Origin of the sequence: Streptomyces thermodiastaticus, assembly GCF_014656135.1 — a bacterium.
GTDB classification, from domain to species: domain Bacteria; phylum Actinomycetota; class Actinomycetes; order Streptomycetales; family Streptomycetaceae; genus Streptomyces; species Streptomyces thermodiastaticus.
This window is the reverse complement of sequence record NZ_BNBV01000005.1, coordinates 1-112394: the sequence shown is the minus strand read 5'-3', so window position 1 is coordinate 112394 and position 112394 is coordinate 1. Positions and strand designations below refer to the sequence as shown.

110 protein-coding genes, 3 tRNA genes and 1 pseudogene (1 of these 114 running past the window's edge) are annotated in these 112394 nt (G+C 71.0%); 24 read left to right on the top strand and 90 right to left on the bottom strand.

The genetic code is table 11. The features are described 5' to 3' along the window. From IE286_RS07320 to IE286_RS07310, 3 genes are all read right to left on the bottom strand, one after another. Positions 1-2180: the 5' portion of a serine/threonine kinase C-terminal domain-containing protein gene (locus IE286_RS07320; protein ID WP_189795790.1), read on the bottom strand. Its footprint begins 376 nt before the window's first position; 2180 of the gene's 2556 nt are visible here — the first part of the coding sequence; the start codon lies at positions 2178-2180; the stop codon falls past the left edge of the window. A 200-nt stretch (positions 2181-2380) separates the two neighbouring features. After that, complete coding sequence (locus tag IE286_RS07315) at positions 2381-4393, bottom strand: serine/threonine-protein kinase (protein ID WP_189795789.1); 2013 nt, start codon at positions 4391-4393, stop codon at positions 2381-2383. Positions 4394-4618: 225 nt separating this feature from the next. Then, positions 4619-6325, bottom strand: a complete 1707-nt coding sequence (locus IE286_RS07310; RefSeq protein ID WP_189795788.1) for a glycerol-3-phosphate dehydrogenase/oxidase — start codon at positions 6323-6325, stop codon at positions 4619-4621. Between the two features lie 288 nt (positions 6326-6613). On the opposite strand from IE286_RS07310, the gene IE286_RS07305 reads away from it, so the two are divergent. Then, entirely contained in the window at positions 6614-7822 is a 1209-nt protein-coding gene (locus tag IE286_RS07305; RefSeq protein WP_189795787.1) for a nucleotide sugar dehydrogenase, read from the top strand. 233 nt (positions 7823-8055) lie between these two features. On the opposite strand, the gene IE286_RS07300 is transcribed toward IE286_RS07305, so the two are convergent. From IE286_RS07300 to IE286_RS07285, 4 genes are all read right to left on the bottom strand, one after another. Beyond that, complete coding sequence (locus IE286_RS07300) at positions 8056-9180, bottom strand: GuaB3 family IMP dehydrogenase-related protein (protein WP_125496467.1); 1125 nt, start codon at positions 9178-9180, stop codon at positions 8056-8058. A 248-nt stretch (positions 9181-9428) separates the two neighbouring features. Then, positions 9429-10934, bottom strand: coding sequence for an IMP dehydrogenase (gene guaB, locus IE286_RS07295; RefSeq protein ID WP_189795786.1), 1506 nt, complete (start codon positions 10932-10934; stop codon positions 9429-9431). Positions 10935-11104: 170 nt separating this feature from the next. Continuing rightward, positions 11105-11692 carry a sigma-70 family RNA polymerase sigma factor gene (locus IE286_RS07290; RefSeq protein WP_189795785.1) on the bottom strand — a complete coding sequence of 196 codons (588 nt, stop codon included), beginning with the start codon at positions 11690-11692 and terminating at the stop codon, positions 11105-11107. A 534-nt stretch (positions 11693-12226) separates the two neighbouring features. Continuing rightward, positions 12227-12838 (bottom strand): response regulator transcription factor, encoded by a 612-nt coding sequence (locus tag IE286_RS07285; protein ID WP_003948568.1) that lies wholly within the window; start codon positions 12836-12838, stop codon positions 12227-12229. Positions 12839-13221: 383 nt separating this feature from the next. Here IE286_RS07285 and IE286_RS07280 point away from each other — a divergent pair, with 383 nt between their 5' ends. Further along, on the top strand, positions 13222-13557 hold the full coding sequence (locus IE286_RS07280) for a WhiB family transcriptional regulator (RefSeq protein WP_189795784.1): 336 nt from the start codon (positions 13222-13224) through the stop codon (positions 13555-13557). 197 nt (positions 13558-13754) lie between these two features. Here the strand turns inward: IE286_RS07280 and IE286_RS07275 are convergent, their stop codons facing one another. Next, positions 13755-14657, bottom strand: coding sequence for a LysR family transcriptional regulator (locus IE286_RS07275; protein WP_189795783.1), 903 nt, complete (start codon positions 14655-14657; stop codon positions 13755-13757). An 82-nt stretch (positions 14658-14739) separates the two neighbouring features. On the opposite strand from IE286_RS07275, the gene IE286_RS07270 reads away from it, so the two are divergent. Together IE286_RS07270 and IE286_RS07265 are read left to right on the top strand one after the other, a co-directional pair. Continuing rightward, a complete protein-coding gene (locus IE286_RS07270) occupies positions 14740-15408 on the top strand; it encodes an MOSC domain-containing protein (RefSeq protein WP_189795782.1) in 669 nt (222 codons plus the stop codon). Between the two features lie 121 nt (positions 15409-15529). Beyond that, the gene (locus IE286_RS07265) at positions 15530-16303 is read left to right on the top strand and encodes an SDR family NAD(P)-dependent oxidoreductase (RefSeq protein ID WP_189795781.1); all 774 of its coding nucleotides are present in this window, start codon (positions 15530-15532) and stop codon (positions 16301-16303) included. 119 nt (positions 16304-16422) lie between these two features. Here IE286_RS07265 and groL read toward each other — a convergent pair whose 3' ends face one another. The 3 genes from groL to IE286_RS07250 form a co-directional block, all read right to left on the bottom strand. Then, positions 16423-18048: a chaperonin GroEL gene (groL, locus tag IE286_RS07260; protein WP_189795780.1), complete on the bottom strand. Its 1626-nt coding sequence runs from the start codon at positions 18046-18048 to the stop codon at positions 16423-16425. A 110-nt stretch (positions 18049-18158) separates the two neighbouring features. Then, positions 18159-18467 (bottom strand): co-chaperone GroES, encoded by a 309-nt coding sequence (gene groES / locus IE286_RS07255; protein ID WP_009190181.1) that lies wholly within the window; start codon positions 18465-18467, stop codon positions 18159-18161. A gap of 243 nt (positions 18468-18710) precedes the next feature. After that, positions 18711-19646 carry a polysaccharide deacetylase family protein gene (locus IE286_RS07250; RefSeq protein WP_189795779.1) on the bottom strand — a complete coding sequence of 312 codons (936 nt, stop codon included), beginning with the start codon at positions 19644-19646 and terminating at the stop codon, positions 18711-18713. 111 nt (positions 19647-19757) lie between these two features. Between IE286_RS07250 and IE286_RS07245 the strand changes: the two genes are divergently transcribed. Then, positions 19758-20957, top strand: coding sequence for a class I SAM-dependent methyltransferase (locus IE286_RS07245; RefSeq protein ID WP_189795778.1), 1200 nt, complete (start codon positions 19758-19760; stop codon positions 20955-20957). A 28-nt stretch (positions 20958-20985) separates the two neighbouring features. On the opposite strand, the gene IE286_RS27585 is transcribed toward IE286_RS07245, so the two are convergent. Next, entirely contained in the window at positions 20986-21117 is a 132-nt protein-coding gene (locus IE286_RS27585) for a hypothetical protein (protein WP_268255386.1), read from the bottom strand. 341 nt (positions 21118-21458) lie between these two features. Continuing rightward, on the bottom strand, positions 21459-22487 hold the full coding sequence (locus IE286_RS07240; protein ID WP_189795777.1) for a LacI family DNA-binding transcriptional regulator: 1029 nt from the start codon (positions 22485-22487) through the stop codon (positions 21459-21461). A gap of 169 nt (positions 22488-22656) precedes the next feature. On the opposite strand from IE286_RS07240, the gene IE286_RS07235 reads away from it, so the two are divergent. From IE286_RS07235 to IE286_RS07220, 4 genes are read left to right on the top strand one after another with little or no spacing between them, the layout of a single operon-like run. Next, positions 22657-23967, top strand: coding sequence for an extracellular solute-binding protein (locus tag IE286_RS07235; protein WP_189795776.1), 1311 nt, complete (start codon positions 22657-22659; stop codon positions 23965-23967). Next, positions 23964-24860 carry a carbohydrate ABC transporter permease gene (locus IE286_RS07230; RefSeq protein ID WP_189795775.1) on the top strand — a complete coding sequence of 299 codons (897 nt, stop codon included), beginning with the start codon at positions 23964-23966 and terminating at the stop codon, positions 24858-24860. Before IE286_RS07235 ends, IE286_RS07230 begins: the two co-directional genes overlap by 4 nt. Before the next feature lie 4 nt (positions 24861-24864). Then, positions 24865-25770, top strand: coding sequence for a carbohydrate ABC transporter permease (locus IE286_RS07225; RefSeq protein ID WP_189795774.1), 906 nt, complete (start codon positions 24865-24867; stop codon positions 25768-25770). A 44-nt stretch (positions 25771-25814) separates the two neighbouring features. Next, a complete protein-coding gene (locus IE286_RS07220) occupies positions 25815-28127 on the top strand; it encodes a beta-xylosidase/alpha-l-arabinosidase (RefSeq protein WP_189795773.1) in 2313 nt (770 codons plus the stop codon). A 275-nt stretch (positions 28128-28402) separates the two neighbouring features. Here IE286_RS07220 and IE286_RS07215 read toward each other — a convergent pair whose 3' ends face one another. From IE286_RS07215 to tsaB, 4 genes are read right to left on the bottom strand one after another with little or no spacing between them, the layout of a single operon-like run. Beyond that, positions 28403-28660 carry a hypothetical protein gene (locus IE286_RS07215; RefSeq protein WP_189795772.1) on the bottom strand — a complete coding sequence of 86 codons (258 nt, stop codon included), beginning with the start codon at positions 28658-28660 and terminating at the stop codon, positions 28403-28405. Beyond that, complete coding sequence (gene tsaD / locus IE286_RS07210; RefSeq protein ID WP_189795771.1) at positions 28657-29787, bottom strand: tRNA (adenosine(37)-N6)-threonylcarbamoyltransferase complex transferase subunit TsaD; 1131 nt, start codon at positions 29785-29787, stop codon at positions 28657-28659. The genes IE286_RS07215 and tsaD overlap by 4 nt, the downstream gene beginning before the upstream one ends. Next, positions 29780-30295 (bottom strand): ribosomal protein S18-alanine N-acetyltransferase, encoded by a 516-nt coding sequence (rimI, locus tag IE286_RS07205; RefSeq protein ID WP_189795888.1) that lies wholly within the window; start codon positions 30293-30295, stop codon positions 29780-29782. Before rimI ends, tsaD begins: the two co-directional genes overlap by 8 nt. A 41-nt stretch (positions 30296-30336) precedes the next feature. Continuing rightward, positions 30337-30990 carry a tRNA (adenosine(37)-N6)-threonylcarbamoyltransferase complex dimerization subunit type 1 TsaB gene (gene tsaB, locus IE286_RS07200; RefSeq protein ID WP_189795770.1) on the bottom strand — a complete coding sequence of 218 codons (654 nt, stop codon included), beginning with the start codon at positions 30988-30990 and terminating at the stop codon, positions 30337-30339. Between the two features lie 135 nt (positions 30991-31125). Between tsaB and IE286_RS07195 the strand changes: the two genes are divergently transcribed. Then, positions 31126-31689, top strand: a complete 564-nt coding sequence (locus IE286_RS07195; RefSeq protein WP_229862029.1) for a hypothetical protein — start codon at positions 31126-31128, stop codon at positions 31687-31689. 444 nt (positions 31690-32133) lie between these two features. Here IE286_RS07195 and tsaE read toward each other — a convergent pair whose 3' ends face one another. The 6 genes from tsaE to glmS form a co-directional block, all read right to left on the bottom strand. Next, on the bottom strand, positions 32134-32688 hold the full coding sequence (tsaE, locus tag IE286_RS07190) for a tRNA (adenosine(37)-N6)-threonylcarbamoyltransferase complex ATPase subunit type 1 TsaE (RefSeq protein WP_189795769.1): 555 nt from the start codon (positions 32686-32688) through the stop codon (positions 32134-32136). Then, entirely contained in the window at positions 32654-33970 is a 1317-nt protein-coding gene (locus IE286_RS07185; protein ID WP_189795768.1) for an alpha/beta fold hydrolase, read from the bottom strand. Before IE286_RS07185 ends, tsaE begins: the two co-directional genes overlap by 35 nt. A gap of 164 nt (positions 33971-34134) precedes the next feature. Next, a complete protein-coding gene (gene alr / locus IE286_RS07180) occupies positions 34135-35337 on the bottom strand; it encodes an alanine racemase (RefSeq protein WP_189795767.1) in 1203 nt (400 codons plus the stop codon). 13 nt (positions 35338-35350) lie between these two features. Beyond that, positions 35351-36889, bottom strand: coding sequence for an NAD(P)H-hydrate dehydratase (locus tag IE286_RS07175; RefSeq protein WP_189795766.1), 1539 nt, complete (start codon positions 36887-36889; stop codon positions 35351-35353). 93 nt (positions 36890-36982) lie between these two features. Continuing rightward, positions 36983-37354 carry a holo-ACP synthase gene (locus tag IE286_RS07170; protein WP_189795765.1) on the bottom strand — a complete coding sequence of 124 codons (372 nt, stop codon included), beginning with the start codon at positions 37352-37354 and terminating at the stop codon, positions 36983-36985. 61 nt (positions 37355-37415) lie between these two features. After that, positions 37416-39263 carry a glutamine--fructose-6-phosphate transaminase (isomerizing) gene (glmS, locus tag IE286_RS07165; protein ID WP_189795764.1) on the bottom strand — a complete coding sequence of 616 codons (1848 nt, stop codon included), beginning with the start codon at positions 39261-39263 and terminating at the stop codon, positions 37416-37418. A 177-nt stretch (positions 39264-39440) separates the two neighbouring features. Here glmS and coaA point away from each other — a divergent pair, with 177 nt between their 5' ends. Next, positions 39441-40409: a type I pantothenate kinase gene (gene coaA, locus IE286_RS07160; RefSeq protein WP_189795886.1), complete on the top strand. Its 969-nt coding sequence runs from the start codon at positions 39441-39443 to the stop codon at positions 40407-40409. 63 nt (positions 40410-40472) lie between these two features. Here coaA and glmM read toward each other — a convergent pair whose 3' ends face one another. From glmM to rplM, 3 genes are all read right to left on the bottom strand, one after another. Next, on the bottom strand, positions 40473-41831 hold the full coding sequence (gene glmM, locus IE286_RS07155) for a phosphoglucosamine mutase (protein ID WP_189795763.1): 1359 nt from the start codon (positions 41829-41831) through the stop codon (positions 40473-40475). 273 nt (positions 41832-42104) lie between these two features. Continuing rightward, positions 42105-42617, bottom strand: a complete 513-nt coding sequence (gene rpsI, locus IE286_RS07150) for a 30S ribosomal protein S9 (protein WP_125496493.1) — start codon at positions 42615-42617, stop codon at positions 42105-42107. A gap of 42 nt (positions 42618-42659) precedes the next feature. Continuing rightward, positions 42660-43103, bottom strand: coding sequence for a 50S ribosomal protein L13 (gene rplM / locus IE286_RS07145; RefSeq protein ID WP_125496494.1), 444 nt, complete (start codon positions 43101-43103; stop codon positions 42660-42662). Positions 43104-43451: 348 nt separating this feature from the next. On the opposite strand from rplM, the gene IE286_RS07140 reads away from it, so the two are divergent. Beyond that, positions 43452-44327, top strand: a complete 876-nt coding sequence (locus IE286_RS07140; RefSeq protein ID WP_189795762.1) for a hypothetical protein — start codon at positions 43452-43454, stop codon at positions 44325-44327. A gap of 52 nt (positions 44328-44379) precedes the next feature. On the opposite strand, the gene truA is transcribed toward IE286_RS07140, so the two are convergent. The 33 genes from truA to IE286_RS06975 all read right to left on the bottom strand — a co-directional run bounded on the left by truA (position 44380) and on the right by IE286_RS06975 (position 62959). Continuing rightward, on the bottom strand, positions 44380-45234 hold the full coding sequence (gene truA / locus IE286_RS07135) for a tRNA pseudouridine(38-40) synthase TruA (protein WP_189795761.1): 855 nt from the start codon (positions 45232-45234) through the stop codon (positions 44380-44382). Between the two features lie 75 nt (positions 45235-45309). Then, complete coding sequence (gene rplQ, locus IE286_RS07130) at positions 45310-45816, bottom strand: 50S ribosomal protein L17 (RefSeq protein WP_189795760.1); 507 nt, start codon at positions 45814-45816, stop codon at positions 45310-45312. A gap of 130 nt (positions 45817-45946) precedes the next feature. Further along, positions 45947-46969, bottom strand: a complete 1023-nt coding sequence (locus IE286_RS07125; RefSeq protein ID WP_125496498.1) for a DNA-directed RNA polymerase subunit alpha — start codon at positions 46967-46969, stop codon at positions 45947-45949. Positions 46970-47129: 160 nt separating this feature from the next. Next, on the bottom strand, positions 47130-47534 hold the full coding sequence (gene rpsK, locus IE286_RS07120) for a 30S ribosomal protein S11 (RefSeq protein ID WP_003956432.1): 405 nt from the start codon (positions 47532-47534) through the stop codon (positions 47130-47132). Positions 47535-47601: 67 nt separating this feature from the next. Continuing rightward, positions 47602-47982, bottom strand: a complete 381-nt coding sequence (rpsM, locus tag IE286_RS07115) for a 30S ribosomal protein S13 (protein WP_067397078.1) — start codon at positions 47980-47982, stop codon at positions 47602-47604. Positions 47983-48177: 195 nt separating this feature from the next. After that, positions 48178-48291: a 50S ribosomal protein L36 gene (gene rpmJ, locus IE286_RS07110; RefSeq protein ID WP_003974245.1), complete on the bottom strand. Its 114-nt coding sequence runs from the start codon at positions 48289-48291 to the stop codon at positions 48178-48180. 79 nt (positions 48292-48370) lie between these two features. Beyond that, positions 48371-48592, bottom strand: a complete 222-nt coding sequence (infA, locus tag IE286_RS07105) for a translation initiation factor IF-1 (protein WP_003948620.1) — start codon at positions 48590-48592, stop codon at positions 48371-48373. Between the two features lie 151 nt (positions 48593-48743). Further along, complete coding sequence (gene map / locus IE286_RS07100; protein WP_189795759.1) at positions 48744-49580, bottom strand: type I methionyl aminopeptidase; 837 nt, start codon at positions 49578-49580, stop codon at positions 48744-48746. A 159-nt stretch (positions 49581-49739) separates the two neighbouring features. Further along, positions 49740-50402 carry an adenylate kinase gene (locus IE286_RS07095; protein WP_189795758.1) on the bottom strand — a complete coding sequence of 221 codons (663 nt, stop codon included), beginning with the start codon at positions 50400-50402 and terminating at the stop codon, positions 49740-49742. Next, positions 50402-51715 (bottom strand): preprotein translocase subunit SecY, encoded by a 1314-nt coding sequence (secY, locus tag IE286_RS07090; RefSeq protein WP_189795757.1) that lies wholly within the window; start codon positions 51713-51715, stop codon positions 50402-50404. Before secY ends, IE286_RS07095 begins: the two co-directional genes overlap by 1 nt. A gap of 182 nt (positions 51716-51897) precedes the next feature. Continuing rightward, positions 51898-52353, bottom strand: a complete 456-nt coding sequence (gene rplO, locus IE286_RS07085) for a 50S ribosomal protein L15 (protein ID WP_189795756.1) — start codon at positions 52351-52353, stop codon at positions 51898-51900. A 2-nt stretch (positions 52354-52355) separates the two neighbouring features. Then, entirely contained in the window at positions 52356-52538 is a 183-nt protein-coding gene (rpmD, locus tag IE286_RS07080) for a 50S ribosomal protein L30 (RefSeq protein ID WP_125496504.1), read from the bottom strand. A 2-nt stretch (positions 52539-52540) separates the two neighbouring features. Next, positions 52541-53146: a 30S ribosomal protein S5 gene (gene rpsE, locus IE286_RS07075; RefSeq protein ID WP_014674381.1), complete on the bottom strand. Its 606-nt coding sequence runs from the start codon at positions 53144-53146 to the stop codon at positions 52541-52543. A 42-nt stretch (positions 53147-53188) separates the two neighbouring features. Continuing rightward, a complete protein-coding gene (rplR, locus tag IE286_RS07070; RefSeq protein WP_189795755.1) occupies positions 53189-53572 on the bottom strand; it encodes a 50S ribosomal protein L18 in 384 nt (127 codons plus the stop codon). A 3-nt stretch (positions 53573-53575) separates the two neighbouring features. Then, entirely contained in the window at positions 53576-54115 is a 540-nt protein-coding gene (gene rplF / locus IE286_RS07065; RefSeq protein ID WP_189795754.1) for a 50S ribosomal protein L6, read from the bottom strand. 24 nt (positions 54116-54139) lie between these two features. Further along, the gene (gene rpsH / locus IE286_RS07060) at positions 54140-54538 is read right to left on the bottom strand and encodes a 30S ribosomal protein S8 (protein WP_028420766.1); all 399 of its coding nucleotides are present in this window, start codon (positions 54536-54538) and stop codon (positions 54140-54142) included. Positions 54539-54751: 213 nt separating this feature from the next. Further along, entirely contained in the window at positions 54752-54937 is a 186-nt protein-coding gene (locus IE286_RS07055) for a type Z 30S ribosomal protein S14 (RefSeq protein WP_003956452.1), read from the bottom strand. A gap of 5 nt (positions 54938-54942) precedes the next feature. After that, the gene (gene rplE / locus IE286_RS07050; protein ID WP_125496508.1) at positions 54943-55503 is read right to left on the bottom strand and encodes a 50S ribosomal protein L5; all 561 of its coding nucleotides are present in this window, start codon (positions 55501-55503) and stop codon (positions 54943-54945) included. After that, complete coding sequence (gene rplX / locus IE286_RS07045) at positions 55503-55826, bottom strand: 50S ribosomal protein L24 (protein WP_125496509.1); 324 nt, start codon at positions 55824-55826, stop codon at positions 55503-55505. Before rplX ends, rplE begins: the two co-directional genes overlap by 1 nt. Positions 55827-55828: 2 nt before the next feature. Then, on the bottom strand, positions 55829-56197 hold the full coding sequence (rplN, locus tag IE286_RS07040; RefSeq protein ID WP_003998823.1) for a 50S ribosomal protein L14: 369 nt from the start codon (positions 56195-56197) through the stop codon (positions 55829-55831). Positions 56198-56296: 99 nt separating this feature from the next. Next, on the bottom strand, positions 56297-56581 hold the full coding sequence (rpsQ, locus tag IE286_RS07035; RefSeq protein WP_189795753.1) for a 30S ribosomal protein S17: 285 nt from the start codon (positions 56579-56581) through the stop codon (positions 56297-56299). Beyond that, positions 56581-56805, bottom strand: a complete 225-nt coding sequence (gene rpmC, locus IE286_RS07030; RefSeq protein WP_007494763.1) for a 50S ribosomal protein L29 — start codon at positions 56803-56805, stop codon at positions 56581-56583. The genes rpsQ and rpmC overlap by 1 nt, the downstream gene beginning before the upstream one ends. Beyond that, complete coding sequence (gene rplP / locus IE286_RS07025) at positions 56805-57224, bottom strand: 50S ribosomal protein L16 (protein ID WP_028420770.1); 420 nt, start codon at positions 57222-57224, stop codon at positions 56805-56807. The genes rpmC and rplP overlap by 1 nt, the downstream gene beginning before the upstream one ends. A gap of 5 nt (positions 57225-57229) precedes the next feature. Further along, complete coding sequence (gene rpsC / locus IE286_RS07020) at positions 57230-58054, bottom strand: 30S ribosomal protein S3 (protein ID WP_189795752.1); 825 nt, start codon at positions 58052-58054, stop codon at positions 57230-57232. After that, positions 58054-58401, bottom strand: a complete 348-nt coding sequence (rplV, locus tag IE286_RS07015; RefSeq protein ID WP_189795751.1) for a 50S ribosomal protein L22 — start codon at positions 58399-58401, stop codon at positions 58054-58056. Before rplV ends, rpsC begins: the two co-directional genes overlap by 1 nt. 40 nt (positions 58402-58441) lie before the next feature. Beyond that, positions 58442-58723, bottom strand: coding sequence for a 30S ribosomal protein S19 (gene rpsS, locus IE286_RS07010; RefSeq protein ID WP_125496514.1), 282 nt, complete (start codon positions 58721-58723; stop codon positions 58442-58444). Between the two features lie 12 nt (positions 58724-58735). Continuing rightward, positions 58736-59572, bottom strand: coding sequence for a 50S ribosomal protein L2 (rplB, locus tag IE286_RS07005; protein ID WP_189795750.1), 837 nt, complete (start codon positions 59570-59572; stop codon positions 58736-58738). A 39-nt stretch (positions 59573-59611) separates the two neighbouring features. Next, a complete protein-coding gene (gene rplW / locus IE286_RS07000; RefSeq protein ID WP_125496516.1) occupies positions 59612-60031 on the bottom strand; it encodes a 50S ribosomal protein L23 in 420 nt (139 codons plus the stop codon). Next, positions 60031-60690 carry a 50S ribosomal protein L4 gene (gene rplD, locus IE286_RS06995; protein ID WP_125496517.1) on the bottom strand — a complete coding sequence of 220 codons (660 nt, stop codon included), beginning with the start codon at positions 60688-60690 and terminating at the stop codon, positions 60031-60033. Before rplD ends, rplW begins: the two co-directional genes overlap by 1 nt. An 8-nt stretch (positions 60691-60698) precedes the next feature. Next, positions 60699-61343 (bottom strand): 50S ribosomal protein L3, encoded by a 645-nt coding sequence (gene rplC, locus IE286_RS06990; RefSeq protein ID WP_125496518.1) that lies wholly within the window; start codon positions 61341-61343, stop codon positions 60699-60701. A gap of 18 nt (positions 61344-61361) precedes the next feature. Further along, the gene (gene rpsJ, locus IE286_RS06985; protein WP_003948644.1) at positions 61362-61670 is read right to left on the bottom strand and encodes a 30S ribosomal protein S10; all 309 of its coding nucleotides are present in this window, start codon (positions 61668-61670) and stop codon (positions 61362-61364) included. A gap of 452 nt (positions 61671-62122) precedes the next feature. Then, positions 62123-62359 (bottom strand): alpha/beta hydrolase, encoded by a 237-nt coding sequence (locus tag IE286_RS27860; protein ID WP_189795749.1) that lies wholly within the window; start codon positions 62357-62359, stop codon positions 62123-62125. A 105-nt stretch (positions 62360-62464) separates the two neighbouring features. Continuing rightward, positions 62465-62959, bottom strand: coding sequence for a MarR family winged helix-turn-helix transcriptional regulator (locus IE286_RS06975; RefSeq protein WP_189795748.1), 495 nt, complete (start codon positions 62957-62959; stop codon positions 62465-62467). 350 nt (positions 62960-63309) lie between these two features. On the opposite strand from IE286_RS06975, the gene IE286_RS06970 reads away from it, so the two are divergent. After that, complete coding sequence (locus tag IE286_RS06970; RefSeq protein ID WP_189795747.1) at positions 63310-64827, top strand: MFS transporter; 1518 nt, start codon at positions 63310-63312, stop codon at positions 64825-64827. Between the two features lie 91 nt (positions 64828-64918). On the opposite strand, the gene gdhA is transcribed toward IE286_RS06970, so the two are convergent. From gdhA to rpsL, 6 genes are all read right to left on the bottom strand, one after another. Continuing rightward, positions 64919-66298 carry an NADP-specific glutamate dehydrogenase gene (gdhA, locus tag IE286_RS06965; protein ID WP_267969429.1) on the bottom strand — a complete coding sequence of 460 codons (1380 nt, stop codon included), beginning with the start codon at positions 66296-66298 and terminating at the stop codon, positions 64919-64921. 262 nt (positions 66299-66560) lie between these two features. Then, on the bottom strand, positions 66561-69695 hold the full coding sequence (locus IE286_RS06960; RefSeq protein ID WP_189795745.1) for a glycosyl hydrolase 115 family protein: 3135 nt from the start codon (positions 69693-69695) through the stop codon (positions 66561-66563). 198 nt (positions 69696-69893) lie between these two features. Further along, entirely contained in the window at positions 69894-71087 is a 1194-nt protein-coding gene (tuf, locus tag IE286_RS06955) for an elongation factor Tu (protein WP_189795744.1), read from the bottom strand. Between the two features lie 166 nt (positions 71088-71253). Beyond that, positions 71254-73380: an elongation factor G gene (gene fusA, locus IE286_RS06950; protein ID WP_189795743.1), complete on the bottom strand. Its 2127-nt coding sequence runs from the start codon at positions 73378-73380 to the stop codon at positions 71254-71256. A gap of 39 nt (positions 73381-73419) precedes the next feature. Further along, complete coding sequence (rpsG, locus tag IE286_RS06945) at positions 73420-73890, bottom strand: 30S ribosomal protein S7 (protein ID WP_125496526.1); 471 nt, start codon at positions 73888-73890, stop codon at positions 73420-73422. 2 nt (positions 73891-73892) lie between these two features. Then, positions 73893-74264, bottom strand: a complete 372-nt coding sequence (gene rpsL / locus IE286_RS06940; RefSeq protein WP_003948652.1) for a 30S ribosomal protein S12 — start codon at positions 74262-74264, stop codon at positions 73893-73895. Positions 74265-74652: 388 nt separating this feature from the next. Here rpsL and IE286_RS06935 point away from each other — a divergent pair, with 388 nt between their 5' ends. The 6 genes from IE286_RS06935 (at position 74653) to IE286_RS27060 (ending at position 82085) form a co-directional block, all read left to right on the top strand. Then, positions 74653-75405: a Crp/Fnr family transcriptional regulator gene (locus IE286_RS06935; protein ID WP_189795742.1), complete on the top strand. Its 753-nt coding sequence runs from the start codon at positions 74653-74655 to the stop codon at positions 75403-75405. 173 nt (positions 75406-75578) lie between these two features. Continuing rightward, the gene (locus IE286_RS06930; protein WP_189795741.1) at positions 75579-76412 is read left to right on the top strand and encodes a hypothetical protein; all 834 of its coding nucleotides are present in this window, start codon (positions 75579-75581) and stop codon (positions 76410-76412) included. A gap of 107 nt (positions 76413-76519) precedes the next feature. After that, the gene (locus IE286_RS06925; RefSeq protein WP_229862057.1) at positions 76520-78652 is read left to right on the top strand and encodes a hypothetical protein; all 2133 of its coding nucleotides are present in this window, start codon (positions 76520-76522) and stop codon (positions 78650-78652) included. A 14-nt stretch (positions 78653-78666) separates the two neighbouring features. Continuing rightward, entirely contained in the window at positions 78667-80187 is a 1521-nt protein-coding gene (locus tag IE286_RS06920; RefSeq protein WP_189795739.1) for a hypothetical protein, read from the top strand. After that, on the top strand, positions 80184-80723 hold the full coding sequence (locus tag IE286_RS06915) for a Pycsar system effector family protein (protein WP_229862025.1): 540 nt from the start codon (positions 80184-80186) through the stop codon (positions 80721-80723). The genes IE286_RS06920 and IE286_RS06915 overlap by 4 nt, the downstream gene beginning before the upstream one ends. 504 nt (positions 80724-81227) lie before the next feature. Then, positions 81228-82085, top strand: coding sequence for a M48 family metalloprotease (locus IE286_RS27060; RefSeq protein ID WP_229862023.1), 858 nt, complete (start codon positions 81228-81230; stop codon positions 82083-82085). 65 nt (positions 82086-82150) lie between these two features. On the opposite strand, the gene IE286_RS06905 is transcribed toward IE286_RS27060, so the two are convergent. The 11 genes and pseudogenes from IE286_RS06905 to IE286_RS06855 all read right to left on the bottom strand — a co-directional run bounded on the left by IE286_RS06905 (position 82151) and on the right by IE286_RS06855 (position 97477). Beyond that, complete coding sequence (locus IE286_RS06905; RefSeq protein ID WP_189795737.1) at positions 82151-86050, bottom strand: DNA-directed RNA polymerase subunit beta'; 3900 nt, start codon at positions 86048-86050, stop codon at positions 82151-82153. A 93-nt stretch (positions 86051-86143) separates the two neighbouring features. Next, positions 86144-89629, bottom strand: a complete 3486-nt coding sequence (rpoB, locus tag IE286_RS06900; RefSeq protein ID WP_189795736.1) for a DNA-directed RNA polymerase subunit beta — start codon at positions 89627-89629, stop codon at positions 86144-86146. Positions 89630-90291: 662 nt separating this feature from the next. Next, positions 90292-90684 (bottom strand): 50S ribosomal protein L7/L12, encoded by a 393-nt coding sequence (rplL, locus tag IE286_RS06895; RefSeq protein WP_189795735.1) that lies wholly within the window; start codon positions 90682-90684, stop codon positions 90292-90294. A gap of 111 nt (positions 90685-90795) precedes the next feature. After that, on the bottom strand, positions 90796-91326 hold the full coding sequence (rplJ, locus tag IE286_RS06890; protein ID WP_189795734.1) for a 50S ribosomal protein L10: 531 nt from the start codon (positions 91324-91326) through the stop codon (positions 90796-90798). A 300-nt stretch (positions 91327-91626) separates the two neighbouring features. After that, a pseudogene (locus IE286_RS06885) lies at positions 91627-92495 on the bottom strand (SCO4651 family lipoprotein). 244 nt (positions 92496-92739) lie between these two features. Beyond that, entirely contained in the window at positions 92740-93465 is a 726-nt protein-coding gene (rplA, locus tag IE286_RS06880) for a 50S ribosomal protein L1 (protein ID WP_125496532.1), read from the bottom strand. 94 nt (positions 93466-93559) lie between these two features. Further along, entirely contained in the window at positions 93560-93994 is a 435-nt protein-coding gene (rplK, locus tag IE286_RS06875) for a 50S ribosomal protein L11 (RefSeq protein WP_189795733.1), read from the bottom strand. A gap of 243 nt (positions 93995-94237) precedes the next feature. Further along, positions 94238-95905 carry a phosphodiester glycosidase family protein gene (locus IE286_RS06870; RefSeq protein WP_189795732.1) on the bottom strand — a complete coding sequence of 556 codons (1668 nt, stop codon included), beginning with the start codon at positions 95903-95905 and terminating at the stop codon, positions 94238-94240. A gap of 193 nt (positions 95906-96098) precedes the next feature. Further along, positions 96099-96926 carry a transcription termination/antitermination protein NusG gene (nusG, locus tag IE286_RS06865; RefSeq protein ID WP_189795731.1) on the bottom strand — a complete coding sequence of 276 codons (828 nt, stop codon included), beginning with the start codon at positions 96924-96926 and terminating at the stop codon, positions 96099-96101. An 81-nt stretch (positions 96927-97007) separates the two neighbouring features. After that, a complete protein-coding gene (gene secE, locus IE286_RS06860) occupies positions 97008-97295 on the bottom strand; it encodes a preprotein translocase subunit SecE (RefSeq protein ID WP_125496536.1) in 288 nt (95 codons plus the stop codon). A 109-nt stretch (positions 97296-97404) separates the two neighbouring features. Beyond that, positions 97405-97477: transfer RNA gene (locus tag IE286_RS06855), tRNA-Trp, on the bottom strand. Between the two features lie 539 nt (positions 97478-98016). On the opposite strand from IE286_RS06855, the gene IE286_RS06850 reads away from it, so the two are divergent. After that, on the top strand, positions 98017-99243 hold the full coding sequence (locus IE286_RS06850) for a pyridoxal phosphate-dependent aminotransferase (protein WP_189795730.1): 1227 nt from the start codon (positions 98017-98019) through the stop codon (positions 99241-99243). A gap of 126 nt (positions 99244-99369) precedes the next feature. Next, the gene (locus tag IE286_RS06845; RefSeq protein ID WP_189795729.1) at positions 99370-100401 is read left to right on the top strand and encodes an adenosine deaminase; all 1032 of its coding nucleotides are present in this window, start codon (positions 99370-99372) and stop codon (positions 100399-100401) included. A gap of 7 nt (positions 100402-100408) precedes the next feature. Here IE286_RS06845 and IE286_RS06840 read toward each other — a convergent pair whose 3' ends face one another. The 7 genes from IE286_RS06840 to IE286_RS06810 all read right to left on the bottom strand — a co-directional run bounded on the left by IE286_RS06840 (position 100409) and on the right by IE286_RS06810 (position 103874). Further along, complete coding sequence (locus IE286_RS06840) at positions 100409-101134, bottom strand: DsbA family protein (protein ID WP_189795728.1); 726 nt, start codon at positions 101132-101134, stop codon at positions 100409-100411. A gap of 118 nt (positions 101135-101252) precedes the next feature. Further along, complete coding sequence (locus IE286_RS06835; RefSeq protein ID WP_189795727.1) at positions 101253-102308, bottom strand: UDP-N-acetylmuramate dehydrogenase; 1056 nt, start codon at positions 102306-102308, stop codon at positions 101253-101255. A gap of 140 nt (positions 102309-102448) precedes the next feature. Further along, positions 102449-102877 carry a MaoC family dehydratase gene (locus IE286_RS06830; RefSeq protein WP_189795726.1) on the bottom strand — a complete coding sequence of 143 codons (429 nt, stop codon included), beginning with the start codon at positions 102875-102877 and terminating at the stop codon, positions 102449-102451. A 7-nt stretch (positions 102878-102884) separates the two neighbouring features. Beyond that, on the bottom strand, positions 102885-103337 hold the full coding sequence (locus tag IE286_RS06825; RefSeq protein WP_189795725.1) for a MaoC family dehydratase N-terminal domain-containing protein: 453 nt from the start codon (positions 103335-103337) through the stop codon (positions 102885-102887). Positions 103338-103430: 93 nt separating this feature from the next. Further along, positions 103431-103595, bottom strand: a complete 165-nt coding sequence (gene rpmG / locus IE286_RS06820) for a 50S ribosomal protein L33 (RefSeq protein WP_125496543.1) — start codon at positions 103593-103595, stop codon at positions 103431-103433. 90 nt (positions 103596-103685) lie between these two features. After that, a tRNA-Met gene (locus tag IE286_RS06815) sits at positions 103686-103758 on the bottom strand. 43 nt (positions 103759-103801) lie between these two features. Beyond that, positions 103802-103874 (bottom strand) — tRNA-Thr (locus tag IE286_RS06810). A 430-nt stretch (positions 103875-104304) separates the two neighbouring features. On the opposite strand from IE286_RS06810, the gene IE286_RS06805 reads away from it, so the two are divergent. Both IE286_RS06805 and IE286_RS06800 read left to right on the top strand, forming a co-directional pair. Continuing rightward, on the top strand, positions 104305-105612 hold the full coding sequence (locus tag IE286_RS06805) for an amidohydrolase family protein (RefSeq protein ID WP_189795724.1): 1308 nt from the start codon (positions 104305-104307) through the stop codon (positions 105610-105612). Positions 105613-105837: 225 nt separating this feature from the next. Then, positions 105838-106494 carry an SDR family oxidoreductase gene (locus IE286_RS06800; RefSeq protein WP_189795723.1) on the top strand — a complete coding sequence of 219 codons (657 nt, stop codon included), beginning with the start codon at positions 105838-105840 and terminating at the stop codon, positions 106492-106494. Positions 106495-106540: 46 nt separating this feature from the next. Here IE286_RS06800 and IE286_RS27055 read toward each other — a convergent pair whose 3' ends face one another. Continuing rightward, positions 106541-106753 carry a hypothetical protein gene (locus tag IE286_RS27055; RefSeq protein WP_229862021.1) on the bottom strand — a complete coding sequence of 71 codons (213 nt, stop codon included), beginning with the start codon at positions 106751-106753 and terminating at the stop codon, positions 106541-106543. 732 nt (positions 106754-107485) lie between these two features. On the opposite strand from IE286_RS27055, the gene IE286_RS06795 reads away from it, so the two are divergent. Then, positions 107486-107974: a YajQ family cyclic di-GMP-binding protein gene (locus IE286_RS06795; protein ID WP_189795722.1), complete on the top strand. Its 489-nt coding sequence runs from the start codon at positions 107486-107488 to the stop codon at positions 107972-107974. Between the two features lie 28 nt (positions 107975-108002). Here IE286_RS06795 and IE286_RS06790 read toward each other — a convergent pair whose 3' ends face one another. The 6 genes from IE286_RS06790 to IE286_RS06765 form a co-directional block, all read right to left on the bottom strand. Beyond that, complete coding sequence (locus IE286_RS06790) at positions 108003-108521, bottom strand: tyrosine-type recombinase/integrase (protein WP_189795721.1); 519 nt, start codon at positions 108519-108521, stop codon at positions 108003-108005. A 42-nt stretch (positions 108522-108563) separates the two neighbouring features. Next, entirely contained in the window at positions 108564-109685 is a 1122-nt protein-coding gene (gene tgmC, locus IE286_RS06785; protein ID WP_189795720.1) for an ATP-grasp peptide maturase system methyltransferase, read from the bottom strand. Continuing rightward, positions 109678-110664 (bottom strand): ATP-grasp ribosomal peptide maturase, encoded by a 987-nt coding sequence (gene tgmB, locus IE286_RS06780; RefSeq protein ID WP_189795719.1) that lies wholly within the window; start codon positions 110662-110664, stop codon positions 109678-109680. The genes tgmC and tgmB overlap by 8 nt, the downstream gene beginning before the upstream one ends. A gap of 11 nt (positions 110665-110675) precedes the next feature. Then, on the bottom strand, positions 110676-110948 hold the full coding sequence (gene tgmA / locus IE286_RS06775) for a putative ATP-grasp-modified RiPP (protein WP_229862020.1): 273 nt from the start codon (positions 110946-110948) through the stop codon (positions 110676-110678). 531 nt (positions 110949-111479) lie between these two features. After that, entirely contained in the window at positions 111480-111755 is a 276-nt protein-coding gene (locus tag IE286_RS06770) for a DUF7848 domain-containing protein (RefSeq protein ID WP_189795718.1), read from the bottom strand. Continuing rightward, positions 111752-112114, bottom strand: coding sequence for a recombinase family protein (locus tag IE286_RS06765; RefSeq protein WP_229862019.1), 363 nt, complete (start codon positions 112112-112114; stop codon positions 111752-111754). Before IE286_RS06765 ends, IE286_RS06770 begins: the two co-directional genes overlap by 4 nt. Positions 112115-112394 lie beyond the last annotated feature (280 nt).

Sequence of the window (112394 nt, the reverse complement as noted above, 5' to 3'; positions counted from 1 at the left end):
CCCGGGGTGCGGCTGAAGTTCTCGGGCAGGGCGATCTGGAAGCCGGCGGGGTCCTCGCGCAGGGCGTATCCGTGGGCGAGTTCGGTGCCGGTGCTGCGGGCCTGGGCGGAGTGCGAGGACCGGGCCGCACCGCTTCCTCCGGGTGCGGCTGCCGCGTCGTCCTCGCCGTGCCCGGAGGACGACGGGACGGGGCTCGCCTGCCCGGCGCTGCCGACGGGGCCGGAGCCGGCCGCGCCGTCCTGTCCGGCCTTGGGCATGAACAGCATCGCGTAGGCGAGGGCTCCGGCCACCAGCAGCAGGATCAGCAGAAGCAGGACGCGGCCGAGGCGGCGCGGGGAGCCTGCCGGTCGTCCGGCCCGCTTGTGCCGGCCGTGGTGGGCGGGCACCTGGGCGCGCCGACGGCGCACCAGTTCGCCGCGCCGGCGCACCACCGGCAGCCGGCCCGTGGCCTCGGGCGGCGGCGCGGCGACCACGTGGGTGCCGGCCTCCGGCTCGGGCGCGGACCGCACCAGCGAGCGCAGCCAGCCCGCGAGTTCCTCGACGTCCGGGCGTTCGGTGGCGTCCTGGCGCAGCAGCGACTCCACGACGGGGCGGAGCGGGCCGCACTCCTCGGCGAACGCGGGCGGCTCGGCGCACACCATCTGCACCAGCTCGGCGGTCGACTCCTCCGGGTACGGCGGGTGTCCCTGCACGGCCCGGAAGAGCAGCGCGCCCAGCGCCCACAGGTCGGTGGCGGGGCCGACCGGCGCGGCCAGCTGCCAGTTGGCGTGCACGGGGCCGGCCTGCTCCGGCGCCCAGCGTTCGGTCACCGGTCCCACCACGGTCATGCGTGCCTGGCGCGCCCGTTCGGCGTCCAGCGCGGTGGCCGGGCCGCGCCCGGCCGGGGCGCCCGTGCGGTCGCCGGCGGGCGCGGGCCGCGCGGCGGGGACGCCGTGCTGCGCGGCAAAGGCCCGGTCCACGACGGTGTCCGCGGTGCCGTGGCCGGCGGCGCCGCCCTGCGGGCGGGCCGCGGCGGCGCCCGGTGCGGCCGCGGTGCCCTCGCGTTCCGCGGCGGGAGCAACCGGCCGGCGGTGCCCGGCGGTCTCCCGGACGCCGTACGGGTCGGTGATCCGGCCCGGCGGTACGAGACGGGTCTCGTCCTCGGCGGGCTGCCGGGCGCCGGGGACGGCCGGGAACCCGGCCTGCCGGGCCGCCTGGGCGCGGGCCGCGGCACGTGCGCCCTCGCGGTAGGCGGCGATGGCGTCGGCGCGGGCCGCGCGGATGTCGCTGCTGTGCGGCGGGACTCCCGCGACCGGGCCCGGCCCCTGCCCCGGGCCGGTGCGTCCGGGAGCCGGCGGCAGCGCGTCGGCGGCCTGGCGTGCCTGGATCGCGGCCCGCCGCGCGGCCTCGGGGTCCGTCGCGGCGGGGGCGGGGCCGGACGGCTGTCCCGGCTGCGGTCCGGCCTCCCACGGGGCGAGGCCCGCCCCGGTGGGCCCGCCGGCCGCCGGATCGCCCGCGGGCTGCCCGTGCCCGGCCGGGTCGCCGGCCTGGTCGTCCGGCACGGGGTCGTATCCGCACAGCGCCTCCTCGGCCGCGCCGACCGCGAGGCCGCTGAGTATCACCCGGCCGTCGTCGCAGACCAGGACCGTGCGGGGGGTGATGTTGCGGTGCACCCAGCCGTGGCCGTGCAGCACCCGCAACGCCATGAGGAGATCGGAGGCGACCTCGGCCGCCCGGTACGGCGTCAGCGGACCCTCGTCGAGCAGTGCCGCCAGCGGGCGTGCGGCGACCAGTTCACTGGCGATCCACAGCGAACCACCCTCCGTGAACACGTCGAAGACCTGGTCCAGACGGGGATGGTCGGGGATCCGGGCGGCGGCCTGCGCCGCCTCGACGGCCCGCCGCACGGCCGGATCGGCGGGCTGCCGGGCCGCCGGGCCGCGCCCCCGCGGCACGGCCGTGTCACGGGCGGGTGCGGGAAGCCGCCAGGTGGCGCCGTCGCGGGCGGTGAAGCCGTCGGGCAGCCCGTCGGCGTCGAGCACCTCCGCCTCGACGACCTCCGGCAGCGGCACCTGCCGCAGCATGACCTCCTGTCCGCTGTAGGTGTCGAAGGCGCGGGTCTCGGTCAGTTCGTACGCGTCGGACGAAGGCAGCGGCAGCCGGTAGCGGCCGGCGAGAACCCGGCCCGCGTAGTCGTCCACGTCGCCCTCCCCCGGTGCCGCACGGCCGGTCGGTTCCTTCTCCCCACGCGCCCCGTTTCCCACATGCTCACGGTGCGCAATCACTCACGATACGTGCCGAGGCGGTCCCCCACCGCCGGGTTGCCGTATCTGGCCAGGACCCGCGCCCGGCGTCCTCCGTGCCCGCGCCCGGCGCGTCCTCCTCGCCCGCGCCCGGCGTCCTATTTGCCCGCGCCCTTGGGTTGGAACGACTTCGTGAGCGTGCGCCAGGTGTCGCGCCGCAGGTCGTCGTCCCAGTCGTCGGCCTTGGCCGTGTACATCAGGGCGTAGCCCTGGTGGTCGTTCACCACGAAGCCCCGGTCCACGGTGCGGTACTCGGTACCGCCGTCGACGTAGGTGAACTCCCAGTCGGCCGTGTTCCAGCCGCGGTAGTCGGTCTTCTCGATGCGGATGCGGTGGTACTGCTTGCGGACCATGTAGCGCTCCTGGTTCTTCCAGTCGGCCACAGGGTCGTCCTTGGGCGTGGAGGTCCAGGCGACGAGCAGTTTCTGCCCGCCAGGGCCGGTGAAGCGGTCCCCGGCGGAGTCCGACTCGGCGTACGACCAGCCCTCGGGCAGTCCGATGGAGTAGCCCTGAGCGCCGCGGTGCGTGCTCACGCCGTCCTCCCCGTCGTCGTCGGAGGACTCCTCGCCGGAGGAGTCCTGGTCCGGGGCGGCGGCGGACGAGGCCGCGCCGGGCGAGCCCTGTGCGTCGCCGGCCGCCGTCGCGGGTCCGCTGTTCCGGCCGTCGGGGTGGCTGCCGCCGGCCTTGTCCCCGGTCGTGCCGCCCACGGAGGCGGCGGCCGCGGTGGGTGCGGCGCCCGGCTCGCCGCCCTCGTCGTCGCCGCCGAGGGTGAGGGCGAGCACCGTGCCGATCACGGCGAGCACCACGACCACGGCGACGGCCACCAGGGTCCGCTTCGACACCACGTCGGACAGCGGCGCGCGGGGCGCCTGCCGCGGCGGCAGGTCCAGGTCCAGGTCCGGCGGCGGCACCACGGGCCATCCGCCGCCGCTGCGGCCGGTCTGCGTGCCGCCCGCGGAGGCCGTACGGGTGCCGGTGCCGCCCTTGGCCGCGGCGGCGGAGGAGGCCGCCCCGGCCACCGCCGCCGGCTCACCGCGTTCCCGGGAGGCCGTGCTGGACGCGGCGGCGGCCTTGCGCACGGAGCGCAGGGCGCCGCGCAGCCGGTCGGCCTCCTCCTCGCTCCGCCCGCCGGCGGAAGCGGCGCCCGTGCCCGTGCGGCCCTCGTCGCCGCGCGGGTCCGGCTGCGCGGGCAGCGGCACCACCTTCGTGGCGTCCGCGGGCGGCTTAGGCCCGGGCTCCGCCGGGTCGGGCGCGTCGATGACGGCGTTGAGCAGGGCCCGGGCGCCGGCGTCGTCGAGACGCTTCTCCGGGTCCTTGGTCAGCAGGCCGCAGATGACGTCGCGCAGCGGGCCGGCGTTCTTCGGCTCCTCCAGCGGCTCGGTCATCACCGCCGTCAGCGTGGCGATCGCCGACCCCTTGTCGTAGGGGGGCGCGCCCTCCACGGCCGCGTACAGCAGGCCGCCGAGCGACCACAGGTCGGCGGCCGGGCCGGGCTTGTGGCCGCGGGCGCGCTCCGGGGCGATGTAGGAGGGCGCGCCGACCAGCATGCCGGTGGAGGTGATGGACGGGTCGCCCTCGACCTGGGCGATGCCGAAGTCGGTGAGCACGACCCGGCCGTCGTCGGCGATGAGCACGTTGGAGGGCTTCACGTCGCGGTGCAGGATCCCCTGGCGGTGCGCCGACCGCAGCACGTCGAGGACCGCGAGCCCGACCTCGGCGGCCCGCCGCGGCTGAAGGACACCGTCCTCGCGGATGACCTCGGCGAGCGACTTGCCCTCGATCAGCTCCATGACGATCCACGGCCGGTCGTCCTCGTCGACGACGTCGAAGACGGTCACCGCGCTGGTGTTGCGGATCCGCGCGATCGCCTTGGCCTCGCGCAGCGTGCGCGTGATCAGGCGCCGCTTCTCCTCCTCGTCGATGTTCGACGGGAACCTCAGCTCCTTGACGGCCACCGTCCGGCCCAGGGTCTCGTCCTCGGCACGCCACACCGTGCCCATGCCGCCGCGGCCGAGCACGTCCTTCAGCCGGTACCGCCCGGCGAGAAGACGCTCGGTGGTGTCCTGACGAGTGTCCTGACGGGAAGTCCCCGCCCGCTCCGCCTCCGACATGCGTCCCCTCATGCAACCCGCCCTGACAGAGCCTCCATTGTCTCTCACGCGACAAGTGCTCGGCGCCCAGGGTGGCCTTCGGGACACCTTTGGTGTCCGCTGAACAGCCCACACACGGCGGGTCGGTGAGCATGCGTCGACCGCGCGGGGGCGCTTCGCGCGGCGGTCCCGGTGCGCCCCGGGCCGTGTCGGGGACGTGCCCCGGGGCGCACCCGGGGCGCCGGCCTACAGCGGCACGATGTCCGGTGCGCCCAGGCGTGCGGCGTCGGCGGTGAGATCGTCGGGCTGGCGCTGCGACTCCCGCTCGGCCTCGACGCGCTTGTGGTAGTGCTCCACCTCGCGCTCGACCTGGTCCGCGTCCCAGCCCAGCACGGGTGCCATCAGCTCGGCGGCCTCGCGGGCGCTGCGCGTGCCCCGGTCGAAGGTCTCGATGGATATGCGGGTGCGCCGGGTCAGGACGTCGTCGAGGTGGCGGGCGCCCTCGTGGGAGGCGGCGTAGACGACCTCGGCGCGCAGATAGTCGTCGGCGCCCTGCAGGGGGTCGCCCAGCGACGGGTCCTCGGCGACGAGGCCGAGCACCTCCGGCACGGCCGAGCCGTACCGGTTGAGCAGGTGTTCCACGCGCACCACGTGCAGGCCGGCGCGGGCGGCGATGCGTGCCCGTGCGTTCCACAGCGCCCGGTAGCCCTCGGCGCCCAGCAGCGGCACCTCCTCGGTGACGCAGTCGGCGACCCGCATGTCCAGGCCGTGCACCGCCTCGTCGACGGCGTCCTTGGCCATCACCCGGTAGGTGGTGTACTTGCCGCCGGCCACCACGACCAGGCCGGGCACGGGGTGGGCCACGGTGTGCTCGCGGGAGAGCTTGCTGGTGGCGTCGGACTCGCCGGCCAGCAGCGGCCTGAGTCCCGCGTACACGCCCTCCACGTCGTCCCGGGTGAGCGGCACCGCGAGCACCGAGTTCACCCGGTTGAGCAGGTAGTCGATGTCGGCGCTGGAGGCCGCGGGGTGGGCCTTGTCCAGGTCCCAGTCGGTGTCGGTGGTGCCGACGATCCAGTGCCGTCCCCAGGGGATGACGAACAGCACGGACGTCTCGGTGCGCAGGATGAGCCCGGTGGAGGAGCTGATGCGGTCCCGCGGCACGACCAGGTGGATGCCCTTGGAGGCACGGACGTGGAACTGGCCGCGCTCGCCGACCATGGCCTGGGTGTCGTCGGTCCACACCCCGGTGGCGTTGACGACCTGCTGGGCGCGGATGTCGTAGTCCTCACCGGTCTCCACGTCCTGCACCCGGGCGCCGACGACCCGTTCGCCCTCGCGCAGGAAGCCGGTGACGCGGGCTCGGTTGGCCGCCTTGGCACCGTAGGACACGGCGGTGCGCACCAGGGCCACCACGAAGCGGGCGTCGTCCACCCGCGCGTCGTAGTACTGCAGGGCGCCGACGAGAGCGTCCTTCTTCAGACAGGGGGCTATGCGCAGGGCGTGACGGCGGGTCAGGTGACGGTGCAGGGGCAGGCCGCGGCCGTGCCCGCGGGCCAGCGACATCGCGTCGTAGAGGGCGACGCCCGAGCCCGCGTACAGCCGCTCCCAGGCGCGGTGCCGCAGCGGGTACAGGAACGGCACCGGCCTGACCAGGTGCGGTGCCAGCCTCTCCAGCAGCAGGCCGCGCTCCTTGAGGGCCTCGCGCACCAGCGCGAAGTCCAGCATCTCCAGGTAGCGCAGTCCGCCGTGGATCAGCTTGCTGGAGCGGCTGGAGGTGCCCGAGGCCCAGTCGCGGGCCTCGACCAGTCCGGTGTTCAGGCCGCGGGTGGCGGCGTCCAGGGCCGTGCCCGCGCCGACCACTCCGCCGCCCACGACCAGGATGTCCAGCTCCTGTCCGGCCATGTCCGCCAAGGACGCGGCGCGCTGCGCCGGCCCGAGTGTCGCTGTCCTCACTGCCGCCTCCCGCTGTGTGTCGCGCCGGCCGCACTCGTCGGACGAGGCCCGTCCCTCTCACGGACGGGCCCGCGTTTCCCTCCTGCCCTGATTGTCACCGTCTTGCCCGCCTTCAGCCACCACTCACTCCCGGGCTGTGGACAACTCGGGTCGGTTCACCCGGAAACACGCAGGTCAATGCCACATAACGGTCATATTTACTCCTAGTCTGACAGTGCACTCGCTCGCCCTGCCGCCAGGGCTTGCGCGCCTGCCCCGCCTCGGTCACTGGGAAGGACGGCCCACGCCATGCCCGCAGATCTCGCCGTCATCGGACTCGGTCCACTCGGCCTGCCCCTGGCCCAGGCCGCCGTCGCCGCCGGCATCCCCACGCTCGGCTACCACACCGGGGAGGAGCCCGGCACCCTCAGCCCCGCCGAACTGCGCCGGATGCTCGCGGGAGGCTTCCGGCCCGCCACCGACCCGGCAGCGCTGGGCCGGGTGCGCACCGTCGTGATCTGCGCGCCCACCCCGCCCGCCGCGGACGGCGGCCTGGACCTGAGCCAGCTGGAGACGGCCGCCCGCGCGCTTGCCGGGCATCTGCGCCCGCACACCACGGTGATCCTGGAGTCACCCGTGCTGCCGGGCACCACCGAGACCTTCCTGCGGCCGCTGCTGGAACAGAGCTCGGGCCTTATCGCGGGCCGGGACTTCCACCTCGCCCACTCCCCCAGCCGCGTCGACCCCGGCAACCGTGCCTTCACCCCGGCCAACACCCCGAAGGTGATCGGCGGTCTCACCCCTGCCTGCACCGAATCGGCGGCCGCGTTCTACAGCCGGCTCACCGACAAGGTGGTGCGCGCCCGCGGGCTGCGCGAGGCCGAGACCGTGCAGCTGCTCGAGACCAACTACCGGCATGTGAACATCGCCCTCGTCAACGAGATGGCCGTGCTCTGTCACGAGCTGGGCGTGGACCTGTGGGACGTGGTGCGCTGCGCGGAGACGAAGCCGTTCGGCTTCCAGGCCTTCCGGCCCGGCCCCGGTGTCGGCGGCCACGGCGTCCCCCAGGATCTGTCCGGCCCCACGGGCCGCGGCCTGCGCATGGTGGAGCTGGCCCGGAAGGTCAACAGCCGTATGCCGCGCTACGTCGTCCAGCGCGCCGCCACGCTCCTGAACGAGCACGGCAAGTCCGCGCGCGGCGCCCGCGTCCTGCTGCTCGGCGTCACCTACAAGCCGGACCTCGCCGACCTGCAGGGCACACCGGCCGAGGAGATCGCCGAGCGCCTGACCGGCCTGGGCGCCTCGGTCAGCTACCACGACCCGTACGTGCCCGCGTGGAGCATCGAGGACCGCCCCGTCCCGCGCGCGGACGCGCTGTACGAGGCGGTCGCCGAGGCCGACCTGACGATCCTGCTCCAGCACCACCGCACCTACGACCTGCAGGGACTGTCGGTGAAGGCCCAGCTGCTCCTGGACACCCGGGGCGCGGCACCGCAGGGAGCGGCGCACCGGCTGTAGCAGGGGGCGGGCGGGTGCGCGCGCAGGGGCGGCACGGAGGCGTGCGCCCCCCTGCGCACGCAGGTGCTCCGACCAGAGCGATCCCGCCTCGGAGCAGAGCGATCCCGCCTCAGCCAGGGATCCCGCCTCGGGCCAGGGCGGTCGACGAAGCGGACGCCCGGACACGCGGTCCTCAGGTAGGGGACCGGCCGGGTCCGGGCGTCGCTTCCTTCAGCGGCTGCGGCAGCGGCCGCTCACCGCTTGTGCTGCGAGTCGGCCACCGTCACCTCGACCCGCTGGAACTCCTTCAGCTCGCTGTAGCCGGTGGTGGCCATGGCGCGGCGCAGGGCACCGAAGAAGTTCATCGAGCCGTCCGGGGTGTGGGACGGGCCGGTGAGGATCTCCTCGATGGTGCCGACCGTGCCCAGGTCGACCTTCTTGCCGCGCGGCAGCTCGGCGTTGACGGCCTCCATGCCCCAGTGGTGGCCCTTGCCCGGCGCGTCGGTGGCGCGCGCCAGCGGGGAGCCCATCATCACCGCGTCCGCGCCGCAGGCGATCGCCTTGGGCAGGTCGCCGGACCAGCCGACACCACCGTCCGCGATCACATGCACGTACCGGCCGCCGGACTCGTCCATGTAGTCGCGGCGGGCCGCCGCCACGTCCGCCACCGCCGTCGCCATCGGCACCTGGATGCCCAGCACGTTGCGGGTGGTGTGGGCGGCGCCGCCGCCGAAGCCGACGAGGACACCCGCGGCACCGGTGCGCATCAGGTGCAGGGCCGCGGTGTAGGTGGCGCAGCCGCCGACGATCACGGGGACGTCGAGCTCGTAGATGAACTGCTTCAGGTTGAGCGGCTCGTGCGAGGAGGAGACGTGCTCGGCGGAGACCGTCGTGCCGCGGATCACGAAGATGTCCACGCCCGCGTCCACGACCGCCTTGGAGAACTGGGCGGTGCGCTGCGGGGAGAGCGCGGCGGCAGTGACGACACCGGCGTCGCGGACCTCCTTGATGCGGGCGCCGATCAGCTCCTCCTTGATCGGCGCGGCGTAGATCTCCTGCAGGCGCCGGGTCGCGGACTCGGCGGGCAGCTCGGCGATCTCGTCGAGCAGCGGCTGCGGGTCCTCGTAGCGGGTCCACAGGCCTTCGAGGTTGAGCACGCCCAGGCCGCCCAGCTCGCCGATGCGGATGGCGGTGGCCGGGGAGACGACCGAGTCCATGGGGGCGGCCAGGAACGGCAGCTCGAAGCGGTAGGCGTCGATCTGCCAGGCGATCGAGACCTCCTTCGGGTCCCGGGTACGGCGGCTCGGAACGACGGCGATGTCGTCGAACGCGTACGCCCGGCGGCCGCGCTTGCCGCGCCCGATCTCGATCTCAGTCACGTTGGTCGCCTTTCCCTGATGCGTCTCAGCGTCTTCCAGTATCGCCGACGCCCCTGGCGAGCGGCCGACCCCCACGGCCGGCGCCCCTGGCGGACGCCGGATCGGACGCCCGGCTGACACCCGAGAGACACCCAGGAAATGTCCAGGACAAGACCAAGGGACGCCCGACAGACGCCCAAGAACAGGGCGGCCCCGGATCATCCGGGGCCGCCCTTGAACGTCTCAGACGTGCGCCGCGCTCGCGCGGGTCACTTCTTGCTGTAGTTCGGCGCCTCGACGGTCATCTGGATGTCGTGCGGGTGGGACTCCTTCAGACCCGCCGAGGTGATCCGCACGAACTGGCCCTTGGCCTGCAGCTCGGGCACGGTCTTGCCGCCGACGTAGAACATCGACTGGCGCAGGCCGCCGACCAGCTGGTGGACGACCGAGGCGAGCGGGCCGCGGTAGGGGACCTGGCCCTCGATGCCCTCGGGGATCAGCTGCTCGTCGGAGGCGACGCCCTCCTGGAAGTAGCGGTCCTTGGAGAAGGACTTGCGGTCGCCGCGGGACTGCATGGCACCCAGCGAGCCCATGCCCCGGTAGGACTTGAACTGCTTGCCGTTGATGAACAGCAGCTCGCCCGGCGACTCCTCGCAGCCCGCGAGCAGCGAGCCCAGCATCACCGTGTCGGCGCCGGCGACCAGGGCCTTGGCGATGTCGCCGGAGTACTGCAGGCCGCCGTCGCCGATGACCGGCACACCGGCCTCCTTGGCGGCCAGCGAGGCCTCGTAGATGGCGGTGACCTGCGGGACGCCGATGCCGGCGACCACGCGGGTGGTGCAGATGGAGCCCGGTCCGACACCGACCTTGATGCCGTCGGCGCCCGCGTCGATCAGCGCCTGGGCGCCCGCCCGGGTGGCGACGTTGCCGCCGATGACGTCGACGCCGGAGTGGTTGGACTTGATCTTGGCGACCATGTCGCCGACCAGCTTGGAGTGGCCGTGCGCGGTGTCCACGACGATGAAGTCGACGCCCGCCTCGATCAGGGCCTGCGCGCGCTCGAAGGCGTCACCGGCCACGCCGACCGCCGCACCGACCAGCAGGCGGCCCTTGGCGTCCTTGGCGGCGTTGGGGTACTGCTCGGCCTTGACGAAGTCCTTGACCGTGATCAGGCCCTTGAGGATGCTGGCGTCGTCGACCAGCGGCAGCTTCTCGATCTTGTGGCGGCGCAGCAGCTCCATGGCGTCCGCACGCGAGATGCCGACCGTGCCGGTCACCAGCGGCATCGGGGTCATGACCTCGCTGACCCGGCGGGACCGGTCGGTCTCGAAGGCCATGTCGCGGTTGGTGACGATGCCCAGCAGCTTGCCGGACGGGTCGGTGACCGGGACACCGCTGATGCGGAACTTGGCGCACAGCGCGTCGGCCTCGGCGAGCGTGGCCTCCGGGTGGATGGTGATGGGGTCGGCCACCATCCCGGACTCGGAGCGCTTGACCAGGTCGACCTGGTTGGCCTGGTCCTCGACGGACAGGTTGCGGTGCAGCACGCCGACGCCGCCCTGGCGGGCCATCGCGATGGCCATGCGGGACTCGGTCACCTTGTCCATCGCCGCCGACACCAGCGGGATGTTGAGCCGGACGTTCTTGGAGACGTACGAGGTGGTGTCGATCTCGTCGGGCGCCATGTCCGACGGGCCGGGCAGCAGCAGCACGTCGTCGTAGGTCAGCCCGAGTGTCGCGAATTTCTCGGGCACTCCGTCGACGTTGGCAGTCATGACACCTTCTCCACATGGCCTTGATCGGTGCGGATGTCCATGCTAACGGGAAGCGGAGGCGTCTCATTCCACGATCAGGGGCGCCTTCCGGCTTCGTACGTTCCTCCCAACGTCCGTGCCGTGCCGGTGTCCCGCCCCGCCGGCCTGCCCAAGTGGCGGGCGTGGGGCGGCTACTGCTCGGCCAGGGCCCGCAGACGGCTGAGGGCCCGGTGCTGGGCCACCCGGACCGCTCCCGGTGACATTCCCAACATCTGTCCGGTCTCCTCCGCGGTCAGGCCGACGGCGATGCGCAGCAGCAGCAGTTCGCGCTGGTTCTCCGGGAGATTGGCCAGCAGTTTCTTGGCCCACTCGGCGTCGCTGCTGAGCAGGGCGCGTTCCTCGGGGCCGAGGGAGTCGTCGGGGCGCTCGGGCATCTCGTCCGAGGGGACGGCCGTGGACCCGGGATGGCGCATCGCCGCCCGCTGCAGGTCGGCGACCTTGTGGGCGGCGATGGCGAAGACGAAGGCCTCGAAGGGACGGCCGGTGTCCCGGTAGCGGGGCAGGGCGAGGAGCACGGCCACGCAGACTTCCTGGGCCAGGTCCTCGACGAAGTGACGCGCGTCGCCCGGCAGCCGGGACAGCCGGGTGCGGCAGTAGCGCAGCGCCAGCGGATGGACCCGGGCGAGCAGATCGTGGGTCGCCTGCTCGTCACCGTCGACGGCGCGGTGGACGAGCGCACTGATCGCACCCTGGGCACGTGCCGCCTCGTCGTCGAACATCGGTCCATCGTGCCTTGGTGTCGTGCGCTCCGTGGCACCACCGTCACGGTTGTGCACCGAAGCGTTATGAGCGGATGCGCCGGAACCCATCCCCTGCGCCCTCCCATTCCGCTCGACCGACTCGTCCCCGAGGAACTCCACACCCTCAAGGATGCGGCATCCGCCGGAAAACGAGCAGCGGGCGACCGCCGGTCCCTGAGGCCGCCCGGTGCGGCGCCCGGCGGCGGCCGGGATCCTTCAGGGGCCCGCCCTGCGCGGGCACGCGGGCGTGGGCCGGGAGCCGGCCGCGGGGACCGTGGTCCGCTCCGGTTCTTCTTCTCCACGCGGATTCTCCACGCGGAGCGGTCCGCGCGGGCGGCCTCCCGTGTACAGCGGAAAGCCGTCCGTGCACCCGGGACGCTCCGACGGGGTGCGTCCCGGGAGGGGACGGCGGGGCGATGGACGCGGTGCGACCGCACCGCTGCCCCGGCGACGGTGCCGCCGGCAGCAGCGGTGCCACACCTGGGCGGGGCGGGCTTCCGCCCCGCGCGAGAGCTAGCGGACCAGACCCCACCGGAAGCCCAGCGCCACCGCGTGGGCGCGGTCGGAGGCGCCGAGCTTCTTGAACAGCCGGCGGGCGTGCGTCTTGACGGTGTCCTCGGAGAGGAACAGCTCACGGCCGATCTCCGCGTTGGAGCGGCCGTGGCTCATGCCCTCCAGGACCTGGATCTCACGCGCGGTGAGCGTGGGCGCGGCGCCCATCTCGGCCGAGCGGAGCCGCCGCGGGGCGAGCCGCCAGGTGGGGTCGGCCAGGGCCTGCGTCACCGTCGCGCGCAGCTCGGCGCGGGAGGCGTCCTTGTGCAGGTAGCCCCGGGCGCCGGCGGCGACGGCGAGCGCCACGCCGTCCAGGTCCTCGGCGACCGTCAGCATGATGATGCGCGCACCCGGGTCGGCGGACAGCAGCCGCCGGACGGTCTCGACACCGCCCAAGCCGGGCATGCGCACGTCCATGAGGATGAGGTCCGAGCGGTCGGCGCCCCAGCGGCGGAGGACTTCCTCGCCGTTGGCCGCCGTCGTCACGCGCTCGACGCCGGGCACGGTCGCGACCGCGCGGCGCAGCGCCTCTCGGGCAAGCGGGGAGTCGTCGCAGACGAGGACGGATGTCATGGCCGCCCTCCGCAGCTGATGCGCGTCACCTTGAGCCTCCAGGCTGGTACGAAGTCGTCACCTGTGCGGTCGACCGTCTCGGACGCCTGCCCGAGCACTGGTGGTTTTCAACCGCCTCCGCACTCTCAACGATGGTCACTCGAAAGAGTTACGGGGCCGTACGCCGTTTTCGGCACTCTACGTGAGGGACCGGACACGGCGCAGACACAGACGTCATACCCTCAACTTTTCATCACAAGCTATGCCCCGTTCAGCCCCTTTTCTTCCCGTTTCACGGTGTCTCGGGATAGATTCGCAATGAGTCATATTTTCATCTCCTTAGATCGGAGATGTACGGTCGTTGGCACCGTATCCGCCACCGAACGGCTACAAGGGGTCACGCAATGGCAGATTTCTCCCGCCTTCCAGGACCGAACGCGGACCTGTGGGACTGGCAGCTGCTGGCTGCCTGCCGCGGGGTGGACAGCTCGCTCTTCTTCCATCCGGAGGGCGAGCGCGGGGCGGCTCGGAGCGCTCGAGAGAACTCGGCCAAGGAGGTCTGCATGAGGTGCCCGGTCCGTGCGGAGTGCGCGGCGCACGCCTTGGCGGTGCGCGAGCCGTACGGAGTGTGGGGAGGCCTGACCGAGGACGAGCGCGAGGAGCTGATGGGGCGCGCGCGCAACCGGCTGGTGTCGACCTCCTCGTCCGGCCGCCGGGAGTCCGACTCCCAGGACGACTGAAGGAACGTTTCTTCATGTAGCCCGCACCGACCGACGCTGGACACAGAGATCACTTCGAAGGGCACGCAGGAGGCGTGCCCTGCACGTGTGTCCGCCACCCCCGGCGCGTGCGCCCCGCCCGGCTCCCCCACCGGAGTGCGGCACCGCCGCCGCCCGCGAACCCACAGCGCCCGTGCCGCTGCTCCGGGACGGTCTGCTCAGCGGGCCGCGCGGACCAGCTCGTCCAGCGTGGCCGCGACCGCCGGCACCCGGGCCAGGTCGGGCAGGGTGAGGGCGACGATCTCCCGCCGCACGGCCGGTTCGATCTCCACGGTGCGCGTGCCGCGGGGGCGGACGGACTCCACGGCCAGCTGGGGCAGGACGGCGACCCCGAGTCCCGCGCCCACCAGGCCGACCACCGCCGGATAGTCGTCCGTGGCGAAGTCGATGCGGGGGGTGAAACCGGCGCCCGCGCAGACCTCGACCAGCTGCCCGCGGCAGCGCGGACAGCCCGCGATCCAGGGCTCGTCGGCGAGGTCGGCGATGCCGATCCGGTCGGCGCCGGCCAGCCGGTGGCCCGCCGGTACCAGCCCGACGAGCCGGTCGGTCAGCAGCGGCCGTACCTCCAGGTCCTCCCACTCCCGGGCGTCCTGCGGGCCCGAGGCGCCCTCGTAGCGGAAGGCGAGGGCCACGTCGCAGTCGCCCTGGCGCAGCAGCTCCACCGAACGGGGCGGCTCGGCCTCCTCCAGGAAGACCTGGGTGCCGGGGTGGGCGGCGCGCAGCGCGGCCAGCGCGGCGGGCACCAGGGTGGAGCTGCCGCTGGGGAAGGAGACGAGCCGGACCCGTCCGGCCCGCAGCCCGGCGATGGCGGCGACCTCCTCCTCGGCGGCGGTGAGCCCGGCGAGGATGCCGCCGGCGTGCCGCACCAGGGCCTCGCCGGCCTGGGTGAGCCGCATCTCGCGGCCGGTGCGGACGAGCAGGGGGGTGCCGACGGAGGTCTCCAGGGCCCGCATCTGCTGGCTGACGGCGGGCTGGGTGCAGCCCAGTTCGCGGGCCGCCGCGGAGAAGGAGCCGCCGGCGGCCACGGCGCGCAGCACTCGGAGATGGCGGGCCTCTAGCACGCGCCTAGCATAAGCGACGCTTGGGGCGAGCACCGGAAAACCCATCGACGCTTTGATGCCTGGTCGCCTACCGTGCGGCGGCATGAAGCTTCTCTCCGTCAATCTGGGCCGCCCCGTCGCCGTGCCGTACACCGACCAGCCCGAGGGTGTGACCGGCATCGGCAAACGTCCGGTGGACCATCCGGTGCGGGTGACGGCGCCTGGGCCGAAGGGGGTCGGCGGGAGCGGTCTCGCCGGCGACGCGGTGTGCCACAAGCGGCACCACGGCGGGAACGACCAGGCGGTGTACGCGGTGGCCCGCGAGGACCTGGACGAGTGGGAGCGGGAGCTGGGCCGCACCCTGCCCAACGGCTCGTTCGGCGAGAATCTGACCACGTCCGGCCTCGACATATCCGGTGCGCTGATCGGCGAGCGCTGGCGCATCGGAGGCTCGGTGCTGCTGGAGGTCACCAGCGGGCGCATCCCGTGCCGCACGTTCCAGGAGCACCTGGGCGAGCGCGGCTGGGTGCGGCGGTTCACGCTCCGGGGTGCGCCGGGCGCGTATCTGCGGGTGCTGGAACCGGGCGAGATCCGGGCCGGCGATCCGGTCGAGGTGGTGTACCGGCCGGACCACGACGTGACCGTCGCCCTGCAGTTCCGGGCCTCCACCACGGACCGTTCGCTGCTGCCGCGGCTGCTGGCGGCCGGCACCGCGCTGCACCCGGAGTCGCTGGCCTCGGCGCGGGCGTACACGGCGGGGCAGGGCGGGTGACGGAGTCGCCCGGCGTCCGGCGGGCGCCGGGCGGACCATGCCGTCCTCACCGGGTCGTCACCGATTTGCGGGCCTGATGCAGAGATCGGGGACGAGCGGCTCGAACCCATAGTCTTTCGCCATGACAACGGCTCTGATTACGGGATCGACGGCGGGCCTCGGCGCCGCGTTCGCGCGGCGGCTGGCGAGGGACGGGCACGACCTCGTGCTGGTGGCGCGCGACGCCAAGCGGCTGGCGGAGCAGGCCACCGAGCTGCACGACCGGCACGGCATCGAGGCCGAGGTGCTCCCCGCGGACCTGGCCACCGACGAGGGCATCGAGGCCGTGGCGACCCGGCTGGGCGACCGCCGCAACCCGGTCGACCTGCTGGTCAACAACGCCGGTTTCGGCAACAAGGGCCGCTATCTCGACGTCCCCGTGGCCGACGAGCTGCGGATGATCAAGGTGCATGTGGAGGCGGTGCTGCGGCTGACCTCGGCGGCGACCGCGGCCATGCGCGAGCGCGGGCGGGGCGGGGTGGTGAACGTGGCGTCGGTGGCCGCGTTCGTGCCGCGCGGCACCTACGGCGCCTCCAAGGCGTGGGTCGTGCAGTTCACCCAGGGCGTGGCGCGGGATCTGGCCGGAAGCGGGGTGCGCCTGATGGCGCTGTGCCCAGGTTTCGTGCGCACCGAGTTCCACCAGCGGGCCGGGATGGGCACGGACAACATCCCGGGCTGGATGTGGCTGGACGCGGACAACGTGGTCGCGGCGGCGCTGTCGGATCTGGCGCGCGGCCGGACCCTGTCGATCCCCGACCCGCGGTACAAGGCGCTGATGGGGCTGGCGAAAGTGACGCCGCGGAGCCTGCTGGGCGGGATCTCCTCGAAGGCGGGCCGCAAGTACGGCCCGCGGTGACCCTGGCCGCGGCACGACCGTTGACGGCCGGTGTGCCGCCGCCCGCGCACACGCCGGTGCCCGGCTCCCCGTGACGGGGTGCCGGGCACCGGGTGTTCCGCTCAGGTGGAGGCAGCGGGTCAGTGGGCGTGGCCGTGGCTGTGGCCCGCGGCGGCCTTCTCTTCCTCTTCCTTCTTCTCGACGACCAGGGTCTCGGTCGTCAGCAGCAGGGAGGCGATGGAGGCGGCGTTCTCCAGGGCGGAGCGGGTGACCTTGACCGGGTCGATGACGCCGGCCTTGATCAGGTCGCCGTACTCGCCGGTGGCGGCGTTGTAGCCGTTGCCCTTCTCCAGCTCCTTGACCTTGGAGACGATGACGTAGCCCTCCAGGCCCGCGTTCTCCGCGATCCAGCGCAGCGGCTCGACGACGGCGTTGCGGACGACCGCGACACCGGTGGCCTCGTCGCCGGTCCGGCCGAGGTTGCCGTCCAGGGCCTTGGAGGCGTGGACCAGGGCGGAGCCACCACCGGAGACGATGCCCTCCTCGACCGCGGCGCGGGTCGCGGAGATGGCGTCCTCCAGACGGTGCTTCTTCTCCTTCAGCTCCACCTCGGTGGCGGCGCCGACCTTGATCACGCACACGCCGCCGGCCAGCTTGGCGAGGCGCTCCTGGAGCTTCTCGCGGTCCCAGTCGGAGTCCGTGGTCTCGATCTCGGCCTTGATCTGCGCGACGCGGCCCTCCACGTCCTCCTTCTTGCCGGCACCGTCGACGATCGTGGTGTCGTCCTTGGTGACGGTGACGCGGCGGGCGGAGCCGAGGACGTCCAGGCCGACCTGGTCGAGCTTGAGGCCGACCTCCTCGGCCACCACGGTGGCGCCGGTGAGGATCGCCATGTCCTGCAGCATCGCCTTGCGGCGGTCACCGAAGCCGGGGGCCTTGACGGCGACGGCGTTGAAGGTGCCGCGGATCTTGTTGACGACCAGGGTGGACAGGGCCTCGCCCTCGACGTCCTCGGCGATGATCAGCAGCGGCTTCGAGGAGTTCGCCTGGATGATCTTCTCGAGCAGCGGCAGCAGGTCCGCGATGGCGGAGATCTTGCCCTGGTGGATCAGGATGTACGGGTCGTCGAGGACGGCCTCCATACGCTCCTGGTCCGTGACGAAGTACGGCGACAGGTAGCCCTTGTCGAAGGCCATGCCCTCGGTGAAGTCCAGCTCCAGACCGAAGGTGTTGGACTCCTCGACGGTGATGACGCCGTCCTTGCCGACCTTGTCCATCGCCTCGGCGATCAGCTCGCCGACCTGCTGGTCCTGGGCGGACAGCGCGGCGACGGCGGCGATGTCGGACTTCTCGTCGATCGGGCGGGCCGAGGCGTGCAGGTCGTCGGAGATCGCCTTGACCGCGGCGTCGATGCCCTTCTTCAGGGCGGCCGGGGAGGCGCCGGCGGCCACGTTCTTCAGGCCCTCGCGCACCAGCGCCTGGGCGAGCACGGTGGCGGTGGTGGTGCCGTCACCCGCGATGTCGTTGGTCTTGGTCGCCACCTCCTTCACCAGCTGGGCGCCGAGGTTCTCGTACGGGTCCTCGACCTCGATCTCGCGGGCGATGGTGACACCGTCGTTGGTGATGGTCGGGGCGCCGAACTTCTTGTCGATGACGACGTTGCGGCCCTTGGGACCGATCGTCACCTTGACCGTGTCGGCCAGCTTGTCGACGCCGCGCTCGAGGGCGCGACGGGCGTCCTCGTCGAACTTAAGGATCTTCGCCATGGCAGCGGGAGCCCTCTCGGGAACGTGGTGAACGGCACTGCGCCCCGGGCGCCCGGTTTCTCATCGGTCGCGGGGGCCAGGGGCGCAGCTCGGAGCAGGTATCGAGGGTTTTACTTCTCGATGATCGCGAGGACGTCGCGCGCCGAGAGAACGAGGTACTCCTCGTTGTTGTACTTCACCTCGGTGCCGCCGTACTTGCTGTAGAGCACGACGTCACCGACCTTGACGTCGAGCGGAAGGCGGTTGCCGTCCTCGAAGCGGCCCGGGCCCACGGCCAGGACGACACCCTCCTGGGGCTTCTCCTTGGCGGTGTCCGGAATGACCAGGCCAGAGGCCGTGGTCTGCTCGGCGTCCAGCGGCTGGACCACGATGCGGTCCTCGAGCGGCTTGATGGCAACCTTGGAGCTGGCGGTCGTCACGATCCGACCTCCCCCTTCGGAGATCTCACGGGGTCAACTGTCTGAGGTGGCGACCAGGTCGATCCGTCGTCGCGGGTGCCGGACCTGCCCGTCGCATTGTTGGCACTCTCCCTGGGGGAGTGCCAGAGCCGAGACTATGACCGTCGTTAGCACTCGGTCAAGCGGAGTGCCAATTGCCGCGCGCCGCGTCGACGGCGGGCGGCAGCGGGTGCGGGATTGGCGACGACGGCCCTGGCCAGTGGCTCACACATCGTCCTCCAGGTAGTCCTCCAGGCGCGCCACCGCGAACCCGTGGGCGGTGACGTGGTCGAGGAACCGCCGCATGTCGTCCACCATCGTGCCGTTCCACTCGCGGCGGCCCCGGAAGTGCGTGAGGACGATGTCGCCGGGGTGCAGCCGCTGGTCGGCCTCGCGGAACTCCCAGTGGTCGACGAAGACCTCCTCGTTCCAGATGGGGGCGTAGCGGATGCCGCAGGAGCGGGCGGCGCGCAGGGTGTTCTGGTCGTAAGCCCCGTAGGGCGGGCGGAACAGCCGGGGGCGGGTGCCGAACTCCCGCTCCATGACGTCCTGCATGCCGCAGATCTCGCGCTCCTGCTCCTCGTAGGGCAGGCCCCGCAGGTAACGGTGGTGCAGCGTGTGGTTGTTGAGGGTGACTCCGGAGTCCCGCACGGCCCGGAAGTAGGCGTAGTCGTCCCGGATGAGGTAGTCGCTGAGGAACGCCGAGTACGGGATCTTCAGGTCTTTCATCATCCGCAGGAAGGCGGGGTCCTTCTCGGCGCCGTCGTCGATGGTGAGGAAGACGACCTTGTCCCGGGTGGGCACCGTGGTGAAGACCGGCGGCAGGTCCCAGTCCTCCTGGTGCCGCACCTCGAAACCGGGGCGGGCGCGGATGCGGGGTTTCTCGGCGGGCGGCTCCGGAGGCGGCAGCGGGACCCGCCGCAGTCCCCAGCGGCGGGCGGCGGCCGCCCGGGCCGTGGTGGCGGCGCGCAGCCGGTCCGCGTAGTCCTGGAGGGCCTGGGCCGGTGGTGCGACGAGCCGCGGGCCCTGCGCCGGCGGAGCCGCGGCGTCCGGCCGGGAGCAGCTCGCGGCGAGCACGGCGGCGACCAGGGCGAGGACAAGGACCCGGGGGCGGACCCCCCGCTTTGCACCCCTTTTATCGTTTTGTACGACTGTGATCATGGCGCCGGATCCTCGCAGCCCGGCGCCCCGCGTCCGTGCCGACACCACCGCACACCGCCGGCCGTCCCACCGACTGGCCGACACCGGCGGGCGGTGGCCGACAATGAGCCGGTGAACGACCCACAGGCCCCGCCGGACGCCCTCGGCTCCTTCGCCGCCCTGCTCACCGACGAGGGCCGTGCCCTCCTGGAGGAGGTGCACGGCACCGCACCCGCCGACGAACTCGCCGTCGCCACCCGCCTGCGCCGCACGCACCCGGCCGCGCTGGTGTCGGCGGCGCTCGCGCAGGCCCGGCTGCGGCAGCGGGCGGCGGCGAAGTTCGGCGCCGAGGACGCCCGGCGGATGTTCTTCACCCCCGACGGCGTGGAGCAGTCGACCCGGGCGAGCGTGGCCGCCTACCGGGCGGCGCGAATGAAGGAGCTGGGCGTGACCTGCCTGGCCGACCTGTGCTGCGGGATCGGCGGCGACGCGATCGCCCTGGCCCGGCAGGGCATCCGCGTGCTCGCCGTGGACCGGGACCCGGTGACGGCCGCCGCGGCCCGGGCCAACGCCCGGGCGCTGGGGCTCGACGAGCTGATCGAGGTGCGCGAGGCGGACGTGAGGGACGTGGACGTCTCCGCGTACGACGCGGTGTTCGCCGACCCGGCCCGGCGGGGCCGCGGCGGCCGGATCTTCGACCCCGAGGCCTACTCACCACCGCTGTCCTGGGCCGTCGCGACCGCGCTGACGCGGCCGCACGCGGCCGTGAAGATCGCCCCGGGCATCCCGCACGAGGCCGTCCCGGCGCGGGCCGAGGCGGAGTGGATCTCCGACGGCGGGGACGTGAAGGAGGCGGTGCTGTGGTTCGGCACCGAGCCCGCGGCGGTGCGGGCGACCCTGCTGCCCGGCCCGCGCACGCTGCGCGGCCGCGGCCTGCCCGACCCGCCGGTCCGGCCGGTCGGGCGGTACCTGTACGAGCCGGACGGTGCCGTGATCCGCGCCCATCTGGTCGCCGAGGTGGCCGAGGAGCTGGACGGCGGGCTGATCGACCCCACCATCGCCTATGTGACCGCGAACGAGCTGCGGCCCACCCCGTACGCCACCGCCTACGAGATCACCGACCACCTCCCCTTCCACGTCAAGAAGCTCAAGGCCCTGCTGCGCGAGCGGGAGGTGGGCACGCTGACCGTGAAGAAGCGCGGCTCGGCCGTCGAGCCGGAGGAGCTGCGCAGGAAGGTGCTGCCCAGGCCGTACGGCCGCACCGCGGCCACGGTCTTCCTCACCCGCGTCGCGGGCGCCCCGGCGATGCTGCTCGGGCACCCGGCGGACTGACGCCCTCTCCGCCACGCACCCCACCCGGTCAGGAGGCCACGATCGCCTTTCGGACGGCGAAACCCTTGGCCGGCCCTTCCGGGATCACCGCGTCGGTGGCGTAGGGGACGCGATGCTCGTCGGCGTACTTGGCCTTCTTCGGATCGGGGGAGGTCAGCACCGTCACCGGCTACCGCGCCTGCCACAGGACCTCGTCGAGAGCGGAACCCGGCCCGGAGACCGGCTCGTCCGCCACCACCGGGGCCACCTCTTCTGCGAGAGCGGTCATCGTGAAGCACCTCCTCCGTCACGTGCGGGCGGGAGCGCCACTACGGCACAAGCGACGACCGTGACGCTACGGAGTCGCCTGCCCTCGCGCGGCCGCGTGCCCCACGATCGTCCGAACGGGTGAGCGCACCCGCCGCCAAGTGCCGGTACTGCGGCACCGCGCAGCCCGACGCGGCCTGAGCAGGCCGACAGCCCGTTTCGAAACTTTCGACGGCGGCTTGGACGACGTCCTCCTCACGCGCCCGGAGCCGCCGTGCTGCTGCGCACCACCAGGCTGGTGGCCAGTTCCACGCGGGTGGCCGCGGTGGTCTCGTCCTCGCGGCCGAGGTCGAGCACCAGGCGGGCGGCCGCCTCGGCCATCTCGGTCAGCGGCTGGCGCACCGTGGTCAGCGGCGGCCCCACCCAGCGGGCCACCGGCAGATCGTCGAAGCCGACGACGCTCAGGTCCTCCGGGATGCGCAGCCCCAGTTCGCGTGCCGCCTCGTACAGGCCGAGCGCCTGCAGGTCGTTGCCGGCGAACACGGCGGTCGGCCGGTCCTCGCGGCGCAGCAGCTTCAGGCCGAGGCGGTAACCGGCCTCGTGGTGGAAGTCGCCGGTGACGATCAGCGAGGGGTCGGCCGGCAGACCCGCGGTCTCCAGGGCCGCCCGGTAGCCGTCGACGCGGGCGCGGGCGCACATCATCCGGGACGGCCCGCTGATCGCACCGATCCGGGTGTGCCCCAGTTCGAGCAGGTGCCGGGTGGCGGCGAGCCCGCCCTGCCAGTTGGTCGCGCCGATCGAGGGCACGTCGGCGCCGGGGTCACCGGCCGGGTCCATCACCACGAACGGGATCGAACGGCTGGTCAGCAGGGCCCGCTGGGACTCGTCGAGCCCGGACAGCACCAGCACCACGCCGTGCGGGCGGCGGGCGGCGACCTGGTCGGCCCAGGTCCGCCCCGGGGTGAGCCGGCCGGCGCTCTCGGAGAGCACCACGCTCAGGCCCGCGTCCCGGGCGACGTTCTCCACCCCCCGGATGACCTCCATCGCCCAGGCGCTCTCCAGTTCGTGGAAGACGACGTCGATCAGCGGGGACCGGGTCGCCTCGGCCCGCCGGCGCCGGTAGCCGTGGGCGCGCAGCAGGTTCTCGACCCGGCTGCGGGTCGCCGGGGCGACGTCGGCACGGCCGTTGAGGACCTTCGAAACAGTCGGAGCCGACACACCGGCCTCACGGGCGATCTCGGCAAGTGTGGCGGTGCGGGTTTCTGCGGTCTTCGTCGGCTTCATGGTCCGGATCGTATCTCTGCGCGACCCCTTGACGAAGACCCCATGGCGCCTTACGTTCCCGGAACATTCGACATCACATGCGAAACATTCGGGTCCACGCTCGTTGCGTTCCGGCGTCCCGCCGCGGTGCGAGTCCGGCCCGACCGACCTTGTGAGAGGTGCCGTCACGATGCAGTCCTACAGCAGGCGCTGGTTCCTCGGCGCCGGCGCCACCACCTTGATCTCGGCCGCCGGTCTGACCGCCTGCGGGTCCGGCAGCGGCTCGGGCGGCTCGGGCGGCACCATCACCGCGATGGTGTACGGCGACGACGCGGTGAAGGTCCAGGACAAGGCCGCGTCCCGGTTCAACGCCTCGGCGGCGGCCGCGAAGGCCAAGGCCAAGGTCAAGATGGAGCGGATCCCGGCCTCCGACTACCCGGCGAAGCTGCGCACCGCCATGGGCTCGCCCAACGCCCCGGACATCTTCTTCAACTGGGGCGGCGGCTCGATCAAGGCGTACAAGGAGGCCGGCCAGCTGCTCGACCTCACCGACGTCATCAAGTCCGACTCGGTGCTCAGCACCGGCTTCCTGCCGTCCGTGGTCGCCGCCGGATCCCTGGACGGGCACGAGTACGGCATCCCCATGCGCGGCATGCAGCCGGTGCTGCTCTTCTACAACAAGTCGGTGTTCACCGAGCACAAGCTGACCCCGCCCACCACCTGGGACCAGCTGCTCGACAACGTCGCCAAGCTGAAGAAGGCGGGCGTCACGCCCTTCGCGCTGGGCGGTGTGGAGATCTGGCCGGAGCTGATGTGGCTGGAGTACCTGGTGGACCGCATCGGCGGCCCGCAGGTCTTCGACAAGGTCAGGAACGGTGACGCCTCGGGCTGGGGCGACCCGGCCGTGCTGAAGGCCGCCCAGACCGTCAAGCAGCTCGTCGACGACGGCGCCTTCGGCAAGGGCTTCAGCTCGGTGTCGTACAACAACGGCGGCGCGCCCGCCCTGCTCGCCAAGGGCAAGGCCGGCATGCACCTGATGGGCTCCTGGGAGTACTCCACGCAGCTGGGGAAGTTCCCGGACTTCGCCAAGAAGGAGCTGGGCTGGTGTGCGTTCCCGTCGTTCGAGGGCGGCGCCGGCGACATCCGCAACGTGGTCGGCAACCCCTGCAACTACTGGTCCGTCAACGCCCGTACCTCCAACAAGGACGGTGCGATCGCCTTCCTGCGCGACTGCGCGTCCGAGGCGTACACCAAGGACCTGATCGCCAACGGTGACGTGCCGACCACCACGATCGCCGAGAAGATGCTGGACTCCTCCCCCAACCCGGAGTTCGCCACGTTCCAGTACCAGCTGGTGCAGAAGGCCCCCAACTTCACGCTCAGCTGGGACCAGGCGGTGGACCCCGACTGGCAGCAGCCGATGCTCACGGAGATCAACAAGCTGTTCGTCGGCAAGTCCTCGCCGGAGCAGTTCGTCTCCGCGCTCAAGGGGCTGAAGTGACCAAGAGCACCACCGCGGTGCGCAAGGGCAGGACCACCGAGGGTGCGCGGACGGGCCGTCCGCACGCCGTCTGGGTCCTGCCCGGCGTGCTGTTCTTCGTCTTCTTCGCCCTCGCGCCGATGGCGCTCGCCTTCTATCTGTCGTTCACCAAGTGGAACGGCCTGGGCGACCCGGAGCCGGTGGGCCTGGCCAACTGGGAGAAAATGCTCCACGACCCCCGGCTGACCCAGTCCCTGACGGTCACGGTGCTGCTGACGGTGGTCAGCTGGGCCTTCCAGACCGTCGTCTCGCTGCTGCTGGGTGTGTGGGCGGCGGGCCGGCAGCGCAACCGCGCGATCCTGTCCGCGGTCTTCTTCGTGCCGTTCCTGCTGTCCTCGACGGCGATCTCGCTGCTGTTCTACGCGCTGCTCGACCCGAACTTCGGCATCATCCGCCACGACACGCTCGGCACCACCTCCGGTGCGTTCCTCGCCATCGTCTTCGTCGGCGGCTGGCAGTTCATCCCCTTCCACACCCTGATCTACCAGGGCGGGGCCCGGCAGATCCCCGAGGTGCTCTACCAGGCGGCCGCGATGGACGGCGCCGGGCGCTACCGGCAGTTCTTCTCCATCACGCTGCCGCAGCTGCGCAACACCATGACCACGTCCAGCGTGCTGATGATCGTCGGCTCGCTGACGTACTTCGAGACGGTGCTGATCCTCACCCAGGGCGGCCCCGGCACGGACACCGCGATCCTGCCGTACCTGATGTACGAGGCGGGGTTCAAGAGCTACGACTTCGGCTACGCGAGCGCCGTCGCCTCCTTCCTCGTCGTGGCCGCCACCGCGCTGTCGCTGCTGCTGGTGCGGCTGTCCGGGTTCGGCGCCATGCGCAGCACCAGGGAAGGGATGTGACGGCATGGCACACGACACCCTGCCGCGTCCGCACGACGTGAAGAGCGCCGGCCGGCCCTCCTTGCCCGGCCCGGTGCGACGCCGCCGGCACTGGAGCCGGCGGCCCAACCCGCTCGCCGGTCTGGGCTCGGTGCTGTGGCTGGCGGTCGTGATCGTTCCGATCTACGCGATGATCTCGGCCTCGCTGACCCGCCAGGACGAGGCGCTCGGCCACAACGCGCTCAAGCCGCCCTCCCGTCCCACGCTGGAGAACTACAACACCGTCCTGCACAACGGCTTCGGTCATCTGCTGCTCAACACGGTGATCGTGGCCGCGGCCGTGGTGGTGATCGTGCTGGTGCTGTGCGTGCCGCTGTCCTACGTGGCCGTGCGCTCGCGCACCTTCTGGGCCGGCTCGGCCTTCCGGCTGTTCCTGCTGGGCGTGGCCATCCCCGCGCAGGCGGTGGTCGTCCCGCTGTACCTGCTGATCTCCCAGCTGAACCTGTACGACAGCCTGATCGCGATCATCCTGCCGACGGCGGCCTTCGCCATGCCGGTGTCGGTGCTGATCCTCACCGGCACCATGCGGGACATCTCCGAGGAGATGTACGAGGCGATGGCCCTGGACGGCGCCTCCACCACCCGGATGCTGTTCCAGCTGGTCATCCCGATGACCAAGGGCGGCATCAGCACGGTCGTCATCTACTCGGCGCTGCAGGCCTGGAACGGCTTCCTCTTCCCGCTGATCTTCACCCAGTCCGACGGCCCGCGGGTGCTGACGCTGGGCCTGTTCAACTACGTCAGCCAGTTCGGGGTGAACATCCCCGCCCTGCTCGCCTCGGTCGTCCTCTCCGGCATCCCGATCTTCGCCGTGTACCTGGTGGCCCGCAGGGCCCTGGTCAACGGCCTGATGGGCGTGGGCGGCAAGTGAACGACGCGAACGCCCCCTTCCCCGACCCCACTGACAGGAGCTCCATGACCACCGCCCCCTGGCAGGATCCCGCCCTGCCCGCCACCGCCCGGGTCGACGATCTGCTGGCCCGCATGACCCTCCAGGAGAAGACGGCCCAGCTGTACGGCGTGTGGGTGGGTGCCTCCACGGACGGCGACGGTGTCGCCCCGCACCAGGAGCAGATGAACACCGACTACGACTGGGACGAGCTGATCACCCGCGGCCTGGGCCAGCTCACCCGGTCCTTCGGCACCGCACCCGTGGACCCGGCCGTCGGCGCGCGGGCCCTGGCGAGCGCCCAGCGGCGGATCGCCGAGGCCGGCCGCTTCGGCATCCCCGCCGTCGCCCACGAGGAGTGCCTGGCCGGCTTCACCGCCTGGGGCGCCACCGCCTACCCGGTGCCGCTGGCCTGGGGGGCGACGTTCGACCCGCAGCTGGTGGAGGCGATGGCCGCGCGCATCGGCCGGGACATGCGGTCGGTGGGCGTGCACCAGGGCCTGGCGCCGGTGCTGGACGTGGTCCGCGACCTGCGCTGGGGCCGGGTGGAGGAGACCATCGGCGAGGACCCCTACCTGGTCGGCACGATCGGCAGCGCCTATGTGCGGGGCCTGGAGTCGGCCGGGATCGTCGCCACGCTGAAGCACTTCGCCGGATACGCCTCCTCCGCGGGCGCCCGCAACCTGGCCCCGGTGCGCGCCGGCGTCCGGGAGTTCGCGGACATCACCTTGCCGCCGTTCGAAATGGCCCTGCGCGAGGGCGGCGCCCGCTCGGTGATGGCCGCCTACACCGAGACCGACGGCGTGCCCGCCTCGGCCGACCCGCGGCTGCTGACCGAGCTGCTGCGGGAGCAGTGGGGTTTCACCGGCACGGTGGTCGCCGACTACTTCGCCATCGACTTCCTGCAGACCCTGCACCGGGTGGCCGCAAGCACCGCTGAGGCGGGCCGCCTGGCCCTGGCCGCCGGGATCGACGTCGAGCTGCCCACGGTGAAGGCCTACGGCGACGAGCTGGTGGCCGCCGTGCGCGCCGGAGAGGTCCCCGAGGAGCTGGTGGACCGCGCGGCCCGCCGGGTGCTGCTGCAGAAGTGCGAGCTGGGTCTGCTGGACGCGGACTGGACGCCCGAGGTGCCGGACGGCCCCGTCGACCTGGACTCTGCGGAGAACCGGGCGGTGGCCCGGAGCCTGGCCGAGGAGTCAGTGGTGCTGCTCGCCAATCCGGACGGTGTGCTGCCGCTGCCGGCCGACGGCCGGATCGCGGTGGTCGGGCCGCGCGCCGCTGACGCCCTGGCCATGCTCGGCTGCTACTCCTTCCCCTCGCACGTGGGCGTGCAGCATCCCGACGTCCCGATGGGCATCGAGATCCCCACCGTGCTGGACGCGCTGCGCACCGAACTGCCGGACGCCAAGGTGACGTTCACCGAGGGCTGCGGGGTGTCGGACGAGGACACCTCACGGTTCGCGGAGGCCGTCGCCCGCGCCCGGGAGGCGGACGTGTGCGTGGCCGTGCTCGGCGACCGCTCCGGCCTGTTCGGCCGCGGCACCTCCGGCGAGGGCTGCGACGTGGCCGATCTGAACCTGCCCGGTGTCCAGGGCGAGCTGCTGGACGCGCTGGTGGGCTCCGGGACTCCGGTGGTGCTGGTGCTGCTGACCGGCCGGCCCTACGCGCTCGGCCGGTGGGCGGAGCGCCTGGCCGCGGTGGTGCAGGCGTTCTTCCCCGGCGAGGAGGGCGGCCCGGCCGTGGCGGGCGTGCTCTCCGGCCGGGTCAACCCCTCGGGCCGGCTCCCGGTGAGCGTGCCGCGGCTGCCCGGCGGCCAGCCGTGGACGTATCTGCAGCCGCCGCTGGGCCTGGCCGGCGAGGTGAGCAGCCTGGACCCGACGCCGCTGTACCCGTTCGGGCACGGCCGGTCCTACACGACGTTCCGCTGGGAGTCCTTCGAGGGCTCGGGCAGCGGGCAGATCGGCACCGACGGCTCCTACGAGCTGTCGCTGACGGTGCGCAACACCGGTGACCGGGCGGGCGCGGACGTGGTGCAGCTGTATCTGCACGACCCGGTGGCCTCGGTGACCCGTCCCGACGTCCGGCTGATCGGCTATCAGCGGGTGGAGCTGCATCCCGGCGAGGCCCGCCGGGTGACCTTCCGGTTCCACACGGATCTGTCGGCGTTCACCGACCTGACCGGCCGCCGGGTGGTCGAGCCGGGCGAGCTGGAGCTGCGGCTGGCCGCCTCCGCCGCGGACGTGCGCCACACCGCCCGGCTCACCCTGACGGGCGAGGTACGGCAGGTGGGTCACGACCGCCGGCTGCGCTGCGAGACGGAGCTTACGGCCGCGGACTGAGCAGCAGTCGCGGGTCCGCCTCCCGGCCGGGGACGGGCCCGCCGCCGTACACCGCCGTGACACCACCCGACGCCGCATGCCGGCAACGCGAAGACCCCGCTCCGGGCGGACCGGAACGGGGTCTCATCGAGCGCCGGGCAGGCCTTGCACCTGCATCTCCCCACAGGAAGCGGGGCGTCTTTCCTTAGACCACCAACGCATTCGCTCACCGGGCTGTCCTGCCCGCTCGCGTGTGATGATCATAGCGCATCCGGCGGGCGGGGTGCCACACGCGATCAGTCCTCGCCCGCGGACTCGAACCGCCAGCGGTGCACCGCACGGGTGACCAAGTCCGGGTCGGGGTCGGGCAGTTCGGGGAGATCAACGTCGTAGGGGGCGTCCCACCAGGTGATGACGAGGACGCGGTCCTGGGGGGCGCGGAAGGTCTCGCGGCGCAGGGGCCGCCGGGGCAGGGTCTGCGCGCGGGCCCAGGACAGCAGTTCCTCGCCGCGGCCGGCGACCGCGCGGGCCTCCCACATCAGGGCGACGGTCACGAGTACAGGTTCTCCTTGCTCATCTCGTGGACATGGTCGTGGGAGTGCGCGTGGCCGTGGCGGTGCGGCGGCTGTTCGGCCGGGACGTGCGAGGCGGTGACCGGCAGGGAGGAGTCCGCCGACAGGTCCCAGGCGGAGGCCGCCCGGTCGCGGCGGACCATCTCGGCGCCGAGCGCCGCCACCATCGCGCCGTTGTCCGTGCACAGCTTGGGCCGCGGGACGCGCAGCCGGATCCCGGCCTTCTCGCAGCGTTCCTGGGCCAGGGCGCGCAGGCGGGAGTTGGCGGCCACGCCGCCGCCGATCATCAGGTGGTCCACGCCCTGGTCCTTGCAGGCGCGCACCGCCTTGCGAGTCAGCACGTCCACGACGGCCTCCTGGAAGGAGGCGGCCACGTCGCGCACCGGGACCTCCTCGCCGGCCGCCCGCTTGGCCTCGATCCAGCGGGCCACCGCGGTCTTCAGGCCGGAGAAGGAGAAGTCGTAGGCGGCGTCGCGGGGACCGGTCAGACCGCGTGGGAAGGCGATCGCCTCCGGGTCGCCCTCGCGGGCGTAGCGGTCGATGACCGGGCCGCCGGGGAAGCCCAGGTTCAGCACGCGGGCGACCTTGTCGAAGGCCTCGCCGGCCGCGTCGTCGATGGTGGCGCCCATGGGACGCACGTCGGAGGTGATGTCGGCGGACAGCAGCAGCGAGGAGTGCCCGCCGGAGACCAGCAGGGCCATCGTCGGCTCCGGCAGCGGGCCGTGCTCCAGCTGGTCCACGCAGATGTGCGCGGCCAGGTGGTTGACGCCGTACAGCGGCTTGCCGAGCGCGTAGGCGTACGCCTTCGCCGCGGAGACGCCGACCAGGAGGGCGCCGGCCAGGCCGGGCCCGGCGGTGACGGCTATGCCGTCCAGGTCCTTCGCGCTCACCCCCGCCTCCTTCAGGGCCCGCTCGATGGTGGGCACCATCGCCTCCAGGTGGGCCCGCGAGGCGACCTCGGGGACGACGCCGCCGAAGCGGGCGTGCTCGTCGACGCTGGAGGCGACCGCGTCGGCCAGCAGGGTGGTGCCGCGGACGATGCCGACGCCGGTCTCGTCGCAGGAGGTCTCGATGCCGAGGACGAGCGGCTCGTCCCGCATGTCAGCCATGGGTGTCAGGTTCCTTGTACGCCGTTGACGGGGGTTGCGGAGCGGCGGGGGCCGCCGGGTCGGACAGGCGCATCACCAGCGCGTCCACGTTGCCCGGCTGGTAGTAGCCGCGGCGGATGCCGATGGGCTCGAAGCCGAAGCGCTCGTAGAGCTTCTGCGCGCGGACGTTGTCCACCCGGCACTCCAGCAGCACCTCGGTGCACTCGAAAGCGGTCGCGGCCCGCAGCAGCTCGGCCAGCAGCTTGGAGCCGAGGCCGGTGCCCCAGTGGTCGCGGGCCACCGCGATGGTCTGGACGTCGCCCTGTCCGCCGGAGGCGACGAGGCCGGCGTAGCCGACGATCCGGTCGGTGCCCTGCTCGTCGCGGATCTCCGCCACGACGTACCGCCGGGTGGCCTCCGGGCCGCGGGAGTGCGCCAGCTCCGACCAGAACATGCCCCGGGACCAGGCGTCCTCGGGGAAGAGGTCCTTCTCCAGCTCCAGCACCGGGTCGATGTCCCACCAGCGCATCTCCCGCAGCACGGGGGTGGGCCCGGTCGTCGTCCGCCCGCTCACCTGGGGGTGACCACCTTGTAGTTCTTGGGCACCTGCGCGTCGGGGCGGCGCAGGTACAGCGGCCGGGGCTCGGGCAGCTCCTCGCCGGCGGCGAGCTTCTCGGCGGCCAGCGAGGCCAGGGCGGCGGCGGACACGTGCTCCGGCTCGTGCGCCTGCGGGAACACGCCGGGGTACAGCAGCGCTCCCGCGCCGACCGCGGGCAGCCCCTTCACCTGCTCGGCGATGTCGGCGGGGCGGTCGACGGCCGGGCCGGTCACCCGGGTGCGGGAGTCGGCGTACCGCGCCCAGTACACCTCCTTGCGGCGGGCGTCGGTGGCGACCACGAAGGGCCCGGGGAGGTCGGCCGCGTAGGCGAGGGCGTCGAGCGTGCACACGCCGTGCACGGGGACGCCGAGCGCGAGGCCGAAGGTGTCGGCGGTCATCAGGCCCACCCGCAGCCCGGTGTAGGGGCCGGGGCCGGTGCCGGCCACGATGCCCGTGACGGCGTCCAGGCCCAGCCCGGCCTCGGCGAGCACCCGGTCGACGGCCGGCAGCAGCAGCTCTCCGTGCCGGCGCGCGTCCACCTGGCTGGAGGAGGCGATGACGGCCTCACCGTCGTGCAGCGCGACGGTGACGGCGGGGGTGGCGGTATCCAGAGCGAGCAAGAGCACGCAAACAGCCTACGGCTCCGGCGCCCGCGGCACGTGCGCCCGGGGCCGGGGCCGCCCGGCTGCTACCGTCGCGCCTGCGGGGGCAGCCCCCTGACGACAGCCCTGCACCATCGACCGGGACAGAGGTGGGCGAGCGTGGCGAGAAGCAGTTCGGTGTGCGTGGCCGCCCTCACCGCCGCCGCCGTCGCCACGGTGGGCTTCCTCGCCTACCGGGCGCAGGCGACCGTGCCGCGGGATCTGCGGGGCGGGCCGGGCGCCACGGCCTCGGCGGCGCCGAGCCCGAGCAGGGCCCCGCGCGAGGAGGGTGACCCGCGCGCGCTGCCCGGCGGGTCGGGCACCGGCGAGCGGGTGGTGTACTCGCTCGGCGGCGACCGGGTGTGGCTGGTGAGCGCGGGCGGCCGGGTGGAGGCCACCTTCCCGGTCACCCCCGGCACCGTCGACCCGCCCCCCGGCACCTACGCGGTCACCTCCCGCTCGAAGGCGGTCACCGGCACCGACGGCGTGCCGGTCGAGCACGTGGTGCGGTTCACCAGCGTGGACGGGGTGGTCATCGGGTTCAGCGCGGCGGTGGACGGTGCCACGCCGGAGCCGGGCACGGGCACGGCGGTGAAGACGGGCGGCATCCGGGAGTCGCGGGCCGACGGCGCGACGATGTGGACGTTCGCCACGATCGGCCAGAAGGTCGTCGTCGTGCCGTGAGCCGCGGCCGGCCCCGGCTGCGGCGGCCGCCCTCCTTCACCCGGCGGGGTGACACCGTGTCGCGCCGCCTCTCCTCCGTTCGGGGCGTGGTCAGGGCGCCGTCCGCGCGGGCCCGGAGGGCGCCGGAGACGGTGTCCGGGCGTTGGGGCCCGGTGTCTTCGGGCGATCGGCCCGCGGCTCGGCGGGCACGGGGTCCGGGGCACGCGGCGGGCGGGAGACCGCGGCCGCCGCCGCGCAGGAGGCCAGCAGCTCGCTCATGCACACACCCGCGGCCCGGTGCGGCCGCGGCGACGGTCCGGTGGCCGGCATGGACGCCTCCAGAGAGTCGGAGCAGGTGAGGTTAGGCAAACCTAACCGCGATGCGACTCCATGGGAACACGTCCGGGGCGTCCGGCGCAATCACCCGAAGGTGCCCGCATGCGTCCGGCCGCTTGACGGCAGCTCTCACCGAGCGAGGGCCGCCACGTCCACGGCCTGCCACCGGGGGCCGATGCCGGTGACGGTGACATGCCGTACCTCGTCGGCGTCCGGGGCCCCGGAGCCGTCCGCTGTGGCGCCCGCCGTGCCCAGGGTGCGGTGGATGCGGACCTGGAGCCGCTCCTCGGTCAGCTCCTCGACCTTGCCCTCGCCCCACTCCACGACGACCACCGACTCCGGCAGCGACACGTCGAGGTCCAGGTCCTCCATCTCCTCCAGGCCGCCCGACAGCCGGTAGGCGTCGACGTGGACGAGCGGCGGGCCGTCGCCGAGGGACGGGTGCACCCGGGCGATCACGAAGGTCGGGGAGGTGACGGCGCCGCGCACGTTCAGGCCCTCGCCCAGGCCGCGGGTCAGCGTGGTCTTGCCCGCGCCGAGTTCGCCGCTGAGCATCACCAGGTCGCCCGCGCGCACGAGCGCGGCCAGGCGCCGGCCCAGCGCCCGCATCTCCTCGCTGGAGGCGACGGTGATCTCGACGGACACGGAATCAGCCGGGCTGTGCGATGCTGCTGGTACGTCCATAACCGCCCACGGTAGTGCCTGCGGGAAGCGCGCCCGCGCGGGTGAGCAGCCCGGCGAGCCGGCCGGTGACGGCCTCGGGGTGCTCCAGCATCACCAGGTGCCCGGCGTCCGGGACCAGCACCAGCTCCGCCTCCGGCAGCAGCCGGGCGATGGCCTCGCTGTGCGAGCTGGGCGTGATCAGGTCGTCGGTGCCGGCCAGCACCAGCACCGGCAGGCCGCGGAAGCGGGCCAGCGCCTCGGTCTTGTCGTGGTCGGTGAAGGCCGGGTAGAACTCGGCGACCACGTCGATCGGGGTGGACTCGATCATCCGCTCGGCGAACCGGGCGACGGCCGGGTCGATGTCCCGCCCGGCGAAGGAGTACCGCTTGACGATCCCGGCGAAGAGGTCGGCGGTGGCCCGCCGTCCCTTCTCCACCAGCTCCGCGCGCCGGCCCAGCGCCTTCAGCACGCCCGGCAGCACCCGGCGCACCGCGTCGACCCCGGCGACCGGCAGCCCGAAGTTCACCTCGCCGAGCCGCCCGGGGGAGGTGCCGACGAAGGCGGTGGCCACGACCCGCTCCCGGATCAGCTCGGGGTACTGGGCGGCCAGCGCCATCACGGTCATGCCGCCCATGGAGTGCCCGACGAGCACCAGCGGGCCCTCGGGGGCGGCGGCGTCGATGACGGCCTTCAGGTCACGGCCCAGCTGGTCGATGCTCAGCGGCTCGGCGCCCTGCAGCTGGGCCACGCCCCGCCCGGAGCGGCCGTGGCTGCGCTGGTCCCAGTGCACGGTGCGGACCACGCCGCGCAGCGCCGCGCGCTGGTAGTGCCAGGAGTCCTGGTTGAGGCAGTAGCCGTGGCTGAAGACGACGGTGACGGCCGCGGAGCCGGTGCGGCGGGCAGGCCCGGCAGGAGAGCCGGCGCTCGCACAGGAACGGGGACGCGGGATCAGGTCGCCCGGGCCGGCTCCGGGAGAGGGGTCCTCGGGCTCTTCGGCCTCCTCGGGCTCTTCGGTCTCCTCGGCCCCGTCGGCCTCGTCTACCTCGTAGTACAGCTCGGTGCCGTCGTCGGCGACGGCCAGGCCGGGGGTACCGCGCAGGGTTCCGAAGGGGGCGGCGGCGTCCAGGACGAGCCGGGCCTTGCGGCGCACGTCCCTGCCGACGGTCATCCGTTCGATGGCGACGGTGGCGGCCGCGCCGGCCGCCACCAGGCCTATCGCGGCGCCCGCGATCCCGGTGGCCCGGCGCCGGCCGCCGAACGCGTCGACGACGGCGGCGAGCCCCGTCGCCCTGCTCTCGCTCACGTAGCGCTCCTTCTCGTCCCGTCGCCTCCCGCGCACCGGACGGCGCCGCGGCAGGGCGGTGGCCCGGCGGGGGTGCGGGGACCGGCACACGCCGCCTGCCGGTCCCGTTCCCGTTTCTCCTGCCTCCACCCCCTGTTGCGCGCCCCGGCGCGCGTCCCGCGCCTCTAGGCGCCCTGGTCCTCCCGCCCCTCGTCCTCGGCCTCCTCGGCGTGGAGGTAGACCCGGGGGACGCGGGAGCCGATGCGGGTGACGATCTCGTACGCGATGGTGCCGGACGCCTGCGCCCAGTCCTCCGCGGTCGGCTCCCCCCGGTCGCCGGGGCCGAAGAGCACCGCCGGCGCTCCGACCTCGGGCTCGTCGCCGCCCAGGTCGACCACGAACTGGTCCATGGCGATCCGTCCCGCCACGGTCCGCCGCTTGCCGCCGACCAGCACAGGGCCGGTGCCGGAGGCGTGGCGCGGGATGCCGTCGGCGTAGCCCACGGGCACCAGTCCCAGGGTGGTGTCGCCCGGAGTGACGTAGTGGTGGCCGTACGAGATCCCGTGCCCGCCACCGGCGTGCTTGACCAGCGCGAGGGACGCCGAGAGCGTCATCACCGGGCGCAGCCCGAAGTCCGCGGGGACGCCCAGCGCGGGGCTGGGCGACAGCCCGTACAGGGCGATGCCGGTGCGGACCAGGTCGAAGTGGCTCTCGGGCAGCGTGAGCGTGGCGGGCGAGTTGGCGATGTGCCGCACCTCGGGACGCACGCCCTCGCCCTCGGCGTACCCGGTCATCTCCCGGAAGCGGTCCAGCTGCGCGGCGATGGACGGGTGGCCGGGCTCGTCCGCGCAGGCGAAGTGGGACCACAGCCCGGTGATCCGCACCAGCCCCTCGTCCTGGGCGCGCAGCGCCTCGGCGACCAGCCGGGGCCAGTCGGCGGGCGGGCAGCCGTTGCGTCCCAGGCCGGTGTCGGCCTTCAGCTGCACCCGGGCCGGCCGGGCGGCGGCCCGCGCCGCCTCGCGCACCTCGGCCAGCGCCCACAGCCCGCTCACGGAGACGTCGACGTCCGCCTCGATGGCCTCCCGCCACGGCCCGCCGGGCGTCCACAGCCAGCACATCACCCGCACCTGCTCCGGGGACAACCCGGCCGCGCGCAGCGCCAGCGCCTCCTCGGGCGTGGCCGTGCCCAGCCAGGTCGCCCCGGCGGCGACGGCGGCACGCGCGCACGGCACGGCACCGTGCCCGTAGGCGTCGGACTTGACCACGGCCATGAGCTGCGCGCCGGGTGCCCGGTCACGCAGGGCCCGCACATTGGCCCGCAGAGCGGCCAGATCGATCTCGGCGCGGGCGCGCAGCGGAGCCGTCCGCAGGTCTGCTGTCTCGTTCATCGCGCCCAGTGTCTCAAAGACCACCGGCGGCCCCACGGCACCGTGGGGCCCACGGGCCGCGAACGGCTCGGACGCGCACGGTGTCGACGCCTCGGGCGCGCACGGCGTCCGGCGCGCTGTCGCGCACGTCCCGCCACGCCCGGGGCAGCAGGTCCGCCACGTCGTGGGCGCCGGCGGGGGCGCCGTGGGCGGCGTGACGGCCGGCCAGTCCGTGCAGGTAGGCGGCGACACTGCCGGCGTCCAGGGCGGACAGGCCCGCGGCGAGCAGGGAGCCCGCCAGGCCGGACAGGACGTCGCCGCTGCCGGCCGTGGCCAGGTACGGGGTGCCCGTCGGGTTGACCCGCACGGGGCCCCCGCCGGGGCCGGCGACGAGCGTGGTGGAGCCCTTGAGCAGCACGGTGGCGCGGTAGCGGGCGGCCAGTTCCCGCACCGAGGCCAGCCGGGCCGCCTCCACCTCCTCACGGGCCACGCCGAGCAGGGCCGCGGCCTCCCCGGCGTGCGGGGTCATCAGGGTCGGGGCGGTACGGGAGCGCACGGCGTCCACGTCGGCCAGCCGCAGACCGTCCGCGTCGAGCAGCACCGGCACGTCCGCCTGAAGCACCTGAGCCACGGTGCCGGCGTCGTCGCCGACACCCGGCCCCACCACCCAGGCCTGCACCCGGCCGGCCCGGTGCGGTCCCTGGTCCGAGACCAGGGTCTCGGGGAACCGGGCGATCACCGCCTGCCCGGCCGGGCCGACGTAGCGGACGGCGCCCGCGCCGCCGCGCAGCGCGCCCGACACGGCGAGCACCGCCGCCCCCGGGTAGCGGGCGGAGCCGGCCGCGATGCCGACCACGCCCCGCCGGTACTTGTCGCTCTCCGGGGCGGGCACCGGCAGCAGCCGGGCCACGTCCGCGTGCTGCAGGGCCTGAAGGTCCGGCTCGGCGGGCAGCTCGGGCCCCAGTCCGATGTCCACCAGGCGGACGGTCCCGGCGCAGGTGCGGGCCGGGTCGATGAGCAGCGCCGGCTTGTGGGTGCCGAAGGTCACCGTCACATCGGCGCGCACGGCGGCGCCGAGCACCTCGCCGGTGTCGGCCTCCACCCCGCTGGGCAGGTCGACGGCGACGACCACGGCGTCCGAGCGGGCCGCCCGCTCGGCCAGCGGGATCGCGGCCGGGCGCAGCCCGCCGGTGCCGCCGATGCCGACGATGCCGTCGACCACCAGGTCCGCCCGGTCGATCAGCCCCTCGGCCGCGTCCGGACGGGCGACGGTGCCGCCCGCCCGGCGCAGCGCGGCAAGTCCGCCGTTGTGGGCGCGGTCGGGGGCGAGGAGCACGGCGGCGACCCCGGCGCCCCGGCGGGCCAGCCGGGCTCCGGCGTACAGGGCGTCACCGCCGTTGTCGCCGCTGCCGACGAGGAGCACCACCCGGCTGCCGTAGACCCGCCCGAGCAGACCGGCGCAGGCCGCGGCGAGCCCGGCGGCGGCCCGCTGCATGAGGGCTCCGTCGGGCAGCCGCGCCATCAGGGCACGTTCGGCTGTTCTGACCGTCTCGACGCTGTACGCGGTACGCATGCCGTCGAGTCTGCCCCGCACGGTGCGCCGCCCGCACGACGACCCGTCACCGGCCGGGCAAGCGACGCCCGCAGCGCCGGCCGCGCGGGCACGTCATCCCTCGGCGATCACCACGGCCGAGGCCACGCCCGCGTCATGGCTGAGCGAGACGTGGAAGGACCGCACCCCCAGCTCGGCCGCCCGTGCCGCCACCGTGCCCTTCACCCGCAGCCGCGGCCGGCCGCTGTCCTCGACGTACACCTCGGCGTCCGTCCACAGCAGCCCCGCCGGTGCGCCGAGCGCCTTGGCCAGCGCCTCCTTCGCGGCGAACCGGGCGGCCAGCGAGGCCACGCCGCGTCGCCCGCCGCCGGGCAGCAGCAGCTCCTGCGGCACGAACAGCCGGTCGGCCAGCTGCGGCGTCCGCTCCAGCGACGCCGCGAACCGGTCGATCGCGGCGACGTCGATCCCGACCCCGATGATGCTCATGCGCAGCACCCTACGGCGGGCTCACGGCGGCCCGTCCGCCCCGGGCCGTGCGCGAGCGGCCCTACTCCACCGTCACCGACTTCGCCAGGTTGCGCGGCTGGTCCACCGCGTTGCCGCGGACGGTGGCCAGTTCGCAGGCGAAGACCTGCAGCGGCACCGTGGCGACCAGCGGCTGCAGCAGCGTCGGGGTCGGCGGGATGCGGACGAGGTGGTCGGCGTACGGGACGACCGCCTCGTCGCCCTCCTCGGCGATCACGATGGTGCGGGCGCCGCGGGCCCGGATCTCCTGGATGTTGGAGACGATCTTGTCGTGCAGCAGGGACCGGCCGCGCGGCGACGGCACCACCACGACCACCGGCAGCCCTTCCTCGATGAGCGCGATCGGCCCGTGCTTCAGCTCCCCGGCGGCGAAGCCCTCGGCGTGCATGTACGCCAGTTCCTTCAGTTTCAGGGCGCCTTCGAGCGCGACCGGGTAGCCCACGTGCCGCCCCAGGAACAGCACCGTGTTCCGGTCGGCGAGCGAGCGGGCCAGCTGACGCACCGGTTCCATGGTGCCCAGCACCCGCTCCACCGCGTCGCCGATCTGCGCCAGGTCGCGCACGACCGCGCGGACCTCGTCGCCCCACTTGGTGCCGCGGACCTGCCCCAGGTACAGCGCCACCAGGTAGCAGGCGACCAGCTGGGTCAGGAACGCCTTCGTCGAGGCGACCGCGACCTCCGGGCCGGCGTGCGTGTAGAGCACGGCGTCGGACTCGCGGGGGATCGTGGAGCCGTTGGTGTTGCAGATGGCCAGCACCTTGGAGCCCTGCTCGCGGGCGTGACGCAGCGCCATCAGCGTGTCCATGGTCTCCCCGGACTGGGAGATGGCGATGACGAGGGTCTGCGCGTCCAGGATCGGGTCCCGGTAGCGGAACTCGCTGGCCAGTTCCACCTCGCAGGGGATCCGGGTGAAGTGCTCGATGGCGTACTTGGCGATGAGCCCGGCGTGGAAGGCCGTGCCGCAGGCCACGATCACGACCTTGTCCATCTCGCGCAGCTCGGAGGCGGAGATGCGGACCTCGTCGAGCGTCAGGTTGCCCTCCGCGTCGATCCGGCCCAGCAGGGTGTCGAAGACCGCCTTGGGCTGCTCCGCGATCTCCTTGAGCATGAAGGAGGCGTAGCCGCCCTTCTCGGCGGCGGCCGCGTCCCAGTCGACGGTGAAGGCGCGGGCCTCGGCCGGCCGCCCGTCGAAGCCGGTGACCGTGACGCCGTCCCGGCGCAGCTCCACCACCTGGTCCTGGCCCAGCTCCAGCGCGGAGCGGGTGTGCGCGATGAACGCGGCGACGTCGGAGGCGAGGAAGGCCTCGCCGTCCCCGATGCCCACCACCAGCGGCGAGTTGCGGCGGGCGCCGACCACCACGTCGGGCTCGTCGGCGTGCATCGCGACCAGCGTGAACGCCCCCTTGAGCCGCCGGCACACCAGGCGCATGGCCTCGGCGAGGTCGGCGGTCGCGGAGAACTCCTCGGCGAGCAGGTGGGCGACGACCTCGGTGTCCGTCTCGGAGGTCAGCTCGTGCCCGCGCTCCATCAGCTCGCCGCGCAGCTCCGCGAAGTTCTCGATGATGCCGTTGTGGACGACGGCCACCCGCCCGGCGTTGTCCAGGTGCGGGTGGGCGTTGGCGTCGGTCGGGGCGCCGTGGGTGGCCCACCGGGTGTGCCCGATACCGGTCCAGCCGGCCGGCAGCGGCCTCTCCGCCAGCTCCTTCTCCAGGTTGACCAGCTTGCCCGCCTTCTTCGCCGCCGCCAGCTGGCCGTCGGCGAGCACGGCGACGCCCGCCGAGTCGTATCCCCGGTACTCCAGCCGCTTCAGCCCGGCCATGACGACGTCCAGCGCTGACTGCGGCCCCACATACCCTACGATTCCGCACATGATCGCAGCCTACGGGCCGGCCGGCGCCCCTAGCGGCCGTTGCGTGCCCGGAATCGGAAATTCCCACCGGGGTACGAACGGTGCGGCGGGCGGGCCGGGGACCGGGGTGACACACCCCACCCTCCGGCCCGTTCATACTTCGTCAACAATGAACCTGTGATCTCTCCGGTCCCCTCGATGCCCCGGAGCGCCCACCGGTCCAGGCCGGAGGCGACTCCTTACGTCGATCTCACCCGTGCCGAGTGGAGCAGGCTGCGCGACAAGACGCCGCTGCCGCTGACCGCCGAGGAGGTGGAGCGGCTGCGCGGCCTCGGCGACGTCATCGACCTCGACGAGGTGCGCGACATCTACCTGCCGCTGTCGCGGCTGCTGAACCTCTACGTCGGCGCCACCGACGGGCTGCGCAACGCGTTGAACACCTTCCTCGGGGAGCGGGGCTCCCAGTCCGGCACGCCGTTCGTCATCGGCGTGGCCGGGTCGGTGGCCGTGGGCAAGTCCACGGTGGCCCGCCTGATGCAGGCGCTGCTGTCGCGCTGGCCGGAGCATCCGCGCGTGGAGCTGGTGACGACCGACGGATTCCTGCTGCCCACCAAGGAGTTGCAGGCCCGCGGCCTGATGTCCCGCAAGGGCTTCCCCGAGTCGTACGACCGGCGGGCGCTGACCCGGTTCGTCGCCGACATCAAGGCCGGCAAGGCCGAGGTGACGGCGCCGGTCTACTCCCACCTGATCTACGACATCGTGCCGGGCGAGAAACTCACCGTGCGCCGCCCGGACATCCTCATCGTCGAGGGCCTGAACGTGCTGCAGCCCGCCCTGCCCGGCCGGGACGGCCGCACCCGGGTCGGGCTGGCGGACTACTTCGACTTCAGCGTGTACGTCGACGCGCGCACCGAGGACATCGAACGCTGGTACCTGAATCGTTTCCGCAAGCTGCGCGAGACGGCCTTCAAGGACCCGTCGTCCTACTTCCGCACGTACACGGAGGTGTCGGAGGAGGAGGCTCTGGACTACGCGCGCAGGATGTGGCGCACCATCAACCAGCCCAATCTGGAGGAGAACATCGCCCCGACCCGCGGGCGGGCCACGCTGATCCTGCGCAAGGGCCCCGACCACAAGGTGCAGCGGCTGAGTCTGCGCAAGCTGTGACACCCGCCGCCGAGACGGGCGCGAGGCGGGCCCGCACCGGGCCCGCCCCCGCACACGGGCCGCTCAGCCCAGCGCCGACTTCACCACGTCGGCCAGCCGGCCGGCCACCGACTGCGCCTGCTCCAGGTCCGCGGCCTCGACCATGACCCGCACCAGCGGCTCGGTGCCCGAGGGACGCAGCAGCACCCGGCCGGTGGTGCCCAGTTCGCGCTCGGCCTCGGCGACCGCGGCGGTCACGTCCGCGGAGTCGTGCACCCGGGACTTGTCCACGTCGGGCACGTTGATCAGGACCTGCGGCAGCCGCTCCATCACCCCGGCCAGCTCCCTGAGCGAGCGCCCGGTCCCGGCGACCCGGGCGGCCAGCAGCAGGCCGGTGAGCGTGCCGTCGCCGGTGGTGGCGTGGTCGAGGACGATGACGTGGCCGGACTGCTCGCCGCCCAGGGCGTAGCCGTGGGCCTTCATCTCCTCCAGCACGTACCGGTCGCCGACGGCGGTCTGCACCACCTGGATGCCCTCGCGCTCCATGGCCAGCTTGAAGCCCAGGTTGGACATCACGGTCGCGACGACGGTGTCGGACCGCAGTGCGGAACGCTCCCGCATCGCCAGCGCGAGCACGGACAGGATCTGGTCGCCGTCGACCTCCTCGCCGGTGTGGTCCACGGCCAGGCAGCGGTCGGCATCGCCGTCGTGGGCGATGCCGAGGTCGGCGCCGTGCTCGACCACGGCGGCCTTGAGCTTGTCCAGGTGGGTGGAGCCGTAGCCGTCGTTGATGTTGAGGCCGTCGGGCTCCGCACCGATGGTGATCACCTCGGCGCCGGCCCGGGCGAAGGCCTCCGGCGACACCCGGGAGGCCGCGCCGTGCGCCTCGTCCAGCACGATCCTCAGTCCGTCGAGCCGGTTGGGCAGCACTCCGACGAGGTGGGCGATGTACTGGTCGAAGCCCTCGGCGTAGTCGTGCACCCGGCCCACGCCCGCACCGGTCGGACGGTCCCAGGGGGCACCGGTGCGGTGCTCGGCGTAGACCGCCTCGATCCGGTCCTCCAGCTCGTCGGCGAGCTTGTGCCCGCCACGCGCGAAGAACTTGATGCCGTTGTCCGGCATGGCGTTGTGGCTGGCCGAGAGCATCACACCGAGGTCGGCGCCGAGCGCGCCGGTCAGGTACGCCACGGCGGGCGTCGGCAGCACGCCCACGCGCAGCACGTCCACGCCCGCGCTCGCCAGGCCCGCGACCACCGCGGCCTCCAGGAACTCCCCCGACGCCCGCGGGTCCCGGCCGACCACCGCCTTGGGCTTGTGGCCGGCGAAGGTGCCCGCCTCGGCCAGTACGTGTGCCGCGGCCACGGACAGGCCGAGGGCCATCTCGGCGGTCAGGTCCGCGTTGGCGACGCCGCGCACGCCGTCCGTGCCGAACAGTCGTCCCACTTGTCCTCCTGAGAGAGCGTCGGTGCGTGGACGCGCATGTGCCGGCGCCGGCCGGGCCCGTCCACTGTTCGCTTGTTCGCTGGGTTGGATGTCCTCGGCGCGCCTGCGGTGTGAGGGACCGGGCAGGGGCGGTCGAACCTGGCATCCGATCGGATCAGCCGTCCGTCACTTCGTGCCGTTATACGCCAGGCTCCTGTGATACACGAACGCCCCGACGGCACACGGGCGTGCCGCCGGGGCGTTCGAGGGAGCCTGCCCGCAGGCAGCTGCGCGTCAGCGCTTGCTGTACTGCGGAGCCTTGCGGGCCTTCTTCAGACCGGCCTTCTTGCGCTCGACGGCACGGTCGTCACGACGCAGGAAGCCGGCCTTCTTCAGCGGGCCGCGGTTGTTGTCGACGTCGGCCTCGTTCAGAGCACGAGCGACACCCAGGCGCAGGGCGCCGGCCTGACCGGAGACACCACCGCCGGAGATACGGGCGATGACGTCGTAACGGCCTTCCAGCTCCAGCACCTTGAAGGGCTCGTTGACCTCCTGCTGGTGCACCTTGTTCGGGAAGTAGTCCTCGAGGGTGCGGCCGTTGATCTTCCACCGGCCGGTGCCCGGGACGATCCGGACGCGGGCGATGGCGTTCTTGCGGCGGCCCAGGCCGGCGGCCGGCTGCGGCTCGCCGAAGCGGGAGGCCAGGGACTCCGAGGTGTACTCGCCCTCGACGGGAACCTCGGACTCGGTGGTGTAGCTGTCGATGTCAAGCTCTTCGAGCGGCTGCTCGGCAGTGGTCTCGGCCACGATTCTCCTCAGCTTCTTCTCAGTCTTAGGGGGTGGCCGGACTTACTGCGCGACCTGGGTGATCTCGAACGGCACCGGCTGCTGAGCCGCGTGCGGGTGCTGGTCACCCTTGTAGACCTTCAGCTTCGAGAGCATCTGACGGCCCAGCGAGTTCTTGGGGAGCATGCCCTTGACGGCCTTCTCGATGGCCTTCTCCGGGTTCTTGTCGAGCAGCTCGTCGTAACGGACGGAGCGCAGACCGCCCGGGTAGCCGGAGTGCCGGTAGGCCATCTTCTGGGTCCGCTTGTTGCCGGAGAGGTGCACCTTGTCGGCGTTGATGATGATGACGAAGTCACCGGTGTCGACATGCGGCGCGTAGATCGGCTTGTGCTTGCCCCGCAGAAGGGAGGCGGCGGTGGACGCCAGACGGCCCAGGACGACGTCCTGGGCATCGATGACGTGCCACTGGCGCGTGATGTCGCCGGGCTTGGGGCTGTACGTACGCACGGTTCGTAGCCTTCGCTTCTTCAGTGAATGGTCCTGACAAGGTCACCGAAGACGATCACGACAGCCTTGACCCACGGCGGTGACGCAAGCCGCGTACGTGGGGTCGCTGGTCATCGGCCCGGTGGACCGGTGTAAGGGCCCGTCCCGTGAGAATGAGCAAGCCAATACACAACGAACAAGCAGGATACCCACGGCGCCCACCCCAGGCAAAACGGGGGCGGCGGCGCTGTTTCATGCCTGTTCCGCGTCCCAGTGTACGGCCGCGCGGTGCCGCGGCAGGCACGGCCCCGGGGGCCGCGGCCCGCACGCCCGGCGGGTGTGAGACCGGCCACCGTTAAGATGCGCGGCATGAGTCATGGGCAGGGGGGCTCGCAGTCCCAGTGGGATCCGTGGAAACCGCAGTCCCAGCAGGCGTGGACCGGCGAGGGCACAAGCCAGACCCCGGACTGGGCGGCACTCGCCGAGGCCTCCGAGGCGCGCGCCAAGCGCCGCCGGCTGCTCTTCGTCGGCGGGGGCGCGCTGGCCACCGTCGCCGTCGGTGCGGCCGTCGCGGTGGCCGTGATGAACGCGGGCGGGGGCGGCACCCCCGACGGGCCGCCCTCCGACCTGCCCGCCACCGCCGCCCTGCCCAGCGGCTCGGCCACCCCGTCCTTCGCCCCCACCAGCGCCCCGCCGCCGCTGGACCCGAAGGACTTCATATCCAGCGCCAAGAAGGACACCGCCCCGCTCGGCCCGGACACGCTCTACCCGGGCACCCGGCTGACCATGGGCTCCGCGCAGTACGCCAAGGGCCCCACGGCCGACACCACCGACTGCGCCTCTGCCGCGCAGGGCACCCTCGGCAAGGTGCTCACCGCCAACGGCTGCACCCGCGTGATCCGCGCTACCTACACCAGGGACGGCATCGCGGTCACCGTCGGCGTCGCCGTCTTCGACAGCGAGGCCCAGGCCACCAAGGCCAAGGGCCAGGCCGACAAGAAGAGCATCGTCAAACCGCTCACCGGCAGCGGCGTGCCCGCCTTCTGCACCGGCGCGGTGTGCCGCTCCACCACCAACGCCTACGGCCGCTACGCCTACTTCACCCTCACCGGCTTCACCTCCGGCAAGGACGTGACCACCAAGGACACCGCGGCCTTCCGCACCGGCGACGACCTGGCCGCGTTCACCTTCCAGCAGATCCGCCGGCGCGGCGAGGCCCAGGCGTCGGCCGCGGCGAACCAGTAGCCGGACCGGCGGCCGCGAAGACCGCCGGTCCGCCCCCGACCCCGGGGTGGGCTCAGCAGCAGCCCGCCGACGGCAGCGAGCGCTTGTTGCGGGCCTGCCGGCTGCGCTCGGCCAGCAGCTCGTCGGCCGGATAGCCGACCTCCTCCAGGGTCAGCCCGTGCGGCCGGACGACGTGCACGGCGGAGTCCCGCACCCGCGCGGCCAGCACCTGGCCGGGCCACTCGGGCGGGCGGTGGCCGTCGCCGACGAACAGCAGCGCACCGATGAGCGAGCGCACCATGTTGTGGCAGAAGGCGTCGGCGCGGACCGTGGCGGTGATGATCCCGTCCTCGCCCCGGACCAGGCTCAGCTCCCGCAGGGTGCGGATGGTGGTCGCGCCCTCGCGCTTCTTGCAGTAGGCGGCGAAGTCGTGCTCGCCGAGCAGATGCCGGGCGGCCTCGTTCATGGCGTCCACGTCCAGCGGCCGGTCGTGCCACAGCACATGGCCGCGCAGCAGCGGGTCGACACCGCCGGGGTTGTCGGTCACCCGGTACGCGTACCGGCGCCAGATCGCCGAGAAACGGGCGTCGAAGCCGCTCGGGGCCGGGCGCAGCGCCCACACCCGCACGTCCTTCGGCAGCCGCCCGGCGAGCCGCTTGAGCAGCTTCTCGTGGTGTTCGCGCCACACCTCCTCCGGCAGGTCCACGTGCGCCACCTGGCCGCGCGCGTGCACGCCGGCGTCGGTACGCCCGGCCACGGTCAGCTCGAAGGTCTGCCGGGACCGCGTGACCGTCCGCAGCGCGTCCTCGATCTCCTGCTGCACGGTTCGCCGGCCGCCGGGCTGCTTGGCCCAGCCGTGGAAGTCCGTGCCGTCGTAGGACAGGTCGAGGCGGATGCGGACGTACCCGGGCTGTACTTCGTCACTCACGGGGAAATCCTCTCAGCAGACGCGAAAGCGGGTCCGCCCCCGAGGGGGCGGACCCGCTCAGCGCGAGGGGGTGCCTCAGGCGTCCTTGGACTCCTCGGCGGACTCCTCGGCCTTGGCCTCGGCGGACTCCTCGGCCTTCGCCTCGGTGGCCTTGGCCTCCTCGGCCTCCTTGGCCGCACGCTTGGTGGCGGCCTCGGCCTCGCCCACGGCCTTCTGCTGCACCGTCAGCGCCTCGACCAGCTCGATGACCGCCATGGGCGCGTTGTCGCCACGACGGTTGCCGATCTTGGTGATGCGGGTGTAGCCACCCGGACGGTTCTCGTAGCGCGGGCCGATCTCGGTGAAGAGCGTGTGCACGACGCTCTTGTCCGTGATGACCTGGAGCACCTGGCGGCGGTTGTGAAGGTCGCCCTTCTTCGCCTTGGTGATCAGGCGCTCGGCGTACGGGCGCAGGCGGCGGGCCTTCGCCTCGGTGGTGGTGATGCGGCCGTGCTCGAACAGCGACTTCGCGAGGTTCGCGAGGATCAGCTTCTCGTGCGCGGCGCTGCCGCCCAGACGGGCACCCTTGGTGGGCTTCGGCATGGTTCTTCTCCTGTGTGTCTGCCCCGGCCGTATCAGGTACCGGGGTCAGTATCTGAGCAGACGGTTGTCTGTCAGAGATCCGGGGCCCGCGGTGCGGGCCCCGGAGGTACGGAGACCTCGTACTGCTCGGTCAGTACTGCTCGGTCTCCACGAAACCCGAGTCCGCGTCGTCGTCCGTGCCGAAGGCGTCGGCGGCGGCGGTCGGGTCGAATCCGGGCGGGCTGTCCTTCAGGGCCAGGCCCATGCCGGCCAGCTTCGCCTTGACCTCGTCGATGGACTTCGCACCGAAGTTGCGGATGTCCAGCAGGTCCGCCTCGGAGCGGGCGACCAGCTCACCGACGGAGTGGATGCCCTCACGCTTGAGGCAGTTGTAGGAGCGGACGGTCAGCTCCAGCTCCTCGATCGGCAGGGCCAGGTCGGCGGCCAGGGCGGCGTCCGTCGGGGACGGGCCCATGTCGATGCCCTCGGCGTCGACGTTCAGCTCGCGGGCGAGACCGAACAGCTCCACCAGGGTCTTGCCGGCCGACGCCATGGCGTCGCGCGGCCGCATGGCCGGCTTGGTCTCGACGTCGACGATCAGCTTGTCGAAGTCGGTGCGCTGCTCGACACGCGTGGCCTCGACCTTGTAGGTGACCTTGAGCACCGGCGAGTAGATGGAGTCGACCGGGATGCGGCCGATCTCCTGGCCCACCTGCTTGTTCTGCATGGCGGAGACGTAGCCGCGACCGCGCTCGACGGTCAGCTCCATCTCCAGCTTGCCCTTGCTGTTCAGCGTGGCGAGGACCAGGTCGGGGTTGTGCACCTCGACACCGGCCGGCGGGGCGATGTCGGCGGCGGTGACCACACCCGGGCCCTGCTTGCGCAGGTACATCACGACCGGCTCGTCGTGCTCCGAGGAGACGACCAGCTGCTTGATGTTGAGGATGAGGTCGGTGACGTCCTCCTTGACGCCCGGCACGGTGGTGAACTCGTGCAGGACGCCGTCGATCCGGATGGAGGTGACGGCGGCACCCGGGATCGACGACAGCAGGGTACGGCGCAGAGAGTTGCCGAGGGTGTAGCCGAAGCCCGGCTCCAGCGGCTCGATCACGAACCGGGAGCGGAACTCGTCGACGACCTCTTCGGTCAACGAGGGACGCTGAGCGATCAGCATGAGTGGATCAGATCCTTCAGTCGGGGGCGCCCGCTATATGACGCCCGACTCAAGCCGCACCGCGGACAAAAGGTGCGGGTACTGCAAGGGTACGGGCGATACGGCCACAGCGGCCGTACCGCCCGGATCCTTGTCGAGAGCTGTGCCTCGCGGCCGCGGTTCAGACGCGGCGGCGCTTCGGCGGACGGCAGCCGTTGTGCGGGGTCGGGGTGACGTCCTGGATGGAGCCGACCTCGAGACCCGTGGCCTGCAGGGAGCGGATCGCGGTCTCACGACCGGAGCCCGGGCCCTTGACGAAGACGTCGACCTTGCGCATGCCGTGCTCCTGGGCGCGGCGGGCGGCGGACTCCGCGGCCATCTGCGCGGCGAACGGCGTGGACTTCCGGGAGCCCTTGAAGCCGACGTGGCCGGCCGAGGCCCAGGAGATCACGTTGCCGCTCGGGTCGGTGATCGAAACGATGGTGTTGTTGAACGTGCTCTTGATGTGAGCGTGGCCGTGAGCGACGTTCTTCTTTTCCTTGCGGCGCACCTTCTTGGCAGCGCCCTGACGTCCCTTGGGGGGCATGTGGTCAAACTCCTGTGGGAGGTGGTCGGTCCTACAGCGAAGACCGCTGGCCGGTGTCCGCTGCGGACTACTTCTTGCCCGGCTTCTTCTTGCCGGCGATGGCGCGGCGCGGACCCTTGCGGGTACGGGCGTTCGTGCTGGTGCGCTGACCACGGACGGGCAGACCGCGGCGGTGACGCAGACCCTGGTAGCAGCCGATCTCGACCTTGCGGCGGATGTCGGCCTGGATCTCGCGACGGAGGTCACCCTCGGTCTTGATGTTGTTGTCGACGTACTCGCGGATCGCGACGAGCTGCTCTTCGGTCAGGTCGCGGACGCGGGTGTTCGGGTCGACGCCGGTGGCGGCCAGCGTCTGCTTCGAGAGGGTCCGGCCGATGCCGAACACGTAGGTGAGGGCGACCTCCACGCGCTTGTCGCGCGGGATGTCGACACCGGAAACGCGTGCCATTCAATGGCTCCTGGTGATCTTCGGAGGTCTTCCACAGGACCGGATCCCAGCCGCCGTACGAGGTACGAACTGGGTCCCCGGCCTCCGAACCGGGGGTGTCTCGCGATCGCTCGCGAGGGCCCTGCTTATGAACAATTCAGCTCGCGTCGCGCGAATCTCTGCGAAGACGGTGCAGAGGGTGCGGTCGGTCGTGCGTCAGCCCTGGCGCTGCTTGTGGCGCGGGTTGTCGCAGATGACCATGACCCGGCCGTGGCGGCGGATCACCCTGCACTTGTCGCAGATCTTCTTGACGCTCGGCTTGACCTTCATGGGATGTGAGGTTCTCCGGGTCAGTTGCCGGCGGCCCCGTGCGCCACCTCACGGCACGCACACAGGACGTGGGCAAGATCTACTTGTACCGGTAGACGATCCGGCCACGCGTCAGGTCGTACGGAGACAGCTCCACCACGACCCGGTCGTCAGGGAGGATACGGATGTAGTGCATCCGCATCTTGCCGCTGATGTGTGCCAGGACCTGGTGGCCGTTCTGGAGCTCGACCTTGAACATGGCGTTCGGCAGAGACTCGACGACAGTGCCTTCGATCTCGATGGCACCTTGCTTCTTGGCCACGCTTCGCCCTTCGAATCGACTACCTTGATCGACTCCCCTGCACCGCGCCTGGGTGCATGCGGACATGCGGGTGCACAAGAGCCGACGCGTCAGTCTACGTCGGAGCACCGAGAAAGGCGAATCGAGGAAGTCTGCCCGGTTGGGCGGCGCGCTATGCCAGCGGGTCGGGCGCGGCCGTGATGCCGTACTCGGCGAGCTTGGCCTTGCCGCCGTCCGGGGCGGTGAGGACCAGCGGGCCCTGCTCCGTCAGGGCGACCGTGTGCTCCCAGTGGGCGGACCAGGTGCCGTCGAGGGTCACGACCGTCCACTCGTCCTGCAGCACCCGGGTCTTCGGCGTGCCCAGGGAGACCATGGGCTCGATGGCCAGGCAGAAGCCGGGGACCAGCTTGGGGCCCTTGCCGCGGCGCCGGTCGACGTAGTTCAGCAGGTGCGGGTCCATGTGCATCTCGGTGCCGATGCCGTGCCCGCCGTAGTCCTCGATGATCCCGTAGCGGCCGCCGCCCGGCTTGGGCTGGCGGCGGATGTAGGACTCGATGGCCTTGGAGATGTCGACGAGCCGGTTGCCCTGCTTCATCGCCGCGATGCCCGCCCACATCGACTCCTCGGTCACCCGCGAGAGCTCGATCAGCTCCGGGGCGTGGCCGGAGCCGACGAAGGCGGTGTAGGCGGCGTCGCCGTGCCAGCCGTCGACGATCGCGCCGCAGTCGATGGAGATGATGTCGCCGTCCTTGAGGACGACCTGATCGGACGGGATGCCGTGGACGACGACGTCGTTCACGGAAGTGCAGATGGTGGCCGGGAAGCCGCCGTAGCCGAGGAAGTTCGGCTTGGCGTTGTGCTCGGCGAGCACCTTGCGGGCCACCTCGTCCAGGTCCTTGGTGGTCGCCCCGGGCACGGCCGCCTCCCGGGTGGCCGCGTGGATGGCGGCGACGACCAGCCCCGCCTGACGCATCTTGGCGATCTGCTCGGGGGTCTTGATCTGCACCATGGGGAATGCGGCCTTTCTGGACCGGGGCGACTGCTCCGACGGGGCTTGGGTCCCCGCGGGCGGGCGGACTCATTCAACGATACGGGGGCGGCCGGCGCCCCCACGCCGCAGCCGCGGCCCCCTCGGCCGGGGAACCGCGGCTGCGTGCGACGCAAGAAGCTACCGGGCGGCGTCCTCACGCTTCAGGGCGCCGAGCGCCCGCTGGGTGACCTCGTCCACCGGGCCCATCGAGGAGATCGTCACGACCAGCCCCTGAGCCTTGTAGTAGTCGATGATCGGCTCGGTCTGCGAGTGGTAGACCTCCAGCCGCTTGCGGACGGTGTCCTCGCTGTCGTCGTCCCGCTGGTACAGCTCGCCGCCGCACACGTCGCACACGCCCTCCTCACGGGAAGCGTTGTAGGTGACGTGGAAGACGTGGCTGGAGTCGTTGCGGCAGATGCGCCGGCCGGCGATCCGCTTGACCACCTCGTCCTCGGGTGCCTCCAGGTCCAGCACCGCGTCGAGCCGGATGTTCTCCTCCTGCAGCAGGCGGTCCAGCGCCTCGGCCTGGGCGACGTTGCGCGGGAAGCCGTCCAGCAGGAAGCCGTTCGCGGCGTCCGGCTGCTCCATGCGGTCCTTGGCCATGCCGATAGTGACCTCGTCGGGCACCAGATTTCCGGCGTCCATGTAGGACTTCGCCAGCTTGCCCAGTTCGGTCTGCCGGCTGATGTTCGCACGGAACAGGTCGCCGGTGGAGATGTGCGGGATACGCAGCTTCTCGGCGAGCCGCACGGCCTGCGTTCCCTTACCGGCGCCCGGCGGGCCGACGAGGACGATTCGCATCAGCGGAGGAACCCTTCGTAATTGCGCTGCTGGAGCTGGCTCTCGATCTGCTTCACCGTCTCGAGGCCCACACCCACGATGATCAGGATGCTGGTGCCGCCGAAGGGGAAGTTCTGGCTCGCGCCGAAACCGACCAACGCCATGGTCGGTACGAGGGCGATCAGACCCAGATACAGCGAACCCGGCCAGGTGATCCGGTTGAGCACATAGGACAGATACTCAGCGGTCGGTCGGCCAGCCCGGATGCCCGGGATGAAGCCACCATACTTCTTCATGTTGTCGGCGACTTCCTCGGGGTTGAAGGAGATCGCCACGTAGAAGAACGCGAAGAAGACGATGAGCAAGAAGTACAAAGTGATGTAAATAGGGTGATCGCCCTTGGTCAGGTTCTGCTGGATCCAGGTCTTCCACCCGGAGTCGCCCCCGGAGAACTGCGCGATCAGCGCCGGGATGTAGAGGAGGGACGAGGCGAAGATGACAGGGATCACACCTGCCTGGTTCACCTTGAGCGGGATGTAGGTGGACGTACCGCCGTAGGACCGGCGGCCGATCATCCGCTTGGCGTACTGGACCGGGATCCGGCGCTGCGCCTGCTCCACGAAGACGACCAGGCCGACCATGACCAGGCCGATCAGGATGACGGTGCCGAACTCGATCCAGCCGTCCGCCAAGGAGCCCTGCTTCTTGATGGCCCACAGCGCGGACGGGAACGTCGCCGCGATCGAGATGAACATCAGGATCGACATGCCGTTGCCGATGCCGCGGTCGGTGATCAGCTCACCGAGCCACATCACCACCGAGGTGCCGGCGGTCATGCAGATCACCATGACGACGGTGTTGAAGATCGCCCGGTCCGGGACGATGTTCTGCGCGACGGTGCACCCGGAGAACAGGGCACCGCTGCGGGCGGTCGCCACCAGACCCGTGCCCTGCAGGATCGCCAGCGCGATCGTCAGGTACCGGGTGTACTGAGTGATCTTGGCGGTACCGGTCTGGCCCTCCTTCTTCAAGGCCTCCAGGCGCGGGATGACCACGGTCAGCAGCTGGAGAATGATGCTCGCCGTGATGTAGGGCATGATGCCCAGCGCGAAGACCGTGATCTGGAGCAGCGCGCCGCCGCTGAACATGTTGACGAGACCGAACAGGCCCTGGTTGCCGGAGGCCTCGGTCACGCACTGCTGGACGGCCTTGTAGTTGACGCCCGGGATCGGGATGTGGGTGCCGATGCGGTACACCACGATGATGCCGAGCGTGAAGAGCAGCTTCTTGCGCAGGTCGGGCGTCCTGAACGCCCGGGCGAAGCCGGTGAGCACGGTGCCTCCTGCGACCCCCGCGCAAGTGCGTCAAGGGTGACGGTCTTGAGGTTCGACTATAAGGACAGCGCAGGCCACCTTACCGGCGACAGCGCCTCCCGTGGAACGACCGACCGGGGATACCTCAGCGAGAGGTATCCCCGGTCGGGATGCCTACGTCATCGAGACGCCGTCCAAAGGACTCAGACGAGCTCGGTGACGGAACCGCCGGCGGCGGTGATCTTCTCCTTGGCGGAGGCGGAGACGGCGTCCACCTTCACCTGCAGCGCCACGGAGACCTCGCCCTGGCCCAGGACCTTGACGAGGCTGTTCTTGCGCACAGCGCCCTTGGACACCAGGTCCTCGACCGTGACCTCGCCGCCCTCGGGGTACAGCGCGGCCAGCTTGTCCAGGTTGACGACCTGGTACTCCGTCTTGAACGGGTTCTTGAAGCCCTTCAGCTTCGGGAGGCGCATGTGCAGCGGCATCTGGCCGCCCTCGAAGCGCTCCGGAACCTGGTAACGGGCCTTCGTACCCTTCGTACCACGACCGGCCGTCTTACCCTTCGACGCCTCACCACGACCCACACGGGTCTTGGCGGTCTTGGCGCCCGGGGCGGGACGGAGGTTGTGGATCTTGAGCGGGTTCTGCTCCGCCATGATCAGTCGACCTCCTCGACCGTCACGAGGTGGCGGATGGACTGCACCATGCCGCGGAACTCCGGACGGTCCTCCTTGACGACCACGTCGCCGAGCTTCTTGAGCCCGAGCGTCCGCAGGGTGTCACGGTGGTTCTGCTTGCTGCCGATGTAGGACTTGACCTGCGTGATCTTCAGCTGAGCCATGATTACGCACCCACCCCGGCACGAGCGCGCAGCAGGGCCGCGGGGGCGACGTCCTCCAGCGGCAGACCGCGGCGGGCCGCGATCTCCTCGGGACGCTGCAGGCCCTTGAGGGCCTCCACGGTCGCGTGCACGATGTTGATGGCGTTGTCGGAGCCGAGCGACTTCGACAGCACGTCGTGGATACCGGCGCACTCGAGCACGGCACGCACCGGACCACCGGCGATCACACCGGTACCCGGGGAAGCCGGCTTGAGCAGCACGACACCGGCGGCCTTCTCGCCCTGGATCGGGTGCGGGATGGTGCCCTGGATCCGGGGGACCTTGAAGAAGTGCTTCTTGGCCTCCTCGACGCCCTTGGCGATGGCGGCCGGCACCTCCTTGGCCTTGCCGTACCCGACACCCACGGTGCCGTCACCGTCGCCCACCACGACCAGCGCGGTGAAGCTGAAGCGACGACCACCCTTCACAACCTTGGCGACGCGGTTGATCGCGACGACGCGCTCGACGTACGCGGTCTTCTCGGCGGCAGCAGCGCCGCCGTCACGGCCCTTCCGGTCCCGCCGCTCGCCGCCACCGGCACCGCTGCCGCGGCGCTGGGGTCCAGCCATTGGAATTACCTCTCTCTGTTTCCGCTAGCTAACGGAACCGGCTCAGAACTTGAGCCCGGCCTCGCGGGCGGCGTCCGCCAGGGCGGCGATGCGCCCGGCGTACTGGTTGCCACCACGGTCGAACACGACGGCCTCGACACCCGCGGCCTTGGCACGCTCGGCGACCAGGGCGCCGACCTTCTTGGCCTGCGCGGACTTGTCGCCCTCGCCCCCGCGGATCGAGCTGTCCAGGGTGGACGCCGACGCCAGGGTGTGACCCTTGATGTCGTCGATCACCTGGGCCACGATGTGCCGGTTGGAGCGGGTCACGACCAGACGGGGACGCTCCGCCGTACCGGAGACCTTCTTGCGGATCCGGATGTGACGGCGCTTGATCGCGGCGCGCTTGTAGGCGTCGCCCTTGAGGATCTTCTGCCCGTATGCCATGGCTTACTTACCCGCCTTTCCGACCTTGCGGCGGATGACTTCGCCCTCGTACCTGACGCCCTTGGCCTTGTACGGGTCGGGCTTGCGCAGCTTGCGGATGTTGGCCGCCACCTCGCCGACCTTCTGCTTGTCGATGCCCTCGACCGAGAAACGGGTCGGGGTCTCGACCTTGAAGGTGATGCCCTCGGGTGCCTCGACGGTGATCGGGTGGCTGTAGCCGAGCGCGAACTCCAGGTTCGGGCCCTTGGCCGTCACGCGGTAACCGACACCGCTGATCTCGAGCTTCTTCACGTAACCCTGGGTCACGCCGGTGATCATGTTCGCCACCAGCGTGCGGGACAGGCCGTGGAGAGCCTTGTTCTGACGCTCGTCGTTGGGGCGGGTCACCCGCAGGGTGCCGTCCTCGCCCTTGACGACCTCGATCGGCGCCGCGACGGTGTGGGTCAGCTCGCCCTTGGGGCCCTTGACCTTGACCGTACGGCCGTCGATGGTGACGTCCACGCCGGCGGGAACCGCGATGGGGAGCTTGCCGATGCGCGACATAGCTGTTTCCTCCGTTCCCTTCCGTTACCAGACGTAGGCGAGGACTTCCCCACCCACGCCCTTCTTGCCGGCCTGCTTGTCGGTGAGGAGACCGTGCGACGTGGAGATGATCGCCACGCCCAGGCCGCCGAGCACCTTCGGCAGGTTGGTGGACTTCGCGTACACCCGGAGACCGGGCTTGGAGATCCGCTTGATGCCCGCGATGGAGCGCTCGCGGTTCGGGCCGTACTTCAGCTCGAGAACGAGGTTCTTGCCGACCTCGGCGTCCTCGGTCCTCCAGCCGGTGATGAAGCCCTCCTGCTGGAGGATCTCCGCGATGTGCGACTTGATCTTCGAGTGCGGCATGGTCACGGTGTCGTGGTATGCCGAGTTCGCGTTCCGCAGACGCGTGAGCATGTCTGCGATCGGATCAGTCATGGTCATGAATTGGCCTTGGGCCTCTCTCGCCGGGGTTTCCTGGTGCGCCATCCCTCTCCCCGATCCGAGACGGGACGGGTGCGGCGCGGTGGACCTACGGCGTAGTAAGTCGTACGGGCGGCGGCAGGCGCCCAACCCCCCAAGCCTAAGCCATGGGAGCTGGGCGTCTGACCGCCCTGTCTGCTTACCGAGAGCCCGGTGAATCCCTGTGGTGGGGGATTACCAGGAGCTCTTGGTCACGCCCGGCAGCTCGCCGCGGTGGGCCATCTCACGAAGGCACACACGGCACAGGCCGAACTTGCGGTACACGGAGTGGGGACGGCCGCAGCGCTGGCAGCGGGTGTACGCGCGCACACCGAACTTCGGCTTGCGAGCGGCCTTCGCGATGAGAGCCTTCTTCGCCATCTCGCTCACGCCTCCTTGAACGGGAAGCCGAGGTGACGGAGAAGGGCACGGCCCTCTTCGTCGTTGGTCGCCGTGGTCACCACGGTGATGTCCATACCCCGGACGCGGTCGATCTTGTCCTGGTCGATCTCGTGGAACATGACCTGCTCCGTGAGACCGAACGTGTAGTTGCCACGGCCGTCGAACTGCTTGGGGGACAGACCGCGGAAGTCGCGGATGCGCGGCAGCGCCAGCGACAGGGTGCGGTCCAGGAACTCCCACATGCGGTCGCCACGGAGCGTGACGTGGGCACCGATCGGCTGGCCCTCACGCAGCTTGAACTGCGCGATGGACTTGCGGGCCCGGGTGACGGCCGGCTTCTGGCCGGTGATCGTGGCGAGGTCGCGCACGGCGCCCTCGATCAGCTTGGAGTCGCGGGCGGCGTCGCCCACACCCATGTTGACCACGATCTTGACCAGGTTCGGAACCTGCATGACGTTGTCGTACTTGAACTCGTCACGCAGCTTCTGGACGATCTCGCCCTTGTACTTCTGCTTCAGACGCGGAGTCACGGTGGTGGTCGTCATCAGATGTCCTCACCCGTCCGCTTGGCAACGCGGATCTTGTTGCCGTTCTCGTCGAAGCGGTAGCCGACGCGCGTGACGACCTTCTTGCCGTCCTTCTCCACGACCAGCATCACGTTGCTGACGTGGATCGGGGCCTCGGTGGTCACGATGCCGCCGGCCTGCGAGCCGCGGGCGGTCGGCCCGGCCTTGGTGTGCTTCTTGACCCGGTTGACACCCTCGACCAGGACGCGCTCCTCGCGCGGGTAAGCGGCAATGACCTTGCCCTGCTTGCCCTTGTCCTTGCCGGTGATGACCTGGACCAGGTCGCCCTTCTTGATCTTCATGCTCACAGCACCTCCGGCGCGAGGGAGATGATCTTCATGAACTTCTTCTCGCGCAGCTCACGGCCGACCGGGCCGAAGATACGGGTGCCACGAGGGTCGCCGTCGTTCTTGAGAATGACAGCGGCGTTCTCGTCGAAGCGGATGTACGAGCCGTCCGGACGGCGGCGCTCCTTGACGGTGCGAACGATGACCGCCTTGACGACGTCACCCTTCTTCACGTTGCCACCGGGGATCGCGTCCTTGACGGTGGCGACGATGACGTCACCGATACCCGCGTAGCGGCGACCGGAGCCGCCGAGCACACGGATGCAAAGGATCTCCTTCGCCCCCGTGTTGTCGGCGACGCGCAGTCGCGACTCCTGCTGGATCACGTCTATCTCCTGATCGTCTGCCGGTTCCCCGGGGGGCCGCTCATGCCGAGCGGACCCCCGGAGCCTGGCGGAACTGACCTGCGGGTTTGCCCGCAGGAATTACTTGGCCTTCTCGAGGATCTCGACGACGCGCCAGCGCTTGGTCGCGGACAGCGGCCGGGTCTCCATCAGGAGGACGCGGTCGCCGACGCCCGCGGCGTTCTGCTCGTCGTGCGCCTTGAGCTTGTTGGTACGGCGGATGACCTTGCCGTACAGCGCGTGCTTGACGCGGTCCTCGACGGCGACGACGACGGTCTTGTCCATCTTGTCGCTGACGACGTAACCCTCACGGGTCTTGCGGAAACCGCGCTCGGTCTTCTGCTCAGTCACGTTGTTCTCGCTCATCAGGCGTTCTCCACCGTCTCGATGCCGAGCTCACGCTCACGCATGAGGGTGTAGATCCGGGCGATGTCCTTGCGGACCGCCTTGAGACGGCCGTGGTTCTCGAGCTGGCCCGTCGCCGCCTGGAAGCGGAGGTTGAACAGCTCTTCCTTGGCCTCGCGGAGCTTGGCGAGAAGCTCCTCGTTGCCCAGCTCGCGCAGCTCGGACGCCTTGGTACCGGCCGACATCACGCTTCACCTGCCTCGCGCTTGACGATCCGGCACTTCATCGGCAGCTTGTGGGCCGCACGGGTCAGCGCCTCACGGGCGATCTTCTCGTTGGGGTACGACAGCTCGAACATGACGCGTCCGGGCTTGACGTTGGCGACCCACCACTCCGGAGAACCCTTACCGGAACCCATGCGGGTCTCGGCCGGCTTCTTCGTGAGCGGACGGTCCGGGTAGATGTTGATCCAGACCTTGCCGCCACGCTTGATGTGACGGGTCATGGCGATACGGGCCGCCTCGATCTGGCGGTTGGTGACGTACGCCGGGGTCAGCGCCTGGATGCCGTACTCACCGAACGCAACCTGCGTGCCACCCTTGGACATACCGGTGCGCTTCGGGTGGTGCTGCTTGCGGTGCTTGACCCTACGGGGGATCAGCATGTCGGTCAGGCCTCCGTTCCGGTGCTCTCAGCCGGAGCGGCAGCGGTCTGGGCCTCGGCCTTGGGGGCCTCGGCGGCCGGAGCCTGCTGCTGCTGCGGCTTGCGACCGCGCCGGTCACCGCGACCGCGCGACGGGCGGTCGGAGCCACCGCGGGACGGGCGGTTGCCCGCACGGGCGGCGGCGTTCTCGGCGCGGACCTCGGCGATGTTCTTCACGTCGCCCTTGTAGATCCAGACCTTCACACCGATGCGGCCGAAGGTCGTCTTGGCCTCGAAGAAGCCGTAGTCCACGTTCGCGCGGAGCGTGTGCAGGGGCACGCGGCCCTCGCGGTAGAACTCCGAGCGGGACATCTCGGCGCCGCCGAGGCGGCCACCGCACTGGATCTTGATGCCCTTGGCGCCGGCCTTCATCGCCGACTGCATGCTCTTGCGCATGGCGCGGCGGAAGGAGACGCGGGAGGAGAGCTGCTCGGCGACGGCCTGGGCGACCAGCTGAGCGTCGGTCTCGGGGTTCTTCACCTCGAGGATGTTCAGCTGGACCTGCTTGCCGGTGAGCTTCTCGAGGTCGCCGCGGATGCGGTCGGCCTCGGCGCCACGGCGGCCGATGACGATGCCCGGACGCGCGGTGTGGATGTCCACGCGGACGCGGTCACGGGTGCGCTCGATCTCGACCTTGGAGATGCCGGCGCGCTCCATACCGGACGTCATCATCCGACGGATGGCGACGTCTTCCTTGACGTAGTCCTTGTACAGCTTGTCGGCGTACCAGCGGCTCTTGAAGTCGGTGGTGACACCGAGCCGGAACCCGTGCGGGTTTACCTTCTGGCCCATTACCGGGTTCCTTCCTTGCTGCTGACGACCACGGTGATGTGGCTGGTCCGCTTGCGGATCCGGTACGCGCGGCCCTGGGCGCGCGGACGGAACCGCTTCAGGGTCGGCCCCTCGTCGACGTACGCCTGGGAGACGTACAGGCTGTCGACGTCCGTGTGGTCGTAGTTGTGCGCGGCGTTGGCGATGGCGCTGTCGAGCACCTTGCCGACCGGCACGGAGGCTGCCTGCGGAGCGAATCGCAGGACGGCCTGGGCCTCCGTGGCGCTCATGCCACGGATGAGGTCCACCACGCGGCGGGCCTTCATGGGCGTGACGCGGATGTACCGCGCCTGGGCCCTGGCTTCCATGGTTGTCCCTTCAGTTACTTGCGTCTCTGTTGCGATCCGCTTAGCGGCGCTTCGACTTCCGGTCTTCCTTGACGTGGCCCCGGAAGGTGCGGGTCGGCGAGAACTCGCCGAGCTTGTGGCCGACCATCGACTCGGTGATGAACACCGGGATGTGGGTCTTGCCGTTGTGCACCGCGATCGTGTGGCCGAGCATGGCCGGGACGATCATCGAGCGGCGGGACCAGGTCTTGATGACGTTCTTGGTGCCGGCTTCGTTCTGGGCGTCCACCTTCTTCATCAGGTGGTCGTCGACGAAGGGCCCCTTCTTCAAGCTACGAGGCATCTCAACCCGTCCTTAGCGCTTCTTGTTCGTCTTGCGGCGGCGGACGATGTACTTGTTGCTCGCCTTCTTGGGAGAACGAGTACGGCCTTCCTTCTTGCCCCACGGGGACACCGGGTGGCGGCCACCGGAGGTACGGCCCTCACCACCACCGTGCGGGTGGTCGACCGGGTTCATGACCACACCACGCACGGTCGGGCGGACGCCCAGCCAGCGCTTGCGGCCGGCCTTGCCCCAGTTGATGTTGCTCTGCTCGGCGTTGCCGACCTCGCCGACGGTGGCGCGGCAGCGCACGTCGACCAGACGGATCTCACCGGACGGCATGCGCAGGTGGGCCATCGAGCCCTCCTTCGCGAGCAGCTGCACCGAGGCGCCGGCGGAGCGGGCGAACTTGGCGCCGCCGCCCGGCCGCAGCTCGATGGCGTGCAGCGTGGTACCGACCGGGATGTGCCGCAGGGCCAGGTTGTTGCCCGGCTTGATGTCGGCCCCGGGACCGTTCTCGACGCGGTCGCCCTGGTTCAGGCCACGCGGCGCGAGGATGTAGCGCTTCTCGCCGTCCGCGTAGTGCAGCAGCGCGATGCGCGCGGTGCGGTTGGGGTCGTACTCGATGTGCGCGACCTTCGCCGGCACGCCGTCCTTGTCGTGACGACGGAAGTCGATCACGCGGTAGGCGCGCTTGTGGCCACCGCCCTGGTGGCGGACGGTCACACGACCGGAATTGTTACGGCCGCCCTTGCTGTGCAGGGGACGGACCAGCGACTTCTCCGGCGTGGACCGCGTGATTTCGACGAAGTCGGCGACGCTGGCGCCACGACGGCCAGGAGTCGTCGGCTTGTACTTGCGGATACCCATTTCTCAGTCCTCGTCCGATATCGGACGGTCAGGCCGCCGTCAGGCGGTCGGACCGCCGAAGATGTCGATACGGTCGCCCTCGGCGAGGGTCACGATCGCGCGCTTCGTCGCCGCGCGCTGGCCGAAGCCGGTGCGGGTCCGCTTGCGCTTGCCCTGGCGGTTGATCGTGTTGACCCCGGTGACCTTGACCTCGAAGACCGCCTGGACGGCCTCCTTGATCTGGGTCTTGTTGGCACGCGGGTCGACGATGAACGTGTACTTGTTCTCGTCGAGGAGCGCGTAGCTCTTCTCCGAGACGACCGGCTTGATCAGGACGTCACGGGGGTCCGTGTAGGCCTTGCTCAGCGGGGTCTCGACAGTCTTCTTGCCCTCGGTGGCGTGACGGCGCGCCTTGGCGAGACGCGCGGCCTTGGCGGCCTTGGCAGCCTTGGAGGCGATGGAGGGGTGACGCGCAGCCATCAGGCCTCGCTCCCTTCGGTGTCGTTGGCCTTGTTCGGGCCGGCGACGAAGGACTCGAAAGCGGCCTTGGTGAAGACCACGTCGTCCGAGACGAGAACGTCGTACGTGTTCAGCTGGCCCGGCTCCAGGATGTGGACCTGGGGCAGGTTGCGGGCGGACAGCCACGCGGCCTCGTCGGAGCGCTCGGCGACGAGCAGCAGGTTCTTGCGCTCGCTGATCTTGCCGAACAGCGCCTTGGCGGCCTTGGTGGACGGGGTCTCGCCCTCGATCACGCCGGTGACGACGTGGATCCGGTTGTGGCGGGCCCGGTCGGTGAGGGCGTGGCGCAGGGCCGCGGCCTTCATCTTCTTCGGGGTCCGCTGCGAGTAGTCGCGCGGCACGGGGCCGTGCACGACGCCACCGCCGGCGAACTGCGGCGCGCGGGTCGAACCCTGGCGGGCGCGACCGGTGCCCTTCTGGCGGTACGGCTTCTTGCCACCACCGCGGACCTCGCCGCGGGTCTTGGTCTTGTGCGTGCCCTGACGGGCGGCGGCCAGCTGCGCGACGACGACCTGGTGGATCAGCGGGACGCTGATCTTCTCAACGCCGAAGATCTCCGCGGGGAGCTCGACGGAACCGGCCTTCTCGCCCGCCGGCGAAAGGATGTCAACAGTGCTCATCGGTTACCTCAGGCCCCCTTGGCCGCGGTGCGGACCAGGACGAGGCCGCCGTTCGGACCGGGAACCGCGCCCTTGATGAGCAGCAGGCCCTTCTCCGCGTCAACGGCGTGGACGGTCAGGTTCTGGGTGGTGACCCGCTCGTTGCCCATGCGACCCGCCATGCGGAGGCCCTTGAACACACGGCCCGGGGTGGCGCAGCCGCCGATGGAGCCGGGCGAGCGGTGCTTGCGCTGGGTACCGTGCCCGGCGCCGAGGCCACCGAAGTTGTGGCGCTTCATGACACCGGCGAAGCCCTTGCCCTTGCTCTTGCCGGTCACGTCGACCTTGGTACCGGCCTCGAACACCGCAGCGGTGATCTCCTGGCCGAGCGTGTACTCGGAGGCGTCCGACGTGCGGATCTCGACGAGGTGACGACGCGGGGTGACGTCGGCCTTCGCGAAGTGGCCCTTGAGGGGCTTGTTCACCTTGCGCGGGTCGATCTCGCCGAAAGCGAGCTGGACGGACTCGTAGCCGTCGCGGTCGTTCGTACGGATCTGGGTGACGACGTTGGGCCCGGCCTTGACGACGGTGACCGGGACGACACGGTTGTTCTCGTCCCAGACCTGCGTCATGCCGAGCTTCTCGCCCAGGATGCCCTTGATCTGCTTAGCCATCTCTTCAGATCACCGGCCTCAGAGCTTGATCTCGATGTCGACACCGGCCGGGAGGTCGAGTCGCATCAGAGAGTCAACGGTCTTGGGGGTCGGGTCGAGGATGTCGATCAGGCGCTTGTGCGTACGCATCTCGAAGTGCTCGCGCGAGTCCTTGTACTTGTGCGGCGACTTGATGACGCAGTACACGTTCTTCTCAGTGGGCAGCGGCACCGGGCCCGCGACCGACGCACCGGTCCGGGTCACCGTCTCGACGATCTTCTTCGCCGAGGAGTCGATGACCTCGTGGTCGTAGGCCTTGAGCCGGATGCGGATCTTCTGTCCCGCCATGGCTACTTCGTAGTCCTGTCTCTTCTCACGCTCTGGAACCCGGCGGTTTCCGTTGCCCTCTCCTCCGACCCACGCGGTCGGGCGTGTCGCGCCTCCGCTGACACAGATGTCCCTTGTCGAACATCCCTGCGGGATTGCGACGGCCCCTCCGGAACCGCGGACCGGGAGCAAAAGGCCCACCGGGTGCCTGGCCGGTGCCGCGCCCACGCTTCCCGGAAGATTCCCGTACTTCCAACCCACGCAAGGTTGACGAGTACCGTGGGACTCGCTTCCGGTCCTCCCGGCGGGAGGCGCGCAGCATCAACACTCGACCGAGCAACTCGGACAGTCTGCCACAGGGGACCGGGGACTGGCCAATCGGAGTCGAAGAGATTACCCCGCTGGGGGACGGGATCAAACTTCGTGACGCCATGATGCGCCGGGAGGCAAAGGCTTCGTCAAGATCGGCGCGATCAGTACTGTGTGGTGAGGTCCGTGCCCTCGGGCGCCCGCCAGCAGCCCGAGACGACGATGTCGTCGGCCGCTAAATGCCCGGGAGCCTTGGACGCGGCGCCCACGGTGGTGGAGCCGTAACTGTGGCCGATGACCGTGGTGTGGCTGGCCTCCGGCCCACCCTGTGCTGTGCTGCCTGCAGCCCGTCCAGAAAACGCGGCGGCACACCGCCGGCCGACGGCCACTGTGCCGCCCATCCACCGCAGAACATCACGCCCACACGTGCGTAGCTCGCCGCTGAAGCCCCGCACCGCGGCGTGAGGGGACCGGAGGACGGAGAAGAACAGCACCCTACGCCGGGCTCAGGTCGGCCGACCGCAGTGCAGGTGGCCGGCGGAGAGGATGCGGCCCGCGGCCTTGCGGGCGCAGTAGATGGTTCGCAGGGCCTCGGTCAGGGCGCGGGCGGAGGCGGCATCCAGAGGGGCGAGGAAGTCGCGTTCGACGCGTTCGCGGGCCTGGTCCGCCTCGCGGAGGCAGGTCAGGCCCTCGGGGGTGAGGGTGACGACGTTGCGGCGGCGGTCGCGGTCGCTGCGCCGGCGTTCCACGTAGCCCTTCTTCTCCAGGGAGTCGATGACGCCGACCATCGTCGTGCGGTCCATGCCGATCTGTGCGGCGATCTCCAGCTGGGACGGCTGCTCCCGGGCGGCGTCGATGACCGACATCACGGCCAGTTCGCGCGGGAGGAGGCTGAAGGGCGCCAGCGCCTCCTCCATTGCGCCCGCGATGCCGACGTAGGCGTGTTTCAGCAGATACCCGAGCCTCCCGGCCAGGACATCGGGGAGACACACGTCCTTCATGGCCGCAGGCTACACTAGATGCACCATCAGCATTACTGACGATCTATGAGCATGACGGATCGGGGGGTCCGTTTCGCGTGCCGGGAGACGGGAGACCCGGCGCACCTCAGACCGGCACGACGCCGGAGAGAAGTCCGCGGCAGGAGTCCCGCGGCTTCTCACCACCACGACCACTCTTCGACGCGACGCGGGAGCAGTGACGCGCTCGGGGCCACACGTGCCCGGAGGAGGGCGTCCGCGCGCCCGTCGCCCGGACCACGACGGCGTGCCGGGCGACGGCGCCGTGTGCCCCGCGCTCCGATACAGCCACGTTTGCACACCCTCGTGACCAAGGAAGTGACGTTCACTTCATGACTGATTCGCCCACGGCCGCCCCGATACGGACGGCCCCGGCCACCGATGCCACCGGTGGCTCCGCTCCCGACCCCCGCCGCTGGTGGGGGCTGGTGATCATCGCCCTGGCCCAGCTGATGGTCGTGCTCGACGCGACCATCGTGAACATCGCCCTGCCGTCCGCGCAGAAGGCTCTCGGCATGACCGACGGCAACCGGCAGTGGGTCATCACCGCCTACACCCTGGCCTTCGGCGGCCTGCTGCTGCTCGGCGGGCGCATCGCGGACCTGGTCGGCCGCAAGCGCACCTTCATCATCGGCCTGGTCGGCTTCGCCGTCGCCTCCGCGATCGGCGGCGCCGCGCAGAGCCCTGGCCTGCTCTTCGGCGCCCGCGCCCTGCAGGGCGTCTTCGGCGCGGTGCTGGCTCCGTCCGCGCTGTCGCTGATGACGACGACGTTCACCGACCCGCGTGAGCGCGGCAAGGCGTTCGGCATCTACGGCGCCATCGCCGGCGCGGGCGGCGCGATCGGCCTGCTGCTGGGCGGCGTGCTGACCTCGTACGCGAACTGGCGCTGGTGCCTGTACGTGAACATCCCGATCGCGATCGTGGCGGTGATCGGCGCCGCCCTCCTGCTGCGGGACCGCCCCGGCCACAGCGACGTCACGCTGGACGTGCCCGGCGTGATCCTCGGCTGCGGCGGCCTGGTCGCCCTGGTCTACGGCTTCTCCGAGGCCGAGCCGCGCGGCTGGAGCGACGGCCTGGTGCTGGGCCTGCTGGCCGGCGGCGTGGTGCTGCTGGCGGCGTTCGTGCTGTGGCAGACCAAGGCGAAGTCGCCGCTGCTGCCGCTGCGCATCCTCGCCGACCGCAACCGTGCCGGCTGCTTCCTGACCATGGGTCTGGCCACGATCGGCATGTTCGGGCTGTTCCTGTTCATGACCTACTACCTGCAGGACATCCTCGGCTACTCGCCGGTGCGCAGCGGCCTGGCGTTCCTGCCGATGTCCGCGTCGATCATCATCGGCTCCACGCAGATCTCCGCCCGGCTGCTGCCCCGCACCTCCCCGCGGCTGCTGATGGTGCCCGGCATGCTGCTGGCGGCCTGCGGTCTGGTGGTGCTGACCCGGCTCGGGGTCGACTCCGCCTTTGTCACGCATGTGCTGCCCGCCGAGATCCTGCTCGGCCTGGGCATGGGCCTGACCTTCATGCCGGTGTTCTCCACCGCGACCCACGGCATCCGCCCGCAGGACGCCGGTGTGACCTCCGCGATGGTCAACACCTCGCAGCAGGTGGGCGGTTCGCTGGGCACGGCGCTGCTGAACACCATCGCCACCTCGGCCACCACCACCTACGTCGGCAGCCACCTGACCGACCCCTCCCGCAGGACGCAGGTGCTGCGCGAGGGCATCGTGCACGGGTACACCCAGGCCATCTGGTGGGGTGTGGCCGCGATGCTGCTCGCCGCGGTGGTCTCGGGCGTGCTGATCATCGCGCGTCCGGCCCGGGGCGGCGCCCCGATGGCGGCCTCCGCGCACTGACATCCCGTCGGGACCGCACACACAGCCGCGCCCCGCTCCGTGCTGCTGCGGAGCGGGGCGCGGCCGTTGCACGGGACGAGGAGCGGGGCCGTCAGATGACGCCCTGGGCGATCATCGCGTCGGCCACCCGCTCGAAACCGGCGATGTTCGCACCGGTCACGTAGTCGCCGGGGACGCCGTAGCGCTCGGCGGTCTCGTGGCAGGTGCGGTGGATGTCGCCCATGATGCGCGCGAGTTCCTCCTCGACCTTCTGGCGCGACCAGGTCGTACGGGAGTGGTTCTGCGCCATCTCCAGGGCGCTGACGGCGACACCGCCCGCGTTGGCCGCCTTGCCCGGGCCGAAAGAGACCCCGGCCTGCCGCAGCAGGCGCACGGCCTCGGGCGTGGCCGGCATGTTGGCGCCCTCGGAGACCACCTTCACGCCGTTGCGCACCAGCGTGGCGGCGTCCTGCTCGCCCAGCTCGTTCTGGGTGGCCGAGGGCAGGGCGACGTCGGCGGGCACCTCCCAGACCCGGCCGCCGGGCACGAACGTGGCGGAGGCGCCGCGGCGTTCGGCGTAATCGGACACCCGGCCGCGCTCGACCTCCTTGACCTGCTTGAGCAGCTCCACGTCGACGCCCTTGTCGTCGACGACATAGCCACTGGAGTCCGAGCAGGTCAGCGGGTTGGCGCCGAGCGCGTGCAGCTTCTCCATCGTGTAGATCGCCACGTTCCCGGAGCCGGAGACGACCACCGTCTGCCCCTCCAGGTCCTCGCCGCGCTCGCGCAGCATGGCCGCGGCGAACAGGACGTTGCCGTAGCCGGTGGCCTCGGGGCGGACGGCCGAGCCGCCCCAGCCGGTCCCCTTGCCGGTGAGCACGCCGGCCTCCCAGCGGTTGGTGATCCGCCGGTACTGCCCGAACAGATAGCCGATCTCCCGTCCGCCGACGCCGATGTCACCGGCCGGCACGTCGGTGTGCTCACCGAGGTGCCGGTGCAGCTCGGTCATGAACGACTGGCAGAACCGCATGACCTCCGCGTCGCTGCGGCCGTGCGGGTCGAAGTCGCTGCCGCCCTTGCCGCCGCCGATGCCCAGGCCGGTCAGGGCGTTCTTGAAGATCTGCTCGAAGCCGAGGAACTTGATGATCCCGAGGTCGACGGAGGGATGGAAACGCAGGCCGCCCTTGTACGGGCCGAGCGCGCTGTTGAACTCCACCCGGAAACCGCGGTTGACGTGGACCCGTCCGTGGTCGTCCTGCCACGGCACCCGGAAGATGATCTGCCGTTCCGGCTCGACCAGCCGCTCGAGGAGACCGGGGTCGGCGTACTCCGGCCGGGCGGCCAGCACCGGGGCGAGCGTGTCCAGCACCTCGCGCACGGCCTGGTGGAACTCCGGCTGAGCGGGATTGCGGCGCTCGATCTCGTCGCGGAGGGCGTCGAGCCGGGCCTGGATTGCGGTTCGCGTCGTCACGTGGCCCCTTTCTGGCACCATGAGCTGATCAGCGCTCGGCGCCGTTGCCGCGCGCGGGGACGCTTCAGTGTTACCCGCGTGTAAACGCCAAGGACACCTCCGGGCGTTCATGGGATCCGTCATACGCAACGTCGCCCTCGACGTGCCTTCCCAGGACCGGCCCGGCGGGCGCCGCACGCGGGCGGGCGGGCGGTCCATGCAACCGCCCGGAAACCCAGAGGTCCCGGCCCGGCCGTCGGATCCGCGCGGGCCGGGCGGCCCCCTCCACCGCCCGGCCGGGCCGTCAGCGGATCCGCCGGCTCTCCGCGGGCCCCAGGTAGGTCTCCGGCAGGCCGCCCGTGTCGATGAGCAGCCGCTGGACGACCACCGTGGGGTCCACCGCCCAGAAGACCAGGCGGTGGGTGCCCGGACCGGTCAGCCGGTGCCGGGTCGCCGTGCGGTTGACGTTGTCGGAGGTGTTGCGCGCCCACTGGATGTTCATGGTCCCGTCGTCGGAGCCGGTGGCGGCGATGATGTCCACGGTCTGCGGCGGCGCGTCGTCGAACGACACCGCGTAGCGCAGGGCGCCCCCGGTCGGCAGGGCCGGGTTGCGCGGGGACAGCTCGGCCCAGACGGTGACCTCGCCGCCCGGCTTCACCGTCAGCAGCGTCACCTCGTACTCCAGGCGGGCCGCGTTCTTCCGGCCCGGCACCTGGGTCGGTGCCGTCACCGGCCACAGGGTCATGCCCGAGGTCGTCCGGCCGATGCCGTCCAGGCGGCGCCAGGTGCCCACGGCGCGGTCGTGGTGCTCGGCGTCGACGGCGACGTAGCCGCCCGCCTCGACGAAGCCCTTCAGGCCCCGCCGGGAGGGGGTGCGGGCCGTGCAGGTCACGGTCACCGACTCGCCGGCGCCGCTGACGGTCAGGGTGGCCCGTGCGCCGTCGTGCGGCACACGCGCGAAGTCGGCGCGGACCTCCAGCCGCACCTGCTGCCGCACCCGGCCGCGGGGCCGGTCGACCGACAGCCAGGCAGCGGAGGTCTCCACCCGGTAGTCGAAGGAGGTCCGGCCCCGGTTGAAGATCTCCACGTACTGCTGCGGGCGGGTCTGGTACGGGCTGAACTCGGGAAGTTCCGCCTGCCTGCCCTGGGCGCCGCCCGGCCACCACAGGCCCGCGTCCTCCGCGCCGTCCACGGACACGCCGAGCGCGGCCGCCTCGGGCACCTCGATCCGCCGCACCGCCGGGAACAGCACGTCCGGCAGGGCCACGCTGTTCTTCTCCGGCTGCTGCCAGCCGGCGTCGGGGCCGTAGCGGTCGACGTCGCCGTAGTCGATGTGCGGCTGGGTCTGAAAGCCCTTCCATTTGCCGTCGGCCACCTGCTCGTTGAAGCGGTCGGCGAGGGCGAAGTCCCGCCGCAGGCCGTCCTCGGCCTGCTGGGCGAGGTCGTTGGTGGCGGCCCGGCCCTGGCGGGCGTAGAGGAGGTTGGTGAACTCCGCCTGCCGCAGCGCGTACAGGTTGGCGGTGGCCTCCACCTCGTAGCCGACCAGCTCGAACCAGGCGTCCTGGAGCCGGCCGGGCAGGCGCCGCGCCACCCGGTCCGCCTGCTTCGCCAGGTCCTGCCACTCCTTGGTCACCCGTTCCAGCTCGCGGTGGGCGAAGTAGTACGGCGTCTGCTGGTCGTCGTAGACGACCTCGCCGTCGCGCAGGGTGATGCGGCGGTTGAGCAGCTCCGGTTTGCGGCGGGCCTGGAGCCGGCCGTAGGAGGACAGGATCTGCGCGATGTCCTCGGCGGCCGACTCGCCGAAGTTCTGCCGGGCGTAGCGCCGTTCCCACTCGGTGAGCCGCTCCTGCGGCCAGCGGTCGGGGTCCCAGGCGTAGGTGAGGAAGAACTCGGTGGGCAGTTCGTTGCCCTTCAGGTCGCCGACGTTCGCCACCCACAAGCCGTGGTTGCCGTAGGCGTGGGCCTGCTGCAGCTGGTCCCAGACGTTGGTGAGGTCGGCGGTGTCGACCCACTTGTAGTTGCGGCCGACGCCCACGTAGTCGAAGTGGTAGTACAGGCCGTAGCCGCCGCGGCGGGCCGGCTCGGCGGGGTCGGGGTGCTTGCGGATGTTGCCCCAGTTGTCGTCGGTGAGCACCACGGTGACGTCGTCGGGCACGCGCAGGCCGCGGTCCCAGTAACGCTGGACCTCCTTGTACAGGGTCCACACCTGCGGGGTGCGGTCGGCGGGCTTGCCGGTGACCTCCTCGATGATCCGCCGCTGGGCCGCGATGATCTGCTGCATCAGCTCGATGCCGTCGCCGTCGGGCAGGCTGGTGTCGCCGTTGCCGCGCATGCCGAGGGTGACCACCCCCTCGAAGCCCTGGTCGACCATGCGCCGCATGCCCTCGCGCCAGTACTGCTCGATCGCCTCGGCGTTGCGGACGTAGGACCACTCGCCGGTGCCGCCGAAGGGGTCGTGGCCGGGAGTCACGATCGCGCCCGAGGAGTCGCGCACGGCGGGGGTAGCGTGCCGGTTCCACTCCTCGATGCCGCGCATCATCGGCGCCTCGTGGGAGGTGCCCATGACGATGCCGTACTCGGAGGCGCGCTTGTGGTTGTCGGGGTCGTCCTCGGCGAAGGCCCGGCCCCACACGGCCGGCCAGAGGTAGTTGGCCTTCAGGCGCAGCAGCAGTTCGAAGACCTTGGCATAGAAGTCGGCGGTGAAGCCGCCCGGGTAACCCTCGGCCTTGCCGGGGCCGAAGTAGGCGGGTGCCCAGGTGCCGAGCGCCGGGTTCTCGTCGTTGACGAAGATGCCCCGGTACTTCACCGCGGGGGTGCCCTGGGTGTGGCGGCCCGGCAGGATCCAGATGCGGTCGCGGTGGACGGGCGGGACGTCGTCCCACCAGTACCAGGGGGAGACGCCGATGCCGTACGAGACGTCGTAGACGCCGAAGATCGTGCCGCGCGGGTCGCTGCCCGCGATGACCAGGGCCTGCTCGACGCCGGGCACCGGGTGGTCCACGACGGTCTGCAGCGAGGTCTCCCAGCGGCCACGCACGCCGTCGACGTCCAGCTTCCCGGAGCGGATCAGCGCGTCGACGAGCGGGCTGCGGCCGATGGTCCCGACGAGGACGGCGCGGCGGGCGATCGTCCTGCCGGGGCGCACCCCCGTGACCCGTGCGATGTCGGCGCGCAGGTCCTCGGCGGCCCGGACCACCCCTGGATGGTCGTCGTCGCTCACCAGGACCGGGGCGCCGACCAGCGCGAAAGCGCCGGGGTGCGGGCGGTGGGCGGCGAAGGAGACGTAGGCTCCCCAGTCCGTCACCCGCAGCGCGCCGGCCTGCTCCCGGCCGGCCTCCTCCCCCGCCGCCCACGCGGGTGTCCCCGCGGCCAGGGACATCGCCGGCACCGCGGCCAGACCGGCTCCCAGGACGGCTCTGCGGCTGACGTGCGCAGGCATGGCAGACCCCTCTCACCCGAATTTGGTCAGCGGCATGACAAATAGTGAGGGCAGTGACGCACGGGGACCAGGGGTCGGAGGGTTCGAATAGTTTCGAGACGCCGGCCTGTCCGCGGGCATGCGAAAGGGCCCGTACGACCGGGGTCGTACGGGCCCTTGAGGTGCTCGCAGGAGCGACCGGGTCAGACCGTCAAGCGATTACTTGATGATCTTGGTGACCTGGCCGGCGCCGACGGTCCGGCCACCCTCACGGATGGCGAACTTCAGGCCCTCCTCCATGGCGACGGGCTGGATGAGCTCCACCTTCATCTCGGTGTTGTCACCCGGCATGACCATCTCGGTGCCCTCGGGGAGGCTCACCACACCGGTCACGTCCGTCGTACGGAAGTAGAACTGCGGGCGGTAGTTGTTGAAGAACGGCGTGTGGCGGCCACCCTCGTCCTTGGACAGGATGTAGGCCTGCGCCTCGAACTCGGTGTGCGGGGTGACCGAGCCCGGCTTGATGATGACCTGGCCGCGCTCGACGTCCTCGCGCTTGACACCACGGAGCAGCAGACCGACGTTCTCACCGGCCTGGCCCTCGTCGAGCAGCTTGCGGAACATCTCGATGCCGGTGACCGTGGTCTTGGTCTTCTCCGGCTTGATGCCGATGATCTCGACTTCCTCGTTCACCTTCAGGACACCGCGCTCGATACGGCCGGTGACGACCGTACCGCGACCGGTGATGGTGAAGACGTCCTCGATCGGCATCAGGAACGGCTTGTCGACGTCGCGCTCCGGCTCCGGGATGGCGGTGTCGACGGCGTTCATCAGGTCCAGGACGGACTGGGTCCACTGCGGGTCGCCCTCGAGCGCCTTCAGGGCCGAGACCTTGACGACCGGGACGTCGTCGCCCGGGAACTCGTACTCGGTGAGCAGCTCACGGACCTCGAGCTCGACGAGCTCCATGATCTCCTCGTCGTCCACCATGTCGGCCTTGTTCAGGGCGACGACGATGTACGGAACGCCGACCTGGCGGGCCAGGAGCACGTGCTCCTTGGTCTGCGGCATCGGGCCGTCGGTGGCGGCGACCACCAGGATCGCGCCGTCCATCTGGGCGGCACCGGTGATCATGTTCTTGATGTAGTCCGCGTGACCCGGGCAGTCGACGTGGGCGTAGTGACGCGCCTCGGTCTGGTACTCGACGTGCGCGATGGAGATGGTGATACCGCGCTGGCGCTCCTCAGGAGCCTTGTCGATGTTGTCGAACGGGGTGGCCTCGTTCAGGTCCGGGTACGCGTCGTGCAGCACCTTGGTAATGGCGGCCGTGAGGGTCGTCTTACCGTGGTCGATGTGACCGATGGTGCCGATGTTGACGTGCGGCTTAGTCCGCTCGAACTTCGCCTTCGCCACTGGGGTCCTCCTGTGGAGTGGTTCTGTACGCCTTACTTCATCGGCGCCAGGTGATCTTTGCTGGATGGCCCGGAGTTCCGGGGCATTCCGGCCGCTTCCTCACGGTTCGGGCCGGAATGCCCCACGAGGCTCCGGAGTCAAGCCTAAGGGCTGGAGACCGGGTGGGTTACTCGCCCTTGGCCTTCGCGATGATCTCCTCGGCGACGTTCCGCGGAACCTCGGCGTAGGAGTCGAACTGCATCGAGTAGCTTGCGCGACCCGACGTCTTGCTGCGGAGGTCTCCGACGTAGCCGAACATCTCCGAGAGGGGCACGAGCCCCTTCACGACGCGGGCACCCGCCCGCTCCTCCATGGCCTGGATCTGGCCACGGCGAGAGTTGATGTCGCCGATGACGTCGCCCATGTACTCCTCGGGCGTGGTGACCTCGACGGCCATCATCGGCTCGAGGAGAACCGGGCTGGCCTTGCGCGCGGCCTCCTTGAAGGCCTGCGAACCGGCGATCTTGAACGCCAGCTCGGAGGAGTCCACCTCGTGGTAGGCACCGTCGAGCAGCGTCACGCGGACACCGGTCATCTCGTAGCCGGCGAGAATGCCGAACTGCATGGCCTCCTGGCAGCCGGCGTCCACCGAGGGGATGTACTCCTTCGGGATGCGGCCACCGGTGACCTGGTTGACGAACTCGTAGGCCGTGTCGCCGCTCTCGATCGGCTCGATCGAGAGGATGACCCTACCGAACTGACCGGTACCACCGGTCTGCTTCTTGTGGGTGTACTCGACCTTCTCGACCGCCTTGCGGATGGTCTCGCGGTACGCGACCTGCGGCTTGCCGACGTTGGCCTCGACCTTGAACTCGCGCTTCATGCGGTCGACGAGCACCTCGAGGTGCAGCTCGCCCATACCGCCGATGACGGTCTGGCCGGTCTCCTCGTTGGTGTGCACCTGGAAGGAGGGGTCCTCCTCCGCGAGCCGCTGGATGGCGACGCTCAGCTTCTCCTGGTCGCCCTTCGACTTCGGCTCGATGGCGACCTCGATCACCGGCGCCGGGAAGTCCATGGACTCCAGGATCACCGGGTTCTTCTCGTCGCACAGCGTCTCACCGGTCGTGGTCTGCTTCAGACCCATGACCGCGACGATGTCGCCGGCGCCCACCGACTCGATCTCCTCACGCTTGTTGGCGTGCATGCGGTAGATCTTGCCGATGCGCTCCTTCTTGCCCTTGACGGAGTTCAGCACGGCGGTGCCGGACTCCAGGCGGCCGGAGTACACGCGGACGAAGGTGAGCTTGCCCAGGTGCGGGTCGCTCATGATCTTGAACGCGAGCGCGGCGAGCGGCTCCTCGTCGGACGGCTTGCGCTTGACGACCTCCTCCGGGTCGTTGACAGCGTGGCCCTCGATGGCCTCGATGTCGACCGGGGACGGCAGGTAGCGCACGACCGCGTCGAGCAGCGGCTGCACACCCTTGTTCTTGAACGCGGTGCCGCAGAAGACAGGGGTCACCGTGGTGCCCTCGCCCTTGCCGGAGGCGATGGTGATGCGGCGGATGGCCGCGTACAGCTGCTCCTCGGTGGGCTCCTCGCCCTCGAGGTACAGCTCCATCATCTCCTCGTCGTTCTCGGCGACGGCCTCGACGAGCTTGCCACGCCACTCCTCGGCGGCCTCGGCGTGCGTGTCCGGGATGTCGACGACGTCGTACATCTCGCCCTTGGCCGCCTCGGCGGACCAGACCAGGGCCTTCATGCGGACCAGGTCGACAACGCCCTTGAAGTCCGCCTCGGCGCCGATCGGCAGCTGCATGACCAGCGGCTGCGCGCCCAGACGGTCCTTGATCATGTCGACGCAGCGGTGGAACTCGGCACCGGTGCGGTCCAGCTTGTTGACGAAGCAGATACGCGGCACGCCGTAGCGGTCCGCCTGACGCCACACCGTCTCGGACTGGGGCTCGACGCCGGCGACGCCGTCGAACACCGTCACGGCACCGTCGAGCACGCGCAGGGAACGCTCCACCTCGACGGTGAAGTCGACGTGGCCCGGCGTGTCGATGATGTTGATGGTGTGGTCGACGTTGTCCAGCGCCCAGTGACAGGTGGTGGCAGCAGAGGTGATCGTGATGCCACGCTCCTGCTCCTGCTCCATCCAGTCCATGGTGGCAGCGCCGTCGTGGACCTCACCGATCTTGTACGAACGACCGGTGTAGAACAGGATCCGCTCGGTGGTGGTCGTCTTGCCCGCGTCGATGTGGGCCATGATGCCGATGTTGCGCACCCTGGCCAGGTCAAGTGAAGTGGTAGCCATAAGGCTTCAGTCTTCTCTCGGTTCTCGATGGGGAAGCGACTACCAGCGGTAGTGCGCGAAGGCCTTGTTGGACTCGGCCATCTTGTGGGTGTCCTCGCGCTTCTTCACAGCGGCACCGAGGCCGTTGGACGCGTCGAGGAGCTCGTTGAGCAGACGCTCGGTCATGGTCTTCTCACGACGAGCGCGGGCGTAGCCGACCAGCCAGCGCAGGGCCAGCGTGTTGGCACGGCCGGGCTTGACCTCGACCGGCACCTGGTAGGTGGCGCCACCGACACGGCGGGACTTGACCTCGAGGGTCGGCTTGATGTTCTCCAGCGCGCGCTTGAGCGTGACGACCGGGTCGTTGCCGGTCTTCTCGCGCAGGCCCTCCATGGCGCCGTAGACAATGCGCTCGGCGGTGGAGCGCTTGCCGTTCAGCAGCACCTTGTTGATCAGGCTGGTCACCAGAGGAGAGCCGTAGACCGGGTCGACGATCACCGGGCGCTTCGGGGCGGGGCCCTTACGAGGCATTCTTACTTCTCCTTCTTGGCGCCGTAACGGCTGCGAGCCTGCTTGCGGTTCTTGACACCCTGGGTGTCGAGCGAGCCACGGATGATCTTGTAGCGAACACCCGGCAGGTCCTTCACACGGCCGCCGCGCACGAGCACGATGGAGTGCTCCTGCAGGTTGTGTCCCTCACCCGGAATGTAGGCCGTGACCTCGATACCGCTGGTCAGACGCACACGCGCGACCTTGCGGAGGGCCGAGTTCGGCTTCTTCGGGGTGGTCGTGAACACACGCGTGCAGACGCCCCGGCGCTGAGGGGAACCCTCGAGTGCGGGCGTCTTGTTCTTCTCGACCTTGTCCTGCCGGCCCTTCCGGACCAGCTGCTGGATCGTAGGCACTACTTCTCCGGTTTCTGTGTGCCGATGGGTACAGCTAACCTGGAACTTCGCCGACCCACGCGGTCGGGTGTGTCGAATCCCGCTGAACTCCCGCCGCTAGGCAGAAAGAAGGCGCAGATTGCGGTGGCCGATACAGGCTCTCCGGCGGTTTCAGGCACGCACGGGAGCCAGGGCACACCCCAGGCACAAGGTCTGAGCGTACCTACCTCATTCGCTGTGGTCAAAACAAATGGGTCTGCCCCTCCAGGCCGGATAGCCCACTCAGCGTCCCTCGATTCATCCCGACTTGTCCAGGGTCCCACGGATGGCTGAATGACGCCTGTTCCCGCCCGGCCGGCTTGCCACTTCAGTACGTTGATGCGTCCGCCGCATTGTGCAGGAGGTGGGCATGACAAGAGGTGGGGCGCATCCACCGGACGACAGCGGCCTGGACGACCTCGTGCCGTTCCTGGCCCGGCTGGAGAGCGAGGACCGCTCCGCCCTGCTGGCCATCGGCACCACCCTGTCCTTCGCGCCGCGGACGGTCATCCTTCACAAGAGCGAACCCTCCTCTCATGTCCTCGTCCTCGTCGACGGCTGGACCAAGGTGACCGCCTCGGCCGCCAACGGCTACGAGGCACTGCTGGCACTGCGCGGCCCCGGTGACATCATCGGCGAGTCGGCCGCACTGACCGGCCGGCCCCGCTCCGCCACGGTCACCGCGCTGGAAGCGGTGCGTGCGGTCGCGGTGGAGTGCACGCGTTTCCGGGAGTTTCTGCACCGGTCCCCCGCCGTCTCCTTCGCCCTGCTGAGCCTCACGGCCGATCGCACCCGGACCGCGGACCGGCGCCGGCTGGAGTTCGCCGCGATGAACGTCCGTGAGCGACTGGCCGTCCTCCTGCTCGACCTCGCCCGCACCCACGGCAGGCGCACCCCGGAGGGCATCGAGCTGGCGATACCGCTCAGCAAGCAGGAACTGGCGGGCTCGGTCGGCGCCTCACGGGAGATGGTGCAGCGGCTGCTGAAGGAACTGCGGGACAAGGAGGCCGTGACGACCGGCCGCCGCGCGCTGCTCATCCGGCGCCCTGACGTCCTGCGCCGCATCGCCGGGACGACCCCCGTTCCGCATCTGCCGCCGCAGGCGCGGCCCGGCGACTCCTGACCCGTATCGCGCACCGCACACCCCGGGGCGGTCGGGTCGCCGCCCCGGTCACGCCGTGCGCAGCGGCCCTTCTGTGCACACGGTCACAGTCGGAGTGAGGCATCTGCCCTCACCGCCCGCGGCGCCCGGCCAGCACTCTGCTGTCCGGTATCCACCGCGTCCGAAAGGCGACCATGACCGACCCCGTGAGCCGCACGATCCTGCTGCTGGACATCGAGAGGTTCAGCGACCGGGACGACGTGGAACAGTCCTACCTGCGCCGCATGCTCTACGACATCACCGACCGCGCGCTGCAGCACGCGGGCATCGACCAGACGCAGCGGCTGCGGGCCGACCGTGGCGACTCGGTGATGGAGCTCATCGACGCGAGTGCCCCGGTCACCACACTGCTGCGCACCCTGCTCACCGACGTGCCCGCACAACTGCGGACGGTCAACCGCATGGCATCGCGCGCGGCGCAGATGCGCCTGCGCGGGGTCGTCGCCAGCGGTTACGTCGCCGTCGACGACCAGGGCGGCTGGGTCGGCTCCGACCTCAACGAGGCCTGCCGGCTGCTGGACGCCGACGTACTGCGCCAGGCGTTGCGCGAACGTGCCGAGGACTTGGCCCTGTGCGTCTCCGACGCCGTGTACGCCGGCGTCGTCAGGCACAACCATCCCGGCATCCCGGCCGAGGAGTTCCACCGGGTGACGGCGGAGAGCAAGAACGGCCCGCTCACCGCCTGGCTGTACGGCCCCGCGCCCAAGGGGACGGCCCAGCCCTCCGGGCCGGGGGAAGAGCAGGCGCCGGGCGGTTCGGGGGCCCGCCCGGCGCCGCAGCAGCCGTCCGCGCCGGCGGAGCACCGTCCGGCACAGCAGGCACCCGGGGGAGCCGCGGCCTCGGGCCCGTCCTTCAACGGTGCCGTCACCATCGGCGGCGGCACGGTCCACGGCACCCAGAACAACATCTCCGGCAACCGGATCAGCGGCGGCTTCCACCTGGGCGGCTCGGACAGGTCCGGGCGGTGAGGTGAAGCCGGGTGAACGAGCAGAAGACCCAGAAGTCCGGTGCCGCGGCCGCTCCGCCCAAGCAGCCTGCGGGCAGCCCGCCCCTGTCCCAGCAGCCCCCGAGCGGCATGCAGCCGGGACAGGCCGCAGCCGCCGAACAGACCGAGGAGTCCGACAAGCCGCAAGACGCCTGGGCCGCACGGCGTGACCTGATCGACCACAGCCCGCGGACCATGAACATCGGTGCCCGTGCTCAGTTCGGCGGCGGCACGGTCCGGGGCGACCAGAACAACATCGCGGGGAACCAGATCAGCGGTGACGTCTTCCTGGGTGGAAAGACCGAGGTGCACCAATGGACGCTCACCGGCCTTTCCACGCCCTCGTTGGCCTCCGGCGAGGTGCCCCCGCACCGGCTCCAGCAGCTGGACGCGTCGTTCGTCGCCGCAGCGGACACCGTCGAGGAGCTGCTGCAGACGCTCCGCCGCGACCGCGTGCTCGTCCTGACTGGTGCCCGCTTCACCGGCCGCCGGACCGCCGCCCTCGTCCTGCTGCACCGGCTCGGCGCCACCCCCGTGCACATCCTGGACCGGGACACCGCTCCGGGGACCCTTGCCGACCAGCTTGCCGCCCGGGAGGAGGGACGGGTCCGCGGGTACGTGCTGGGCGACCTGACCACCCGGCGCGGCAGTCCCCTGCGCGAATCCCATGTGCTGGCAGCCCGCGACCGGCTCGCGGAGCGGGATGCGTACCTGGTGATCACCGCCGGCCCCGACGCCGTGCTGGAGGACGTCCCCTCCGTCGCCTGGCAGCCGCCGGCCGGGGCGGAGATTCTCGCCGCACATCTGCGCACCCTCGTGCCACCGGCGAGGGCGGCCGAGCTCATGGACCACCCGGCCGTCGCCGACTTCCTCGGCCACAGCCACCAGCCGCGCGAGATCGCGGACTTCGCCCGCCTGCTCGGGCGGTACTCGGCCGCCGAGGTCGCCGAGGAGGCGATCGCCGCGTTCTCCCGGCTGTCGCTGGAGAACCAGGTCCAGGAGTGGTTCGAGGGGGACGAACGCACCATCCACCTCCGTGACAAGGCGTTCCTCGTGGCGCTCGCCGCGTTCGACGGAGGACCGTACGCCCTCACCGCCGAACTCAGCGACCTGCTCTACCGGTACCTGCTCGCCGTGGAGCACCCCGACCATCCTCCGGAGGTCCCCGTCTTCGGCACGCACATCGGCAAGCGGCTGCAGCTGGCCAGGGCGGAAGGGTTCGCGGCGGACGAACACACCGAATGGGGTCCGGTGACCCAGTACAAGGCGAGGTTCCTCGACGACCGGACCTCCCTGGTGCTGCTGGACGTGGTGTGGACGAGCCACCCGTCCGCGCGACCCGCCCTGGTCAAGTGGCTGGGCCGGCTCGCCGACGACGGCCGTCCGCTGGTCCGCACCCGTGCCGCCTCGACCGCCGCCGTGCTCGCCCGCACCGACCTGCCGTCGGCGATGGCCCTGGTCATCGAACCGTGGGCGACATCGCGCCTGTTCCGGCACCGGCTCGTCGCCGCCAACGCCCTCACCCTCGCCCATCACATCGGCACGCCGAACATCCCGCGCATCCTCGACGACTGGTCCAGCGGCGAGGACCGGCGGCTGCGCTGGGTGGCGACCCGTGCCTATGCGCTGATCGGCCCGGAGCTGCCCGAGAAGGCACTTGCCGCGCTGCGTGCGGCCGCTCGTAGCCTCCACCAGGACCTCGACGCCCCCGACGACATCGACTGGGAGACGGCCACGGAGCTGTTCGACGCCGTGGCACTGCTGCTGCTCTCTCCTGCACACGATCCGGTTCTCGTCGAGCTCCTCAAGCACCTCGACGACGATCCGGCGGTGCGTGCTCTGACTCTGGGCGGCTTCGTCCACGCCTGTCGGCAGCAGGAGGACGAGCACGACCCGAGCAGCCGCCCGGCTGTCCTCGCCTGGTTCGCCGAGACGGCCACCACGGACGCGCAGACCGCCGCGGGCCTGGCGCTCCTGTGGCGCCGGGCGCTCGGCGACCGGAGCACCACCGGGAACGCGCTCGACGTGCTGCGGGACTGGGTGCTGCTCGCCGACCGCTCGCCCGCCGTCGAGTGGGCGCTGGCCGCACTGCTGCCGCGCCTGGTCACCTCGTCCACCGAGTATCAGCGCCTGAGTCACCTGCTGCGCACCATGCCCGGCGAGGACGGTGCGCCCCCGCCGCAGGTGGCGGCCCGCCTGCTCACCACGCTTCCGCACAGCTGAGGAGACCCACCGACATGCCACCCTTCCGTCGCCCGCCTGAATGGGAGCAGCCGGCACACCGGCACACGCAATTGAACGACCCGGTGCTGACGGTGCGACAGCTGTCCCGGTTCGAGTTGTCTCTCAAGCACGTCGTCCGCATCGACCACGCGCTCGTCTTCTCGACCCCCAAAGGGGGCTACGAGGCGTACCTGCCACCGCGCCGCCCGACGCGCACGGAGATCGCTTCCCACCGCTACACGGCCGTGTACGAGGTGGACATGGGCGTGCACACCTGGACGAGCACGTTCCCACTGCCGAGCGACAACGACGCCTTCGAGTTCACCGCGGAGGTCGACCTCTCCTGGCAGGTGCTGGACCCCGCCGTCTTCGTGGCCAGTGGTCACCGGGACGTACCAGGGTTGCTCACCGGCACGCTGCAACAGGCGGCCCGGCCCGTGTCCCGGCGGTTCGCAATCTCCGACAGCGCGGCGGCCGAGCAGGAACTGCTGCGGGCCCTGGAGTCGCTCGAACCGCTGGGCGCCACTGCGGGGCTGCGAGCGCGCTGGACCCTCCGTCTCAAGCGGGACCAGGCCAACATCGATCACCAGCTGCGGCTCCAGGCGATCGACCACTCGGCGGCGGAACAGGTCCGGGCTGCGCAGCGGGGCATGGAGGTCGACGCCGAGCTGGACCGCCGCGCTCGTGAGCAGGACCGGCTCCAGTTCGAACGGGCGACGACCTATGGCCGGCAACACGCGGAGCTCACCCTGCAACAGCAGAACTGGCAGTACCAGATCGCCGCGCAGCAGGCCCAGCACGCACTGGCCATGCAGCAGTACGAGGCAGCGAAGATCAAGTTCTACCAGTGGCATCTGCAGCAGGGCGGTGTCCAGGCCTGGGCGTTGCACCTCGCCCAGCACCCCGAGGACACGCAACTGGTCATGAACACCATGCGGGACGACCAGCTGCGCATGATCCAGGCACAACTGGATCTGGTGACGCAGCTGCTGAGCGGGGACAACACGGAGAAGTTCGAGCTCGAAGGCCCCAAGCAACTGGCCCTGCGAACCGTCACCGACATCCTCAACCAGCGTCTGCCGGGCGTGGCCCAGAATCCGCCGCTGATTCCGTCGAGCCCGCAGGCGGCACCGTCGTCGGCGAAGACGGACGAGGACGCACAAGGCGACAGCACAGTGGCCCCCGAATCGCCGACCACTGCCCCGGCCGGCTATGCGGTGCCGGGAGTCCCGTCACCCGGCACCCACCCGCACCTGGGCCCTACCACGCCCGGCCTCGCTTCCGCTCCCTCGAGTCTTCCTGGGCCTCCCCCGCCCACAGCAGCGCCCGGCACGCCCGTCCCAGCACCGCCCTACGTTCCACCGCCCCCGCCGGCAACGGCCTGGCAGGCACCACCCGGTTACGGCACCCTGCCGACCGTGCCTCCGAAGCCGGAGGCACCGCCCGTGCCCTCCCAGCAGAACGCCGAAGCGGCCGCAGCCGACACCGAGGCTGACGGCACCGCCTCCGACAGTTCAGGAGGAGCCGCCTCATGACGACGACCGCCCCCGCTGCACCCCCTGCGGGTCTCCCCGTCCGCGCGTCCGCCCGCGCCCAATTGTGCGAGCGGCTGCTCAGCGACCTGCGGGCCGAGACAGCGCGCGCCGACAGCAAAGCGTCCGTTCTGGTCGCCGCGCTCGGCATGACCGCAGGGGTGTTCAGCGCCGTGCTGGCGAACCGTGGCTGGACACCGGCCCGGCTGTCCACGCGGGGGACCCTCCTGTGGTGGACGGGGATCGCGTCGTACGCGGCCTCGCTGTTCGCCCTGCTTCTCGCCGTCGTGCCGCGCTATCGCCGAACCTGGGCGCCGGGGCAGCCTGTGTCGTCCTTCGCCGACATCCGGCAGGCCGTCCGGGCGAGCCGCCTGGATGCCGCGATCGACGACACCGCGCGCGATCCCACGGCCGCTCTGATCGCCGGCCTGTGCGAAACGAGCCGTATCGCCACCCGCAAGCACCAGTGGATCCGCACCGGCCTCATCGCGTTCTGCGTCGGCACGGTCCTCGTGCCGACGTCGCTGCTGATCGAGTGACCGGCCGTACCGCCGTACCGCACCGAAGGAACCACCATGTCCCACGCACCCGCCGAGCCCCCGGAGTACCCCCAGCCGCCACGCCCCCCGGAACAGAGCAGCCCGGCCTCCCCGCACGTGCCGCCTCCTCAGCCGCCGCAGGCTGCCGCTCCGCCCTACCCTCAGCCGCCGCAGGCTGCCGCTCCGCCCTACCCTCAGCCGCCGCAGGCCGCAGCCCCGCCGTATCCTCAGCCGCCGCAGGCCGCGGCCCCGCCCTACCCTCAGCCGCCGCAGGCCGCGGCCCCGCCCTACCCTCAGCCGCCGCAGTGTCCGCCCGGTGGGGTCGGAAGCCCCGGACCCGACGCAGCACCTACTGTTCCGGCTCAGCCGCCGACGATCAGGCCGCCCGAGCCCGTCGAACCTCCCCGGTCGGCTGCGGACGACCCGGACCATCCGCATCACATCAGCATCGAGCGGGGCCGTGTCCACCTGGCGGCCCACCAGCGCCGGACCGACGCCACCACGGTGGGGAGCCTGCTGCTGTACCTGCCGAACTTCTTCTGCAGCCTCCTCGTGGTGGTCCTGGTCTCCATGGTGACCGGATTCGGCCCCCTGCTGATCCTCGCCTGGCTCGTCAGCGGTGCCTTGGTCTTCCATCGGCGCACCGAAAGCGCCCTCGCGCGTCATCTGTTCCGCCTGCGCTACCCCACACCACAGGAACGCGCCAGACTCGAGCCGGTGTGGCATGAAGTGACGGCCCGGGCCGGAGTGGACGGGCGCACGTACGAACTGTGGGTACAGGACAGCGACGACCTGAACGCCGTCGCGGCGGCCGGGCACATCGTCGGTGTCACCCGCTTCGCCCTGAACGAGCTGCCCAACGGCGAGCTCGCAGCCGTTCTGGCACACGAACTGGGCCATCACGTCGGCGGTCATGCCTGGGTTAGCCTGCTCGGCTACTGGTACGCCCTACCGGGGCGGATCGGCTGGATGGTGCTGCGGGTCGTGTCGGGCGCTCTGCTACGGGCCTCGTCGACCATCTCCTGCCTCGGCGGGCTGGCCTTCCTCATGTGCTTCGGTGTAGCCGCAGTCGCGACCTTCAGTTTCCTGTACGGGCTTCCGCTGATGGTGCTCGGCGTGCCCTACGCCCTCGCCGCCGTCGGCCGCCGCGCCGAGCTGCGAGCCGACCAGCATGCAGCCGCTCTCGGCTTCGCCCCGATGCTGGCCGCAGTGCTGCAGAAGCTGCACGAACAGGAGCAGGAGGCCTCCCAGCCCGCTTCCTCCGGCCACAAGAGCCCGTTGGCCGGCCTCATGGCCACGCACCCGGACTACTACACCCGCCTCCACCACCTGCAGCCCTACCTCCACCCCCAGCACCCCTGACCCTCCCCACGACACGCCGAAGGGCGGCCACCCCCAGGGTGACCGCCCTTCATGCTGCTGCTCGCTTACTGGTTGTACGGACCGTAGTCGTAGTCCTCCAGCGGCACGGCCTGGCCGGAGCCGGTGCCGAACGGCGAGTAGTCGATGTCGTCGTAGCCGACGGCCGAGTACATCGCGGCCTTGGCCTCCTCGGTCGGCTCGACCCGGATGTTGCGGTAGCGGGACAGGCCCGTACCGGCCGGGATGAGCTTACCGATGATGACGTTCTCCTTCAGGCCGATGAGGCTGTCGGACTTGGCGTTGATCGCCGCGTCCGTCAGGACTCGGGTCGTCTCCTGGAAGGAGGCGGCCGACAGCCAGGACTCCGTGGCCAGCGAGGCCTTGGTGATACCCATCAGCTGCGGACGGCCGGAGGCGGGCTGGCCGCCCTCCTGGACCACACGACGGTTCTCCTGCTCGAACTTCGAGCGCTCGACGAGCTCGCCGGGCAGCAGCTCGGCGTCGCCGGACTCGATGATCGTCACGCGGCGCAGCATCTGCCGGATGATGATCTCGATGTGCTTGTCGTGGATCGACACGCCCTGCGAGTTGTAGACCTTCTGGACCTCCTGGACCAGGTGGACCTGGACGGCCCGCTGACCCAGGATGCGCAGCACGTCGTGCGGGTTGGTGGCACCCACGGTGAGCTTCTGGCCCACCTCGACGTGGTCGCCCTCGTTGACCAGGAGACGGGCACGCTTCGAGATCGGGTAGCTGGTCTCGTCGCTGCCGTCGTCCGGCGTGATGATGATCTTCTTGGTCTTCTCGGTCTCCTCGATGCGGACCCGGCCGGCCGCCTCGGAGATCGGGGCGACACCCTTCGGGGTACGGGCCTCGAAGAGCTCGACGACACGCGGCAGACCCTGGGTGATGTCGTCACCGGCCACACCACCGGTGTGGAAGGTACGCATCGTCAGCTGGGTACCGGGCTCACCGATGGACTGGGCGGCGATGATGCCGACCGCCTCACCGATGTCGACCAGCTTGCCGGTGGCCAGCGAGCGGCCGTAGCACATCGCGCAGGTGCCGACCGAGGACTCGCAGGTCAGGACCGAACGGGTCTTGACCTCCTCGACGCCCTGCAGGATCAGCTCCTCGATGAGCACGTCGCCCAGGTCGGTACCGGCCGGGGCCAGCACCTTGCCGTCGACCACGATGTCCTCGGCGAGGCAGCGCGCGTACACGGACGTCTCGACGTTGTCCGCCTTGCGCAGCACGCCGTTGGCGTCCCGCTCCGCGATCTTCAGGCGCAGGCCGCGGTCGGTGCCGCAGTCCAGCTCGCGGATGATGACGTCCTGGGAGACGTCCACCAGACGCCGGGTGAGGTAACCGGAGTCGGCGGTCCGCAGAGCGGTGTCGGCGAGACCCTTACGGGCACCGTGCGTGGCGATGAAGTACTCCAGCACGGACAGACCCTCACGCAGCGACGACTTGATCGGCCGCGGGATGGTCTCGTTCTTCGCGTTCGACACCAGACCACGGATACCGGCGATCTGGCGCATCTGCATCATGTTTCCTCGGGCACCCGAGTTGACCATCATGAAGATCGGGTTGGTCTTCGGGAAGTTGCCCGTCATGGCCTCGGCGACCTCGTTGGTCGCGTTGGTCCAGATGCCGATGAGTTCCTGGCTGCGCTCGTCCTTGGTGATCAGACCGCGCTCGTACTGCTTCTGGACCTTCTCGTCCGCCGCCTCCCACTTGGCGATGATCTCCGGCTTGGCGTCGGGGACGATGACGTCGGAGATGGCGACGGTGACGCCGGAGCGGGTGGCCCAGTAGAAGCCGGCCGCCTTGAGGTTGTCGAGCGTGGCCGCCACGACGACCTTCGGGTAGCGCTCGGCGAGGTCGTTGACGATCTCGGAGAGCTGCTTCTTGCCGACCTCGAAGTCGACGAACGGGTAGTCCTCGGGCAGCAGCTCGTTGAAGAGCGCGCGGCCCAGGGTGGTGCGCAGACGGAAGGGGTCGCCCTGCTGCCACTCCGGCTCGCCCTCCTCGCGGGCCGGCGGCGTCCAGCCGCGCGGCGGGATGGTGCCCACCGGGAAGCGGATGTCGACCGGGGCCTGCAGGGACAGCTCACCCGCGTCGAAGGCCATGATCGCCTCCGCCACGGATGTGAAGGAACGGCCCTCGCCCTTGACGTCGCGGCCCTCGTGGTCGGTGGTGAGGAAGTACAGACCGAGGACCATGTCCTGGGTCGGCATCGTCACCGGCCGGCCGTCGGCGGGCTTGAGGATGTTGTTCGAGGACAGCATCAGGATGCGGGCCTCGGCCTGCGCCTCCGCGGACAGCGGCAGGTGCACGGCCATCTGGTCACCGTCGAAGTCCGCGTTGAACGCGGTGCACACGAGCGGGTGGATCTGGATGGCCTTGCCCTCGACCAGCTGCGGCTCGAAGGCCTGGATGCCCAGGCGGTGCAGGGTGGGCGCACGGTTCAGCAGCACCGGGTGCTCGGCGATGACCTCTTCGAGGACGTCGTACACGACGGTGCGGCCGCGCTCGACCATGCGCTTGGCGCTCTTGATGTTCTGCGCGTGGTTCAGGTCGACCAGGCGCTTCATCACGAACGGCTTGAACAGCTCCAGCGCCATCGCCTTCGGCAGACCGCACTGGTGCAGCTTCAGCTGCGGACCGACGACGATCACGGAACGCGCCGAGTAGTCGACACGCTTGCCGAGCAGGTTCTGACGGAAGCGGCCCTGCTTGCCCTTGAGCATGTCGGACAGCGACTTCAGCGGACGGTTGCCGGGGCCCGTGACCGGGCGGCCGCGGCGGCCGTTGTCGAAGAGCGCGTCGACGGCCTCCTGGAGCATGCGCTTCTCGTTGTTGACGATGATCTCGGGCGCGCCGAGGTCGAGAAGCCGCTTCAGGCGGTTGTTGCGGTTGATGACACGGCGGTACAGGTCGTTCAGGTCGCTGGTCGCGAAGCGGCCACCGTCCAGCTGCACCATCGGACGCAGGTCCGGCGGGATGACCGGGACGCAGTCCAGGACCATGCCCTTCGGGCTGTTGTTGGTGGTCAGGAACGCGGAGACGACCTTCAGCCGCTTCAGGGCACGGGTCTTCTTCTGGCCCTTGCCGGTGCGGATGATCTCGCGGAGCTTCTCCGCCTCGGCCTCCAGGTCGAAGGACTCCAGGCGCTTCTGCAGCGCGGCGGCGCCCATCGAGCCGTCGAAGTAGGTGCCGAAGCGGTCGCGCAGCTCGCGGTAGAGCAGCTCGTCGCCCTCCAGGTCCTGGACCTTGAGGTTCTTGAACCGGTTCCAGACCTCGTCGAGGCGGTCGATCTCGCGCTGGGCACGGTCGCGCAGCTGCTTCATCTCGCGCTCGGCGCTCTCGCGCACCTTGCGGCGCACGTCGGCCTTGGCGCCCTCGGCCTCCAGCTCGGCCAGGTCGGCCTCGAGCTTCTTGGCGCGGGCCTCCAGGTCGGCGTCGCGGCGCTGCTCGATCTGCTGGCGCTCGACGGAGACCTGGGCCTCCAGCGAGGGCAGATCGCGCTGCCGGCGCTCCTCGTCGACGTACGTGATCATGTACGCCGCGAAGTAGATGACCTTCTCCAGGTCCTTCGGGGCGAGGTCGAGCAGGTAGCCCAGGCGCGACGGGACGCCCTTGAAGTACCAGATGTGGGTCACGGGCGCGGCCAGCTCGATGTGGCCCATCCGCTCACGGCGCACCTTGGCACGGGTGACCTCGACGCCGCAGCGCTCACAGATGATGCCCTTGAAGCGGACGCGCTTGTACTTGCCGCAGTAGCACTCCCAGTCCCGGGTGGGGCCGAAGATCTTCTCGCAGAAGAGGCCGTCCTTTTCCGGCTTGAGGGTGCGGTAGTTGATGGTCTCGGGCTTCTTGACCTCGCCGTGGCTCCACTGACGGATGTCGTCGGCGGTGGCCAGGCCGATCCGCAGCTCGTCGAAGAAGTTGACGTCGAGCACTATGCGTCAATCCCTCTCAGGGTCGTAAGTCTTTCGGTCTGTCGGGGGTCGCCGGGGTCGGCGGGCCGTGGGACGGGGCCCGCCGGGCTCCCGTCAGACCTCTTCGACGCTGCTCGGCTCGCGCCGGGACAGGTCGATGCCGAGCTCCTCCGCTGCGCGGAAGACGTCCTCGTCGGTGTCGCGCATCTCGATGGACATACCGTCGCTGGACAGCACCTCCACGTTCAGGCAGAGCGACTGCATCTCCTTGATGAGCACCTTGAAGGACTCGGGGATGCCGGGCTCGGGGATGTTCTCGCCCTTGACGATCGCCTCGTAGACCTTGACGCGGCCGGTGACGTCGTCGGACTTGATGGTCAGCAGCTCCTGGAGGGCGTAGGCGGCGCCGTAGGCCTCGAGCGCCCACACCTCCATCTCACCGAACCGCTGGCCACCGAACTGCGCCTTACCACCCAGCGGCTGCTGGGTGATCATCGAGTACGGACCGGTCGAGCGGGCGTGCAGCTTGTCGTCGACCAGGTGGTGCAGCTTCAGGATGTACATGTACCCGACCGAGATCGGGTCCGGGAACGGCTCGCCGGAGCGGCCGTCGAACAGCCGGGCCTTGCCGGACGGGAGGACCAGGCGGTCGCCGTCGCGGTTGGGCAGGGTGTTCTCCAGCAGACCGGCCAGCTCGTCCTCGCGGGCACCGTCGAAGACCGGGGTCGCCACGTTGGTGCGGGGCTCGACCCGGTCGGCGCCGATGGCCTGCAGCCGCTTGGCCCACTCGTCGGAGAGGCCGGAGACGTCCCAGCCCTGGCTGGCGAGCCAGCCGAGGTGGATCTCCAGGACCTGTCCCGGGTTCATGCGGGACGGGACGCCCAGCGGGTTGAGGATGATGTCGACCGGGGTGCCGTCCTCCAGGAACGGCATGTCCTCGACCGGCAGGATCTTGGAGATGACACCCTTGTTGCCGTGGCGGCCGGCGAGCTTGTCACCGTCGGTGATCTTGCGCTTCTGCGCCACGTAGACGCGGACCAGCTGGTTCACGCCCGGCGGCAGCTCGTCGCCCTCCTCGCGGTCGAAGACGCGCACGCCGATGACCTTGCCGGTCTCGCCGTGCGGCACCTTCAGCGAGGTGTCACGGACCTCACGGGCCTTCTCACCGAAGATCGCGCGGAGCAGGCGCTCCTCCGGGGTCAGCTCGGTCTCGCCCTTCGGGGTGACCTTGCCGACGAGGATGTCACCGGCGACGACCTCGGCACCGATGCGGATGATGCCGCGCTCGTCGAGGTCGGCGAGGACCTCCTCGGAGACGTTCGGGATGTCCCGGGTGATCTCCTCGGGGCCGAGCTTGGTGTCACGGGCGTCGACCTCGTGCTCCTCGATGTGGATCGAGGAGAGGACGTCGTCCTGGACGAGGCGCTGCGACAGGATGATCGCGTCCTCGTAGTTGTGACCCTCCCACGGCATGAACGCCACGAGCAGGTTCTTGCCGAGGGCCATCTCGCCGTTCTGGGTGGCCGGGCCGTCGGCCAGCACCTGGCCGGTGACGACGCGGTCGCCCTCGTTGACGATGACCTTCTGGTTGACCGAGGTGCCCTGGTTGGAGCGGGCGAACTTGGCCAGGCGGTACGTGATGTACGTGCCGTCGTCGTTGGCGGTGGTGATGTAGTCCGCGGAGACCTCCTGGACCACACCGGGCTTCTCGGCCTTGACGACGTCGCCGGCGTCGACGGCGGAGCGGTACTCCATGCCGGTGCCGACGAGCGGGGCCTCCGCCTGGATCAGCGGAACGGCCTGGCGCATCATGTTCGCGCCCATGAGGGCGCGGTTGGCGTCGTCGTGCTCCAGGAACGGGATCATGGCGGTCGCGACCGACACCATCTGGCGCGGCGAGACGTCCATGTAGTCCACGTCCTCGGGGCTGACGTAGTCGACCTCGCCGCCCTTGCGGCGGACCAGGACGCGGCTCTCGGTGAAGCGCAGGTCGTCGCTGAGGGTGGCGTTGGCCTGCGCGATGACGAAGCGGTCCTCCTCGTCGGCGGTCAGGTAGTCCACCTGGTCGGTGACCTGGCCGTCGACGACCTTGCGGTACGGGGTCTCGACGAAACCGAACGCGTTGACGCGGCCGTAGGTGGCGAGCGAGCCGATCAGACCGATGTTCGGGCCTTCCGGCGTCTCGATCGGGCACATGCGGCCGTAGTGCGAGGGGTGCACGTCACGGACCTCGAAGCCGGCCCGCTCACGGGACAGACCGCCGGGGCCGAGCGCCGACAGGCGGCGCTTGTGGGTCAGCCCGGACAGCGGGTTGTTCTGGTCCATGAACTGCGACAGCTGGCTGGTGCCGAAGAACTCCTTGATGGAGGCGACGACCGGCCGGATGTTGATCAGGGTCTGCGGCGTGATCGCCTCGACGTCCTGGGTGGTCATGCGCTCGCGGACGACGCGCTCCATGCGGGCCAGACCCGTGCGGACCTGGTTCTGGATGAGCTCGCCGACGCTGCGCAGGCGGCGGTTGCCGAAGTGGTCGATGTCGTCGGTCTCGACGACCACGGTCTGGCCGTTGTCACCGACCGTCTCGGTCTCGCCGGCGTGCAGCTTCACCAGGTACTTGATCGTCGCGATGATGTCCTCGACGGTCAGGATGCCCGCATCCAGCGGGGTGTCCGTACCCAGCTTCTTGTTGACCTTGTAGCGGCCGACCTTGGCGAGGTCGTAGCGCTTGGGGTTGAAGTAGAGGTTCTCCAGCAGCGTCTGCGCGGCCTCACGCGTCGGGGGCTCGCCCGGGCGCAGCTTGCGGTAGATGTCGAGCAGCGCGTCGTCCTGGCCCTGGGTGTGGTCCTTCTCCAGGGTGGCGCGCATCGACTCGTACTCGCCGAACTCCTCGAGGATCTGCTCGTTGGTCCAGCCGAGCGCCTTGAGCAGAACGGTGACGGACTGCTTGCGCTTGCGGTCGATGCGGACACCGACCATGTCGCGCTTGTCGATCTCCATCTCCAGCCAGGCACCCCGGGACGGGATGATCTTGGCGGAGAAGATGTCCTTGTCGGACGTCTTGTCGACGGTGGAGTCGAAGTAGACACCGGGGGAACGGACCAGCTGCGACACCACGACACGCTCGGTGCCGTTGATGACGAAGGTGCCCTTGTTGGTCATGAGCGGGAAGTCGCCCATGAAGACCGTCTGGGACTTGATCTCGCCGGTCTCGTTGTTGGTGAACTCGGCCGTGACGAAGAGCGGCGCGGCGTAGGTGAAGTCGCGCTCCTTGCACTCGTCGATCGAGTTCTTCGGCGGCTCGAAGCGGTGGTCACGGAAGGTCAGCGACATCGACCCCGAGAAGTCCTCGATCGGGGAGATCTCCTCGAAGATCTCTTCGAGGCCGGACTTGGTGGGAACGTCCTGACCGTTCTCGAGAGCCTCCTCGACGCGAGCCTTCCACGCGTCGTTGCCGAGCAGCCAGTCGAAGCTCTCGGTCTGGAGCGCGAGAAGGTTCGGAACCTCGAGGGGCTCCTTGATCTTTGCAAAGGAGATGCGCAGCGGGGCGGTGCTGGCGCCGTTGTTCGTATTCGCGGTCGAGGCAGTGCGCGAGGCGGCCAAGAGGGGGTCCTTCCGAGGGCTCGGACTCACTACGCGCGTACCGGCCCCTCCCCCGCTCACCGGGACGGACGGTGTCCGAAATGGCGAAACGCCAGGTCGGACGCAGGTCGGTCGTCGATGCTCGAGTGAGGGCATGCCCCTGGTGACGGGCAGGGGACAGCTAACAGGCAGCGCAAAGTGACACTGTAGCCACTTGGCCCGCTGATGTCCAGTGCGGGGTGTTTGAGAACCTCGTCGTCGTCACCGCCTGCGGCAGGTCGCCCTCAACGCACGTTGATACTGCCCTCTTCGTCGTCGATCCATGCCTCGGATTCGGATTCTTGTGACGACGCGTCCTGAGAATTGCGCGCTGCGTGCAGTTCCGTCAAGGCCCCCACATGTCCGAGCCGGACACCGCCGTCGTCACCTGCGGTGGGTCGTCCGCGGCCCTCCGGGGGCACGACGAAGATCACCTTACCCCGCCCCGGCACGGGTGCAAGGCCGCCACAGCCACCCCCCGGAACGCCGAGGAGCGACCACCCGGATGGATGATCGCTCCTCGGTGCGTTCGTGTTACAGCCCCGGCGCGGTGTTTTCCGCGCCCGGGCCGTCAGCACGCGGGAGTCCGTGACGGACCCGTCGAGGGCCGTGCGGCCCGTGCCGGTCGGACGACCGTGCAGGTCTTACTTGACCTCGACGGAGGCGCCGGCGCCCTCCAGGGCCTCCTTGGCCTTGTCCGCGGTCTCCTTGTTGACCTTCTCGAGGACGGGCTTCGGGGCACCGTCGACCAGGTCCTTGGCCTCCTTCAGGCCCAGGGAGGTCAGCTCGCGCACGACCTTGATGACCTGGATCTTCTTGTCACCGGCGCCGGCGAGGATGACGTCGAACTCGTCCTTCTCCTCGGCGGCGGCGGCCTCGCCGCCACCCTGGCCGGCAGCACCGGCGACGACGACCGGGGCGGCCGCGGCGGCGGTGACGTCGAACTTCTCCTCGAAGGCCTTCACGAACTCGGAGAGCTCGATGAGGGTCATCTCCTCGAACTGGGCAAGCAGCTCGTCCTGGGACAGCTTCGCCATGATGGCGGTCCTTCCACTCAAGTCGGCAGGTGCCGGATGTACTGGTTGAGGCGGGCGTACGTCGGCCCGCTGCGACCCGTGCCGTGGGTACGGGTCAGAAAGCGAGCCGAATTACTCGGCACCGCCCTGCTCGGCCTGCTTGGCGCGCAGCGCGTCCACGGTGCGGACGAGCTTCGTCGGCAGCGCCTGGAAGACGGAGGCAGCCTGGGACTGCTTCGCCTTGAAGGCACCGGCCAGCTTGCTGAGCAGAACCTCGCGGGACTCCAGGTCCGCGAGCTTCTTGATCTCGTCGGCGGAGAGGGCCTTGCCCTCCAGGACACCGCCCTTGATGACGAGATTCGGGTTGTCCTTGGCGAAGTCACGGAGACCCTTCGCCGACTCCACCGGGTCACCGGTGACGAAGGCGACAGCCGTCGGACCGTTGAACAGGTCGTCCAGCGTCGTGATCCCGGCCTCGTTGGCCGCAATCTTGGTCAGCGTGTTCTTCACCACGGCGTACTGGGCGTTCTCACCGAGCGAACGACGCAGCGTCTTGAGCTGCGCCACGGTGAGACCGCGGTACTCGGTCAGCACGGCAGCAGACGAGTTGCGGAACTTGTCCGTCAGCTCGGCAACCGCGGCAGCCTTGTCGGGCCTCGCCATAGAGCCTCGGCCTCCTTCCGGGTGATTCGGACCGCGCGGACCCGAAGGAGGACTGGGGAAAACGAAACGCCCCGGCGCAGGCGCACGGGGCGGACTCGACCGGGGGCACGCACGACACGCGGACGTACGTACTCCGGGAGTTCTTCCACTGTCACCTGCGCGGGCCGTCCGCGTGTTCAGCGGATCCTTCGGCCACCGCACGCACGTACGAGCGCACGGCAACGACCAGCGGTCTTTGGCTTCGGTCAGGAAGAGTACGGGAACGGGGCGCGCCGGAGCAAATCCGCCCCGTTCCGGGGATCACTGCAGGCCGGCGCCCTCGGCGGAGCCCATCAGCAGCTCCTCCAGCTTCGCGGTGTCCGAGGCCGCCGGGGCGGCGACGTCCACGGGCTTGTCGTAGTCGAGGAAGGTGAAGGTCATGTCGAACGGGCCCTGGTCCGCGTCCGCCTGCATACGGAACTGCCTGGCGCGGTACTCGCCGTCGACCCACAGGTCCATGGTGACCTTGTCGACGCCCAGCTCGTCGAGCTGCTGCAGGCTCTGCTCGTGCTGCTCCCGCAGCGTCGCGTCCTTGTGCTTGTCCTGCTCCTTCATCGCCGTGCGGAGCTCGTCCAGGGTGGCGGTGCCCTGGTAGTGGGTGGTCTTGACGCCCTCGACGGTCTCGGTGCCGACCTCCTTGGTGTCCTTGGCTCCGGTGAGCATGCTGGACTCGGCCGCCGGGTTCTGCCGGGCCTGCGAGGAGGCGCTGCTCACCTGGTCCAGCCCCTTGCCGGCCTCGGCGCCGGACAAGTCGAACTTGACCCAGTGCTTGCCGTTCAGCTCCTTGGCGGCGTCGGGGCCGCCGTTGAGGTACATGACCTTGTCGACGAGGCGGATCTCCGTGTTCTGCTTCGTGCCCCGGGCGGACGCCGACCACTTCATGCTCATGGCGATGGTGGGCTTAAGCGCATCGCGGCCTCGGCCGTGAACTGGCCCTGCTGCGGGATCCGGCTGGTCATGCGGTAGTGGGCGGAGGTGATGTCCTCCGCGTGGGAAGCCGCCTTGGCCACCGCGGCGGCCGCCGGCGACATCTTCGGCGCGTCGTCGCCCGTGCCACAGCTCACCGCGCCCGCGGCGAGCAGCAGCGCGGTCAGGCCGGCGCCCCCGGCTCTGCGTACAGAGATCCCCATGGTCCCCCCTCAGGAAACAGACAGGCTGTACATAGGAACGGGCTCAACCTATCCGAACAAGATCGAAAAGTCAGGAAGAATCCTTGACCTTTGCCATACCGCCCGTTGGCGAAGATCGCGCACGCGAGGGTGCCGGGGAACGGGCACGTGGCGGCGCCGCAGGCCGCTGGAGCGCCCGGGAACGGGACGAGCCCCGCACCGTAAGGGGTGCGGGGCTCGTCGGAGACTGCCGGTGAGCCGTGGCTCAGACCGCGGCCGGGTCCTCCTCGACGAGGAGGTTGCGGGTGCGGTTCGGGTCGACCGGGATGCCGGGGCCCATCGTGGTGCTGATGGCGGCCTTCTTGATGTAGCGGCCCTTGGCGGCGGACGGCTTCAGACGGAGGATCTCCTCCAGCGCGGCGCCGTAGTTCTCCACCAGCTTGGTGTCGTCGAACGACGTCTTGCCGATGATGAAGTGCAGGTTCGCGTGCTTGTCGACACGGAACTCGATCTTGCCGCCCTTGATGTCGGAGACGGCCTTGGCCACGTCGGGGGTGACGGTGCCGGTCTTCGGGTTCGGCATCAGACCACGGGGGCCGAGGACGCGGCCGAGGCGGCCGACCTTGCCCATGAGGTCCGGGGTGGCGACGACGGCGTCGAAGTCCAGGCGGCCCTTCGACACCTCGTCGATCAGCTCGTCGGCGCCGACGATGTCGGCGCCCGCGGCACGCGCGGCCTCGGCACGGTCGCCGGTCGCGAAGACCAGGACCCGGGCGGTCTTACCGGTGCCGTGCGGAAGGTTCACGGTGCCACGGACCATCTGGTCGGCCTTGCGCGGGTCGACACCCAGACGGAAGGCGACCTCGACGGTGCCGTCGAACTTGGTCGTGGAGGTCTCCTTGGCGAGACGGACGGCCTCGAGCGGGGCGTACAGCTTGTCCCGGTCGATCTTGGCGTCCGCAGCGCGGAGAGCCTTGCTGCGCTTGCTCACAACTGCTCCTGTGGGTTCTGAAAGGAGTCGTGGTACGGGCCGAGCAGGCCCTCCCACGTGCGGCCCGGTCCGGCCGCGGGAGTGCTTCGGGGGCTCAGGCCTCGATGGTGACGCCCATGGAGCGGGCGGTGCCGGCGATGATCTTCTCGGCGGCGTCCAGGTCGTTGGCGTTGAGGTCGGGCATCTTGGTCTGGGCGATCTCGCGGATCTGGTCGCGCGTGATCTTGGCGACCTTGGTCTTGTGCGGCTCGCCGGAGCCCTTCTCCACGCCCGCGGCCTTGAGGATCATCTTGGCGGCCGGCGGCGTCTTGGTGATGAAGGTGAAGGAACGGTCCTCGTAGACCGTGATCTCCACCGGGATGACCCACCCGCGCTGCGACTCGGTCGCGGCGTTGTAGGCCTTGCAGAACTCCATGATGTTGACGCCGTGCTGACCCAGCGCCGGACCGACCGGCGGGGCCGGGTTGGCGGCGCCGGCCTGGATCTGGAGCTTGATGAGCCCCGTGACCTTCTTCTTCTTGGGAGGCATGTGCTCTCTCCGGGTCCTAGTGAGAGTGGTCGGCCTCCGGCGGGCGGTCCCGGATCGTCGTCCCGGATCCTCCGGACGGAGGCATACCGCACAACGATAACGGGTAGCCCGTTCGCTCCCCAAACCAGCAGGTGCCCCGGCACCGGGCCCCGGGGCGGGGCGCCGGCCCGGGGCCGCGGGAGGCCGGGGTACGAGTCAGGGCCGCGGGTACAGGTCAGGGCCGCGGGTGCGGGCCGGCACCGGTCACGGGCGACGCGTCGGCGGCAGCACCACCACCGCGTCGCCGACGGGCCTCTCGCCCGCGGCGTCGGAGGGACGACCCACGACCTGTCCGTGGACCGCCATGGCCGTCGAGCCGCCGCCGTCGAGGTTGACGGCCTCGACCAGTCCGAGCGACCGGGCCACGTCGGCGGCCTCCGGGATGCTCAGGCCCAGGTCGTCGGTGGAGCGCCCGTCGACGGTGACCAGCACGGTACGTCCGTACCCGTCCGTGCCGGCGAGGGTCCGCGGGTTGCGTTTGACCACCCAGCCGTAGGCCCAGCTGGGGTCGCCCGCGTGGTCCATGCCGTCCCGGCGCTGGGTGATCTCCTCCTGTCCCCGGTGCACGAGCTGGGGCCCGCCGTTGACGATCGTGGTGCGGCGGCTCACGGGCCGCGGCCTGCCGGTCGCGGCGTCGGTCAGCTCGGTGTGCACCCGCACCCGGTCGCCGGCCCGGACGGCGGCGAGCAGGTCCGCCGCGGCGCCGGTGGCCTGCACGGAGGTGGTGCCGGGGGCGAGTGCGGTGCCGCGCGCGGCGGCCACGGAGATCACCCGCTGGTGTGCGTCGAGCACGAGCTCGCGGCCGGGGCCGGACGGGGTGCGGGCGCCGTACTCGGGGGTGAACACGACCAGTTCGCTGTCGTCGGTGCAGGTGATGTCGTGCAGGGGCCGGGACGTCGGGCGGTCGGTCGCGTCGCCGCCGCAGTTGCGGATCAGGCCGGGCACCCGGTTGATGCCGTCCAGCGGCACCGAGCGCCCGCCGATCCGCACGCTGCCGCGCCAGGAGAGCCGTTCGACGCTGCTGCCGCCGTGCTCGTCCAGCACCAATGCGGGGCGGTCGCCGACGGGCTCGGAGAGCAGTTCGCCGTCGTAGACGCCGACACCGGCGGGGTCTCCGGGTGCGCCGGAGGCGGGGTCCAGGACGAAGAAGCCGGCGTTGACGGCGACCGTGGCGCCGGCCGCCCGGGCCAGCGCGGAGGTGGTCTCGCGGCCCTCCAGGTCGGGGCCGAAGGCGGCGTCGAGCCGGCCGGTGAACAGGCGGGGGTCGATGGTGACCACGTCGACGTGCCAGGGCCCGCCCGCCGCGCGGTCGCCGTCCCAGCCGGTGTAGACGGCGGAGGCGGACTCGCCTGCCGCGGCCATGCGGGCGCGTTCCTGCTCGGCCTCGGCCCGGGTGCGCCAGGAGCCGACCCGGACCCGGTAGCCGAGCGTCCCGGGCGACATGTCGGCGGCCCGGGGCCGTGCCACGGCCTCGACCCGGGCGTCGAAGCCCTCGGCGCGCAGCCGTTCGCTCTCCGCACGGGCGTCGGCCTCGCCGGACAGCGCCAGGGGCGGCGCGTCGGGGTCGGGCGAGGAGATGTCCGGGATCTGCACCTCCAGCGTCCAGAACAGGGCGTCGTCGGTGCCGCCGCGAGTGATCCGGGTCAGGCGCACGCCGGGCTGCAGCGTGGTGGTGGTGCGGGTCTCCGGCAGGCCGGCGGGGCCGAGGTCGAGCCGGCCGGCGAGGACCGGATCGGTGCCCGGGCCGGGCAGGGCGGCCGGTCCGGTCGCGGCCAGGGCGTCCGGCTGCGCGAGCCCCGCCCAGACCAGCGCCAGCAGGGCGCCCGCGCGGAGCAGGGGAACGGCACGTCTTCGGGATGCGCGCTGTGTCATGTACGGGACGGTAGGGCGCCGGGGCGGCATCCGACAGAGCCCCGAAAGGCGCGCCGGTGACGTCCGGCCGTCCTCGCGGTGACGGCGGCCGTGACTGCGCGCCCGGAGGAAACGGCGAAGCCCCCGCCCGGCGGTGAGACCGCGGGACAGGGGCTGGGCCGGACGGTGCGAGGTCAGTTCTTCTGGATCTGGGTCAGTTCTTCTGGATCTGGTCGAAGGACAGCTCGACCGGCGTCTCGCGGCCGAAGATCTCGACCAGGCCCTTGACCTTCTTCGAGTCCGGGTTGATCTCGTTGATGGTGGCCTGCAGGGTGGCGAAGGGGCCGTCGGTGACGGTGACCGAGTCGCCGACCTCGAAGTCCAGCACCTGGACCTCGACCTTGCGCTGCGGCACGGGACGGCCCTCGGCCTCGGCGGCCTCGCGGGCGGCCCGCTCCTCCGCCTCCGGGGCGAGCATCTTCACGACCTCGTCCAGGGACAGCGGGTACGGGTCGTAGGCGTTGCCGACGAAGCCGGTGACGCCGGGCGTGTTGCGCACGACGCCCCAGGACTCGTTGGTCAGGTCCATGCGCACGAGGACGTAGCCGGGCAGCTTGTTCTGCCGGACGGTCTTGCGCTCGCCGTTCTTGATCTGGACGATCTCTTCCTCGGGCACCTCGGCCTGGTAGATGAAGTCCTCGACGTTCAGCGAGACGGCACGCTGCTCCAGGTTGGCCTTCACGCGCTTCTCGTAGCCGGCGTAGGTGTGGATGACGTACCACTCGCCGGGCAGGCTGCGCAGCTCCTCGCGGAGCTTGGCGACCGGGTCGAGCTCGGGCTCGGACGTCTCGGCCTCGCCGTCCTCACCCTCGGTGGCCTCGTCGCCGTCCTCGGCACCGGAGGCGGCCTGCTCGGCCGACTCGTCCGCCGCGGCCGGTGCAGCCTCGGCCTTGCCGCCCTCGTCCGCACCCTCGACGGTGTCGAGCTCGTCAGCCACGGACTCGGTCGGCTCGATGGCGTCGTTCAGGTTCGGGTCAGACACGGTGGCTGCTTCTTCCTGGTTACATAGGGGTGGAACATGCGAAAACGGGCGCCGGTCACCACGGCGCCCTTCGCTCGTGACTCAGCCGAAGACGTACTTGGCCGCGTGGTTGAGCCCATAGTCAATCACGGTCACCAGGGCGATCATGACGGCAACGAAGAAGATCACCACAGTGGTGTACGACGTCAGCTGGTTGCGCGTGGGCCAGACGACTTTGCGGAGTTCGGCGATGATCTGCCGGTAGAAGAGCGCAAGGCGCTTCAGCGGACCCTTCTTGGCCCGCTTGCCGCCCTTGCGCGGCTTCTTCTTGGACTCCGACACCTCGTCCCGGGCGTCAGGCGTGTCGAGGGAGCCCACGGCGTCCGTCATGCATCCTCACCTGATTCCCGGGTCGTGGCCGTGCCGCGCCCGGTCGAGCCGCACGGCGGTGCAATTGCAGTACGTACATGCGCACACATCCTGGCGAAGGTGTGTGTAGCAGGGCCGGAGGGACTTGAACCCCCAACCGCTGGTTTTGGAGACCAGTGCTCTACCAATTGAGCTACGACCCTTTGTGTTCCCCCAACGTACCGCATCCGGCCAGATGCCCGGCGTGCACCGATGTCCGGCGCGGCTGCTGAAGGCCAACGAGGTGAGAGTGTACGTGCTCTGCGGCCGGGCGTCGAACGGGAAGCGCACTTCGGTTTCCCCGAGGTGTCCGAAAGCCCACGGGTGAAGGGGCCGGGAGCGGACGGGGAGCGGCCCGGAGGGCGGGGCGCCCACGGCCGCCGGGCGCGCTGCGGCAGGGACGGTGCGCGGTGGGCGGGACGACCCCGGCGGGCCCCGGTGCCGCACGGCGGCGGCGCGGCCGGCGAAGCCCGGGCGGCCGGGCGGTGAGCTGCCGGCGCGGCGCACGACCGCGGGCAGCGGTGAAGGCCGGCGCGCCTGGGCCCGCACACAGAGGTGAACGGCCGGCAGGGCCCGGGACCGCACACGGAGGTGCGAGGCCGGCACCGCACGGGATCGCACGCGTGTTCGCGGCGTGAACCGCTTCCGCCCGCTTCGTGAAACCCGTGTGTCCCGGTGACCGGCTGTCTGGAACGATGGCGGCATGAGCGCTGCAACCCCTCCCACCGAGCGCCGGGTCTCCGCCCGGATCGGGGCGATCTCCGAGTCCGCCACCCTCGCCGTGGACGCAAAGGCCAAGGCTCTGAAGGCCGCCGGGCGTCCGGTGATCGGCTTCGGCGCCGGTGAGCCCGACTTCCCGACCCCGGACTACATCGTCGAAGCCGCGGTCGAGGCCTGCAAGAACCCCAAGTACCACCGTTACACCCCGGCCGGCGGCCTGCCCGAGCTGAAGGCCGCGATCGCCGCCAAGACGCTGCGCGACTCCGGCTGGGAGCCGGACGTCTCCCAGATCCTGGTCACCAACGGCGGCAAGCAGGCCATCTACGAGGCCTTCGCCGCGATCCTGGACCCGGGCGACGAGGTCATCGTGCCGGCGCCGTACTGGACGACGTACCCGGAGTCGATCCGCCTGGCCGGCGGTGTCCCGGTGGAGGTCGTCGCGGACGAGAGCACCGGCTACCGGGTGACGGTGGAGCAGCTGGAGGCGGCCCGCACGGAGAAGACCAAGGTCGTCCTGTTCGTCTCCCCCTCCAACCCGACCGGCGCGGTGTACTCCGAGGCCGAGACCGAGGCGATCGGCCGCTGGGCGCTGGAGCACGGCCTGTGGGTGCTCACCGACGAGATCTACGAGCACCTGGTGTACGGCGACGCCGTCTCGGTGTCGCTGCCGGCGCTGCTGCCCGAGCTGCGCGACAAGTGCATCGTCGTCAACGGCGTGGCCAAGACCTACGCCATGACCGGCTGGCGCGTGGGCTGGGTCATCGGCCCGAAGGACGTGGTGAAGGCCGCGACCAACCTGCAGTCGCACGCCACCTCCAACGTCTCCAACGTGTCCCAGGCGGCCGCCCTGGCCGCCGTCTCCGGTGACCTGGAGGCCGTGGCCAAGATGCGCGAGGCCTTCGACCGCCGCCGCAGGACCATCGTGCGGATGCTCAACGAGATCGACGGCGTGGTCTGCCCGGAGCCCCAGGGCGCGTTCTACGCGTACCCGTCGGTGAAGGCGCTCATCGGCAAGGAGATCCGCGGCAAGCGCCCGCAGAACACGGTCGAGCTGGCCGCGCTCATCCTGGAGGAGGCCGAGGTCGCGGTCGTCCCGGGCGAGGCGTTCGGCACGCCGGGCTACCTGCGGCTGTCCTACGCCCTCGGCGACGAGGACCTGGTGGAGGGCGTGAGCCGGATGCAGAAGCTGCTGGCGGAGGCCAGGGACTGACCCGTCCCGCTCCCCCTCGGGTGGCACCTGGGCACGGCCCCGGGTGCCACCGTTCGTTCGTACGGGCAAGACCCCGTACGGGGAAACGGCTACCGGGGAGCGGGGGGCGTGCGGCAGGATCCTCGGATGGAGCACGTACGCGATCTCTCCGAGCTGCCGAAGGCCCATCTGCACCTGCACTTCACCGGGTCGATGCGGCCCGGCACCCTGCTGGAACTGGCCGACAAGTACGGCGTGCGCCTGCCGGAGGCCCTGACGGACGCCCTGGTCAGCGGGGAGCCGCCGAAGCTGCGGGCCACCGACGAGCGGGGCTGGTTCCGCTTCCAGCGGCTGTACGACGCGGCGCGGTCCTGCCTGCGGGCGCCGGAGGACATCCAGCGTCTGGTGCGGGAGGCGGCCGAGGAGGACCTGAGGGACGGCTCGGGGTGGCTGGAGATCCAGGTCGACCCGACCTCGTACGCGCCCCGGCTGGGCGGCCTCATCCCGGCCCTGGAGATCATCCTGGACGCCGTGGAGACGGCGTCGCGGGACACCGGGCTGGGCATGCGGGTCCTGGTCGCCGCCAACCGCATGAAGCACCCTCTGGACGCCCGTACGCTGGCCCGTCTCGCGGTGCGCTACCGGGAGAGGGGCGTGGTCGGCTTCGGGCTGTCCAACGACGAGCGGCGGGGCATGGCGCGGGACTTCGACCGGGCGTTCGCCATCGCCCGGGCCGGCGGCCTGTTCGCGGCCCCGCACGGCGGTGAGCTGACCGGCCCGGCCTCGGTCCGCGACTGCCTGGACGACCTGCACGCCCACCGCGTGGGCCACGGCGTGCGGGCGGCGGAGGACCCCGCCCTGCTGCGGCGCCTGGCCGAGCAGGGCGTGACCTGCGAGGTGTGCCCGGCGTCCAATGTGGCCCTGGGCGTGTACGACAAGCCGGAGGACGTCCCGCTGCGCACCTTGCACGAGGCGGGGGTCCCGATGGCGCTGGGCGCCGACGACCCCTTGCTGTTCGGCTCGCGGCTGGCCGCCCAGTACGAGATCGCCCGCCGGCATCACGGCTTCACGGACGCCGAGCTGGCCGAGCTGGCCCGCCAGTCCATCCGTGCCTCGGCCGCCCCGGAGGACGTCCGGGACAAGCTGCTGGCCGGGGTGGACGACTGGCTGGCGGGCTGAGGCGGCCTCAGTCGCGGGCCAGGGCGCCGATCACCAGCGGCAGCGTGCTCTTGTCGAAGATCTGGTCGTACCTCGCCCCGTCGACGAGGGTGCCGTCGACCTTCAGGGCGGGCGTGCCGGTCGCTCCGGACCGCTCGAAGGCCTGCTCGGAGGCGGTCACGAAGGAGCGGTACTTCATGTCCTTCACCGCCGCGTCGAACTCCTTGCTGCGCAGGCCCTTGACCCGGGAGGCCATGTCCAGCAGGAAGGCGTCGGTGAATCCGTCGACGCTCTCCTCGGGCTGGTGGGCGTAGAGCACGTCGTGGTACTCGGCGAACTTGCCCGCGTCCAGGGCGGCCCTGAGCGCGTTGGCGGCCTTCTGGGAGCCGTGGCCGCCGAGCCGGTCGTCCAGGAAGGAGGCCAGGGTGTACTCGGCCCGGACCTGTCCCGAGCGGACCAGGTCGCGCAGGGCCTCGCCGCCGCCCTTGGTCTCGAACCGCCGGCAGACCGGGCAGCGGGCGTCCTCGTAGACGTGGACGACGGTCCTGGCGTCGGGCGAGCCGACGCGGACGGTGGTGCCGTCGGACGCGAGCGACTCGGTGACGTCCGCCGCCGACGCGCGGGCGGCCGGTTTCCCGTCGGCGCCGCCCCCGCCGCCGTCGTGGGCCGCCGAGCCGCAGCCCGTGGCCAGTGCGCCCAGCAGCACGCTCGCCACCGCGATCGCGGCTGCGCGGCCGGCTCGTCCACCTCGCATGGTCTCCCCTCCCTGTCGGACGGGCACCGACCCTACGCGATCTTGGCCGGTGTCTTCGCCCGCCGTCCGGTGCAGGGGCGGGGCGAGGCGGCGCAGGAAAGCCGGGCGGGCTGCCGGCCTACAGGCCGACGCCGACCGTGACCGGCTCGTTGACCAGGGTGATGCCGAACGCCTCGCGGACCCCGGCCACCACCTCGCGGGCCAGCGCCAGCAGGTCCTCGGTGGTGGCGCCGCCGCGGTTGGTCAGGGCGAGGGTGTGCTTGGTGGAGATCCGGGCCGGGCCGGTGCCGTAGCCCTTGGGGAAGCCCGCCTTCTCGATCAGCCAGGCCGCGGAGGTCTTGGTCCGTCCCGCCCCCGCCGGGTACGCGGGCGGTTCGGTGTCCGCGCCGAGCCGCTGGTGCACGCGGTCGCGGAAGGCGGCGAAGTCGGCGTCGGTGAGGATCGGGTTGGTGAAGAACGACCCGGCGGACCAGGTGTCGTGGTCGTCGGGGTCGAGCACCATGCCCTTGCCGGCGCGCAGCTTCAGCACGGTGTCCCGGGCGGCGGCGAGGGGGACGCGCTCGCCGGGTGCGACACCGAGGGCGCGGGCCGTCTCCGCGTACTTGATCGGTCCGGACAGGCCGCCGGCGTCCTCCAGCCGGAACCGGACCCGGAGCACGACGTACCGGCCGGGGTCGGCCTTGAAGCGGCTGTGCCGGTAGGAGAAGGCGCACTCCTCGTTGGTGAGGGTGACCGTCTCGCCGGCCCTGCGGTCGTAGGCGACGACCTCGGTGATGGTGCTGGAGACCTCCTGACCGTACGCCCCGACGTTCTGGATGGGGGTGGCGCCGGCACAGCCGGGGATCCCGGCGAGGCATTCGATGCCGGCGAGCCCGGCCTCCACGGTGCGGGCGACGGCGTCCGTCCACACCTCGCCGGCGGCCAGCTCCAGCGTCGTCCCGCGCAGCTCGACGCCGCGGGTGGCGATGCGCAGGGCCGTGCCGTCGAAGCCCTTGTCGCCGATGACCAGATTCGAGCCGCCTCCGATGACCAGCAGCGGGGTGCCCGCGGCGTCGGCCTCGCGGACGGCGTCGATCACCTCGGCGTCGGTCTCCGCGGTGATCAGCCGGTCGGCGGGGCCGCCCAGCCGGAAGGTGGTCAGCGGGGCCAGGGGCGCGTCGTGGAGTTCCTGCACGCGCCCAAGACTACGAGACCCCGCCGACCGGGCCGCCGAGGACCGTGCCGGGCCGTCGGGCCAACGGTCCGACGGCCCGGCACTCGGCCAACGGTCCTCGGCCAACGGTCCTCGGTCCGGGCGGCCGGACCGGGCGGCCGTCAGGCCAGGCGCACGAGGGCGCGGGCCATGCCGAGGACCTTCTGCCCCGCGCTGACGGCGGTGAGGTCCACGCGGACGGTGCGGTCGTCCAGCTTGGCCGCGACCTTGCCGGAGACCTCGATGGTGGCCCCCTTGTCGTCGTCGGGGACCACGACGGGCTTGGTGAAGCGGACGCCGTACTCGACGACCGCGCCCGGGTCGCCCGCCCAGTCGGTGACCACCCGGATCGCCTCGGCCATGGTGAACATGCCGTGCGCGATCACGTCCGGCAGCCCGACCTCCTTGGCGAACCGCTCGTTCCAGTGGATGGGGTTGAAGTCCCCGGAGGCGCCCGCGTACTGGACGAGCGTGGCCCGGGTCACGGGGAAGGTCCGGGCCGGCAGCTCGGTGCCGACCTCGACGTCGTCGTAGGCGATCTTCGCCGTCATTCGTTCCTCACGCCTCCTCGGCCGCGCGGGCCACGAGCTTCATCCAGGTGGTCGCCACGTGCTCGCCCGCCTCGTCGTGCACCTCGCCGCGGACGTCCAGGATGTCGTTGCCGGCCAGCGACTTGATCGCGTCGATGGTGGAGGTGACGGTCAGCCGGTCACCGGCGCGCACCGGACGGGTGTAGGCGAACTTCTGGTCGCCGTGCACCACCCTGCTGTAGTCCAGGCCCAGCTGCGGGTCCTGCACGACCTGCGCGGCGGCCTTGTATGTGATCACGAACACAAAGGTCGGCGGGGCGATCACGTCCGGGTGGCCGAGCGCCTTGGCCGCCTCGGGGTCCGCGTAGGCGGGGTTGGTGTCGCCCACCGCCTCGGCGAACTCCCGGATCTTCTCCCGGCCCACTTCGTAAGGGGCGGTGGGCGGGTAGGACCGCCCCACGAAGGACTGGTCGAGCGCCATGGGCGCGGCACCTCCTGGTGTCTTGCGTCGGTCGAGTGCAAACAGCATGAGGCCGCCCCCTGCTGCGGGGACGGCCTCATGGCTGCGTCTGATTTATCGCGTCTCGCGGTGCGTGGTGTGCGCGTTGCAACGCGGGCAGTGCTTCTTCATCTCCAGACGGTCCGGGTTGTTACGCCGGTTCTTCTTGGTGATGTAGTTCCGCTCCTTGCACTCCACGCAGGCCAGCGTGATCTTCGGGCGGACGTCGGTGGCAGCCACGTGAGTGCTCCTTGACGAACGGTGGACTAGAAATAACGCACATGAAGAGTAGCCGATCGACGGACCGACCCGGCAATCGGCTACTGAGAGTAGCGGTGACCGGACTTGAACCGGTGACACAGCGATTATGAGCCGCTTGCTCTACCGACTGAGCTACACCGCTGCGATGCGATCGGAACGCCGGAGGCGGACACCTCTCGCATCAGAGCCCCAAAACGGAATCGAACCGTTGACCTTCTCCTTACCATGGAGACGCTCTGCCGACTGAGCTATTGGGGCGAGCGATGAAGACATTACACGGTCCGCCGCCGTTCGCCCAAATCCGTTTCCGGCATTCCGCCCGCGTGCCGCCCTCCGGCCGCCGCGCGGGGCTGTGGCACCCCGGTCCGGGCACGGCTCGACCCCCCCTCGTCGCGTCCAGGCTTCTCGGCGGTACCGGTGGCCCGCTCTCGGCGGTACCGGTGACCCGCCGGCCGGCCGAGCGCCCCGGCCACGCCTCAGCGCCCCGGCCACAGCTCCGCGCCCCGGCCACACCGGTACGACGTGCCCGGCCACACCGGCACGACGCGCCCGGCCACACCGGTACGACTATTGCGCTCCTCCGCGGTCCCGCGCGGCGCCGACCCTAGGCTCGTCCGCACCCGCGCGATCTTGTGTCCGCGTCCCCCGCAGTCCCGCCGTCCCTGTCGTGCGTCACAGCTGGAGTGCGATGCCTCCCGGTCAGCAGCAGCCGCCCCCGTCGTCCTCCTCACCGGGTGCGCCGGGCCCGCCGGAGCCGGGCGTGCTGCTGCTGACCGGCGCCCGTCTGACCGACGGCCGCACGGTGGACGTACGCCTGGCCGACGGGCGCATCGAGGCGGTCGGCACGGCGGGCAGCCTGGCCCCGGCCCGGCGTGCCGGCCGGCGGGGCGCGGGCCTGCTGGGCGGGGGACGCGACACAGGCGACGGCTCCCGCGTCGACCTGAGCGGCTATCTGCTCCTGCCGGCCCCGGCCGAGCCGCACACCCACGCCGACACGGCCCTGACCGGCGACGCCGGCGGACCGGTGTCGTACGCGCCCGAGGACGTCCAGCGCCGGGCCGTGGAGGCCGCGCTGCTGCACCTGAGCCACGGCGCCACCGCCCTGCGCGCCCATGTGCGCGTGGGCGACGCCCGGGGGCTGGGCCCCCTGGGCGCGGTCCTGCGGGCGCAGCGGGCGCTGCGCGGGCTGGCCGAGCTGACGACGGTGGCGGTGCCCCGGGTGCTGACCGGGGCCGCCGGCGCGGAGGGCCTGGCGGTGCTGCGGGACGCGGTGGAGCTGGGCGCCGAGGTGGTCGGCGGCTGCCCGGACGTGGACCCCGACCCCACGGGCCACGTGGAGGCCGTGCTGGGCCTGGCCGCGGAGCACGGCCGCGCGGTCGACCTGCACACCGACGGCACGGATCCGGCGCGGCTGGCCCGCATCGCGGCCATGGCGGGCGGCCTGCGGACCGGGGTGACGCTGGGGCCGTGCGGCGGCCTGGAACGGCTGCCCGCCGACGTGGCGGCCCGCACGGCGGACCAGCTGGCCGCGGCCGGGGTGATGGTGGTGTGCCTGCCGCAGGGCGGCTGCGCGGGCGCCGAGGGCCTCGGCACGGCCCCGGTACGGCTGCTGCGGTCGGCCGGGGTCCGGGTGGCCGCGGGCAGCGGGGCCCTGCGGGACGTGGCGAACCCGGTGGGCCGCGGCGACCCGCTGGAGGCCGCCTATCTGCTGGCCGCCCGGCACGGCCTGGGCCCGGAGGAGGCCTACGACGCGGTGAGCGCGTCGGCCCGGGCGGTGCTGGGCCTGCCCGAGGTACGGGTGGAGGCGGGCTTCCCCGCGGAGCTGCTCGCGGTGCGCGGCGAACGGCTGGCGGGCGCGCTGTCGCTCGGCTACAGCCGGGTGGTGGTGCACCGAGGGCGCGTGGTGGCGCGTGCCAGCGCGGTGCGGGAGTTCTGCGACACGGTGGCCTCCGCGGCCCTGGGGCTGCCCCGGCAGGGGCGGGGGGAGCTGTCGTAGCGAGCGCCGGAGGCCGACAGCGGGGCCGGTGCCGGGCGGCGGGGTCGGGCGGTCGGCGCCGGGCGGTCGGCGCCGGGCGGTCGGCGCCGGGGCGGCCCGTCCGACGGCCGGTCAGGCATCCATGTGCCGTACGGGCGTTGTGTGCGGGCCGCGAGGCGGCACGCCGGGTGTGCCGGGTGACCGGCCGTGCGGCGGATGCGGCCGTTCGGGCGTACGGTCGGAAACATGCGGATTGTCATTGCTGGTGGTCATGGCCAGATCGCGCTGCGGCTGGAGCGGCTGCTCGCCGCGCGCGGGGACGAGGTGGCGGGCATCATCCGCCGAGCCGAGCAGGCCGAGGATCTGCGCGCGGCCGGAGCCGAACCGATCGTGCTGGACCTGGAGTCGGCCTCGGTCGAGGAGGTCGCGGAGCGGCTGCGCGGCGCGGACGCCGCCGTGTTCGCGGCCGGCGCGGGCCCGGGCAGCGGCGCGGCCCGCAAGGACACCGTGGACAAGGGCGCGGCCGTGCTCTTCGCCGACGCGGCGGTCAGGGCGGGCGTGCGGCGCATGCTGGTGGTCTCCTCGATGGGCGCCGACGCCCGGCACGAGGGCGACGAGGTGTTCGATGTGTACCTGCGCGCCAAGGGCGCGGCGGACGACTACGTACGCGCCCAGGAAGCCCTGGATTGGACGATCCTGCGGCCGGGCGCGCTGACGAACGACCCCGGTACCGGCCTGGTCCGCCTGGAGGCCCACACGGGCCGTGGCTCGATTCCCCGCGACGACGTGGCCAAGGTGCTGGCCGAACTCGTGGACACCCCGGCGACCGCCGGCCTGACTCTGGAACTCATCAGCGGCTCCGCCCCGGTGTCGGTGGCGGTGAAGTCGGTGGCGGGGAACTGACCGGCGGCCGACGCCGCTCGCGGTGATCGCCTGGACATGTGATCGCCTAGAAGAGCGGAAGCTGACCCGGGAACGGGGGCACCACGTACCCGTCCAGGGTCGGCTGCGACGCGTCCGGCTGCACCGTCCGCCGGGAGCCCGGGCAGGAGGTCAGCTCACCGTTCTCCCGTGTACCCGGAGGATCGTGACGGGCGAACCGCCCGGCGACGACAGCGATCTCCCGGCGGCACTCGGGGCAGTGTCTGCGACGCGAGGACATGGGGTCAGTGTGCACCGCGGCACTGACAGCGGCAGGAGCATCGCGCCGGCCTGCGCGCGCGGGCGGCGCGGGCAGGTGCGGGCAGGTGCGGGCGGCACAGGCGGGCACAGTGTTTCCGCGCGGGACCTGGGACGAGCCGGTTCCGCCTCGCCGGGGACGCCTGAGGGACGCGCGCTGATCGGCACGGGGAGCCCGACGGGGCCGGTACGACGAGGCCGGGGCGGCGTTGTCCCCGCCCTGCGCGGGGGTACTCCACGTCTCGCGATGGCCGAGCCAGCCTCCCCCGCGTCGCTTTCGCCTGCGCGGGGGAACACTGACGGCCCCGCAGACCGAGAGAGAGCGCCTCAACACGACACAGTGAGGCAGCGCACTGATCCCGCAGCCGCGACGAGCCGCAATGCCGAAGGGCCCGTGACCCACTGTTCAAGCAGGTCACGGGCCCTTCGTTCCCGTGTGGCGGCGCTAGGATTCGAACCTAGGAAGGCTGAGCCACACCGCCGGGGATGCTGCAGGTCGCCCGCCTTCCGGCGGTGCTCCCTGGCAACGACGTAAACAATACCTGATGCCGAGGGGTGCTTCGCCACCTGATTGATCCACGCCCGTGGATCATGGGGTGGCTAGGCTGGTGCGGATGCGCCCGGGACCCGACACCGGACTCGGCGGCGGCCTCCGGTGGACGCCGACACGCAGCTGGAACCCACCTCGACATCACGCAACAAGGAGCCACAGGACATGGCCGACTCCAGTTTCGACATCGTCTCGAAGGTCGAGCGGCAGGAGGTCGACAACGCCCTCAACCAGGCCGCCAAGGAGATCTCCCAGCGCTACGACTTCAAGGGCGTGGGTGCCTCGATCTCGTGGTCCGGTGACAAGATCCTCATGGAGGCCAACTCCGAGGACCGGGTGAAGGCTGTCCTCGACGTCTTCCAGTCCAAGCTGATCAAGCGCGGCATCTCGCTGAAGGCGCTGGACGCCGGTGAGCCGCAGCTGTCCGGCAAGGAGTACAAGATCTTCGCCTCCATCAAGGAGGGCATCTCGCAGGAGAACGCCAAGAAGGTGGCGAAGATCATCCGTGACGAGGGCCCGAAGGGTGTGAAGGCCCAGGTGCAGGGCGACGAGCTGCGCGTCAGCTCCAAGAGCCGGGACGACCTGCAGGCCGTCATCGCGCTGCTGAAGGGCAAGGAGTTCGACTTCGCGATGCAGTTCGTGAACTACCGCTGATGAACGGGTCTGACCTGCGCAGACGGAGCTAGGCAGACTTCGCAGGGCACAACGGGGGCACATCGCCGAGAACGGCCTCGACCGCTGCCCTCGTTGTGTCCTCCTCGTCGGGCCAGATGTGGGTGTAGGTGTCGAGCGTGATCGACGGCTTGGCGTGCCCGAGTCGCTTCTGCACGGTCTTGACGTTCTCCCCGTGCTTGATGAGGAGCGACGCGTAGAAGTGCCGTAGGTCGTGCAGGCTGGCGCCGTCGGGAATGGTGACGCGGGCCGGTTCACGACCTTCCGGCTTGCCACTGCGGACCCATGCCGCGTGCGCGGTGTCGTACGCCTCGGCAAGCGCGTCGGCGGCGAGCCTGCGCGTCCTGCCCCACACTTGCGACCAAGCGCCGCGGCGTACTACTTCGCGGTGCTGGTTCAGGAACAGCAGCCGCGCGGTACGGGTCCGGGGCTTCCTGGGGTCCGTGCGATCTTCGATCTTCACGCCGTGCGCGGGGAACTGTTCGAGGTGCGCGGCGAGCGCGTCGACGGTCGCCTTCGTGAGCGGCACCGTGCGGTAGCTCTGGTGCGTCTCGGAGCCGTCAGCCCTCGGTCACGCCCAGGTGAGGCGTTGCCCGTCGGGGCCGACGTGCAGCCGCATCCGGTCGGCCGGCGGGCACCCGTCCGCCTGCCACCGCGCGACTCGCTCGGTGATCTCGTCCCACAGACGCGCCGGGCCGCCCTGCCTCACCATCCACCGGCCGCCCTCTTGGAAGACGGCCGCCCATGACTCGGCGTCCACGTCGATCACGACATGTTCGGTGCGGCCGTCCCGTTCCAGGCTGAGCCGTTGCGCGTCCGGCGCGGCGAACTGGGCGACGAACCGGGCGGTCCAGTCGTCCAGCGCATCGGCGCCCAACTCTGTGGGCGCCGCGTCGCCCTCGCTCAGGTTCGGCAGGATGCCCAGCGGGGGCGGCAGGTGGGGGCGGGCCAGCATGAACGACACCTGTCCGCCCAGAACGGGGCCGCTGGCCGTGCCGTCGTCAGCGACCGTGAGCCGGACGAGTTCGGAGGCGTGCATCCATCCGCCGACCGTGACCAGCACCTCACCGCCGGGCCGGGTCTGCGCGAGCCAGTCGGCCGGCACGGTGCGCACGCTGCACGTGGCGATCACTCGGTCATACGGGCTGCCCTCCTTGTGGCCCGCGAGGCCGTCGCCGACCACGCGCGTAGGCCAGTACCCGGCGCCCGCGAGGGCCATTCCGGCGCGAGCGGACACCTCCGCGTCCACCTCGACCGTGGTCACGTTGTCCTCGCCGACGACATGGCACAGCAGCGCGGTTGAGTAACCCGTGCCCGTGCCGATCTCCAGCACGCGCGTTCCCTCGGTCGCCCGCAGGTCTTCGAGCATCCGCACGACAAGACTCGGCAGGGTGGACGACGACGACGGGGCCGCGGCGATACGCCCCTCGACCTGGTCGGGGAAGACGCTCCCGGCAACCTGCGTCACGAGGGTGTCGTCTTCGTAGATCCGCGCGAGTCCGGCCTCTGTGCTCCCCGTCGCCGGGCGGTACCAGCCGCCGTCTTCGTACTCGAACCAGCCACGCGCAAGGAACGCCTCACGGGGTACGGCCATGACGGCCGCTTCCCATTCCGGGCTGTGCAGGGCGCCCGACTTGGCCAGGCGCCGCGCGAGGTCGGCCCGGAGGTGTTCCGACGGCAGGGTTTCACTCATGCTGGCTCGCTCCGTCCTCCAACAGGTCTGCGATTGCGTGTGTGATCGGCAGTCCGGCCGCGTCTTCGAGCCACGCCCATTGGCCGTTGGGGTTGCACTCCAGGAACCACCATGCACCGTCCGTCGTCACCGCGAAGTCGAAGGCGCCGAAGTTCAGGCCGAAGTCGGCGAGGAACCGCAGCAGCGCCCCGCGTATCCCGTCCGGGCAGGTGATCGGCTCGTAGGTGAGGTTCTGGTACTCGGCTCGCCAGTCCACGACCCCGGGCGGCGCCGTGATACGAGCGCTGAACACCTGCTCGCCGACGACGACCGCGCGCACGTCGGCCACCTTGGGCACCTGCGCTTGGAACAGGTGGGCGCTGTGGCTCACGCCGCCGTCGATCTCGCCCGCCTCGACGGGGGCCGCCCAGATGCCGGCGGGCTCGCCCTCCACCTCGTACGCCCCGGCGTGCAAGGGCTTGTAGATGGTCGGCTGCGCGGCGCAGAACGCCTTGGCCTCCATCGGGTCATTCGTGATCAGGGTGTCCGGGACCGTGAGCCCTACCCGGGTCGCCGCGTCGAGCTGCGCGGGCTTGTACTCCGCCCGCGCGATGGCCTGCGGGTGGCTCAGGTACAGGCACCCCGGCAGCGCGCCCAGCACGCCGCCCAGGCCGCGCCGGTTCTCCTGCGCGGCGAACCTGGCCGCCTGCTCGCCGGTCCCAGTCGGGTAGGGACTCGGTCGGCGGTGGTACAGGGCACGCACGGCAGACAGATCGGCCGTGCGCTCCCCGACGGTCAGCCGCCCGGTCCACCCTCCCCCAGACTTCGTCCGGGAGGTGCCCCCAGCCCCGATGCGCGCGTTAAGCACCGCGGGCGCGGGGAAGTCGCGCCCCGGGTCGAACCGGAGGACGGGCACCCGGCGCCGGTTCAACTCGGCGATGACCAGATCGGCGGTTGCGTCCTCGAACTCCGTGCAGACCAGCACCGGGCGTCCGTCCATGACGCTCCCCCTTAGTCCTGCGTCGCGTCGTGGCCGGAGTCGGAGTCCTGCTTGCCGTCCTTGCTGACCTGCGTGGGCGGGTAGGTGTTCACGCTGGTGCCGTGCTTGCCGAGTTCGGCCGGCGTCATGGCTCCGTCCTCGCCGATCCATCGGCCGGTCTGCGTGGCCGGGTCGAGGCCCGCGTACCGCCACGGCGAGGGAGAACCGTTGCGCAGCGGAGCCATACGGCGCAGCCCCCACGGGGTCGGCGCGGTGGTCTCCGTACCTGCGAGGCTCGTCTGCAAGTCTCCTCCTTGGTCGCTTCGTACGGTGGTGTCGTGCTGGACCCGCCCCGGCAGGCGCTCGACCTGTCCAAGGGTTGCGGACGGTGATCCGACCGGGGCGGGGGTGGTGCCCGCTCCCCTGCCGGGGGTGGTGTGGGAGAACCTGTGAACGAGTCGTCCCCGGCAGGGGGCGGAGTCTTCAACGGCGGGGCAGTCGGTGACGGCCCCCCGTCGCGCCCGTGGACAAGGGCCGCGGCGGGGGCGCATGTGCGGGCACGGTGAGCGTGGCGGACTGTGCGACGCGGTCCGCGGTTCGGTCCCGGTCGTGCGACTGGACACGCACTATGTGGTCGAGCTCCGCGATGCATGGGCCGCACGCGTATAAGTCACCCGTCGCGCCCGGTGTCGTCACCGAGCCGACCCACAGGACGCGTACGCCCTCGCGTCGGCAGTACAGCCAACAGGCCCCGGTCACCCACGGGTTCCCGTCGTCCGTCTGCGCGACGAGCGGCCAGGCATCGCGCCACGGGCGCGCGACGGCCGGGGCGAAGGTCACGCCGTGCCCCCGTTCGCCCGCACAAGGTCGGCGAGTTCTGCCGGGGGCCGCATGACGGCGTAGTCGCCGAAGCTCCGGCGATAGCGCTGGTGCCCGGTCTCCTGCGTGTGCCTGCGCTGCCACTCCTCGACAGGCCCCGGGCCGCTGTGCGTGCCGGACTCCGCCCCGCACTCGGTCTCGTCGCCGGACACGCACCGTGCCTCGTACTCCGGTCCTGCCGTTCGGTCCTGCTCGATGGTGAACGGGACGTAGCGGAACCTGCGACGAGTCACCGCGCGACCCTTCGCTCGCTGTGCGCCGAGTCCTTGACGTGCAGGAAGCCGCCGGCCTTCTCGATCTCGCGTGCCACCTCGTCGTACTCCTGCGGCACCGACGAGATCATCGAGCGCCACGCCGTGAGCACTGCCCCGGCCTCGCCGCTGCTGATGTGCTCGACGGCCCGTCCCAGCCCGTCACGCCCATGCGGCGACAGCAGCCCCGCGCGTTCCTCGATCACGCCCGTGATCTCCCACCCGAACGCCTCGGCGTACTCAGTGCACTCCTGGCGGGGGGCCGTGATGTCCGTGTTGGGGGCACCGCACAGGTAGATCACGCATCGGAACCGCTCGACTTTCGCCGTCTCGGTCGGCACGTCGGCCTCACCCGGCCTGATGCCCGCTGCCGCGTCCGCGAGTGCCTGTCGCCGTCTCAGCTCGCCTTCGGTACGGCGGACTCTCGCCCGCCCCTGCCTCTGTCCGCTCTCGACGCTGACCATGCATCAATCGTGCCCGCGCGATCACCCACGGTGAAGTGATGAGGCGTACGACCGGGCGTGGTTGGCGGGCCCCCGCTCCTACGCTCCGTAGGACTCATGCGATCAAGGGCATGCCGATGAGTTCGCTGATGTTCCGCACGCGCGCCGTCGACACCTT

What these genes read in the sequence shown, in the direction of transcription:
- IE286_RS07250 (WP_189795779.1), bottom strand. Translation starts at nt 19,646, where the DNA reads ATGATCACAGTCGTACAAAACGATAAAAGGGGTGCAAAGCGGGGGGTC.
- rpsM (WP_067397078.1), bottom strand. Translation starts at nt 47,982, where the DNA reads ATGGCACGCGTTTCCGGTGTCGACATCCCGCGCGACAAGCGCGTGGAG.
- fusA (WP_189795743.1), bottom strand. Translation starts at nt 73,380, where the DNA reads ATGGCTACCACTTCACTTGACCTGGCCAGGGTGCGCAACATCGGCATC.
- rplQ (WP_189795760.1), bottom strand. Translation starts at nt 45,816, where the DNA reads ATGCCGAAGCCCACCAAGGGTGCCCGTCTGGGCGGCAGCGCCGCGCAC.
- IE286_RS27055 (WP_229862021.1), bottom strand. Translation starts at nt 106,753, where the DNA reads ATGTCCTCGCGTCGCAGACACTGCCCCGAGTGCCGCCGGGAGATCGCT.
- map (WP_189795759.1), bottom strand. Translation starts at nt 49,580, where the DNA reads ATGGTGCAGATCAAGACCCCCGAGCAGATCGCCAAGATGCGTCAGGCG.
- groL (WP_189795780.1), bottom strand. Translation starts at nt 18,048, where the DNA reads ATGGCGAAGATCCTTAAGTTCGACGAGGACGCCCGTCGCGCCCTCGAG.
- IE286_RS07235 (WP_189795776.1), top strand. Translation starts at nt 22,657, where the DNA reads ATGCAGTCCTACAGCAGGCGCTGGTTCCTCGGCGCCGGCGCCACCACC.
- tsaE (WP_189795769.1), bottom strand. Translation starts at nt 32,688, where the DNA reads ATGGACGTACCAGCAGCATCGCACAGCCCGGCTGATTCCGTGTCCGTC.
- IE286_RS06960 (WP_189795745.1), bottom strand. Translation starts at nt 69,695, where the DNA reads ATGCCTGCGCACGTCAGCCGCAGAGCCGTCCTGGGAGCCGGTCTGGCC.
- tgmC (WP_189795720.1), bottom strand. Translation starts at nt 109,685, where the DNA reads ATGAGTGAAACCCTGCCGTCGGAACACCTCCGGGCCGACCTCGCGCGG.
- rpsC (WP_189795752.1), bottom strand. Translation starts at nt 58,054, where the DNA reads ATGGGCCAGAAGGTAAACCCGCACGGGTTCCGGCTCGGTGTCACCACC.
- rplJ (WP_189795734.1), bottom strand. Translation starts at nt 91,326, where the DNA reads ATGGCGAGGCCCGACAAGGCTGCCGCGGTTGCCGAGCTGACGGACAAG.
- guaB (WP_189795786.1), bottom strand. Translation starts at nt 10,934, where the DNA reads ATGACTGCCAACGTCGACGGAGTGCCCGAGAAATTCGCGACACTCGGG.
- rpsQ (WP_189795753.1), bottom strand. Translation starts at nt 56,581, where the DNA reads ATGAGCGAGAACAACGTGACTGAGCAGAAGACCGAGCGCGGTTTCCGC.
- IE286_RS06845 (WP_189795729.1), top strand. Translation starts at nt 99,370, where the DNA reads ATGGAGCACGTACGCGATCTCTCCGAGCTGCCGAAGGCCCATCTGCAC.
- gdhA (WP_267969429.1), bottom strand. Translation starts at nt 66,298, where the DNA reads ATGGTGCCAGAAAGGGGCCACGTGACGACGCGAACCGCAATCCAGGCC.
- rplC (WP_125496518.1), bottom strand. Translation starts at nt 61,343, where the DNA reads ATGGCTAAGCAGATCAAGGGCATCCTGGGCGAGAAGCTCGGCATGACG.
- rplP (WP_028420770.1), bottom strand. Translation starts at nt 57,224, where the DNA reads ATGCTGATCCCCCGTAGGGTCAAGCACCGCAAGCAGCACCACCCGAAG.
- tsaD (WP_189795771.1), bottom strand. Translation starts at nt 29,787, where the DNA reads ATGGCTGACATGCGGGACGAGCCGCTCGTCCTCGGCATCGAGACCTCC.
- IE286_RS06840 (WP_189795728.1), bottom strand. Translation starts at nt 101,134, where the DNA reads ATGCGAGGTGGACGAGCCGGCCGCGCAGCCGCGATCGCGGTGGCGAGC.
- rpmC (WP_007494763.1), bottom strand. Translation starts at nt 56,805, where the DNA reads ATGTCGGCCGGTACCAAGGCGTCCGAGCTGCGCGAGCTGGGCAACGAG.
- rimI (WP_189795888.1), bottom strand. Translation starts at nt 30,295, where the DNA reads ATGCGCTGGTGGGACATCGACCCGGTGCTGGAGCTGGAGAAGGACCTC.
- IE286_RS07305 (WP_189795787.1), top strand. Translation starts at nt 6,614, where the DNA reads ATGCCCGCAGATCTCGCCGTCATCGGACTCGGTCCACTCGGCCTGCCC.
- IE286_RS07140 (WP_189795762.1), top strand. Translation starts at nt 43,452, where the DNA reads ATGAGTCATGGGCAGGGGGGCTCGCAGTCCCAGTGGGATCCGTGGAAA.
- rplB (WP_189795750.1), bottom strand. Translation starts at nt 59,572, where the DNA reads ATGGGTATCCGCAAGTACAAGCCGACGACTCCTGGCCGTCGTGGCGCC.
- rplL (WP_189795735.1), bottom strand. Translation starts at nt 90,684, where the DNA reads ATGGCGAAGCTGTCCCAGGACGAGCTGCTTGCCCAGTTCGAGGAGATG.
- glmS (WP_189795764.1), bottom strand. Translation starts at nt 39,263, where the DNA reads ATGTGCGGAATCGTAGGGTATGTGGGGCCGCAGTCAGCGCTGGACGTC.
- rpsH (WP_028420766.1), bottom strand. Translation starts at nt 54,538, where the DNA reads ATGACCATGACTGATCCGATCGCAGACATGCTCACGCGTCTGCGGAAC.
- IE286_RS07285 (WP_003948568.1), bottom strand. Translation starts at nt 12,838, where the DNA reads ATGACATCCGTCCTCGTCTGCGACGACTCCCCGCTTGCCCGAGAGGCG.
- IE286_RS07170 (WP_189795765.1), bottom strand. Translation starts at nt 37,354, where the DNA reads ATGAGCATCATCGGGGTCGGGATCGACGTCGCCGCGATCGACCGGTTC.
- IE286_RS07125 (WP_125496498.1), bottom strand. Translation starts at nt 46,969, where the DNA reads ATGCTGATCGCTCAGCGTCCCTCGTTGACCGAAGAGGTCGTCGACGAG.
- IE286_RS06915 (WP_229862025.1), top strand. Translation starts at nt 80,184, where the DNA reads ATGACGACGACCGCCCCCGCTGCACCCCCTGCGGGTCTCCCCGTCCGC.
- IE286_RS07225 (WP_189795774.1), top strand. Translation starts at nt 24,865, where the DNA reads ATGGCACACGACACCCTGCCGCGTCCGCACGACGTGAAGAGCGCCGGC.
- IE286_RS07220 (WP_189795773.1), top strand. Translation starts at nt 25,815, where the DNA reads ATGACCACCGCCCCCTGGCAGGATCCCGCCCTGCCCGCCACCGCCCGG.
- rpsG (WP_125496526.1), bottom strand. Translation starts at nt 73,890, where the DNA reads ATGCCTCGTAAGGGCCCCGCCCCGAAGCGCCCGGTGATCGTCGACCCG.
- coaA (WP_189795886.1), top strand. Translation starts at nt 39,441, where the DNA reads ATGCCCCGGAGCGCCCACCGGTCCAGGCCGGAGGCGACTCCTTACGTC.
- rplO (WP_189795756.1), bottom strand. Translation starts at nt 52,353, where the DNA reads ATGGCGGAGCAGAACCCGCTCAAGATCCACAACCTCCGTCCCGCCCCG.
- IE286_RS07280 (WP_189795784.1), top strand. Translation starts at nt 13,222, where the DNA reads ATGGCAGATTTCTCCCGCCTTCCAGGACCGAACGCGGACCTGTGGGAC.
- rplV (WP_189795751.1), bottom strand. Translation starts at nt 58,401, where the DNA reads ATGGAAGCCAGGGCCCAGGCGCGGTACATCCGCGTCACGCCCATGAAG.
- IE286_RS06975 (WP_189795748.1), bottom strand. Translation starts at nt 62,959, where the DNA reads ATGAAGGACGTGTGTCTCCCCGATGTCCTGGCCGGGAGGCTCGGGTAT.
- IE286_RS06825 (WP_189795725.1), bottom strand. Translation starts at nt 103,337, where the DNA reads ATGGCGCTCGACCAGTCCTTCGTGGGGCGGTCCTACCCGCCCACCGCC.
- alr (WP_189795767.1), bottom strand. Translation starts at nt 35,337, where the DNA reads ATGAACGAGACAGCAGACCTGCGGACGGCTCCGCTGCGCGCCCGCGCC.
- IE286_RS06935 (WP_189795742.1), top strand. Translation starts at nt 74,653, where the DNA reads ATGACAAGAGGTGGGGCGCATCCACCGGACGACAGCGGCCTGGACGAC.
- rpsS (WP_125496514.1), bottom strand. Translation starts at nt 58,723, where the DNA reads ATGCCTCGTAGCTTGAAGAAGGGGCCCTTCGTCGACGACCACCTGATG.
- tgmB (WP_189795719.1), bottom strand. Translation starts at nt 110,664, where the DNA reads ATGGACGGACGCCCGGTGCTGGTCTGCACGGAGTTCGAGGACGCAACC.
- IE286_RS07290 (WP_189795785.1), bottom strand. Translation starts at nt 11,692, where the DNA reads ATGTTCGACGACGAGGCGGCACGTGCCCAGGGTGCGATCAGTGCGCTC.
- rplW (WP_125496516.1), bottom strand. Translation starts at nt 60,031, where the DNA reads ATGGCTGCGCGTCACCCCTCCATCGCCTCCAAGGCTGCCAAGGCCGCC.
- IE286_RS27860 (WP_189795749.1), bottom strand. Translation starts at nt 62,359, where the DNA reads ATGGGCGGCACAGTGGCCGTCGGCCGGCGGTGTGCCGCCGCGTTTTCT.
- rplF (WP_189795754.1), bottom strand. Translation starts at nt 54,115, where the DNA reads ATGTCGCGCATCGGCAAGCTCCCCATCGCGGTTCCCGCCGGCGTGGAC.
- secE (WP_125496536.1), bottom strand. Translation starts at nt 97,295, where the DNA reads ATGACGGACGCCGTGGGCTCCCTCGACACGCCTGACGCCCGGGACGAG.
- IE286_RS07315 (WP_189795789.1), bottom strand. Translation starts at nt 4,393, where the DNA reads ATGTCGGAGGCGGAGCGGGCGGGGACTTCCCGTCAGGACACTCGTCAG.
- IE286_RS06850 (WP_189795730.1), top strand. Translation starts at nt 98,017, where the DNA reads ATGAGCGCTGCAACCCCTCCCACCGAGCGCCGGGTCTCCGCCCGGATC.
- IE286_RS07095 (WP_189795758.1), bottom strand. Translation starts at nt 50,402, where the DNA reads ATGCGAATCGTCCTCGTCGGCCCGCCGGGCGCCGGTAAGGGAACGCAG.
- rplD (WP_125496517.1), bottom strand. Translation starts at nt 60,690, where the DNA reads ATGAGCACTGTTGACATCCTTTCGCCGGCGGGCGAGAAGGCCGGTTCC.
- rpsK (WP_003956432.1), bottom strand. Translation starts at nt 47,534, where the DNA reads ATGCCCCCCAAGGGACGTCAGGGCGCTGCCAAGAAGGTGCGCCGCAAG.
- rplE (WP_125496508.1), bottom strand. Translation starts at nt 55,503, where the DNA reads ATGACGACCACCACCGTGACTCCGCGTCTGAAGCAGAAGTACAAGGGC.
- IE286_RS06925 (WP_229862057.1), top strand. Translation starts at nt 76,520, where the DNA reads ATGCAGCCGGGACAGGCCGCAGCCGCCGAACAGACCGAGGAGTCCGAC.
- IE286_RS06920 (WP_189795739.1), top strand. Translation starts at nt 78,667, where the DNA reads ATGCCACCCTTCCGTCGCCCGCCTGAATGGGAGCAGCCGGCACACCGG.
- IE286_RS06805 (WP_189795724.1), top strand. Translation starts at nt 104,305, where the DNA reads ATGCCTCCCGGTCAGCAGCAGCCGCCCCCGTCGTCCTCCTCACCGGGT.
- rplK (WP_189795733.1), bottom strand. Translation starts at nt 93,994, where the DNA reads ATGCCTCCCAAGAAGAAGAAGGTCACGGGGCTCATCAAGCTCCAGATC.
- IE286_RS06800 (WP_189795723.1), top strand. Translation starts at nt 105,838, where the DNA reads ATGCGGATTGTCATTGCTGGTGGTCATGGCCAGATCGCGCTGCGGCTG.
- rplX (WP_125496509.1), bottom strand. Translation starts at nt 55,826, where the DNA reads ATGAAGATCAAGAAGGGCGACCTGGTCCAGGTCATCACCGGCAAGGAC.
- IE286_RS07265 (WP_189795781.1), top strand. Translation starts at nt 15,530, where the DNA reads ATGACAACGGCTCTGATTACGGGATCGACGGCGGGCCTCGGCGCCGCG.
- rpsJ (WP_003948644.1), bottom strand. Translation starts at nt 61,670, where the DNA reads ATGGCGGGACAGAAGATCCGCATCCGGCTCAAGGCCTACGACCACGAG.
- IE286_RS06930 (WP_189795741.1), top strand. Translation starts at nt 75,579, where the DNA reads ATGACCGACCCCGTGAGCCGCACGATCCTGCTGCTGGACATCGAGAGG.
- IE286_RS07240 (WP_189795777.1), bottom strand. Translation starts at nt 22,487, where the DNA reads ATGAAGCCGACGAAGACCGCAGAAACCCGCACCGCCACACTTGCCGAG.
- IE286_RS07055 (WP_003956452.1), bottom strand. Translation starts at nt 54,937, where the DNA reads ATGGCGAAGAAGGCTCTCATCGCGAAGGCCGCTCGCAAGCCGAAGTTC.
- IE286_RS07175 (WP_189795766.1), bottom strand. Translation starts at nt 36,889, where the DNA reads ATGCGTACCGCGTACAGCGTCGAGACGGTCAGAACAGCCGAACGTGCC.
- IE286_RS06795 (WP_189795722.1), top strand. Translation starts at nt 107,486, where the DNA reads ATGGCCGACTCCAGTTTCGACATCGTCTCGAAGGTCGAGCGGCAGGAG.
- IE286_RS06970 (WP_189795747.1), top strand. Translation starts at nt 63,310, where the DNA reads ATGACTGATTCGCCCACGGCCGCCCCGATACGGACGGCCCCGGCCACC.
- rplR (WP_189795755.1), bottom strand. Translation starts at nt 53,572, where the DNA reads ATGGCATACGGGCAGAAGATCCTCAAGGGCGACGCCTACAAGCGCGCC.
- rpmD (WP_125496504.1), bottom strand. Translation starts at nt 52,538, where the DNA reads ATGGCTCAGCTGAAGATCACGCAGGTCAAGTCCTACATCGGCAGCAAG.
- rpmJ (WP_003974245.1), bottom strand. Translation starts at nt 48,291, where the DNA reads ATGAAGGTCAAGCCGAGCGTCAAGAAGATCTGCGACAAGTGCAGGGTG.
- IE286_RS06830 (WP_189795726.1), bottom strand. Translation starts at nt 102,877, where the DNA reads ATGACGGCGAAGATCGCCTACGACGACGTCGAGGTCGGCACCGAGCTG.
- IE286_RS06870 (WP_189795732.1), bottom strand. Translation starts at nt 95,905, where the DNA reads ATGACACAGCGCGCATCCCGAAGACGTGCCGTTCCCCTGCTCCGCGCG.
- IE286_RS07270 (WP_189795782.1), top strand. Translation starts at nt 14,740, where the DNA reads ATGAAGCTTCTCTCCGTCAATCTGGGCCGCCCCGTCGCCGTGCCGTAC.
- rpsE (WP_014674381.1), bottom strand. Translation starts at nt 53,146, where the DNA reads ATGGCTGGACCCCAGCGCCGCGGCAGCGGTGCCGGTGGCGGCGAGCGG.